This is a genomic window from Friedmanniella luteola, assembly GCF_900105065.1.
GTDB classification, from domain to species: Bacteria; Actinomycetota; Actinomycetes; order Propionibacteriales; family Propionibacteriaceae; genus Microlunatus; species Microlunatus luteolus.
In genome coordinates this window covers 2,378,881-2,494,223 of record NZ_LT629749.1, presented here as the reverse complement: position 1 = coordinate 2,494,223, position 115,343 = coordinate 2,378,881, and the positions used below count along the sequence as shown (strand labels likewise).

The window sequence follows — 115,343 nt, the reverse complement described above, 5'->3', positions numbered from 1 at the left end:
CGGCAGGGATCTTGATCTCGGCGGTGTGCACCCAGGTCTCCCACGGGTCGTCCCAGCCCTCGACGCGGAAGGTCCACGCGCCCTCGGTCTCCAGGACCACCTCGGCGGCCCACCAGTCGAAGCCGGCCGGCGTGCTCGGGTGCATGGGGACGACGGACACGTGGCCCTCGGGGTCGGTGAGCACGACCGAGGCGCCGACGGCGTCGTGGCCCTCGCGGAAGACGGTCGCACGAATCGCGAAGGCCTCGCCGACGCTCGCCTTGGCGGGGTAGGCGCCGCCCTCGATCACCGGGGACACCTTGGTCACCGGGATGCGGCCGAAGGCGGTGCCGCGCTCGGGCGGGGTGACGACGACGGCGGGCGGCTGGCGGTCGGCGGCGGACGGGACGCTGGATCCAGGGCTGGCTGCGGTCACGGGGCCAACCTATCGGTACCGGTCCTCCCCGGCTGATCTGGTGCGGACGGGCGCCGGGGGGCCCGCTCCGGGCCGCGGATGGTCGCGGAGCCCGTGCCCGACCCGGCCGTCGTCGGTGGGGCCGGCGACGGCGCCGCACGTCGACCGCACGCGGCCCGACGTCGTCGGTCGGGCGCGCGGGGGCCCGGCTGAGCCGCCGCGCGGGTCGTCCCCACGGAGGCGTCGGCGCCGCTAGGGTGCCTGCGTGCGCGCCATCCGTCGATTCACCGTCCGTCCCGTCCTGCCCGAGGTCCTGAAGCCCCTGGGCGACCTGGCCCGCAACCTGCGCTGGTCCTGGCACGCGGACACCGAGGACCTCTTCCGCTCGGTCGACCCCGAGCTGTGGGCCTCGAGCGGGGGCGACCCGATCCGGCTGCTCGCCGACGTGCCCGCGGAGCGGCTGCAGACCCTCTCGGGCGACAAGAAGTTCCTCAAGAACCTCCGGGGCGTCCAGGCCGACCTGGCGGACTACCTGAGCGGCGACCTCTGGTACCAGGGCTGGGCCGCCGAGCACCCGGCGGCGCCGCGCGGCATCGGCTACTTCTCCCCGGAGTTCGGCATCACCGAGGTGCTCCCGCAGTACTCCGGAGGCCTCGGGATCCTCGCCGGCGACCACCTCAAGACCGCGTCCGACCTCGGCGTGCCGATCATCGGCGTCGGGCTGCTCTACCGGCAGGGCTACTTCCGCCAGTCGCTCAACGCGGCCGGCTGGCAGCAGGAGCGCTACCCGCTGCTCGACCCCAACGCGCTGCCGGTGACCCTGCTGCACGACGCCGACGGGCCCGTCCGGATCGAGGTCCCGCTGGGCGGCCGCACCCTGCACGCGCAGGTCTGGCTGGCCCAGGTGGGCCGGGTGCCGCTGCTGCTGCTGGACTCCGACGTCGAGGCCAACGCCGGCCCCGAGCGCGAGACGACCGACCGGCTCTACGGCGGCGGGACCGACCACCGGCTGGCGCAGGAGGTGCTGCTGGGGATCGGCGGCGTCCGCGCCATCCGCGCCTACTGCCGGGTCACCGGGGCGCCCGCGCCCGAGGTGTTCCACACCAACGAGGGCCACGCCGGCTTCCTCGGCGTGGAGCGCATCCGGGAGTACATGAACGACGGGCTCGACTTCGACACCGCGCTGGAGCGCTGCCGCGCCGGCACGGTGTTCACCACCCACACCCCCGTCCCCGCCGGCATCGACCGCTTCCCGCACGCGCTGGTCGTCGACCAGTTCGCCAGCTTCGACGCCGTCCCGCTGGACCGGGTGCTCGCCCTCGGCAGCGAGGACTACGAGGGCGGTGACCCGGGCATGTTCAACATGGCGGTGATGGGCTTCCGGCTGGGGCAGCGCGCCAACGGCGTCTCGGTGCTGCACGGCGAGGTGTCGCGCGGCATGTTCCAGGGGTTGTGGAGCGCGTTCGACACCACCGAGGTGCCGATCGGCTCCATCACCAACGGCGTGCACCACTACTCGTGGGTGCACCCGCGGCTGCTCGAGCTGCTCGAGGCGCCGTCGGGCAGCACGTCACCCAGCGTCGTCGACGGCTACGACTGGAACCGGCTCGCCGCGGTGCCCAGCCGGACCATCTGGTCGCTCAAGCGGACCATGCGCGAGGAGCTGGTGGCGATGACCCGCACCCGGCTGACCGAGAGCAGCCTGGGCCGCGGCCTCGGCGCCGAGTGGGTCGACGAGGTGCTCGACCCCGACGTCGTCACCTTCGGCTTCGCCCGCCGCGTCCCCTCCTACAAGCGGCTGACCCTGATGCTCCGCGAGCCGGAGCGGCTCAAGGCGCTGCTCACCGACCCGGACCGGCCGATCCAGATCGTCATCGCCGGCAAGTCCCACCCCGCCGACGAGGGCGGCAAGGCGCTGATCCAGCAGATGGTGCAGTTCGCCGACGACCCGGCGGTCCGCCACCGGATCGTCTTCCTGCCGGACTACGACATCTCGATGGCCAAGCCGCTCTACCCCGGCTGCGACGTCTGGATGAACAACCCGCTGCGCCCGTACGAGGCGTGCGGCACCTCCGGCATGAAGGCCGCGCTGAACGGCGCGGCCAACCTCTCCATCCGCGACGGCTGGTGGGACGAGTGGTACGACCCGGCCTTCGGCTGGGAGATCCCCTCGGCGGAGGGCGTCGACGACCCCGACCAGCGCGACGACCTGGAGGCCCGCGCCCTCTACGACATCATCGAGAACGAGATCGTCCCGCGCTTCTACGACGTGGACGGCGACGGCATCCCCGAGCGGTGGGTCCAGATGATCCGCGACACGGTCGCCGGGCTGGGCCCGAAGGTGCTCGCCTCGCGGATGGTGCGCGACTACGTCACCCAGCTGTACGGCCCCGCGGCGGCGTCCACGCACGCGGTCGAGTCCTCCGACGGCGGGGCCGAGGCCCTGGCGCAGTGGAAGCGCCGGGTCCGCGGTGCCTGGGAGGGCGTCAAGGTCGACCACGTCGAGAGCCTCGACGGCGACCAGCTCGAGGTGGGCGCCAAGCTGCACGTCAGCGCCCTGGTCCGGCTGGGCGAGCTGAGCCCGAACGACATCGAGGTGCAGCTGGTCACCGGCCGGCTGGACACCGACGACCAGCTGCGCGAGCCGCGCGTCAACCCGTTCCCGACCGGCACCGACATGGGTGACGGCCTGCGCCGCTACGAGGGCTGGGTCGAGGCCAAGCGCTCGGGGGCCATCGGCTACACCGTCCGGGTCGTGCCGCACCACCCGCAGCTGGCCAACCAGGCCGAGATGGGCCTGGCGACCCTCCCGGCCGACTCGCCGACGCCGCCCTCGGCGATCTCGGCGTAGCTGCCCGTCGGCCCCCTGCGGACGCGGAGGCGGGGGGGCGAGACGGACCGCGGGCGCGAGCGACCGTGGGCGCAAGCCGACCGCGGGCGCGACCGGACCGCGGGCGCGACCGGACGGCGGGCGCTGGCGCTGGCGCGGGAGCCGCGCCCCCCGCGCCCCCGGGCCCTCCCTGGTCCCCCACTTCACACCCCGCCGGCACACTTCACACCCCGTGCACGGGGTGTGAAGTCGACCGCAGGGGTGTGAAGTGGGGGACGGACGGGTGCGGCAGGGTGCCCACGGCGACCGCCGGCCCACGGCCGACGTCGGCACGATCCGTTCGCGCCGGGCCGGCCCACGGATCGTGGTGACGCACGCACCGCGCCGGCCCGGCCCACGGACCGCGCTCCTGCGGCGACGAGGTCGCCGGAGGGCCGAGCGCGGTCCGCGTCCGAGCGGAGCGAGGGCGGGCCGCCCGGCTCAGCGCAGCCGGTAGAAGCGCAGGTAGCTGAAGGCTGCCGTCACCGCCGGCGTGTCGCCGCCGTGGGCGACGAGGCCGATCTTCGGGCTGGTGCCCGCGGGGAAGGTCCAGACCGCGCCCCAGGTCCAGCTCGTGCCGTCCCGGCTGGTCGCCGCCCGGTACAGGTGCTCCCCGGCGGCGTTGCGGGTGTGGGCCAGCCGCAGCCACATCTCGGCGTCAGGGGTGCCGATGATCGCCCCGCCGTAGCTGGTGTCGCCCTTCGAGGTGGCCACCAGCTCGCGGCCGAACTCGACCTGCCGGGTGTTCCAGATCGCGACCGAGGTGAGCCGGGCGAAGTCGTCGTCACCGCGGTACGCGACCAGGCCCGCCTGCTGGAAGTTGCGGACCGTCTCCTCCCCGAGGTCGAGGGCGAGCTTGGTCTCCGCGATCCAGGAGCCCTCGGGGGTGCGCTCGCTGAGCAGCACGCCCGCGGTCCCGCCGGGTCCGGTGAGGTCGGCGGTCTGCAGCGGCCAGCGGAGCTGCCCGCCCGTGACGGTGGCGTCCGGGTCACGACGGACCCAGGTCCAGTCGTCCGCGTCGAGCGGACGGTCGAAGGGCTCGGCGTGGATCAGCGCCCCGGGCCGGGGCACCGCGACCAGGCGGTCCTTCTCGACGGCGAGCCGGCGGAGGGACACGTTGTCGACCGCGGCCTCGGCGCTGGTCAGCCGCAGCGGCGCGGCGCGGAGCCGCAGGTCCGCGTCGGTGAGCCGCACCTCGGCGAACGGGTCGCCCAGGTCGTCCTCGCTGAGCTGCGCCAGCACCCGGCCGCGGTCCACCTCGACCACCAGGGTGTGCCAGCGCCCCCCGTCGAGCGCGACGGCGTCGGTGCGCGTGATGACGGAGCGACCGGCGCCGGAGCGGACGGTCAGCCGCCCACCCTCCGGGTCGACCCGGACGCGGACCTGGTCCTGGCCGCGGCCCAGCTGGACCTGCAGCGGCTCGTCGCCCAGCACGTCGAGCCGGAGCCGGATCGACGTCCCCGCCACGTCCCGGGTGGTGCGGGCGGTGCCGCGGACCAGGGCGGTGGCGCCGGCCTGGGGGTCGCGCGGACCCGGGCGCAGGCCCCGGAAGCCGGTCGCCGCGGGGTCGGCGGGCCGCAGGCCGAGGTCGCTCCCGGTGACGGGGGCGGGCTGCGGGCTGTCGCTGGGCCCGGCGCCGGCGCGCGTCCGCGGCCAGCCGTCGACCCAGTCGATCCGGTCCATGAGCATGGGCCGGCGGTTGATGCCGAAGGGCTCGGTCAGCCACGGCTTGTCCCGGTCGAGCGCGTGGTAGACGACGAAGTCGCGTCCGGCGTGGTCGGTCGCGATGGCGTGGTGGCCGGCCCCGATCCAGCGGTTGCCGTTCTGCGTCACCAGGATGGTGCCGCCGGCCCGGGAGGCGGTGAGGCCGATCCCGTCGGCGTCGACGAACGGGCCCATCGGCGAGCGGGAGCGGCCGGAGAAGACCGAGTAGCCCGTGGTCGGCCCGGCGCAGCAGTTGGCCGAGGAGGCCATCAGGTAGTACCAGCCGCCGTGCCGGACGACGTAGCTGCCCTCGAACTTGTTGTCGATGGCGACCAGCTCCGGTTCCCCGACGGCGGTCAGGCCGTCCTCGCTCACGCGGCTGGCCCACACGCCGCCGAAGTAGCTGCCGTAGTAGAGGTAGCGCTGGCCGTCGACGTCGGTGAAGCCGCTGGGGTCGAAGGTCCAGAAGAAGCCGCCGCCGGGCGCGGCCCGCGGGGCGACCACCGGGGCGGCGCCCGGCGTCCAGGGACCGGTCGGCGACGGCGAGGTGGCGACGCCGATCGCGGAGTCGTCGCCGGGGTTCAGGGTGGTGTCGGTGACGGTGTAGTACAGGACGTAGCGGCCGTCGACGTAGCGGATGTCGGGAGCCCAGAGCCCGGACGTCTCGGTGGCCCAGCTCGGCCGGTTGGTCTCGTCGAAGACCGTTCCCTGGTACTGCCAGCTCACGAAGTCCCGGGTCCGGGCGATGTGCATGATGCCCGGCTCGTCGCCCGCGCGCAGCGGGTCGGCGGTCGAGTAGGCGTACCACCAGCCGTCCTTGGCCTCGATGATCGAGGGGTCGGCGAAGGTGTCCGCGAAGGAGCGGCTCACCGGGTTCTGGTAGGTGGCCGTCGACGGCCCGGCGGCGGCGCCGGGAGCGGCGACCAGGCCCAACCCGGTCAGCGCGGACGCGAGCAGGGCGACCCCGCGGAGGCGACGCCGGCGGCGGCGGAGCGCGTCGGGGGCGCGGGTCGGGGCGGGACGGGCGGGGACCTGCTGGTCCTGAACGGTCATGGCGACTTCCTTGTCGGTCCTGCACGGTGCGGTCCTGCGGCCCCCAGGGTCGGCCCGGGCCGGCCCCGTCGGGGGCTGGACGAACCCGTCCGGGTGCCGCGGGCCACACGCTAACCCGTGGCACCGACAGCGCGGCGGAGGGTCAGCGGGACAGCTCGGCGACGACCTCGTCGAGGGCGCCGCGGGCGGCCGGCTCGAACAGCGGGATGGAGGCGAAGCCGTGGATCGCCTCCGGGTAGAGCACCCGCCGGACCTCGACGCCGTCCGCCTCCAGGGCGTCGGCGTAGCGCAGCGCGTCGTCGCGCAGCGGGTCCTGGCCGGCGGCCACCACCAGCGTGCGGGGCAGGTCGGACTTGTCGGGCGCGTGCAGCGGGCTGACCCACGGGTCGGCCGGGTCGAGGCTGTCCGGGCGGCCCTGCGGCACGTAGCGGGCGCCGAACCAGTCCAGGGAGCGGCGCTGCAGCATCGGGGCGTCCGGCAGCTCCTCGATCGAGGGCGACGCCAGCGTCAGGTCCGTGATCGGGTAGAGCAGCAGCTGGGCGACCAGGGCGGGCCAGGACGCGTCCTGCCGGTGCCGGTCGCGCGCCGCGAGGGCCACCAGCGCGGCCAGGTTGCCGCCGGCGCTCTCGCCCATCACCGCGACCCGCAGGGGATCGCAGCCCAGCCGGTCCGCGTGCTCGACCAGCCAGCGGGTGGTCAGCCAGCAGTCGCTGAACGGCCCGGGCGCGGGGTGCTCGGGCGCCAGCCGGTAGTCGACCGAGGCGACCGTCACGGGCAGCCGGCCGGCCAGGTTGCCGCACAGCCAGTCGCTCGCCGTCAGGTTGCCGTAGACGAAGCCGCCGCCGTGGAAGTTGACGACCAGCGGCGTCGGCCCCTCGACGCCGTGCCGCCGGTACAGCCGCACCCGGAGCCGCGCGCCCTCGACGGGGACCGACAGGTCGTCGATCGCGACGTCGCGGCCGACCGGTCCCAGCACCACCCGGGCCAGGGGCCGGGGCAGCTCCCGCCGCACGCCGCTGAGGTAGGCCGCCGTCGGCGGGTCGGGCTTGGGCAGCCGGCGCAGCGCGCCGACCAGCACCCGGGTGCGCAGGTTCACCGGTCCGGGCTCAGTCGACCTGCAGCACGACCACGGTGCGGCCCGGCAGGTCCAGGTGCGACCCGGCGGGCAGCTTGTCGCCCGGCAGCTCGTGCTCGGCGGCCGAGGTGGCGACGACGGTGTAGGTGTGCGCCCACGGCCCCTCGGGCAGGGCTACCCGGACGGGGTCCGCGCCGGCGTGCAGCCAGACCAGGAAGGCGGCGTCCTGCTCGCGGTCCGGGGCGTCCTCGGCCAGGTAGATGCCCAGGGTGCGGCGGGTGCCGTCGTGCCAGTCGTCGGCCGTCATCTCGTGCGGGGCCCCGCCGAACCAGGCCAGGTTCTTGCGGCCCGTCGGCGCCCCGGTGGGGTCGAGCAGCGGCTCGCCGTGCCGGTAGGCGGTGCGGCGGAACACGGGGTGCTCGGCGCGCAGCTGCAGCAGCTGCCGGGTGAGGTCGGTGAGGTCGCCCCAGTCCTGGGCGGTGTCCCAGTGCAGCCAGGAGATGGGGGAGTCCTGGCAGTAGGCGTTGTTGTTGCCCTGCTGGGTCCGGCCCAGCTCGTCGCCGGCGGTGATCATCGGCACCCCGTTGGAGAGCAGCAGGGTGGCCATCAGGTTCTGCGCCTGCCGGTGCCGCAGGGCGTTGACGTGCTCGCTGTCGGTCTCACCCTCGACGCCGCAGTTCCACGAGCGGTTGTCGTCGGTGCCGTCGCGGTTGGACTCGCCGTTCGCGCCGTTGTGCTTGACGTCGTAGGTGACGAGGTCGCGCAGGGTGAAGCCGTCGTGGGCGGTGACGAAGTTGATGCTCGCCTCGGGGGCGCGGTCGGCGAAGATGTCGGGCGAGCCCACCAGCCGCTGCGCCAGCTCGGCGACGCCGTGGGTGTTGCCCCGCCAGAAGTCGCGGACGTAGTTGCGGAAGCGGTCGTTCCACTCGCTCCAGCCCTCGCCGAACCCGCCGACCTGGTAGCCGTAGGGGCCCATGTCCCAGGGCTCGGCGATCAGCTTGACGCGGCTCAGCACCGGGTCGTCGCGGAGTGCCTGCTTGAACGGGTGCTGCTGGTCGACGTGGTGCTGCTCGTCCCGCACCAGGGTGGTGACCAGGTCGAAGCGGAAGCCGTCGACGCCCATCTCGGTCACCCAGTACCGCAGCGAGTCCAGCACCAGCCGCAGCACGCCCGGCTCGGAGGTGTCGACGGAGTTGCCGCAGCCGGTGACGTCGAAGTCGTTGCGCTGGTCGTCGGTCAGCCGGTAGTAGCCGAGGTGGTCGAGGCCGCGGAAGGCCAGCGTCGGGCCCTCGTGGCCGCCTTCCCCGGTGTGGTTGTAGACCACGTCGAGGATCACCTCGATGCCCGCCTCGTGCAGCGCGGACACCATCTCCTTGAACTCGCGCACCTGCTGACCGAGGGTGCCCACCGAGCCGAACGCCGCGTGCGGGGCGAAGTAGCCGAGGGTGTTGTAGCCCCAGTAGTTGGCGAGCCCGCGGCTGATCAGGAACGGCTCGGACACGAACTGGTGGACCGGCAGCAGCTCGACGGCGGTCACGCCGAGGTCGACGAGGTGCTGCACGACGGCGGGGTAGGCCAGGCCGGCGTAGCTGCCCCGCAGGTGCTCCGGCACGGCCGGGTGCAGCTGGGTGAAGCCCTTGACGTGCAGCTCGTAGATGACCGAGCGCTCCAGCGGCACCGGCTCCGCGACCGGGGTCGGCGGCGGGGTGTCGGCCACCACGACGCTCAGCGGCACCGAGGCGAACGAGTCGGTGGTGTCGGGGACGAAGTTCGAGCCCGGCAGGTGGTCCAGGATCGGTCCGGAGTAGTCGACGCCGCCGGTGACCGCCCGGGCGTAGGGGTCGAGCAGGAGCTTGGCGGGGTTGAAGCGGGCGCCCGACGCGGGGTCCCAGGGGCCGTGCACCCGGTAGCCGTACCGCTGCTCAGCGCCGACGCCGGGCACGTGGGCGCTCCAGACCCCGTCGGCGCCCAGCTGCAGGTCGACGTTGGTCTGCCGGCGGTCGTCGCCGACCAGGGCCAGCTCGACGCGGGTGGCCCGCGGCGCCCAGAGGCCGAAGGTGGTGCCGCCGTCGCGCACGTGGGCGCCGAGCAGGGAGGTGTCGGCGGGGACCGGCAGCGCGGCGGTGGTGGTGGTGGTCATGGCGGGCTCTCGGCTGGGAACGACAGTGGGTGCGGTGGTCCTGGGGAACGGTGACCGGCTCCTGACACCGTTGTCGGCGTGCGAGAAGAGTAGCGGGCGACCTAATCCGCGTCCATGGAACCACGCGACCGCCGCCGCGGCAGGCGATCGGACCACGGCGTTAGGGTCGCGGCATGAGCGACGTCACACCTGCCGCCGAGCACGTCCGCCTCGAGGTCGAGGGCGGCGTGGCCGTGCTCCGGCTGACGAGGGGCAAGCTGAACGCCCTGGACGCCGCCATGCAGCGACGGATCGGTGAGCTCGCGCAGGAGTGCGGCCGCCGCGACGACGTGGCCGCGGTCGTGATCACGGGGGGTGACCGGGTCTTCGCCGCGGGCGCTGACATCAAGGAGATGGCCGGGCTCACCCACGCCGCCATGGTCGCCCACTCCGGCGTCCTGCAGGGCGCGTTCACCGCGGTCGCGCGGATCCCGAAGCCGGTGGTCGCGGCGGTCAACGGCTACGCCCTCGGTGGTGGCTGCGAGCTCGCGCTGTGCGCCGACCTGCGGATCGCGGCCGACGACGCCACCTTCGGCCAGCCGGAGATCAAGCTGGGCGTCATCCCCGGCGCGGGCGGCACGCAGCGGCTGGCGCGGCTGGTCGGGCCCAGCCGGGCCAAGGAGCTGGTTTTCACCGGCCGCTTCGTCGGCGCCGCCGAGGCGCTCGCGATGGGCCTCGTGGACCAGGTGGTGCCGGCGGCCGACGTGCTGGCGACGGCGCTGGCCTGGGCGCGGCAGTTCGTCGGCGGGCCCGCGCTGGCCCTGCGGGCAGCCAAGGAGTGCGTCGACCGGGGCGGCGAGGTGGACCTCGACACCGGCCTGGAGATCGAGCGGGTGCAGTTCGCGGCGCTCTTCGCCACCGAGGACCGGGCGACCGGGATGCGCTCCTTCGTCGAGCAGGGTCCGGGCCAGGCCCGCTTCTCCGGCCGCTGAGGGTCGCCGGTCAGCGTCGCCGGGTGCCGAGCAGCCAGGGCTGCAGCCACCGGGTGACCAGGGGCAGCACGAGGTAGGTCATCACCGGGGTGATGAGCAGGGTGGTGACCAGGAGCCGGAGCGGCAGCCACAGGCTCAGCACGCCCGGCACCAGCAGGGTGATCAGGGCCGTCATCACCAGGTTGGTGGGGTAGAAGCCCAGCCAGATGCTCACCGCCTGCTTCCAGCGGGGCGGCCGCGCGGGCCCCTCACCGCCGTCGGCCAGCACCGTCGCGGCCGGTGCGTCGAACCAGCCCTCGATGCCGGTGCGCCGCTCGACCCGCGCCTCGCTGGCGAAGCCCCGGCCGCTCTCCAGCCACCAGCGGCGCTCGGCCGAGGTCTCCCACGCCCGCAGCGACGCGTCGTCGGCGAAGCGGTAGAGCATGTACCAGATGTCGGAGCCCGCCCCGGCGCGGACGAAGCCGGAGCCGAGGTAGCCCGGCCGGCGGGCGGCGAGGTCGGTGCCGGCCTGGGTCCAGATCGTCGCCTCCGTGATCCGGGACGGGTCGACGTGGCGTTCGATGGCGACGGTGATCGGCTGGCTCACGGACCCAGTCAACCCGGGCCGGGTTGCGTCGCCGTTACGGGCAGGACGGGCGGCGCGTGCGGGCCCGGTCCCGGTTACCGGTGAGTAATGTGGGGGCGTCCGGCCCCGGCGCAGGGTTCCTGCGCCCGTCTCGAAGCGGAGCAGCAGATGAAGATCGTCGTCCTGGTCAAGCACGTGCCCGACGCGACCGGGGAGCGGACCTTCGCCGGCGACGGGACCATCGACCGCGAGGCTGCGGACGGCCTGCTGTCCGAGCTGGACGAGTACGCCCTGGAGCAGGCGCTCCGGATCGCCGACGAGGCCGAGGACGTCGAGGTTGTCGCGCTGACCCTCGGCCCCGACGACGCCGCCGCCGCGATCAAGCGGGCGCTGCAGATGGGCGCCTCGGCCGGCATCCACGTCACCGACGACGCGGTGCACGGCACGGACTACCTCGGCACCAGCACCATCCTGGCCGCGGCGGTCCGCAGGGCCGCGCCGGACCTCGTGCTGTGCGGGATGGCCTCGACCGACGGCAGCGGCGGCGTGGTCCCGGCCATGGTCGCCGAGCGGCTCGGCTGGCCGGCCGTCACCTTCGGCGCGACCCTCGAGGTCACCGACGGCACCGTCCGGATCCGCCGCGACGACGACACGGCGAGCCTGACGGTCGAGGCCACCCTGCCCGCCGTCGTCAGCGTCACCGACCAGGCCGGCGAGGCCCGCTACCCGTCGATGAAGGGCATCCTCGCCGCGAAGAAGAAGCCCGTCGACACCTGGTCGCTGGCCGACCTGGGCGTCGACCCGGCCGGCGTCGGGCTGGCGGCCGCCTGGACGAAGGTCCTCGACACGACGCCCCGGCCGCCCCGGCAGGCCGGTCGCGTCGTCCCCGACGAGGACGGCGCCGGGGCGGCCGCGCTGGTCGAGTTCCTGGCCGCCGGCAAGTTCGTCTGAGGCCCGGCACCACCCTCCCCGCCCGCTCCCCGTCCCGCACCGCAGCACCCGAGAGGAACCCCGATGTCCCAGGTCCTTGTCGTCGCCGACGTCACCGACGGAGCCGTCGCCAAGCCCACGCTGGAGCTGCTCACCCTCGCCCGGCGGATCGGCGAGCCGGTCGCCGTGGTGCTGGGCGAGGGGGCCGAGGCCGCGGCGGCGCGGCTCGGCGAGTACGGCGCCGCCCGGGTGCTGTCGGTGACCGACCCGGCCCTCACCGCCTACCTCGTCGCCCCCAAGGCGGAGGCGCTGGCGCAGCTGGTGGCCGCCGAGAGCCCCGTCGCGGTGCTGGTCGGTTCCGGGGCCGAGGGCAAGGAGGTGGCGGCGCGGCTCGCGGTCAAGCTGGGCTCCGGGCTGATCACCGACGCCGTCGACGTGGCGGCCGACGCCTCCACCACCCAGGCCGTCTTCGCGGGCGCCTACACCGTGCACGCCGCCGTCACCCGGGGCGTCCCGGTGATCACCGTGAAGCCCAACGCCGTCGCGCCCGAGCCGGCCCCCGTCGCGCCCGTCGTGGAGCCGGTCACCGTGACCATCTCCGACGCGGCCAAGGGTGCGCGGATCGTCAGCGTCGAGCCGCGGGCCGCCAGCGGGCGCCCGGGCCTGACCGAGGCGGCCGTCGTCGTCTCCGGCGGCCGGGGGACCGGCGGGAACTTCGCCCCCGTCGAGCAGCTCGCCGACAGCCTGGGTGCGGCGGTCGGCGCCTCCCGGGCCGCCGTCGACTCCGGCTGGTACCCGCACGCCTACCAGGTGGGTCAGACGGGCAAGACCGTCTCGCCGCAGCTCTACATCGCGGCGGGCATCTCCGGGGCCATCCAGCACCGGGCCGGCATGCAGACCTCGAAGGCCGTCGTCGCGGTGAACAAGGACGCCGAGGCGCCGATCTTCGCCCTCGCGGACCTGGGGGTGGTGGGCGACCTGCACCAGGTGCTGCCCGCCGTCGCCGCCGCGGTGGCCGCCCGGAAGGGCTGAGCGGGCCCCGGGACTACGCTGCCCGGGACCGAGCGGGAGGACAGCATGAGCCGGATCTACCTGGACCACGCGGCCACGACGCCGATGGTGCCGGAGGCCGTGGCCGCGCTGACCGCCGAGCTGACGCGGGTGGGCAACGCCTCCGCGGCGCACGGCTCCGGTCGGGCCGCCCGACGCGTCGTCGAGGACGCCCGCGAGCTGCTGGCCGCCCGGGTCGGGGCCGACCCGGTCGAGGTCATCTTCACCTCCGGTGGCACCGAGAGCGACAACCTGGCCGTCAAGGGCGCCTGGTTCGCCCGCCGCGACCGGGGCCGGGACCGGGTGGTCACCTCCGCCGTCGAGCACCACGCCGTGCTGGACTCCGCCGCCTGGCTGGCCGCGGCCGAGGGCGCCACGGCGGTGCTGCTGCCGGTCGACGCGACGGGCCGGGTGAGCGAGGACGCGGTGGCCGCCGGCGTCGACGAGCGCACCGCCGTCGTGTCGGTGATGGCGGCCAACAACGAGGTCGGCACCCGCCAGCCCCTGGCCGCGGTCGCCCGGCGGGCCGCCGAGGTCGGTGCGGTCTCGCACAGCGACGCCGTGCAGGCCGTGGGGCACGTCGCGGTCGACTTCGCCGCCAGCGGGCTGGACCTGATGACGTTCACGGCGCACAAGCTGGGCGGACCCGTCGGCGTCGGCGCCCTGCTGGCGCGGCGGGGTGCGCCGCTGGCGGCCGTCCAGCACGGCGGCGGCCAGGAGCGCGACGTCCGCTCCGGGACGTTCGACGTCGCCGCCGTGGCCGCGTTCGCCGCCGCGGTCGACGTCGCCGTCGCCGACCTCGCGGCCGAGGAGGCCCGGCTGCGGGCGCTGCGGGCCGAGCTCGTCGCGGGCGTGCTGGCCGCCGTCCCGGGCGCGGTGCTGCGCGGCACCCTCGACCCGGAGCGGTCGCTGCCCGGGGTGACCAACCTCGCCTTCCCCGGCTCGGCGGCCGACGCCGTCCTCATGGTGCTGGACGCCGCCGGGTTCGACTGCTCGGCGGGTTCGGCCTGCTCCGCCGGGGTCACCCGACCCAGCCACGTCCTCACCGCGATGGGCCTCGACGACGACGCCGCCCGCTCCTCGGTCCGCTTCTCCCTCGGCCGCGGCAGCACGCGGGCCGACGTCACCGCCGTGCTCAGGGTGCTGCCCGAGGCCGTCGACCGGGCCCGCGCCGCGGCCGCGTTCGCCTGAGACCCGCACAGCGTGGGGACTTCGCCTGGCGAGTGCACCTCGCGAGGTCACGCACGCGCGGTGCAGCACGGGTCGGCGGACCTGGCAGACTGGACGCCGCCCGGGCCGTACCGGGCGGGGGAGGGGGCGGCATGAAGGTGCTGGCGGCCATGTCCGGCGGGGTCGACTCCGCCGTCGCCGCCGCGCGCGCCGTCGACGCCGGCCACGACGTCACCGGGGTGCACCTGGCGCTGTCCAAGAACCCGCAGTCGTTCCGCTCCGGCGCCCGCGGCTGCTGCTCCCGCGAGGACGCCCACGACGCCCGACGGGCCGCCGACCGGCTCGGCATCCCCTTCTACGTCTGGGACCTCTCCGACCGCTTCGCCGCGGACGTCGTCGACGACTTCGTCGCCGAGTACGCCGCGGGCCGGACGCCGAACCCCTGCCTGCGCTGCAACGAGAAGATCAAGTTCGCCGCCGTCCTGGACCGCGGCCTCGCCCTCGGCTTCGACGCGGTCTGCACCGGCCACTACGCCCGGCTGGCGGCCGGCCCCGACGGGCCCGAGCTGCACCGCGCGGTCGACGCGGCGAAGGACCAGTCCTACGTCCTCGGGGTGCTCAGCGCCGAGCAGATCGCGCGGTCGGTCTTCCCGCTCGGCGACACCCCCAAGCCCGAGGTGCGCCGGGAGGCCGAGCGCCGCGGGCTGTCCGTCGCGGCCAAGCCCGACAGCCACGACATCTGCTTCATCCCCGACGGCGACACCGCGGGCTTCCTCGACGCCCGGCTGGGCCGCCGCCCGGGCGCCGTGGTGGACGAGGACGGCACGCCGGTCGGGGACCACGACGGCACCCACCACTTCACCATCGGCCAGCGTCGCGGCCTCAGGCTGGGCGTGCCCGCGGCCGACGGCAAGCCGCGCTACGTCCTCGACCTCTCCCCGGTCACCGGCACGGTCACCGTCGGGTCGCAGGAGTCGCTGGGCGTCCGCCGCCTCGACGCCCGGCGGCCCAGCTGGGCGGGTCCGGCCCCGCTGGGTCCGTGGCGGGGGCACGTGCAGGTCCGGGCGCACGGTGCGGCGCTGCCCGCCTCCGCACTGCTGCAGGCCGACCGCGTCGAGGTCACCCTCGACCAGCCGGCCCCCGGGGTCGCGCCGGGCCAGGCCGTCGTCCTCTACGAGGGCACCCGCGTCGTCGGCGGCGCCACCATCGCCGGTACCGCGGCGTGAGCAGCCCGGCGGACGAGGTCACCCCCGTCCCGAGCACGGGCATCGGCTCGTGGCCCGGGACCGACGTCGCCGACGCGGTGAAGATCGCGTTCGCCGAGTGCCCCGACCTGCCCTACCTGCCCGAGCTGCCGGGCCGCGGCGCCCACGCCCAGCTGGTGGGTCGCAGCACCGCCCTGCTCTCCGGGCTGGCCGTCGACCTGCAGCCCGCCGGCTGGCGGCTGACCGACGCCTCGGGGCGCGACCACCGCGCCGCCCGGTCGGCGCTGCGGTCCGACCTCGACGTGCTCGAGGAGCAGGCCCAGGACTACGCCGGCCCCTACAAGCTCTCCGTCGCCGGGCCCTGGACGCTGGCCGCGATGATGGAGCGGCCGCGCGGCGACCGCGTGCTCGCCGACTCCGGTGCCCGGCGCGACCTCGCTCAGTCCCTCGCCGAGGGGCTGGCCGACCTGGTCGCCGAGCTCGCCCGCCGGCTGCCCGCGCTGGAGCTCCGGGTGCAGCTCGACGAGCCGATGCTGCCCGCCGTGATGACCGGCGGCGTCCCCACGGCCAGCGGGTTCTCCCGGCACCGCGTCGTCGACCTGCCCGAGCTCAGCGGAGCCGTCGAGCACGTCGTGGAGCGGCTGGCCGGCACCCCGGTCGTCGTGCACTGCTGCGCCGCCGGGCTGCCCGTCGACCTGCTGCGCGGGGCCGGGGTGGCCGGCGTGTCCCTCGACCTCGACCAGCTGGTCCGCGCCGACTGGGACGCCCTGGGCACGGGGATGGAGCTGGGCCTCGACCTCTGGCTCGGGGCGCTGCCCACCGACCGCGCACCGGGTGCCGACGAGGTGGCCCGCCGGGCGCTGGCCCCCCTCCGTGCCCTGGGCCTCGACCCCGGACTGCTGACCTCGCGGCTGGTGCTGACGCCGGCCTGCGGACTGGCCGGGGCCACCGTCGGCGAGGCCGTGACGGCGCTGCGCACCGTGCGCACCGCCGCCGGGATCGTCACCGAGCAGCTCGCCGACTGACGCGCGGCTCCGGCGCACCGTCCGGGCGGCGCGCCTGGGGCATGATGTGGCCGTGCAGACCAAGCAGCTCCGCATCCTGTCCACCATCCTGCTCGCCTTCGCCGTGGGCCAGGCGGGCCTCGGGTCGGGCTTCCTCGACGAGGGGTCGCGGGGGCTGCTGGTCGCCCACACCACGAACGCCTTCGCGGTGGTCGTGCTGTCCGTCCTCGCCGCCGTGTTCGGGCTGACGTCGCGGCGGGCCGGCGGGCCGGGCTGGATCTTCTTCCTGCCCGTCGCCCTGGTGATCGCCTCGGTGATCCAGCTCAGCCTCGGCTTCGCCGGCATCCGCGGCGGCCACGTCTTCTTCGGCGTGCTGTTCCTCTGCGGCGTCACCACCTACTGCTCCTACACCTGGCGGCTGCTGCCGGCGCCCGCGCGCCGCACCGGCACGGGGTCGACGGCCGCCTGAGGCCCGGTCCCCGCGGCGCCCCGGAACTGTGGGCGGCGGACGTTAAGGTCGGGACGTGGCCGACCCGACCGACCTCCCCGACCCCGCCGTCGCCCCTGCCGTGGCTGACCAGGACGCCCCCGACGACGAGGCGCGGCACCGCCACCGCGAGCTGAGCGAGGTCCTCGACGAGGCCCGCTGGCGCTACCACGTGCTGGACGCGCCGACCATCTCCGACGGCGAGTTCGACCGGCTGATGCGCGAGCTGAGCGCGATCGAGGACCGCTTCCCGGCCCTGCGGACGCCCGACTCGCCGACGCAGCAGGTGGGCGGCCCGCCCTCGACCACCTTCGCCCCCGTCGAGCACGTGCAGCGGCTGCTGAGCCTGGACAACGTCTTCAGCCGCGAGGAGCTGGAGCGCTGGGCGGGCCGACCCGTCCGCGAGCTGGGGGAGCAGCGGGTCGCGCAGTCGGGCTACCTGTGCGAGCTGAAGGTCGACGGGCTGGCCCTCGACCTCGTCTACGAGCGCGGCCGGCTGGTCCGCGCCGCCACCCGTGGTGACGGCCGGGTGGGGGAGGACGTGACGGCCAACGTCCGCACGATCGCCGTCATCCCGGGCGAGCTGCGCACGGACGAGCCGCCCGAGCTGCTCGAGGTGCGCGGTGAGGTCTACTTCGCCGTCGCGGAGTTCCAGGCGCTCAACGAGTCCCTCGTCGCCGAGGGCAAGGCGCCGTTCGCCAACCCGCGCAACGCCGCCGCCGGGTCGTTGCGGCAGAAGGACCCCCGGGTGACGGCCAGCCGGCGGCTCGGGTTCGTCAGCCACGGCATCGGCGCCTGGCAGGGCCACGAGCGCAGCCGGCTGTCCGAGGCCTACGAGACGCTCGAGGCGTGGGGCCTGCCCGTCAGCCCGCACCGCCGGCTCACCCCCACCCTCGACGACGTCTGGGCCTACATCGAGCACTTCGGCGAGCACCGGCACTCCGTGGAGCACGAGATCGACGGCGTGGTGGTCAAGCTCGACGAGCGCACCGTCCAGGACCAGCTCGGCTCGACGGCCAAGTCGCCGCGCTGGGCGATCGCCTTCAAGTTCCCGCCGGAGGAGGTCACCACCAAGCTGCTCTCGATCGACGTCAACGTCGGCCGGACCGGGCGGGTGACCCCGTTCGGGGTGATGGAACCGGTGCTGGTCTCGGGCTCGACGGTGGGCATGGCCACCCTGCACAACGCGTCGGAGCTGGAGCGCAAGGGCGTCCTCGTCGGCGACACGGTCGTGCTCCGCAAGGCCGGCGACGTCATCCCCGAGATCGTCGGGCCGGTGGTCGAGCTGCGCACGGGTGACGAGCGCCCGTTCGTGATGCCGACCCACTGCCCGGCCTGCGGGACCGAGCTGCGGCACGAGAAGGAGGGCGACGCCGACCTCCGCTGCCCCAACCACCGCTCCTGCCCGGCGCAGCTGCGGGAGCGGCTGTTCCACGTGGCCAGCCGGGGGGCGCTGGACATCGAGAACCTCGGTTACCAGTCCGCCACGGCGCTGCTGGAGAACGGCCTGCTGGCCGACGAGGGTGACCTGTTCGACCTCGACGAGGCCCGGCTGACCGGGGTGCCGTTCTTCACCACCACCGCCGGCCGGCTGACGGCCAACGGCGCCAAGCTGCTGACCAACCTGGAGGCGGCCAAGACCCGGCCGCTGTCGAAGTTCCTGGTGGCGCTGAGCATCCGGCACGTCGGCCCCTCGACGGCTCCGGACCTCGCCCGGGCCTTCGGCGACGTCGACGCCATCGCGGACGCCACGGCCGAGGAGCTGGCGGCCGTGGACGGGGTGGGCCCGACGATGGCCGCCACGATCGCCGAGTGGTTCGCCGTCGACTGGCACCGCGAGATCGTCACCAAGTGGCAGCGGTCCGGCTGCGTCCTGCGGGAGGAGCCGCAGGAGCAGCGCGAGCAGACCCTGGCCGGCATCTCCGTCGTCGTCACCGGTTCGCTGGACGGCTTCACCCGCGACACCGCGGCGGAGGCCATCACCTCCCGCGGCGGCAAGGTCGCCAGCTCGGTGTCCAAGAAGACGTCGTTCGCGGTGGTGGGGGAGTCGCCCGGCTCCAAGGCGGACAAGGCCGTCGAGCTCAAGGTGCCCGTGCTGGCCGGCGCAGAGGGCTTCCGCGTCCTGCTGGAGCAGGGGCCCGAGGCGGCCGCAGCGGTGGCCACCCGCGGGGACGGCACGGAGGAGGAGCCACCACCGGCGCCGACGGAGGCGGAGGTCGCGGAGGCGAAGGCGGCCAAGGCCGCCAGGGCGAAGGCGGCCCGGGCGGCGAAGGCGGCCGCCACGAAGGCCGCGAAGGCGGCGGCTGCCGGCCAGCCCGAGGCCCGGACGGTCGACGCCGCCCCCGCGGAGGGGACGGCGTCGGCCTAGCACGGGCGCTCAGGGCTCGCCCATCACCAGCCCTTCGATCGTGTGCTTCTGGGTGATCGGGGTCAGCTGGTCCACCACGGGGCAGCGCAGGTGGTCCCGGACCCGCTGCGGGAGCGCAGCGTGGTAGTCGCGGGTGACGGCGAGGTCGTGGTGCTCGGCGTTGCCCGCCCCCGGGGCGTCGAGGCCCAGCACCAGCACCGGCCGGGACAGCTGCGAGCGGTTCTCCGTGCCCCGGTGGATGGTGAGGGCGGAGCGGACCGACAGGTCACCCCTCTGCGGGTACTTCCGGACGGCCCGCTCGGCGTAGCGGGGATACATCGACTTCGGCGGGAACATGCCGTGGTCGAACTCCTCCGACCAGTCCCACTGCGTGCCCGGTGCGATCTCGAACGGTCCCATGTCCTCGGTGGTGTCTACCGCGGTCAGGTTGAAGGCCAGCGAGGTCAGCCGCCCCTCGGTGCGGGTCTGGTCGGGCATCGGGAAGTCCCGGTGCCAGGGCTGGTTCATGGCGCCCGCGAACGGGATGTCGAAGCCCACCTCGACGATCTCGTACTCCGGACCCAGCACCGCCGTGGCCACCGAGCGGACCCACGGGTGGTCCACCAGGTCCACGAACCCGCGCAGCTGCTCCGGGTGGATCTCCACGTAGTAGCGGTTCGGCCCGCGGCCCACCGCCCCGTTCTCCCGGCTCCGCGCCTCGGCGAAGGCGGTCTCGATGTCCTCGCCCATCTGCGCGGCCCAGTCGCGGCTGAACGCGCCCTTGAGGGCCGCGATCCCGTCGGTGTAGAGCGCCTCGACCACGGCTGCGGTCTCGGGATCGGTCCCGGGTGGCACCGGCGGCGCGCCGCTCGGACGCATCTCGGTGAGCGTCATCGTCCCCTCCTGTCGTCGTCGACCTGATGTCGTCAACCTAACCCGGCGCCGGGGGCCGCTACCGTGAGGGCGGTGGACGAGCTCAGACCGAGTGCGGCCCAGCTGGCCTGGCAGCAGCTCGAGCTGGGGATGTTCGTGCACGTGGGCGTCAACACCTTCGCCGGGTGCGAGTGGTCGGACGGCACCCTGCCGGCGGCCAGCTTCGCCCCGAGCGACCTCGACGCGGGCCAGTGGGTGGCGGTGGCGCAGGAGATGGGCGCCCGCTACCTGGTGCTGACGGCCAAGCACCACGACGGGTTCTGCCTGTGGCCGACGGCGACGACCGACTACTCCGTGGCCTCGTCGCCCTGGCGGGCCGGCCGCGGGGACCTGGTGGGTGAGGTGGCCGACGCCTGCCGGGCCGCCGGGCTGGCCTTCGGCGTCTACCTCTCACCCTGGGACCGGCACGAGCCCCGCTACGCCGACCCCGCCGCCTACGACGCCTTCTACACGGCCCAGCTGCGCGAGCTGTGCACGCGGTACGGGCGCCTCGGCGAGATCTGGTTCGACGGCGCCGGCTCGGCCGGCCGGGTCTACGCCTGGGACGCGATCATGGCCGTGGTCGAGGAGACCCAGCCCGACGCCATGGTCTTCAACATGGGCCGGCCGACGATCCGCTGGGTGGGCAACGAGGACGGGCTGGCCGGTGACCCCGTGCACTACGTCACCGACCGCACCGAGCTCAACAGCTACGACGACGACGTCACCGGGCTGGCCCGGCCCCGCTACCTGCCGCCGGAGTGCGACGTCTCCCTGCGCCGGGGCTGGTTCTGGGCGGCCGACGACGAGCCGAAGTCCCTCGACCACCTGCTCGCCGTCCACTACCGCTCGGTCGGCCGCGGGACGAACCTGCTGCTGAACGTGCCGCCGGACACCCGGGGCCGCGTGCCGGACGCCGACGTCGCACGCCTGCGGGCCTGGCGTGCGGAGCTCGACCGGCGCTTCGGCCGCCCCGTGACGGCCACGCTGGAGCTGGTGACCGAGGACGGCGACCGGCGCACCTGGCGGGGACGGCTGCCGGGCGAGGTCTCGCTGGACCACCTGCGGCTGCGCGAGGACTACCGCGAGGGTCAGCGCGTCGAGCGGCACGTGGTGCGCCACCGGAGCGCGGTGCTGGCCGAGGGCCGGACCGTCGGGCAGCAGCGGGTGCACGCCGTGCCGGCCGTCAGCGCGGCCGTGCTGGAGGTGGAGACGGTGGGCGCCGGGGCCCGGCTGCTGGCCCTCGAGGTGTTCGACACCGGCGGGGCGACCGTCCCGGAGCCGGGGTACCGGGCCAGCACCGACGAGCCGGAACGGCGGTGACCGCGCGGCGCGGAGGACGCTGCGGACCAGCGGTCTGACGCGCCCTGACCTCGCCCAGCCGGACGCGGCGGAGGGCGGGGCCCACCCGCTGCGGCGACGCAGCAGCCGGGAGCCTCGCTGCGTCGCCGAGCACGGGAAGCCCCGACCGCTGGCCCCGGTCCGGGTCGCGGTCCATGCTGAGCGCGTGGAGGGTGGTCCCGAGCAGTTCGACAGCGGCCCGTCGCGCGTCCCCGGGCGGCTGGTCGGGGTCGTCGTGCTGGCGGTGCTGGTGGTGGTCGCGCTGGTCGTCCTCGACCAGCGCAGGCTCGACCGCTCGCTGCCCCCGCCACCCCCGCCGACCGGTCCCGCCACCCCGCGCGGGCGGGCGGCGCCCGCGGTCAGCACGACGCCGAGGCCGTCCCTGGCCGCCTCCGTCACGACGGCCCGGGGCTCAGGACCGCTGGCGGCGGGCGTGCCGGCGGGGCGGCTGTACGCCCGGGGCCGGGACGTCCTCTACGCGATCGACGCCGCCACCGGCACGGTGGTCCGCACCCGCGGGGTCGAGCTGGGGTCCACCGGACCGGTGTCGCTGGTCGCCACCCGCCGGGGCGTGCTGCTGCGCCCGTTCGACACCGTGCCCGGGCTCCGCGTCGACGACGGACGAGCGCCGGTCCCGCTCGCGGGCGCCCTCGCGAGCGCGGACGAGGTGCTGCCCGGGCCGGACGGGCGGCTGTGGGCCCTCGACGTCGACGGGCCGGAGTCCCGGGCGCGCCTGGTCGACGACCGCGGCCGGCCGGCCGGCCCCCGCACGCGGACGAGCGGCTCCTTCCTCGGGGACGGCGCCGGCGGCCTGCTGCTCCAGGACGTGGGCGGGGTGTGGCAGGTGCACCCGGGTCCGGTCCGCCGGCTGACGACCGGCGCGGTCACGGCGGCGGGGCCCACCACCCTCCTGCTGCACGAGTGCGACGCGCGGCACCGCTGCGCCGACGTGCTCGTCGACCGCGGGAGCGGCCGGCGGGAACCCGTCGGCTCCGAGCGCCGCGGCGACCCCCCGTCCGGGACGACCGCCCCGGGCGGCGCGCACGCCGCCCTCACGGTGAGCGGCACCGACGGCGCGACCCGCACCGTCGTGCGCCGGCTGCCCGACGGGGAGGTCGTGCAGACCCTGACGGCGCCGACCGACCGGTTCGGGCTGCCCGGTTCGGCGGTCTGGATGTCCTCGCGCTGGCTGGCGGTCACGGCCGGCGCGCGGCTCTCGCTCTACGACACCGTGCGCGACGTCGCGGTGGTCCCTGACGTCGACCTCGACGCCGTCGACCAGCTCGCCTGGCGGCCCTCCTGAGCGCGGGCCCGGCTGCCCCTGGTCGACGGCGGCCGGGCGCCGGGGGTGCCATGCTGGCGGGGCAGGCGCGGGACGCAGCGACGAGGAGAGCTGATGACCGACTTCGACGGCCGGACGGTGCTGGTCACCGGTGCGAGCGGCGGGATCGGCGGCGAGACGGTCCGCCAGCTGGTGGCCGCCGGGGCCGCCGTGGTGGCCGCCGGCCGCTCCGAGGAGGCGCTGCAGGCGCTGGCCGCCGAGACCGGCGCCCGGCCGCTGCCCTTCGACCTGACGTCGGAGGACAGCGTGCGGGACGCCCTGGACGGGCTCGACGTCGACGGGGTGGTCAACTGCGGCGGGCACGGCGGGGAGATCGCGACCCCGATGGAAACCGACATCGCCGTCTTCGACCAGGTCGTCGCGGTCAACGCCCGGGGCGCGCTGCTGGTGACCAAGTACACCGCGCGCTCCATGATCCGCCTCGGCCGCGGCGGCGCCATCGTGAACGTCTCCAGCCAGGCCAGCCTGGTGGGTCTGCCCGGGCACATCTCCTACGGCTCGTCGAAGGCGGCCCTCGACAACATCACCCGGGTCTCGGCCCTGGAGCTGGGCCGGTACGGCATCCGCGTGAACAGCGTCAACCCGACGGTGGTGATGACGCCGATGTCGGCCTGGTACTGGGGCCGCGAGGACATCGAGGGGCCGTTCCTGCGGCAGATGCCGCTCGGCCGCTGGGCGACCGTCGAGGAGATCGCCGCCCCGATCGTGTTCCTGCTGTCCGACGGGGCGTCGATGATCACCGGGGTGTCGCTCCCGGTGGACGGCGGCTACTCCAGCCGTTGACCGGGCAGGTCGTCCCGCTCGCCCACGGCGTCGGGGGCCGTGGTGGCCAGCGGCACCTCGCGGACGAGCAGCAGCAGCACCGTGCTGGCCAGGACGACGGGCACCAGCAGCGCGAAGACCGGGGTGAGGGCGTCGTTGTAGGCCCCGGCGACCGCCGCCCGCACCGCCGGCGGGAGCCCGTCCGCCAGGGCGGGGGTGAGGCTGTCGGCGTCGACCCCGGCCCCGGCCGGCAGCCGGTCCGCCAGCAGGGCGCCGAGCCGCGCGGTGAACAGGGCGCCGACCAACGCCGAGCCCAGGCACACCCCGATCTCGCGGAAGAAGCTGTTGGTGGCGGTCGCGGTGCCGACGGCGGCGTCCGGTGCGGTGTTCTGCACCACCACGACCAGCACCTCCCACGCGCAGCCGATGCCCAGGCCCAGCAGCAGCAGGTAGGACCCGGCCAGGGGGAGCGGGGTGCCGGGGGTGAGCGTCGCGAGCAGGCCCAGGGCGGCGGCGACGGCGACCGTCCCCACCAGGGGCAGCAGCTTCGTGCGGCCCGTCCGCCGGACCAGCTGGGCGGCGCCGACGGTCGCCAGGGCCAGCCCGGCCACGAGCGTCAGCATCGCCATCCCCGCCGCGGTCGGGCCGAGCCCGGCGGCCATCTGCAGGTAGGTCGGCAGGTAGCCCAGCGTGCCGAACATGGCGACCGCCATCACCAGCCCGGCGAGGACGGCGGCGGTGAAGGTGCGGTCGGCGAACAGCCCGAGCGGGATCACCGGCTCGGCCGCCCGCCGCTCGACCAGCACGAAGACGCCGGTCGCCGCCACGGTCAGGGCCGCCAGCCCGAGCGCCGCCGGCGAGGCCCACGGCAGCCGGGTGCCGCCCCACGAGACGAGCAGCACCAGGGCGGTGACGGCGACGGCGAGCGTGGTCGTGCCGGCGACGTCCAGCTGGACGGGCTGGTCGCGGCGCGGCGGCTCGTGCCGCAGCAGCACGGCCACGGCCAGCACGGCCAGCCCGCCCAGCGGCAGGTTGACCCAGAAGGCCCAGCGCCAGCCGACGCCCTCGGTCAGCCAGCCGCCGACGACGGGCCCGGCCACGGCGCTCAGCGCGAACACCGCGCCGATGGCGCTCAGGTACGGCGCGCGGTCCCGGGCCGGGACGGTGTCGGCGACCACGGATTGCACGAGCACGATGAGCCCGCCGCCGCCCAGCCCCTGGACGGCGCGGGCGGCGATCAGGGTCCCCATGTCGGTGCTCAGCCCGCCCAGCACCGAGCCGGCCACGAAGACGAGCATCCCGGTGATCAGCACGGGCTTGCGGCCCAGCAGGTCGCTCAGCTTGCCGTAGACGGGCAGGGCCAGCGTGCCGGCGAGCATGTAGGCGGTGCCGACCCAGAGCATGTCCTGCACGCCCGAGAGCTCGCCCACCACCGTCGGCAGGGCGGTCGCGAAGACGGTCTGGTCCAGCTCGGAGAGCAGCAGGGCCAGGGCGAGGGCGGTGAACAGCAGCCAGAGCCGGGCCCGGGACGCCGACGGGTGGGCGCCCGCCGGGACGGCCGCGGTGGCGCCTGCGCCCGTCCGCTCCCCGGTCTCCGCGCTCACCCGGCCACCGTACGTGCGGGCCGGTGGGCGCCGGTCAGGCGTACGCCCGCAGCCCGAGCAGCCGGTCGACGGTCGTGAACCGGTAGCCGCGCGCCCGCAGCCGGTCGACCAGCGGACCCACGGCGGCGACGCTCGCGGCCCGGTTCCCGCCGCGTGCCTCGCGGCCGTCGTGCAGGATCAGCACCGACCCGGGCGCCGCCCGCCCGGCGGAGGCGGCGGCGATCCGGTCGGCCGACGGCTGCGCCACCTCGACCAGGCTGCCGAAGGTGCCGGACACCACCGACGATCCGGACCGGGCGACGCCGCGCAGCACCCAGGGCCAGTGGCAGAGCCAGGGGGGCCGGTAGAGCAGCGGGGTGACCCCGGCGACCGCCTGCAGGACCTGCTGGCCGCCCCGGATCTCCGCCTCCTGGCGGGGCTCGGTGAGGTAGCGGCCGAAGGAGTGGCTGAGGCTGTGGTTGCCCAGCACGTGGCCCTCGTCGACGACCCGGCGGGTGACCTCGGGGTGCCGCTCGGCGCAGCGGCCCACCTGGAAGAAGGTGCCGGGCACCTCGCGCTCACCCAGCAGGTCGAGCAGTCGGCCCGTCCACGGCTCGTTCGGCCCGTCGTCGAAGGTCAGGGCGACGAGGGGCTCGTCGGACGCGCCGTGGGAGGGGAAGGGCCCGAAGAGCTGGCTGTCGGAGCCGAAGCCGGCCCGGTAGAGCGCCGTCAGGGCGGCGACGGACGCGAGTGCGGAGGCCGCCCCGACGGCGGGGTGGACGCCGCTCACGAGCCGATGCCGAAGCCCCAGCTGCCGGTCATCGCGTGGTACACGTACCAACCGAGCAGGAACACCGCGGTCATCGCGCCCAGCAGGGCCAGCCCCACCCAGATGCGCATCCGGCGCTTCTGGCGGGTGGTGGGCACCTGGAGCGGTCCCCACTCGCCGAGCGTCGGCCGCACCCGCGGCGGCGTCGCCCCGTTGAGGTCGAGGTTGCTGAACAGCTTCGGCACGCGCCCACTGTAGTCGGGCCCCCCGGACCTGGCTCCCGGTCCGGAGCGCTACCGCGCCGCCCAGGGGCCGACGCCGCCGACCCCGTAGGCCACCAGCCCGAACCGGAGCACCCGGCCGGCCAGCACGACGACGGCGAACCACAGGACCCGCATCCGGGTCGCCCCCGCGAGCAGGGCGACGGCGTAGAGCGGGGGCACCCCGACGACGGCGGCGACGAAGGTGATGGGCAGCCCCCACCGCTTCTGCCCGACCAGGGCCAGCAGGGTCTGCAGGACCTCGCGCAACCAGGTGCGGGTGGGGCCCAGCTGGCGGCCGCGCAGGACGGCTCGCCGGTGCCGGACGCCCGGCAGGTTCTTGCCGCGCCGGACCCCGTAGAACAGCAGCACCTTGCCGATGGTCTGGCCCGCCGCGATCCCCAGCGCCACCGGCACCGGGTCGATCGAGTGCGAGACCTGGGAGGTGAAGACGTAGGCCTCCGCGTTGGCCACCGGGATGATCGCCGACAGCACCCCGAAACCGACGGTCGCGAGCATGGTGAGCAGGTCGGCCCACCCCGTCGCGGTCATCGTGCGACGGTACCGGACCGGTCCCGGCCGCGGTCAGCGGAGGCCCGGCTACTTCACCAGGGCGGCGAGGTGGTGCAGGCGGGCGATCTCGGACTCCAGGAACGCCGGCCCGCCGAGCCGGCCGATCGCGATCGCGCGGTCCCGGGTCAGGGGCGTGACCACCAGCGTGGTGTCGCCCCAGCCCGGGCTCCAGCCGGAGGGCAGGTCGACGCGGTGCGTGCTGTCGAACGGCCCGAACGTCGCCGCCACGGCCGGGGTGAGATCGGGCGCGAGGGTGGTGGAGTAGACCGGTCGGGCACCGGCGCCGTCGACCTCCAGCAGGGTCGCCCAGTGCGAGCGGAACACCACCGGGCACAACGAGACCAGGGTCTCGGCGGCGTGCACCGGGTCGGCGGTCATCCGCTCCAGGGCCTCGAGGTCGCTCTGCAGACCGCCGCCCTCGGGGTAGCGGGAGATCCACTCGACCTTGACGCCCTCCAGGGCCTGGCAGGCGGTGATGATGTTCTCGGGCAGGGCGCCCGGCGGCAGGTCGACGATGAAGTCGTCGACGACGAAGCCGTTGTCGCCCTTCTCGACGATCTCGACGGCGTTGATGTCCCCGCCGACGCCGCCCATCGCCGTGGCCACCGCGCCCAGGGAGCCGGGACGGTCGGGCAGGCGCACGCGCATGAGGAACACGGCCTCATCTTCGTCCATCGGGGTTACCGCGGCATGACGCAGGCGTTCCGACACGGCACCCGTCCCGCCCGCTGGACACCCGCGGTCCTGCCACCATGGTCGCCGTGCCCCGCTTCCGCCCCTTCCGCGCCCTCCGCTACGCCGTCGACGACCTGGCCACGGTGACGGCGCCGCCCTACGACGTGCTGAGCGAGGCGGAGGTCCGCGCGCTGGCGGCGAGCTCCGAGCACAACGTGGTGCACGTGGACGTGCCCCTGGACGGGGCGGACCGCTACCGCCGGGCCGCCGCGCGGCTGCAGGCCTGGCGCGACGGCGGGGTGCTGGTCCAGGACGCGGAGCCCTCCTTCACCCTCTACCGGCTCCGCTTCACCGACGCGACCGGCGCCGAGCGCGACCTCGTCGGGGTGCTCGGAGGCCTCGAGGTGGTCGACGAGGGGGCGGGCGGGGTGCTGCCGCACGAGCGGACCACGCCCAAGGCGTCCACCGACCGGCTGGACCTGACCCGGGCCACCCGGGCCAACCTGTCCCCGGTGTGGGGGCTGTCGCTGGCGCCCGGGCTGACCGCGCTGCTGCGCGCGCCGGGGGAGGTGCTGGGCAGCGTCGTCGACGGCGGGGTGGAGCACGTCGTCGAGCGGGTCACCGACCCGGAGCGCGTCGCGGCCATCGCGGCCGCCGTCGGCGCCGACGACGTGCTGATCGCCGACGGCCACCACCGCTACGCCATCAGCCGCACCTACCGCGACGAGGTGCGCGCGGCCACGGGCGGCGACGCCGGGGCGGCGGAGGAGACGCTGGCCTTCGTCGGCGAGCTGGTGCCCGAGCAGCTGAGCGTCGCCGCCATCCACCGGCTGTACTCCGGCGTCGACGCCCCGACGCTGCGGGCGGCGCTGGCCCGCCGCTTCGAGCTCACGCCCGCCGACCGACCGGGGGCCGGCACGCTGGCCGCGATGGCCGAGGAGGGCTTCCTCACCCTTGTCGAGCCCGACGCCACGTGGCGGCTGACGGCCCGGCCGGGCGCCTTCGACGGCGTCCGGGCCCTGGACGGCGGGTGGCTGGAGACCGCCCTCGCCGACCAGCCGGTCGCCGTGACGTACCAGCACGGTCTCGACGCGGCCGTCGCCGCCGTCACCTCCGGCCGGGCGGCGGCCGCCGTGCTGATCCGGCCGGTCAGCGTCGCCGAGATCGAGCGGACCGCCCGCGAGGGGCTGCTGATGCCGCCCAAGTCGACGTTCTTCACACCCAAGCTGAAGACCGGGTTCGTCGTCCGGCCGCTGGCGGACTGAGGCCTCAGCGGCTCTGCGGCACCACCGGGGGCGGCGCCAGACGGGTGGAGACCGCCGTCGGGAGCCGGTCGTGCTCGGGAGTGGAGAGGTGCAGCACCTCGAACGTCGTCGCGTCCTCGGACGGGTCGTCGGGCCGGGCCGCGTGCAGGGTGAAGGTGACGAGCTCCCAGGTGCGGGGGTCCACGCCGTAGGCGCCCAGCAGGGTGCCCGGCCGCCCGACCGCGGAGCGCAGCCCGGCGTCGGCCTCCGCGGCGGCCACCACGACGTCGGTGTCGTCCCCGAGGCGCCGGGTGGTCCGGACGGCGTACCGGGCGCCCGCCAGGCCGCCGGCGGCGCGGTGGCTGGTCCCGCCCACCCAGGTCTGCACCACCGGCCGCCCGAAGTCGCGGACGATGGCGGTGAAGCCGACCCCGGACCACAGGAACGAGGCGGCTCCTGCGGCGTCGCTCCAGAGGTAGAAGGGGGCGTACTGGTTGACCGGTGAGCCGTCGACGCCTCTCTCGCGGACCAGGAAGGCCTTGAGCCCCAAGCCCGGGTAGCGGTCGAGGACGTGCCCGGTGCGGGCCACCCGGTCGCGGATGACGCCCATGTCGTAGTCGGCGGGCAGGGTGATCTGGTACTGCATCGCGATCATGCGTGGCTCCCCGGGTTCGCGGTGTCGGGTCGGTGGGTAGGGGGTTCGAGGCCTGCGGGCATGTCCGGGTCGTCCCGGGGTCGGACCAGGCCGCGCAGCAGGGCGAGGACGCCGCGGACGGCGGCCGTGGAGCGCTGCTCCTCCTGCTCGGCGCGGGCGAGCACGTAGCCGCCCTGGAGCGTCGCGAGGACGGCGCTGGCCACCTCGTCGGCCGGGACCGCGTCGTCGAGCTCGCCGCGCGCCTGCCCGGTGGCGACGACCTCGGCCAGGGTCTGACGGATCCAGCGCAGGGTCTCCGCGACGGGACGGCGCAGCTCCTCGGTCGAGCAGACCTCGGGGTCCTGCGTCAGGCGGCCGATGCGGCAGCCCCGGAGGACGTCCCGGTCGCGGAGCAGGAACCGTTCGAGCCGCAGGTAGGCGTGGCCGTCGGGGAGGAGGGTGGCGCGGGCCGCGGCCCGCAGGACCTCGGCGTTGGCCTCGATCGCGGCGACGGCCAGGTCCTGCTTGCCGCGGAAGTGGTGGTAGAGGCTGCCCTGGCCGACCCCGCTGCGCCGCAGGACGGCCGACGGGCTCGTTCCGACGTAGCCCCGCTCCCACAGCAGGTCCGCCATCGCGGCGACCAGGCGTTCGCGTGCGTCCACGGGTAGGCGTCCTCCGGCTGGTGCGAGCGCCGTCGGGCGCCCGCTCGGCGGCCCGCTCGGCAGCCCGATCGGTCAGGCGTGACCATACCTACTGGTAGGTACGCCGTCAACGGCCAGCGGAGCGCGGCAGAGCGGGGCGGGGACCGGGGGGCCTGCGGACCTAGGATGAGCGGGCACTGCACACGAGGGACGAGGAGAACTGACCGAGGTGGCACTCACACCGAACGACGTGGCCGACCTGGCCCGGCTGGCCCGGATCGAGCTGACCGACGACGAGCTGGAGCTGCTCGCGCCGCAGCTGGACGTGATCCTGGAGTCGGTGGCCCACGTCGCCGACGTCGCGGCCGACGACATCCCGCCCACGTCCCACGCCCTGCCGCTGACGAACGTCTTCCGGCCCGACGTCGTCCGGCCGTCGCTGCCGCGCGAGGACGTGCTGGCCGGGGCCCCCGCCGCCGAGCAGGACCGTTTCCGCGTCCCCCGGATCCTGGGGGAGGAGGGGTGAGCACCTCGTCGACCGACACCCTGCACGCGACGGCCGTCGAGCTGGCCGACCGGATCGCGACCGGTCAGCAGAGCGCCGTCGAGATCGCCCGGGCCCACCTCGAGCGGATCGAGGCCGTCGAGCCGAGCGTCCACGCCTTCCTGCACGTCGACGGCGCACGCGCCCTCGAGGCGGCGGCCGCCGTGGACGCCAAGCGCGGCCGCGGCGAGGCCCTCGGCCCGCTGGCCGGCGTGCCGCTGGCGCTCAAGGACGTCCTCACCATGACGGGCGCGCCCACCACCTGCGGCTCCCGGATCCTCCAGGGCTGGCACCCGCCGTACAACGCGACGGTGACCCAGCGGCTGCTCGACGCCGACCTCGTGATCCTCGGCAAGACCAACCTCGACGAGTTCGCGATGGGCTCCTCGACCGAGAACTCCGCCTACGGACCCACCCACAACCCGTGGGACCTGGACCGGATCCCGGGTGGCTCCGGCGGCGGCTCGGCCGCGGCGCTGGCCGCCTTCGAGGCCCCGCTGTCCATCGGCACCGACACCGGCGGCTCCATCCGCCAGCCGGCCTCGGTCACCGGCACGGTCGGGGTGAAGCCGACCTACGGCGGCACCTCGCGCTACGGCCTGGTCGCGCTGGCCTCCAGCCTGGACCAGCCCGGCCCCTGCGCCCGGACGGTGCTGGACGCGGCCCTGCTGCACCAGGTGATCGCCGGCCACGACCCGCGCGACTCCACCTCGATCGACGCCCCCGTCCCCGACGTGGTCAGCGCCGCCCGCTCCGGTGACGTCGCCGGGATGCGGATCGGCGTGGTCAAGGAGCTCAGCGGCGAGGGCTACGCGCCCGGCGTCGAGCAGCGGTTCCACGAGTCGGTCCAGCTGCTGTCCTCGCTCGGGGCCGAGATCGTCGAGGTCTCCTGCCCCCACTTCGTCTACGCGCTGCCGGCCTACTACCTGATCCTGCCCAGCGAGGCGTCGTCGAACCTGGCGAAGTTCGACGCCATGCGGTTCGGCCTGCGCGTCGGTGACGACGGCCGCCTGGACGCCGAGCAGGTGATGGGCGCGACGCGGCAGGCCGGCTTCGGGCCCGAGGTGAAGCGCCGCATCATCATCGGCACCTACGCGCTGTCCAGCGGCTACTACGACGCGTACTACGGACAGGCGCAGAAGGTCCGCACCCTGATCAGCCGCGACTTCGAGGCCGCGTTCGCGCAGACGGACGTGCTGATCTCCCCCTCCACCCCGACGACCGCCTTCAGGCTGGGCGAGAAGGTCGACGACCCGCTGGCCATGTACATGAACGACCTCTGCACCATCCCGTCCAACCTCGCCGGCAACGCGAGCGCCTCGTTCCCCGTGGGCCTGGCCCCCCAGGACGGGCTGCCCGTCGGCCTGCAGGTGATGGCCCCGCCGCTGGCCGACGACCGCCTCTACCGGGTCGGCGCCGCGCTGGAGCGGGCGCTGACCGCGCAGTGGGGCGGGCCCCTGCTCGCGCAGATCCCCCCGCTCCCCGTCACCTCCGCTGAGCCCGTCGAGGGGCGCGTCGTCGCGGGGGCGCTCCGATGAGCGCCCCGGTGATGGCCTACGACGAGGCGATGGCGACCTACGACCCCGTCCTGGGGCTCGAGGTGCACGTCGAGCTCAACACGGCGTCGAAGATGTTCTGCGGCTGCTCGACGGAGTTCGGCGCCGAGCCGAACACCCAGACCTGCGAGGTCTGCCTCGGCCTGCCGGGCTCGCTGCCGGTGGTGAACGCCACGGCGATCGAGTCGGCGATCCGGATCGGTCTGGCGCTCAACTGCTCCATCGCGGAGTGGTGCCGGTTCGCGCGGAAGAACTACTTCTACCCCGACCAGCCGAAGAACTACCAGATCTCCCAGTACGACGAGCCGATCGCCCACGACGGCTTCGCCGAGGTCGAGGTGGACGGCAAGACGTACCGGATCGAGATCGAGCGCGCGCACATGGAGGAGGACACCGGGAAGTCGCTGCACGTCGGCGGGGCCACCGGCCGCATCCACGGCGCCGACTACTCGCTGCTCGACTACAACCGCTCGGGCGTGCCGCTGATCGAGATCGTCACCAAGCCGATCGAGGGCGCCGGCGCCAAGGCGCCGGAGGTGGCGCGGGCCTACGTGGCCATGCTCCGCGACCTGCTGCGCGCGCTCGGCGTGTCCGACGTCCGGATGGAGCAGGGCTCGCTGCGCTGCGACGCCAACGTCTCCCTGCGGCCGTCCCCGGACGCCCCGCTGGGCACCCGGACCGAGACCAAGAACGTCAACTCGCTCCGCAGCGTCGAGCGGGCGGTCCGCTACGAGATCACCCGGCAGGCCGCGCTGCTCAGCGACGGCGGCCGGGTCAAGCAGGAGACCCGGCACTGGCAGGAGGGCTCGGGGACCACGTCGCCGGGCCGGTCGAAGGAGCAGGCGGAGGAGTACCGCTACTTCCCCGACCCCGACCTGGTCCCGGTGGCCCCCTCGCGGGCCTGGGTCGAGGAGCTGCGCGGCACGCTGCCCGAGCCGCCGGCTCTGCGGCTGAAGCGGATGAGCGCCGAGTGGGGCTACTCCGACCTCGAGCTGCGCGACGTCGTCAACGCCGGCGCGCTGAACGTCATCGAGGCGACGGTCGCGGCCGGGGCGTCGCCGCAGTCCGCCCGCAAGTGGTGGCTGACCGAGCTGGCCCGGCGCGCCAACGAGCTGGGCCTCGAGCTGGAGGAGACCGGGGTGACGCCCGCGCAGGTGGCGGAGATCCAGGCCCTCGTGGAGGCCGGCACGATCAACGACAAGCTCGCCCGCCAGGTCTTCGACGGCGTCATCGCCGGTGAGGGCACCCCGGCCGAGGTGGTCGAGTCCCGCGGGCTCGCGGTCGTCTCCGACGAGGGCGCCCTGGGCGCGGCCGTCGACGCCGCGATCGAGGCGAACCCCGGCGTCGCCGACAAGGTCCGCTCCGGCAAGGTGCAGGCCGCTGGCGCCCTGATCGGTGCCGTGATGAAGCAGATGCAGGGCAAGGCCGAGCCGAACCGGGTCCGCGAGCTCATCCTGGAGCGCCTGGGCTGATCGACTGCGCGCTCCAGCAGGTCCACCGAGCTCCCGGACCTGCTGGAGCGCGCTCGCGACGGGCCTGCGCCCGGTCAGGGTGACCGGCGACGAGACGCGTCAGCGGACGCCCAGCACCTCCACGAGGAAGCCGAGCAGTCGCTCGTCGAGCAGCTTCCGGGAGTCGGCCCGCCGGTACTCGTGGCCCTCGCCGTCCAGCTGCAGGTACTCGACCGGCCGGTCCAGGGCCCGCAGGGCGGCGACGACCTGCGTCGCCTCGCCGAGGGGCACGTTGGTGTCCAGCTCCCCGTGCACCACCAGCAGCGGGACGGTGATGTTGGCCGCGGCGTGCAGCGGGGAGAGCGCGCGCAGCAGGGTGCGGTCGTGCTCGGGGTGCCCGTACTTGGTGACGGCGGCGGCCGCGATCCACGGCTCGGTGTCGCGGTAGAAGGTGTGCAGGTCCGACATGCCGCAGATGTCGACGCCGGCGGTGAAGACGCCGGGCGAGAAGGCCAGCATGGCCAGGGTCAGGTAGCCGCCGTAGCTGCGGCCGGCGACGGCGATCCGCCCGGGGTCGGCGACGTCGGTCGCCAGCAGGTGGTCCCGGCACGCGAGCACGTCGTCGAACGCGTCGCGGCGGCCGTGCACGTCGTCGGCGTGCACGAAGGCGCGGCCGAAGCCCGACGAGCCGCGGATGTTGGGCGCGAAGACCGCGATGCCGGCGGCGACCACCGCCTGGTGCTGCGGGTTGAAGGTCGGCCGCTCCTGCGCCTCGGGCCCGCCGTGCAGGCTCAGCACGGCCGGACCCGGGCCACGCTGCCCCGGCACCCGGTACAGCCAGCCGGTCAGCGGCAGGCCGTCGCGGCCCACGAGGTGCTCCAGGCTCGGCTCGACCAGCACGACGTCCGGCAGGGCGGGCACGTCGGTCACCCGTGACCACCGCAGCGTGGCCACGTCGACGCTCCACAGCTCCCGCGGCCGCCGGGGGCCCTCGACCGCCAGCAGGACCAGCGACCCGTCGCGGCTCAGCAGTGCCCCGCTGACGACGGACCCGGGGAGCCCCGGCACCGGGCGCAGCTCCTGGGCCCGGGTGTCGTAGAGCTGCAGCTCACTGGTCCCGGCCACGTTCCAGACCAGCAGCAGGAGGCGGCCGGCGTCGTCGGCGTCGAGGCCCTCGAGCTCGGCGTCCTCACGCGGCGCCAGCACGCCGGCCTGACCGCGCCAGCCGCGCTCGCCGAGCGGGACGGCGACCACCTGGCGGCGGGGGAGACCGGCGTCGGTGGCGACGTAGGCCACCAGGCCGGTCCCGCCGTCACCCTCGCCGGCCGGCGCGGGGCGGATGATCGCCCGGTCGGTCGAGCCGGTGGCCGGGTAGGGCAGCAGGGGGTGGTCCTCGTCGGCGTCCCGGTCGACGACGACGCAGAACTGCCGGCCCCGCTGGCCGTCCTTGAGGACGACGTGCTCCTGGTCGACGCTGAGGTCGAGGACGCTGATCAGCTCACCCGTGGCGAGCGCCGTCAGCACGCCGGTCGCCGGGTCGGCCAGGTAGCAGGTGGTCGGCTCGCCGGCCTCCTCGGCCGGCATCGTCACCACCACCCGGTGACCGCTGCGGGTCCACGGGCCCAGCTCGGCGTGCTGCGCGCGCGAGCCGGCCAGCAGCCGGGCCCCGCTGCCGTCGGGCCGGACCACCCAGACCTGGGTGCGGACGCCGCCGTCGGTCGCCGCGCAGACCGCCAGCCAGGCGCCGTCCGCCGACCAGCTGACGGCGACGACCGGGTCCTCCGAGACGTGCAGCCGGACCGGGGCCGGGGCGGCGCCGTCGACGGGCAGGTCGTGCACCCAGACGCACGGGGTGCCGCTGCGGTCGGAGACGAAGGCGATCCGGCGGCAGTCGGGGTCCACCGTCGGACCCCAGCTGCCCCAGGCGTCGACGAGGGCGTCAGCCAGGTCCACGGCCGCCGTCGGCGCCGTCCGGGTCCCGGCCGGCACCGTCCCCGGCCTCAACCGACACCGTGCTTCTGCAGCCACATCTCCAGCAGCGCCAGCTGCCAGAGGGCGTTGGAGCCGAGCGTGGTCCGGGTGCGGTTCGGGTCGGCCAGCAGGGAGCGGACCAGCTCGTCGTCGAACAGCCCGCGGCGGCGCGCCGCCGGGTCCGTGAGCGCGTCGCGCACCCGCTCCAGGTAGGGCCCGTCCAGCTGCCGGATGGCCGGCACCGGGAAGTAGCCCTTGGTGCGGTCGATGACCTCGTCCGGGACGACGCCCCGGCTGGCCCGCTTGAGCACGCCCTTGCCGCCGTCGGCCAGCTTGAGCTCCGGTGGGATCCGGCCGGCCAGCTCGACCAGCTCGTGGTCCAGGAACGGCACCCGCGCCTCCAGTCCCCAGGCCATCGTCATGTTGTCGACCCGCTTGACCGGGTCGTCCACCAGCATGACGGTCGTGTCGTTGCGCAGGGCCGCGTCGACCGAGGTGTCGGCGCCCGGCCGGCCGAAGCGCTCGGCGACGAACGCGGTCGGGGCGTCGTGGTCCAGCCGCCACTCCGGGTTCAGCACGGCGGCCATCGCGTCCCAGCGCCGGTCGAAGAACACCCCGGAGTAGGCCTCCACCGCCTGGTCCCGCGGCACCTGCGCGAGCGGCGGGTACCAGTCGTAGCCACCCAGCACCTCGTCGGCGCCCTGGCCCGACTGCACCACCTTGACGCTCCGGCTGACGTCCTCGCTGAGCAGGTAGAAGGCCACGCAGTCGTGGCTGACCATCGGCTCGCTCATCGCCTCGACGGTGGCGTCGATGCCGGGCAGCAGGCGCGAGCTGTCGATCTTGATCCGGTGGTGGTCCGTGCCGAACCGCTCCGCCACCAGCGTCGAGTACTCGAACTCGTCGCCGGACTCACCGCCCGCGGAGTCGAAACCGATGCTGAACGTCTTCAGCCCCGTCTGGCCCATCTCGGCCAGCAGCGCGACGACCAGGGAGGAGTCGATGCCCCCGGACAGCAGCACCCCGACCGGCACGTCGGAGACCATCCGCCGGTCCACGGCGACGCGGAGGCTCTCCAGCAGGGCGTCCTGCCAGTCCTGCTCGGTCCAGTCGGCGCGGTCCGGGTCGCGGCCGAAGGTGGGCTCCCAGTACAGCCGGTCGGTGGAGCTGCCGTCCGGCTCGACCACCCGGAGCGTCGCCGGCGGCAGCTTCCTGACCCCGGTGAGGATGGTCCGCGGCGCCGGGACGACGCTGTGGAAGGTCAGGTAGTGGGCCAGCGCCTCGCGGTCGATCGAGGTGTCGGTGCCGCCGCCGGCCACCAGCGCCGGCAGGGTGGAGGCGAACCGCAGCCGCTCGGGCGTCTGGTCGAGGTAGAGCGGCTTGATGCCCAGCCGGTCACGGCCGAGCACCAGCCGGCCGCTGCGGTGCTCGTAGATCGCGAAGGCGAACATGCCGAGGAAGTGGTCGACGCAGTCGAGCCCCCAGTGGGCGTAGGCCTTGCCGATCACCTCGGTGTCCGAGGTGGAGAAGAAGCGCAGGCCGTGGCCCTCCAGCTCGGCGCGCAGCTGCCGGTAGTTGTAGATGCAGCCGTTGAACACCAGCGTGAGGCCGAGGTCGGGGTCGACCATCGGCTGCGAGCCGGCGACGCTGAGGTCGATGATCGAGAGCCGGCGGTGGGCCAGCGCCACCGGACCGTGCGCCCAGATGCCGTCGCCGTCCGGTCCGCGGTGCTGCAGGCAGCCGCTCAGCCGCGCGCAGGCCGCGACGTCGGCGCTGCGACCGTCGAACCGCATCTCACCAGCCAGTCCGCACATGTCTCTCCCTCGCGCTCGGTCGGGCCCTCGAGGTGCCCTCTACCTCCTCGCCCGTGACGACGAAGAGCGTGTCGCCACGGCGTGGTCGTCCAGAGGCCACCCGGGCCCGAGCTACCCGACGCTCGGGAGGATTGTGCCTCGCGCTCGCTCGGGAGGGGAGCGCCATCACCGGCTGCTCCCGTTCGCTGCCGTCGAGTCGGGCGCCACGATCCAGGTGTCCTTGGCCCCGCCGCCGCGGGAGCTGTTGACGACCAGGCTGCCCTCGGGCGCCACCCGGGTGAGCGCGATCCCGGCGAGCGTCGTGTCGTCACGACCGGTCCCGGTCAGGTGGACGAAGGCCCGGAGGTCGACGTGCCGGGGCTCGAGGGAGCCGCCCTCCAGGGTCGGGTGGGACGACAGCTGGACGACCTCCTGCGCGACCCAGCCCGCCGGGTCGGCGGCGATCTGCGCCCGGCGCTCCGCCACCGACGACGCCGCGGCGTCCGGCCCGATCAGCACGCCCTGGCCGCCGTGGCCGTCGACGGGCTTGGTGACCAGCTCGCCCACCCGGTCCAGCACGATCCGGTACTCGGCCTCGTCGCTGGTCCGGTAGGTCGGCACCGACTCCAGGGTCGGGTGCTCGTCCAGGTAGTAGGCGATCAGCTCGGGCACGTAGCAGTACATCGCCTTGTCGTCCGCGACGCCGTTGCCGGGCGCGTTCGCCAGCCGGAGCCGGCCGGCCACCGCGACCTCGAACAGCTGGGCCCCCACGGGCCGGCCGTCGCCGTCGACGAGGTCGACCAGCTCGCCGTCCAGCCGCAGGTAGAGGCTGTCGACCGCCACCCCGCTCGGACGGTGCCGGACGCGGGCGTCGACCACCTCCAGGTCGGCGGCCCCGCAGAGCAGCAGGCCGGCCTCCTCGGCCAGCACCCGGTGCTCGAACCAGGCCGGGCTGCCCGGACCGCTGGACAGCAGCGCGGCCGTGCCGTCGGGGCGGCCGGCCAGCAGGGTGGCGCGCAGGCCGGCGAGGGCCTGGCGCGGGTCGACGAGCCCGGCCGGCCGCGGCAGGTCGGGCAGCACGGCGTCCACCAGCTCGCGGACGGCCAGCGCGTAGGCCGCGCCGCTCGGGTTGCGCAGGTTGTCCTCGAGCACCCGCCAGCCGCCGAACTCGTTGCGGACCAGGTCGAACCCGGTGATGGGTGCGTGGACGGTGCCGGGCGGCAGCCGCCGGGCCTCGGTCCGCCAGCCCGGGGAGCCCTCGACCAGCGACCGGTCCAGCACCCCGTCGGCGATGATCCGCTGCTCGCCGTAGACGTCCCGCAGGAAGGCCTCGACCGCACGGGCGCGCTGCCCGAGACCTTCGGCCAGCGCCTCCCACTCGTGGGGGTTGATCAGCCGGGGGACGAGGTCGACGGCGAACCGCTGCTGCTCGCCGCCGACCCCGAAGGTCAGCCCGCGGGCGTCGACCCAGGCGTCGCGGTCCGCGGTCAGCTGCTCGAGCCGCTCCGGTGGCTGGGCCCGGAAGTGGTCGAGGACGTCCCGGTAGGCGGCCCGTGGCTGCAGGCCGGGTCCGACGGCCTCGTCGCCGGCGCGCGCCCGGTAGCGGGGGAGGGCCGCGACGGCGGGCTCGGGACCCGACGCCGGACCCTGCGTCTCGGCCACGACCAGCGCGGCGACGTCGCTCAGCCGGCCGCGCTCGGCGAAGGCGGCTCGTTGACGGTCCGCGCTGTTCCCGCGGGCGAGCGCGGTCTCCGCCAGCTCGTGCACCTCGTCCCAGTCGCCCAGCTCCTCCAGCTGGGGCCGCAGCCGGTGCACCAGCGAGCGGACGACCTCCCGGGCCGGGTGCGGCTGGGGGTGCCGGAGGTGGTCCAGCAGCTCCCCGCTGAGCCCCCCGCGGGCCGCCCGCCACACCGACGCGCGGTGCAGCGGCGCGGGCACGGGGGCGAACGGCCGGCAGTTCGCGATGTCGGTCTCCGCGGCCCGGACGGCGGCACGGAACAGCCCGGCGATGAGGATGGCGTCGTCCACCACGGGGGTGGCGTCGCAGACCCGCAGCTCCAGCGTGGGCGCGTGCGAGGACGGCCGGACGTCGAAGTAGGCCATCTTGGCGTCGGCGATGACGCCCGTGCTGATGAGGTCCGCGAGCAGGTCGTCGTACTCGGCGGCCGAGCCCAGGTAGCCGGTCGCGCCCGCGCTGGGCCAGCGCTGCCAGATGATCGAGCGGATCGAGGAGTAGCCGGTGTCCTGCTCGTTCCAGTAGGGCGAGCTGGCCGACAGCGCCAGCAGCACCGGCAGGTCGGGGGCGACCCGCTGCATGATCTGCACGGCCAGGTCGCGGTTGCTCACGCCGACGTGGATCTGCAGCCCGCAGATCAGCTGCTCGTCCACCAGCAGCCGGTACTGCTCCTGCATCCGGCCGTAGCGGCCCGACGCCGTCAGCTCGAAGTCGGCGAAGGCGGCGCTCGGGGCCGTGCCGACGGCGGCGATCCCGATCCCCTCCGCGGCCGCCACCTCGACCAGGCCGCGGCGCAGCCGCAGCAGCTCGTCGCGCAGGCCGCCGAGGGTGTCCACCACCGCGGTGTTGGTCTCCACCGTCGTGCGCTGGATCTCGGCGGAGTAGTGCTCAGCGGGCAGACGGCTCAGCAGCTGGGGGGCTCGGGCCGACAGCTTCCAGCTCTCCAGGTCGATCAGGTGCAGCTCTTCCTCGGCACCCAGCGTCAGTTCCGCGCTCATCCTGCGTCAACCTAGCGACGCCGTGTTACAGCGAGTTGTCTGTCCTCGCTCCGCTCGGACGCGGATCGGGCTACAACCCCTGCCGACGTCGTCGCCCGATCCGTGTGGCCCGGTCGTCCACAGATCGGAGCGAGAAGGACAGGCGGTCGTGCACCCCGTGCCCGGAGCCTGTCGAGGGGCGCCCTTCGACCAGCACAGGGGGCGAAGGGCTCGCGTCGACCGGGGGTGCGTGCCGGGCCGTCCGCGGGTCGGGGGACGCGCCTACGGGCGAGGACCGGCAGGCGGCTTGCGCAGGCCGGCCACCACCAGCACCAGGCCGACGACGGCGACGACCAGGCCGATCCAGAACCAGCGCACCGCCCCGGTCATGAAGCTGCCCGGGACGTAGCCGAGGCCCTGACCGATCCACAGCAGGCCGAGCAGCAGCGCCAGGACGCCGACGACGACGCTGCTCAGCCGGGACGTCGACGACCTCATGGTGCTCCTGGGGCTCGGGGGACCGCGCCGCTCCGGCGTGGTGCGGCCAGCGTAGGCGGCCGACCCAGGCGGGCCCGGCCGGCGCTCAGACGTGGAAGTCGGCCCCGCCGAGCTCGGCGACGGCGTCCGGCTCGCCGACCAGCTTGACCTCGGCGACGGCCGTCCGGCCGTGGGCGTAGACCATCAGCTCGCTCGGCTGGCCGACCAGCGTCACGGTGCGCGCGCCGCCGGTGGCCCGGATCGTCTCCGGCTCGCCGTCGGCCTCGGCGCTGCCGAGCCGCTCCAGCACCACCCCGACGGGTGCGCGGCGGAACCAGGCACGCGCCAGCAGCTTCAGCCGGCGCCACATCCACTCCTCGACGTCGGGCGCCAGCACCCGGGAGGGCTGCGGTGCGTCGCCGGCGCGGCGGACGTCCTCGTGGTGCACGAAGTACTCGGTCGTGTTGGCGCCCTCGTCCACCCCGGGGATGGCGAAGACCGAGAGCCGGGCCGGGCCCTTGCGGATCCGGTCCACCAGCTCGGGGAACTCCCAGCGCTGCCGCACCTCGGCCATCCGCCGCTCGAGCAGCCCGGAGAGCGGCCGGGCCACCATCCCGGTGACGCCGACGGGGTCGGTCTCGCGGATCCAGAGGTGCACGGTCAGGGCGTGGGCGTCCCAGCCCTCGCACAGCGTGGGCGCGTCGGGCCCGACCTGGTCGAGCAGGTCGCACAGCGCCGAGCGCTCGTCCTTGGCGAAGGTCACGAGCGACCATGCTAGACCTGCCCACCTGGCGAGGTCGGAGCTCCGGGAGCCGCTGAACGCGTTCGCGCCCCGCCGCGGCGCTGTGGACAATGGGCGCGTGCCCACCCCGCCCGACCACCGCTCACCCGACCCCCTCCTGCCGGTCTCCGACCTCGACCCGGCCGTGGCCGCCCTGCTGCGCCGCGACGCCGCCGGCCTGGTGCCCGCCGTGGTCCAGGACGAGCAGAGCCGCGCCGTGCTGATGGTGGGCTGGATGGACGACGAGGCGCTGCACCGCACCCTGACCACCGGCCGCTCGACGTTCTGGTCCCGCAGCCGGGGCGAGTACTGGGTCAAGGGGGAGTCCAGCGGGCACCGGCAGTGGGTCCGGGACGTGCGCCTGGACTGCGACGGCGACACCCTGCTGGTCACGGTCATCCAGGAGGGCCCGGCCTGCCACACCGGCGACACCACCTGCTTCGACGCGCGGGTGCTGCCCGCCGTCCTCGGTGAGCCCTCCGGCGCCCTGGCCCAGCAGCCGCTCTCGGTGAGCGGTGCGCGGACGGTGACCGGCGCATGATCGTCACCCCCGACCTCGAGGGCTTCCGCGCGCAGGGTGCCGAGCGCCGCGTCGTCCCCGTGCACGCCCGGGTGCTGGCCGACGGCGAGACCGCCGTCGGCCTGTACGCCAAGCTCTCCCGCAACCGGCCCGGCAGCTACCTGCTGGAGTCGGCCGAGCAGGGCGTCTGGTCCCGCTACTCCTTCGTCGGCGTCAGCTCCGTGGCCACGTTGACCGAGCGCGACGGGGAGGCGGTCTGGACCGGGCACGCCCCGGCCGGCCTGCCCACGGGTGGGGACCCGCTCGACGCGCTGCGCGAGACCCTGCGGCTGCTGCACACCCCGGCGGCCGGAGCCGACCAGGGGGGCGGGGTGCTGCCGCCCTTCACCTCCGGCCTGGTCGGCTACCTCGGCTACGACGCCGTCCGCCGGGTGGAGCACCTGCCCGACAGCAACCCCCGCGACCTGGACATCCCCGAGCTGGGCTTCCTGCTGGTCGCCGACCTCGCGGTGCTCGACCACCACACCGGCCAGGTCTGGCTGGTCGCCAACGCGATCAACTTCGACGGCTCGGACGAGCGGGTCGACGAGGCCCACGCCGACGCCGTCGCCCGGGTGGAGGCGATGGCCGCCCGCCTGGCCGAGCCGACGCCGTCCTCGGCGGTCGACGTCCGGTTCGACCACCTGCTGCCGGTGCGCCGGCAGCGCAGCCCGGAGGCGTTCCAGTCCGCCGTCCGGTCCGCGGTCGAGGAGATCAAGGCCGGCGAGGCCTTCCAGGTGGTGGTCAGCCAGCGCTTCGAGGTGGACACCACCGCCGACGCCCTGGACATCTACCGGGTGCTGCGGCTGACGAACCCGAGCCCGTACATGTACCTGGTGCGGCTGGAGGACGCGGACGGCCGGCCGTTCGACATCGTCGGCTCCAGCCCCGAGGCGCTGGTCACCGTCACGGGCCGGACCGCGGTCACGCACCCGATCGCGGGCTCCAAGCCGCGGGGCGCGACGCCGGCGGAGGACGCGGCCCTGGAGGCCGAGCTGCTGGCCGACCCGAAGGAGCGCGCCGAGCACGTGATGCTGGTGGACCTCGGCCGCAACGACCTCGGCCGGGTGTGCGACCCCGGCTCGGTGGAGGTCGTGGAGTTCATGGAGGTCCGCCGCTACAGCCACATCATGCACCTGGAGTCGACGGTGACCGGGCGGGTCGCGGAGGGCCGCACCGCCCTCGACGTCGTGCTGGCCGCCTTCCCCGCCGGCACCCTCTCGGGCGCCCCCAAGGTCCGGGCGATGGAGATCATCGACGGGCTGGAGGTGTCCCGGCGGGCGCTGTACGGCGGGGTCGTCGGCTACCTGGACTTCGCCGGCGACGCCGACGCGGCCATCGCCATCCGGACGGCGCTGCTCAAGGACGGCACGGCCTACGTGCAGGCCGGCGGGGGCATCGTCGCCGACTCCGACCCGCCCACCGAGGACCAGGAGTCGCAGAACAAGGCCGCGGCCGTCGTCCGGGCGATCTCGGTGGCGCAGACCTTCACCCCCCTCACCGGGTCCGTCGGCTCGACCGCCGCCGCCGTGCCCGCCGGCCCCACCGGATGAGCGACGACGCCCCTCGGCCCGGGACCCGGCTGCGCGGCCGCGCGCTGGTGCCGGGGCTGCTCGGCGGCGCCCTGACCCTGGTCACGGGCGCCCAGCCCTGGTGGCGCGCGACCGCTGAGGGCGTCGACGTGGCGTTCACCGGCACGGCGACGACGGCCGGGCTGGCGCAGGCGCTCGGGGTGGTCGCGCTGGCCGGCTGGCTGCTGGTGCTGGTGCTGCGCACCCGGGGCCGGCAGGTGGTGGGGGTGCTGCTCGCCCTGGCCGGGGTCGGCGCCGTGCTCGTCGGGTCGCTGGGCCTGCGGCCGAGCGACGCGGCCGTCCGGACCTCCGTGCGGCAGGTCAGCCTGGTCGAGCAGTACGGCCTCGTGGCCACCGGCTGGTCGTGGGCCTACGCCGCCGCCGGCGCCCTGGTGCTGGCCGGCGGCGTGCTCGTCGCCGTCACCGCCCCGCGCTGGCCGCAGCGCGCGGACCGCTTCACCCGGACGGCGGCCGTCGCCGCCGCCACCGCCGCCGAGGACGACCCGGCCGCGGTCTGGCGGGCGCAGGACGCGGGCCTGGACCCCACCACCACGCCGGGGTCGGTGGAGGCCACCGCCCCGGATGTGCGTCCAGAGGGCACGAGGGGACATGATGGGCGGGAGTGATCGGCCCCTCCCACCTCCCCCCGAATGAGGACGTATGGCAGAGAACACCGAGACCGGGTCCCGAGCCGAAGCCGGCCGGCAGGTCCACCACGGCCGGACGGCCGCTGCGTGGGCCGGCAGCCTGCTGGCGATGCTCGCCTTCATCCTCGGCGGCATCGCCGTGATGATGCAGAACTGGGTGCTGTTCGGGATCGCCGTCGCCGTCATCGTCGTCGCGCTCGTCGCCACCAAAGTCCTCCAGGTGCGCGGGCACGGCGCGCTGTGACGGGCTGAGCGGATGGGAGCCCTGGACGACATCCTCGCGGGGGTCCGTGAGGACCTGGCCCTGCGTCAGGAGCAGGTGCCGCTGCAGCTGCTCAAGGAGCGCGTGCAGCACGTCGACGACGCGCTCGACCCGATGCCCGTCCTCCGCGGACCCGGGGTCGCGGTGATCGCGGAGGTCAAGCGGGCCAGTCCCAGCAAGGGCGCGCTGGCCGAGATCGGCGACCCGGCCTGGCTGGCGGGGGAGTACGCCGCCGGCGGGGCCGCGGCCATCTCGGTGCTGACCGAGGGCCGACGCTTCTCCGGCTCGCTCGACGACCTCGTCCGGGTCCGGCGCGCGGTCGAGGTGCCGGTGCTGCGCAAGGACTTCATCGTCACCGCCTACCAGCTGTTCGAGGCCCGGGCCGCGGGGGCGGACCTGGTGCTGCTGATCGTGGCGGCGCTGACCGACGACGAGCTGATCTGCCTCGTGGAGCGGGCCGTGTCGATCGGGCTCACCCCGCTGGTCGAGGTGCACAGCCCGGAGGAGGTGTCCCGGGCCGTCGACGCCGGGGCCCGGATCATCGGCGTCAACGCCCGCAACCTGCAGACCCTCGAGGTCGACCCGACGACGTTCGCCCGCACCGCCCCGCTGATCCCCGACGGCATCGTCCGCGTCGCCGAGTCGGGGGTGCGCGGCCCGCACGACGTCATCGAGCTGGCCCGGTCCGGTGCCGACGTCGTCCTCGTGGGGGAGGCGCTGGTGACCGGGCGCGACCCGCGCACCGGGGTCGCCGACCTCGTCGCCGCCGGCGCCCACCCCGCCCTGCACAAGTCCTGACCCGCACCGCACCCGGCAGCGCCGGGTGCCCAGAGCCCCCGGACGCCGGTCCGCACGACCGGCGTCCGTCCGGCCCGAGAACACAGAAGGAAGCACCGTGACCACCTCAGCCGCCCCGCCCACCGCCAGCGACCCGGCCGACCGTGCGCCGGGCTGGCTGGAGGAGGCGCTCCGGCACCCCGACGCGGGCGGTCACTTCGAGCAGTTCGGCGGCAAGTTCGTGCCGGAGGCGCTGTACGCGGCCCTCGGGCAGCTGGAGCGCGAGTTCCGGGCCGCCATGGTCGACCCCGCCTTCCACGCCGAGCTCGACGCACTGCTGAAGGACTACACCGGACGGCCGACGCCGCTCACCGAGGCCCACCGCTTCGCCGCCGCCTGCGCGCCCGAGCAGGGCCCGGCACCGCGCGTCCTGCTCAAGCGGGAGGACCTCAACCACACCGGGTCCCACAAGATCAACAACGTGCTGGGCCAGGCGCTGCTGACGAAGCGGATGGGCAAGACCCGGGTCATCGCCGAGACCGGAGCCGGCCAGCACGGGGTCGCCACCGCGACCGCGGCCGCCCTGTTCGGGCTCAGCTGCACCGTCTACATGGGCAAGGTCGACACCGAGCGGCAGGCGCTGAACGTCGCCCGGATGCGGCTGCTGGGGGCGGAGGTGATCGCCGTCGAGTCGGGCACGCAGACGCTCAAGGACGCGATGAACGACGCGATGCGTGACTGGGTCGCCTCCGTCGACGACACCCACTACCTGATCGGCACCGTCGCCGGCCCGCACCCCTTCCCGATGCTGGTCCGGGAGTTCCAGCGGGTGATCAGCACGGAGGCGCGCGCCCAGGTGCTCGACCGGTACGGCCGGCTCCCCGACGCCGTCGCCGCCTGCGTCGGGGGCGGCTCCAACGCCCTCGGCATCTTCGCCGACTTCATCCCCGACCCCGACGTGGCCCTGTACGGCTTCGAGGCCGGCGGTGACGGCCTGGAGACGGGCCGGCACGCCGCGACCATCTCCGCGGGCGAGATCGGGGTGCTGCACGGCATGCGGACGTTCGTGCTGCAGGACGAGGACGGCCAGACGCGGGAGTCGCACTCCATCTCGGCCGGCCTGGACTACCCGGGCGTCGGGCCGGAGCACTCCTACCTGGCCGCCACCGGCCGGGCGCACTACGAGCCGGTCACCGACCGCGAGGCCATGGAGGCCTTCGCCCTGCTCTGCAGGACCGAGGGCATCCTGCCCGCGATCGAGTCGGCCCACGGCCTGGCCGGGGCGGTGCGGCTGGCCCGGCGGATGCCGGCGCGCGCCGACGGCGAGCCGGCGCTGATCCTGGTCAACCTCTCCGGGCGGGGGGACAAGGACGTCGACACCGCCATCCAGTGGTTCGGCATCGACACCCGCGGGACCGGCTCCGAGTCCGGTCAGCCCGTCGGCACCGACCTGAGCGCCGAGGAGGAGATCGACCTCGGCCTGCAGGAGGAGGGACCGGCCAGCACCACCGGGGTGCAGCTGTGACCGCCGCGGCTCCGACCCAGCCCCGGTTCGACCTGGGCCGCACGGGCCGGGTGTTCGCCGAGTGCCGGGCCCAGGGCCGTGGTGCCCTGGTCGGCTTCCTGCACGTCGGCTACCCCGACGTCCCCCGCTCGCTGGCCGCCCTGCGAGCGCTGGCCGGGGACGGCGACGGCCCGGGCGTGGACCTCGTGGAGGTCGGGATGCCGTACTCCGACCCGATGATGGACGGCGTCACCATCCAGCGCGCCGGCACCCGGGCGCTGGAGCGCGGCGTCCGCACGGCCGACGCCTTCGCCGCCGTCGAGGCCGTCGCCTCCACCGGCACGGCCGCCGTCGTCATGACCTACTGGAACCTGGTGGAGCGCTACGGCCCGGACCGGTTCGCCCGCGACCTCGCCGCCGCCGGCGGGGCCGGGGCGATCACCCCGGACCTGACCCCGGACGAGGCGGAGGAGTGGCTGGCCGTCTCCGACGCGCACGGCCTCGACCGCATCTTCCTGGTCTCACCGTCCTCCACCGACGAGCGGCTGGCGGCCACCGTCGCCGCCTGCCGGGGCTGGGTCTACGCCACCTCCGTGATGGGCGTGACCGGAGCCCGTACCAGCACCTCGTCCGCCGCGCCCGCGCTGGTTGAGCGGATCCGGGCGGTCGCGCCGGACGCCGCCGTCGGCGTCGGGCTCGGGGTGTCCAACGGGGAGCAGGCCCGCGAGGTGCTCGGCTTCGCCGACGCCGTCATCGTCGGGTCGGCGCTGGTGAAGGCCCTGCTCGAGGCCGAGGACGCCGGGACGCCCGAGGACCTGTCCCGGCTGCGCGCCGTCGTCGCCGACCTCGTCGAGGGCGTCCGGTCGGGAACCTCCGCGCCGGTCGCTCGTTGAGGACTGCCGTGACCACCCACCTCGTGGGGCGCCCCGCCCGCCCGGGACCCGGACCGGTGCCGCCGGCATGACCGCCTCCGCCGCCCGGGAGCAGGTCTCCCGGTGATCGCGCGCGCTCCCGTCCGTACCCGCTTCCAGCGCGTCGCCCCGTGGGTGTCGACGCTGGTCCGGCTGGTGCTGGCCGGGGTCTTCCTCGCCGCCGGCGGGCTCAAGGCGGTCGACCCGCAGAGCTCGGTCGCCGCGGTCCGCGCCTACGAGCTGCTGCCGCCGGGGCTGGAGACGCTGGTGGGCTGGGGGCTGCCCTTCGTCGAGATCGCCCTCGGCCTGGTGCTGGCGGCCGGGGCCTTCACCCGGGTCGCGGGCGCGGTGAGCGCCGCGCTGATCGCGGTGTTCGTGCTCGCCGTGCTGTCGGCCGCTGAGCGCGGGCTGAGCATCGACTGCGGCTGCTTCGGCGGCGGCGGTACCGTGGCCGCCGGTCAGACCAACTACGCCGGGGAGATCCTCCGCGACTCCCTGCTGCTGGTGCTGGCCCTGTGGCTGGTCTGGCAGCCCCACAGCCGGCTCGCCCTCGAGCCCGGCCCCGTCGGACGTCGAGAGCTGGAGGACCACCGGTGAGCAGCCGAACACCCGGACGGCCGGGGCCGCGGGCGACGCGCTCGGCGCAGGAGGCCTCCCGGCGGGCCGCCGAGCAGGCGGCGCAGCGGCGTCGCGACCGCAACCGCCTGGTGCTGGTCGTGGCCGTCCTCGTCGTCGCCCTGGTGGGCGGCGGTCTGGGGCTGCAGGCCTGGCGGACGGGGCGGGGCCCGTCGGCGGTGCCCGCCGGGACCTACACCGACGCGCCCCAGCCGCTCACCGACGGACAGCCGATCCGGTTCGGCAGCGCCTCGGCGCCGGTCGAGCTGACCGTCTACGAGGACTTCCACTGCCCGCACTGCGCCGACTTCGAGGAGGAGTTCGGGCCCGTCCTCGACGCCGCCCGCGACGCGGGCCAGGTCCGGCTGGCCGTCTGGCCGATGTCGTTCATCGACGCCGGCTCCGGCCGCGCCGCCGCGGGCATGGCCTGCGCCACCGAGGCCGGGTTCGGCGAGCGCTACTACCGCGGCCTGTTCGCCAACGCCCAGCTGGGCTGGAGCGAGGACCAGCTGCTCCAGCTCGGCGCCCTCAGCACCGCCACGGTGCCGGCGGGGTTCACCGCCTGCGTGCGGGACGGGGAGCAGGTCGGCTGGGCCGACGCGGTCGACGCGGCCGCCGAGACCGCCGGCGTCACCGGCACACCCACCCTGTTCCTCGACGGCGCGCCGCTGCCGCTGCAGGGCCTCACCCCTGAGAGCCTGCGGAACATGATCGAGGCGAAGAGCTGACGTGCTGCTCTCCATCCCCAGCCCCAGCTCCGGCGTCTGGTACCTCGGACCGTTTCCGATCCGGGCCTACGCGCTGTGCATCATCGCCGGCATCGTGGTGGCGATGGTCATCGCCAACCGTCGCTGGCGGGCCCGCGGCGGCTCGGCCGAGAGCCTGGAGACCGTGCTGGTCGCGGCCATCCCGTGCGGCATCATCGGCGCCCGGGTCTACCACGTCATCACCGACTACGAGCTCTACTTCGGCCCCGGCCGCAACCCGGTCGACGCGCTGAAGATCTGGAACGGCGGCCTCGGCATCTGGGGTGCGGTGGCGGGCGGGGCGGCCGGGGCCTACGTCGTCGCGCGGCGGCGCGGGGTCCGCTTCCCGCCCCTGCTGGACGCGCTGGCGCCGGCCGTGCTCGTCGCCCAGGCCATCGGCCGGCTCGGCAACTGGTTCAACCAGGAGCTGTTCGGCCGACCCACCTCGCTGCCGTGGGCGCTGGAGATCGACCCCCAGTTCCGGCCCGCCGGCTACGCCTCGTTCGCGACCTTCCACCCGACCTTCCTCTACGAGCTGCTGTGGAACCTGGCCGTCGCCCTGGTCCTCGTGCTGCTCGACCGCCGCTTCCGCCTCGGCCACGGCAAGGTGTTCGCCCTCTACGTGGCGCTCTACTCCGCCGGCCGGTTCTGGATCGAGGCGTTGCGAATCGACACGGTCAACGAGATCGGCGGCTTCCGGCTGAACAACTACACCGCCCTGATCGCGTTCCTGGTGGCCACGGCCGTGTTCGTCTGGCTGGTCCGCAACCGACCAGGCCGGGAGGCCGTGGTCGAGGCCCGTCCCGCCGGTGCGGACGCGGGCGACGCGGGGGACGCGGACGACGTCGACGGCCCGCTCGAGGACCCGGCCGACGACGCCGGGACCACGGCCGACGTGGACGCCAGCACCACCGCCTCGGCCGTCGACGCCGACGACGCCCGCCGCGCCGGGCGCGACCCCGCTCCCTGACCCGCCCGCTGTCCACGCCGGTCCGCGCGTTCGCCTCCGGCGTCGCGGGCTGACTAGGCTGGGGCCGACGGTCGACGCCACCGCGTCCCGCCCGTCGCCCCCGGTGTGCTCAGCACCACACCACCGCCGACGACGCGAAGATGCGTCGTGCTGCAGCCGATCACAGCGGCTCCGGGCGGTGACCGACCGCCCCGCCGGGAGATCTCAGCCCGGGCCGGAGCGACCCCGCGCGCCGGGGCGCCCAGCGCAACTCCACGGGCCGCTGGGGGCGAAGAGTGTGCGTTAGCCTTTCTGCACCGCTGGGCCAGTGCCGTCCCCAGAAGTCCTTGTGAACAGGCCCCTCCGTGCACCCGGGGGCGCGCCGATGCCGCTCACCCAGATCCTGTGACAGAGCCCTGCCTCTCTCACCGGCTTCGACGACGGGAGTCCGAAATGTCTGTTGCGCCTGCTCACCCCAGGTCCCGGGCCGGCGAGGGTCTCTACGACCCCGCCTTCGAGCACGACGCCTGTGGTGTGGCCTTCGTCGCCACCCTGACCGGCGTGCCGAGCCACGACATCGTCCACAAGGGCCTCGAAGCGCTCCGCAACCTCGACCACCGCGGCGCCACCGGATCGGACCCGCTCACCGGCGACGGCGCGGGCATCCTCATGCAGGTGCCCGACGCGTTCCTGCGCGCCGAGGCCGGTGTCGAGCTGCCGGAGGCCGGGACCTACGCCGTCGGCAACGCGTTCCTGCCGACCGACGAGCAGGCCCGGCTCGCGGCGAAGGCCGCCGTCGAGCGGCTCGCCGCCGAGGAGGGCATCGCCGTCCTCGGCTGGCGCCGCGTCCGGACCGACGACTCGTCGCTGTCGGACCTCACGCGCTCCAACATGCCCTGGTTCGAGCAGCTGCTGGTGGCGAGCGCCGGCGAGCCGGTGCGCGGCCTGGAGCTGGACCGGATGGCCTACTGCCTGCGCCGTCGGGTCCAGCACGAGACCGGCGTCTACTTCGCCTCGCTGTCCGGGCGGACCCTGGTGTGGAAGGGCATGCTCACCACCGAGCAGCTCGAGCTCGTCTTCCCGGAGCTGCTGGACGAGCGGATGGCCAGTGCCCTGGTCGTCGTGCACTCCCGCTTCTCGACCAACACCTTCCCGGCCTGGGAGCTGGCGCACCCGTTCCGGATGATCGCGCACAACGGCGAGATCAACACGGTGAAGGGCAACCGCAACTGGATGCGGGCCCGGGAGAACCTGCTGCGGTCCGACCTCATCCCCGGGGACCTGGAGCGGCTGTTCCCGATCTGCACCCCGGACGCCTCCGACTCGGCCTCCTTCGACGAGGTGGTGGAGCTGCTGCACCTCGGTGGCCGCTCGCTGCCGCACGCGATGCTGATGATGATCCCGGAGGCCTGGGAGAACAACCCGGTGATGGACCAGGCCCGGCGCGACTTCTACGCCTTCCACTCCTGCCTGATGGAGCCCTGGGACGGGCCGGCCGGCGTCGTCTTCACCGACGGCACCCAGGTGGGTGCGGTGCTCGACCGCAACGGGCTGCGCCCGGGTCGCTTCTGGGTGACCGACGACGGCCTCGTCGTGCTGGCCTCGGAGGCCGGCGTCCTCGACATCCCGGCCGAGACGATCGTCCAGAAGGGCCGGCTGCAGCCGGGCCGGATGTTCCTCGTCGACCTCGACCAGCACCGGCTGATCTCCGACGAGGAGGTCAAGGCCGAGCTCGCCGCGGCGGCCCCGTACGGGGAGTGGCTGGCCCAGGGCCGCACCCTGCTGACCGACCTGCCCGAGCGCGACCACGTCGTGCACACCCACGCCTCGGTCACCCGTCGCCAGCAGGTGTTCGGCTACACCGAGGAGGACCTGCGGCTGATCCTGGCCCCGATGGCCTCCGGTGGCGCCGAGGCGATCGGCTCGATGGGCACCGACACCCCGATCGCGGCCCTGAGCGACAAGCCGCGGCTGCTCTTCGACTACTTCTCCCAGCTGTTCGCCCAGGTGACCAACCCGCCGTTGGACGCCATCCGCGAGGAGCTGGTCACCTCGCTGTACAACACCATCGGCCCGGAGCAGAACCTCCTGGAGCCGGGCCCGGTCTCCTGCCGCCGGCTGGTGCTGCCGTTCCCGGTGCTGGACAACGACGCCCTGGCCAAGATCGTCCGGATCAACCGGGCGGGCGACACCGAGTACGCCACCTACGTCGCGCGCGGCCTGTACCGCGTCAGCGGCGGTGCGGCGGCCCTGACCGAGAAGCTCGACGAGCTCTGCGCCGAGATCTCCGACGCGATCGCCGGCGGGGCGAAGATCATCCTGCTGTCGGACCGGCACTCCAACGGCGAGCTCGCGCCCATCCCGTCGCTGCTGCTCACCGCCGCCGTGCACCACCACCTGGTGCGGGAGAAGACCCGCACCCACGTCGGCCTGGTGGTGGAGGCCGGTGACGTGCGCGAGGTGCACCACGTCGCGCTGCTGATCGGCTACGGCGCCGCCGCGGTCAACCCGTACCTGGCCATCGAGACCGTCGAGGACCTGGCCCGGCACGGGGTCTACACCTCCGTCGCGCCCGAGAAGGCCGTCGGCAACGTGGTCAAGGCGCTCGGCAAGGGCGTGCTCAAGGTGATGTCCAAGATGGGCGTCTCCACCGTCGCCTCCTACACCGGTGCGCAGATCTTCGAGGCCCTCGGCCTGTCCCGCGAGGTCGTCGACCGCTACTTCACCGGCACCACCTCCAAGCTGGGCGGCGTGACGCTGGAGCAGCTGGCCGACGCCGTCCACCAGCGGCACCTGCGGGCCTACCCGGCCGACGGCATCCCGCTGGCGCACCGGCTGCTGCCGGTGGGCGGGGAGTACCAGTGGCGCCGCGAGGGCGAGCCGCACCTGTTCGACCCGGAGACGGTCTTCCGGCTCCAGCACTCCACCCGCTCGGGCCGCTACGACATCTTCAAGCAGTACACGGCGCACATCGACAGCCAGGCCGAGCGGCTGATGACGCTCCGTGGGCTGCTGAAGTTCAAGGGCGACCGGACCCCGGTGCCCCTCGACGAGGTGGAGCCGGTCAGCGCGATCGTCAAGCGGTTCTCCACCGGCGCGATGAGCTACGGCTCGATCAGCCTCGAGGCGCACCAGACCCTGGCCATCGCCATGAACCGGCTGGGCGGCAAGTCCAACACCGGTGAGGGCGGGGAGGACAAGGACCGGCTGTACGACCCCGAGCGCCGCTCCGCGGTCAAGCAGGTCGCCTCCGGCCGGTTCGGTGTCACGTCGGACTACCTGACCAACGCCGACGACATCCAGATCAAGATGGCCCAGGGCGCCAAGCCGGGCGAGGGCGGCCAGCTGCCCGGCCAGAAGGTCTACCCCTGGGTGGCCAAGACCCGGCACTCGACGCCCGGCGTCGGGCTGATCTCGCCGCCCCCGCACCACGACATCTACTCGATCGAGGACCTCAAGCAGCTCATCCACGACCTGAAGTGCGCCAACCCGTCCGCCCGGGTGCACGTCAAGCTCGTGGCCGAGGTGGGCGTGGGCACGGTCGCGGCCGGCGTCTCCAAGGCCAAGGCCGACGTGGTGCTGATCTCGGGCCACGACGGCGGCACCGGAGCGGCGCCGCTGACCTCGCTCAAGCACGCCGGCGGTCCCTGGGAGCTCGGCCTCGCCGAGACCCAGCAGACCCTGCTGCTCAACGGGCTCCGCGACCGCATCGTCGTGCAGGTCGACGGCCAGCTGAAGACCGGCCGGGACGTCATCATCGGCGCCCTGCTGGGGGCCGAGGAGTTCGGCTTCGCGACCGCCCCGCTGGTGGTCAGCGGCTGCATCATGATGCGGGTCTGCCACCTCGACACCTGCCCCGTCGGCGTCGCCACGCAGAACCAGGAGCTGCGGGCGAACTTCTCCGGCAAGCCGGAGTTCGTCGTCAACTTCTTCGAGTTCATCGCCGAGGAGGTGCGCGAGCACCTGGCGGCCCTGGGGTTCCGCAGCATCGCCGAGGCCGTCGGCCACGTCGAGGCGCTGGACACCATCCCGGCCGAGGAGCACTGGAAGGCGCACGGACTCGACCTGTCGCCGGTGCTGCACCGCCCGGAGCTGCCCGAGGGCACCCCGCTGCACAACACCAAGAAGCAGGACCACGCGCTCGAGTTCGCGCTGGACCAGATGCTCATCGACCTCTGCCGGCCGGCGCTCGAGTCCGGCGAGGCGGTGCGCGCGCAGCTGAAGATCCGCAACGTCAACCGGACGGTCGGCACGATCCTCGGCCACGAGGTGACGAAGGCGACCCGGGGCGAGGGCCTGCCGGACGGGACGATCGACATCACCTTCTCCGGCTCCGCGGGCCAGAGCTTCGGGGCGTTCCTGCCCGCCGGCATCACGCTGCGGCTCGAGGGCGACAGCAACGACTACCTCGGCAAGGGCCTCTCCGGCGGCCGGGTCGTGCTGCGGCCCGACCGGGCGGCGACCTTCGTGGCGGCGGACAACATCATCGCCGGCAACGTCATCGGCTACGGCGCGACCTCGGGCGAGATCTTCATCCGCGGCCAGGTGGGGGAGCGGTTCTGCGTCCGCAACTCCGGCGCCACCGCCGTCGTCGAGGGCACCGGTGACCACGCCTGCGAGTACATGACCGGCGGCCTGGCCGTCATCCTCGGCTCCACCGGGCGGAACGTCGCGGCCGGCATGTCCGGCGGCATCGCCTTCGTGCTCGACCTCGACGCGTCGCTGCTGAACACCGACATGGCCGACGCGCTGCCGCTCACCGCCGCGGACGAGGACCTGGTCCACGGGCTCGTCGTCCGGCACGGCGAGGAGACGGGTTCCGACGTCGCCGGCGGCCTGCTGGCCGCCTGGGACGTCGCCAAGGGCCGCTTCACCAAGGTGCTGCCGCGCGACTACGCGCGGGTGCTCGCGGCCCGCGAGGCCGCCGAGGCCGAGGGTCTGGACGACGACGCGACCACCGTCAAGATGATGGACGCCGCACGTGGGTAGGGCGCCCCTTGCCGCGGCGGTGGTCCGGCCCGTCGCCGGTCGGGGGGCGCCGTCCCAGGGCAACCATCCGCCCTCCGCAGGCTCCGGGCTCCCGCCAGACCCATCCACGCCCTGGGCCACCGCCCCCCGACCGGTGACTCTGCACTCCGCCGCAAGCTCCCGGGTTGCCCCGGGACCCTTCGCGCGGTCCTCGAGCCCTGAGCCCGTCGAAGGGCGCCTCCTCTTCCAGCACCTGACGAAGGACGATCACCATGGCTGACCCCCGCGGGTTCATCACCACGCCCCGCAAGGTCGCCGAGCGGCGGCCGGTGGCCGAGCGCGTGCGCGACTGGAACGAGGTCTACCCCGGGACGCCGGGGCGGGCCCTGCTGCCGATCATCTCCGAGCAGGCGGGGCGCTGCATGGACTGCGGCATCCCGTTCTGCCACACCGGCTGCCCGCTGGGGAACCTGATCCCCGAGTGGAACGACCTGGTCTGGCGGAGCGACTGGGACGAGGCGCTCGAGCGGCTCCACGCGACCAACAACTTCCCGGAGTTCACCGGGCGGCTGTGCCCGGCGCCGTGCGAGACGGCGTGCGTCGTCGGCATCAACCGCGACCCGGTCACCATCAAGAACGTCGAGGTCGCGATCATCGACAAGGCCTGGGACGAGCACCGCGTGCTGCCCCAGCCGCCCGAGTGGCACACCGGCCGCACCGTCGCCGTCATCGGCTCGGGCCCGTCGGGGCTGGCCGCGGCCCAGCAGCTGACCCGGGCGGGGCACACCGTCGCCGTCTTCGAGCGGGCCGAGGAGCCGGGCGGGCTGATGCGCTTCGGCATCCCCGAGTTCAAGATGGAGAAGTACGTCCTCGACCGGCGCATCCAGCAGATGAAGGACGAGGGCACCAACTTCCGCTGCGGCGTCGAGGTCGGGGTGAAGATCACCGGCCAGCAGCTCAAGGAGCGCTACGACGCCGTCGTGCTGGCCGTCGGCTCGACCGTCGCCCGCGACCTGCCGGTGCCCGGCCGCGAGCTCACCGGCATCCACCAGGCGATGGAGTTCCTGCCGCACGCCAACCGGTACGCCCGCGGCAAGATCGAGCAGCCCCCGATCTCGGCGGCGGGCAAGCACGTCGTGATCATCGGCGGCGGCGACACCGGCGCCGACTGCCTGGGGACGGCGATCCGGCAGGGCGCCACCTCCATCCGGCAGCTGGAGATCATGCCTACCCCGCCCGAGGAGCGCCCCGCGCACCAGCCGTGGCCGACCTACCCGATGACCTACCGGGTCTCCTCCGCGCACGAGGAGGCGGGGGAGCGGATCTACTCCGTCTCCACCTCCCGCTTCAACGGCGACGAGCAGGGCCGGGTGACCTCGCTGACCCTGTCCGAGGTCCGCTTCGAGGGCGGCAAGCTCGTCCCCGTCGAGGGCACGGAGCAGGAGATCCCCGCCGATCTCGTGCTGCTGGCCATGGGCTTCGTCGGCCCCGAGAAGGACTCGGTCATCTCCCAGCTCGGCGTCACCCTCGACGAGCGGGGCAACGTCAAGCGCGACCACGACTACGCCACCGACGTGCCAGGCGTGTTCGTGGCCGGTGACGCCGGCCGCGGTCAGTCGCTGATCGTCTGGGCGATCGCGGAGGGCCGGGCCTGCGCGGCCGGGGTGGACGAGTACCTGTCCGGGTCCACCAAGCTGCCGAAGCCCATCCCGCCCACGGCCCGGCAGATGATGGTCTGACCCCGTGACGCCCTGAGCTCGTCGCCCGCCGCGGCCGACGCGGCCCGGCCGGCCGGGTGGTGACGCGCGGTCTCCACCGGGTCAGCCGTGCACGGCGAGCAGGGTGAAGGTGTTCGGCAGCCGCCCGTCCCACGCGGCGGCGTCGACCCCGCCCGGCCGCCAGAACGGCTCGGGGTGCTCCGCCAGCCGCTGCACCACCAGCTCGGCACCGGCGAGCGCGGTGACGAGCTCACCCAGCGACCACTGCCACTCCACCGCGCCACCGGCGGGAAAGCTGTCGTTGACGTGGGTGCGGGCGAAGTAGCTGCGGTCGGGCCGGACCCGCGGCTCGTCGGCGTCCCAGGTCCACAGCGGGACCAGCGGGTGCGCCTCGTGGACCACCAGGTGCCCGCCGGGCCGGAGCAGCCGGGCGACCTCCCGGGCCCAGGCGTCCAGGTCCCGCATCCAGATCAGCGCGCCCTTGCCGGTGTAGACGAGGTCGGTGCAGCCGGAGGCCAGCGGCACCCGCGGCACCTCGGCGACGACGTAGTGGCAGGGCGACGTCAGCAGGGCGGACCGCTGCTGTGCCGCACCAGCGGCGACGGTGCTGTAGTCCACCCCCACGACGCCGCGGGCCCCGTGCCGGACGAGGTCCAGGTCGTCGAGGCCGTGGCCGCTCTGCAGGTGCACCACCAGCGGAGCCGGGGCGAGCAGGGGAGCGAGCACCGCCAGCTCCACCGGCACCAGCGACCCGCCGCGGCGGCCGTCCTCGAGCAGCTCGTCGAACTCGCGCACGTGCTTGGCCGACGCCGCCTCCCAGACGGCCCGGTTCGCGCTCACCGTCGGGTCCACCGTCCGACCCTGACGCCTGCGGGCGTCGACGGCAAGCGGGTTCGCCGGCCGACGCCGAGCCGTCGTCCGGGCGTCATCTGCTCCCTCTGGACCCGGGATCGGGGGGCGGGGCACACTGAGGTCCGACACCCCAGCCCCTCCAGCCCCAGAAGGGTTCCCCATGTCCTCCCCCTCCCGCGTCGCGCGCCGGCTCGGTGCCCTGTCGATGGCCGCCGCTGTGGCGCTGTCGATCACGGTCCCCGTCGCCGCCGACGCCGCCCCGCGCCGCCCCGGCGCCAAGCCGAAGACCGTCGCCGTCCGCGTGATGAGCTTCAACGACCTGCACGGCAACCTCGCCAACCCCACCGGCTCCTCCGCGCGCGTGCAGATCGGCGGCGGGAAGACCCTGGAGAACAACGGTGGCGCCGCCTACCTGGCCCGCCACGTCGAGATGCTGCGCTACGGGCACCCCAACTCGGTGCTGCTCAGCACCGGTGACAGCATCGGCGCCTCGCCGCTCGCCTCCGCCCTGTTCCACGACGAGCCGACCGTCGAGGTCCTGAACGCGATGGGGGTCAAGGCCTCCGTCGTCGGCAACCACGAGTTCGACGAGGGCCTGGCCGAGCTGCGCCGGATCGAGCACGGGGGCTGCCACCCCACCGACGGCTGCGACTTCCGGACCTCCTACGAGGGCACCGACTTCCCCTTCCTCGGCGCCAACATCACCTTCGAGAGCGGCAAGCGCGCCTTCCAGCCCTTCAGCATCCAGAAGCAGGGCGGGGTGAAGATCGGCGTCATCGGCGTCACGCTGCGCGACCTGCCCGACGTCGTCACCCCCGCCGCCGTCGCGGGGCTCCGGTTCACCGACGAGGTCGCCGCCATCAACCGCACCTCGAAGCTGCTCCAGTCGATGGGCGTCAAGGCCCAGGTCGTGCTGATGCACCAGGGCGACGAGACCAGCGGCACCGGTAGCCCGAACTCCTGCGACCTCGGCGAGGAGCAGCTGGCCCGCCAGATCGCCAGCCGCTCGACCGCCCGCGTCGACGCCTTCTTCGCCGGCCACACCCACCAGGCCGAGAACTGCACCGTGACCGACCCGGCCGGCCACCCGCGGCCGCTGATCCAGGGCCTGTCCTTCGGTCGGCTCATCTCGGTCGTCGACCTCGCCGTCAGCACCCGCACCCAGGACGTCGTCCGCAGCCGCACCCGGGCCACCAACGTCGTCGTGACCCGGGACGTCCGCCCCGACGCAGAGGTCCAGGCCATCGTCGACCGTGCGGTCGACCAGGCGGCGCCGCTGGCCAACCGGCAGATCGGCAGCACGACCGGGGCCCTCCTCCGCGGGAGCGCGCCCGAGCAGCCGCTCGGTGACGTGATCGCCGACGCGCAGCTCGCCGCGACCACCGGCAACGGCGCCCAGGTCGCCATCACGAACCCGGGCGGGATCCGCGCCGACCTCGACGCGGGCCCGGTCACCTACGGTGAGGCGTTCTCAGTGCAGCCGTTCGCGAACATCCTGCAGACCATCACCCTGACGGGCGCGCAGCTCGACGCGGTGCTGGAGCAGCAGCAGAAGACCGCCGCCGTGCAGCCGACCTGGCTGCAGGTGTCCTCGACGCTGGGCTACACGTGGACCACCTCGGCGGCCCCGGGCTCCAAGGTCTCGAAGATCACGGTCGCCGGGCAGCCGGTCGACCCGGCGGCCTCGTACCGGGTGACGGTCAACAACTTCCTCGCCGCCGGTGGCGACGGGTTCGACGTCTTCGCCCAGGGCACCGGCCTGACGGGCGGGCCGATCGACCTCGACGCGTTCGTCGCGTACCTGAGCGCCCACCCGGCCCTGGTCGCGCCGGCCGCGGACCGGATCACGGTCGTCCCCTGACCCCGGGCGACCGCGGCTGACCCAGCGCGCCCCAGCAGCAGGCTCCGGCCCGTCTGCTGGGGCGCGTCCCCGTTCCGCCCCTGGACGCCGGAGGCGCGGTGGTGTTGGCTGACCCCAGGAGCGGCGCTCGTCGACCCTGTCGGCGGGAGCCTCGGAACCACGACGAGGTGGAGACGAGCATGACCGGACGCAGACGGGTGGCGCTGGCCGCCCTGGTGAGCGCGGTGGCCCTGACGGCCACGACCGTCGTCGCGGCGGAGGCCGCACCGGGCCGGAGCCGGAACCGGGTCGACAACGTCATCTACCTGCTGGGCGACGGCATGGGGCGCACCCACGTCACCGCCGGTCGGGACCGCTGGTACGGCGCGGCGGGCTCCCTGAACATGGAGCGGATGCCCGTGGTGGGGCAGGTCCGCACCTACGCGGTCCAGGAGAACTCCGGTCAGCCCGGCGAGCCGGACTTCGTGCCCGAGTACGTCACCGACTCCGCGTCCTCGGCCACGGCCTGGTCCTCCGGGGTGAAGACCTACAACGCCGCGCTCGGCGTCGACGCCAAGGGCGCCGTCGTGCCGACCGTGATGGAGCTGGCGCAGGACGCCGGCTACCGCACCGGCAACGTCTCCACCGCCGAGATCACCGACGCCACCCCCGCCGGGCAGATGAGCCACGTGCTGCTGCGGGGGTGCCAGGGGCCCAGCTACTCCGCCGGCAGCTGCCAGCGGCCGGCGGTCACCGGCGGCGCGGCACTGCCGACCACCGACGTGCGGGTCACCCCGGTCGCCGACCAGATCGCCCGGAACGGGACCGCCGACGTGATCCTTGGGGGCGGCCTGTCCCGCTTCGACGCGGCCGACGAGGAGGCGCTGGAGGACCAGGGCTACACCGTCCTCGGTTCCCCGGCCACCCAGACCGTCGCCACGGGGGCCGACCTGGCGGCCGCGTCCGGCCGGCGGGTGTTCGGTCTGTTCAACCGGGGGAACCTGACCATCGAGCGGGCGAAGCGGCTCGACCCCACCGCGCCGCAGGCCGCGGAGCCGTCGCTGCCCCAGATGACCGAGAAGGCCATCGAGCTGCTCGACCGGAGCAGCCGCCGGGGCAAGGGCTTCTACCTGCAGGTCGAGGGGGCGCTGATCGACAAGCGCTCGCACGCCAACGACGCGGCGCAGGTGCTGGAGGAGATCAAGGCCTTCGACGACGCCGTGGCGGTCGCCCTGGAGTTCGCCCGCCGGGACGGCCACACCCTGGTCGTCGTCACCGCCGACCACGAGTGCGCCGGCTTCGGGATCGTCGAGAAGGGCACCTTCACCAACGCCGAGGCGAAGACCCCACCCCCCAACGCCGACTCCGGCAACCCCGCGAACAGCACCACGACGCCGAAGCGGGGGCGCCAGGCCCAGGACCCGGCCCGTTCCACCGGCCCCGTCAACGGGTCCGGTGCGGCCGATCCCGCCAACTTCGCCCCGGCCACCTTCCGCACCGTGGACGACCCGCTGTCGGTGCAGGACGGCTCCCCGGACGCCAGCCTGTGGCTGACCTACCTGTCCGGCAACCACACCGGGGAGGACGTCCCGCTCTTCGCCTCCGGGCCGCGGTCCCGCGAGCTGGCGGACACGGTGGAGAACACGGAGCTGTTCGACGTGGTCACCCGGGCGCTGCGGCTGGACCGGTGAGCACCGGGCCCGGGGCGCGTCCCTGACCGGCACCCGCCGGCCGCTGGTGGGCGCCGCGGCGGCCGTCGTCCTCGCGGCGGCGCTGCTCGTGACCTGGGAGGTCGTCCGCACCTCGGAGCCGGCGGACCCGGCCGCCGCCGCCCGGACGAGCTTCCCGGGACTGCCGGCGCCGTCGGCTGAGCCGACCCTCGCGAGCCTGGACACCCTGGCGCCCGCTCCCGGCACCGTCGTGGCGGCACCCGGGCCCTTCGACGACCGGTACCGGCTGACGGGGCTGCGGCTGACCCGCGACGAGGTGGTGGGTGCCGTCGAGATCACCAGCGACGTGAGCGCGACGTTGGACCTCGAGGTGCTGGCGGGCTTCTACGACCGGGACGGGCGCCTGCTCGGCACCGCCCGGCACGTCCAGCACGCCGACGAGCACGGGGCCGAGCACCCCGAGGGCCGACCGCCCGTGACGCACCCCTTCGCGATCGGGGTCCCGGCGGGGGTGGCCGACCGGGTCGTGGCCGCCGCCGTCGGGGTGCCGGTGCTGGTGAACGAGTAGCCGCCGGGCCCTGGTCGGCCGGGGCGCGCGGCGGGCTCAGCCGGCGTCGCGGCCGGCGAGCCGGGCGTCGGCGTCGGCCAGCAGCTGGGCGAGGGTGCCGGAGGCGAGGGCGGCGGGGTCGACGGCGAGGGACTCCAGCCGCTGGCCCTCCCGCCCCAGGACGGTGATCCGGCGTCCCCGGGTGAGACGGACGGAGCCGACCGCGGTCCAGGGGTGCTGGACGAACCGCCCCCGCCGGCTGAGGCCGAAGCCGGCGTCGTCGAGGTGGGCCGTCCACTGCCGGCCCCGGTGCTGCACCACGGCGAGGGTCAGCAGCAGCAGGCCGACGACCACCAGGGTGATCCCCGCCTGCAGCACGACGACGGGCAGCTCGAAGCCCACCTGCACGACGATCTCGACCGAGCCCACCGTGGCCGCGAGGGCCGCCATCAGCAGCAGGCGCAGCGGCTGGCGGACGGGCAGCCGGTAACGTCGCCGGCCGGTCGGTCCGCCGGTGGCCGGCGTCGGCGTGGACAGGGCTCTCCTCGGAGGTCGGTCTCGTCGCATCGGGCTCAGGATAGGGGTTCCGGCGGCCGGCCGCCGCCACTCGGGAGCCCGTCGCGGCCGGGCAGCGCGGCCGGCCGGTGGAACGGCCCCCGGCGGTCGAAGACGCCGCACCGGGCGTAGTGGACGGTCGTGCCGAGGTTGAGCAGCACCGCGGTGGCCACGAAGAGCGCCAGGCTCGACGCCGGCACGAGGTCGGCCGGCAGCGTCCAGACGAGGACCACCCGCGCCACGGCGTCGGCCAGCGTGCCGACCCCCCACGCGAGGCTGGCGCGCCGCCACATGCGCCGGAAGGCCGGGGACGCCGACCAGAGCTGTTCCCAGCCCGACGGCCAGCCGAGGCGGCCCTCCGTCAGCGGCCGGGCGAACTGGTAGGCCAGCGGCCGCGCCGAGCGGGTGCTGAGCAGGAACCACACGCCGGTGGCCCCGGTCAGCAGCGACTCCTTCGCCAGGACGAACCGGCCGCCGCCCGGCAGCAGGGCCACGCCGACGGCGGCGAGGAGCATGACGGTGAAGAACGCCTCGAGCCCGCGGGGCCGGTGCCCGCGCGCCAACCGGACCAGCGTCGGCAGCGCGCCGAGGACCGCCGCGCTCAGCAGCGCGGCGTGCAGGCTCAGCCCGGCCGCGCGGAGCGCGTAGAACAGCAGCGTCGAGCCGAGGAGGCCGAGCAGCAGCGACCCGGCCCGCCACCACGTGCGGGCCGGGAGCCGCCGCAGGCTCACGCGGGGTCCCGGCGGGTGCCGCGGTCGAACAGCTCGACCAGCTCCCGGGCCCAGGCCGCGCAGTCCAGGTCCGGTTGCACCGCCAGCCGGAACGGCAGCGCCTCCACCGAGCGCTGCACGGCGGCCGCGACGACGGCCGGGTCGAAGTCCCGGAACTCCCCGGACCGCTGGCCGTCGCGGAGGAGGGCCTCCAGCGGGGCGGCGGCGGGCTCGGGGCCGACCTCGGTCGACCAGGCGCCCGAGAGCAGGATCTGCAGCAGCGCACTCATCTCCCGGCGGTGCACGTCGCTGAACTCGACCACCGCGGTGATGTAGGTGCGCAGCCGCCCGGAGGCCGTGGTCTCGGCGTGCAGCCGGCGCCCCACCTCCCTGCCGAGCGCGCCCACCACCTCCTCGACGCAGGCGCCGATCAGCGCCTCCTTGGAGGCGAAGTGGTAGGAGATCAGCCGGGTGCTGGAGAGCCCGGCGTGGGCGGCGATGCGGGCGAAGCTGGCCTCGGCGTAGCCGGCCTCGGCGATCACCTCCAGCGTCGCCGCCACGACCTGCGCCCGACGGGCCGCCGCCGCGGGGGAGGGTCCCGCCCCGGCTGTTACCTGCATGAGTAAGAGGCTAGCCCGGCGCGCCGGGACGCGCCAGACCCCCGACCGTCCGGCCGGGGGTCTGGCGCGCGGTGGTCCGGGGGTCAGCCGGCCAGGTAGCCGACCACGTCGGCGACCAGGTGAGTCTGCGCCGTGGAGCTCAGCGTGACCCGGCCGTCCGCGCCGACGGGCAGGATCACCCGGTTGGCGATGGAGCGGCCCGGCACCAGCGCGAGGTCGGACGCGGTGGTCTTCGCCGTGCCGGTCGGTCGGACGCTGACGAACCCGGCCTTCGTGGACTGGGTGGCCGTCACGTTCAGCACGACCGCGGTCACGCCGTCGGTCGGGACGCCCTCGCGCCCGGTCACCTGCACCTCGACCTGGCCGCCGGCGGCCACGGCAGCCGTCGCGGCTCCGGTGCCGTCCCGGGTGTCGAGCAGCCGGGCCGGGGTCAGACCGGTCAGGTCCGAGCTGGTGGGGAACCAGCCCTGCACGTCGGCGACCAGGTGGGTGCCGGCGGACACGTAGAGGCTGACCCGGCCGCTGGTGCCGACCTTGACGACGACCCCGTTGGCCGTCGACCGGGAGGGGACGAAGTTGAGCGAGGATGCGTCCGGGCGGGCGACGCCGGCCGGGTAGGCCGTCAGGTAGCCGCTGCCCGTGGGCCCGGTGGAGGTCAGGTTCAGCACGACCGAGCCGACCCCGGAGGCCGGGACCCCGCCGCGGCCGGTGACCTGCAGGTCGACCTTGCGGGTCGCACCGACCAGCGCCTTGGGGGCGCCGGTGCCCGTGCGGGTGTCGAGCAGCCGGGCCGGGGTGAGCCCGGTGTAGCGGGACCCGGTCGGGAACCAGCCCTGCACGTCGACCAGGACGTCGGTGGCGGCGGAGCCGTAGAGGCGGACCTTCCCGTTGGTGCCGACCTTCACGACGACGCTGTTGGCCATCGCGGTGCCGGTGCTGAAGTTGAGCGTGGACGCGGTGGTGCGGGTCGTGCCCGACGGGTAGGCGGTCAGGTAGCCGGCGGCCTTGGCCCCGACGGCGGTCAGGTTCAGCACCACGGCGTCCACACCCTCGGCCGGGACGCCGCCGCGGCCGGCGACGGTGACGTCGAGGGTGCCCTGCGCCGCGACCGGCGCGTCCGGGGCGCCGGTGCCGGTCCGGGTGTCGACGAGCCGGGTGGCCGTCACGGGACGGTAGTCGGGAGCGTCGGTGCTGCCGCCGCCGGACCCCGTGCCGCCGCCGGACCCCGTGCCGCCGCCGGGCTGGTCACCGGTGGTCGGCAGCCGCAGGTCGGCGACGACCATGTTGTGGTCCGAGGGCCGCGTGCTGTCGGTCACCTCCATGACGTTCTCCCAGGCGACGGCGCCCGTGATGCCCTTCGCCATCAGGACGTCGAGGCGCGAGCCGAAGCCCGTGCCGGGGTCGGCCATGGTGGTCTTGAAGTCGTTCATGGTCGTGTAGCGCAGGTTGGTCGTCCTGGCCGCGGCGGCGGTGTCGTAGAAGCCCTTGCTGACGAGCACGTCGTGCGCGGTGTAGCCGACCTTGTTGTTCTGCCAGGTGTTGATGTCGCTGCCGAGCACGACCGGCAGGCCGGTGCTGTTCTGGCGGGCGACGCCGTCGACGGCGGCGGCCATCTGCGCGGCGCGGAGCTGGTCGTAGGTGCGCTCGACGGCCACGTCGGTGGAGTGCCGCGCGTCGAGGTGGACCGAGACGAAGTAGAACCGCTCCCCGGTGGCCTTGTCGGCGAAGAGGGAGTAGACCGCCTTGCGCCGGTCGGAGTCGCTGTCGCCGGTGGGGCGGATCGGCAGCGCGATGGTGCACACGTCGTTCCAGGCGCTGGTGCCGGTCTTGTCGGCGCAGTCGCTGAGCATCGTGTACTGGTCGCTGTCGTAGAGGATGCGCATGCCCTGGGTGCTGGCCTCGGTCCCCGCCTTGACATAGGGGGTGGTCTGGATGAGCTTGTACCGCTCGCCGCCCTGGTTCTTCAGCTCGGTGAGGAGGCTGTCCGTCTGGCGCGGGCGTCCTCCGGTCGAGCCGGCCACCCCGTCGGCCCGCCCCGGGCCGAGCTCCTGCAGGGCGACGAGGCCCAGGCGGTGGTCGAGGATCTGCTTGCTGACCTCTGGCACCCGCTCCATCCAGGTCTGCGGGTCGGTGGTGGCGCGCGCGGTGCGGACGTTGAACTGGCCGACCCGCAACGGGGTCCCGGTGGCGGCCGGCACGGCCGGCGCCACACCGACCGTCTGCAGGTAGGGGTGGTCGCGCAGCGCCTCACCCGACGAGGTCGCGTTGACGGCGCGGAGCCGGAAGTAGAGGTGGTTGGCGGAGCCGACCGGGGCGCCCGCGGCCGCCGTCTGCGCCGCGCTCAGGGTGAGGCTGCGGGCGCCCGCCGGGGCGGTGAACACCTTCCAGCCCCGGGCGTGGACCGGCATCGACGGGTCGGTGCGGCTGAAGCTGGTCAGGCCCGTCTCGACCTCGTAGCGGGTGGTGCTCGTCCCGTCGTGCACCCAGCTGATGGTCACCTCGCCCGGGTTGGGACCGGGCTTGGAGGTGACCGACGCGAACGAGGCGGGCCGCGCCACCGCGGCGACGGCCGTGCTGACCTGGAGCGGGGCGGCCAGGGCGCCGGCGCCGAGGGCCAGGACGACGGCGGTGAGGGTTCCGACGGGCTTGCGCATCATGCGGGGGGACTCCTGGGCGGGCCGCGAGGGCACCGGACGGCGTGACGCGGGCGTGCGTCAGCGCGGGAGGGCGGGGGTGGTGGTGCGGGGAGGGCGCGCGGCAGAGCCGGGCGGCGGGCCGGAGCCCGCGGTCAGCGGGCTAGCGGGTCAGCGGGTCGGGATCGCGACCCGACGCCGGGCGGCCGGGCAGCGGGTCGTCCGGGGTCGCGACGGCCACCGGGGAGGGGCGGCGGCGTGGGCCCGTGGGGGGCATGAGATCTCCTGGATGGGTCGTCGACTGCCCCCGAGCAGCACCTGGTGAGAACCATCCTCCCGCGCGCACACCACGGCGGGCAGGGGACAAAGCACCCAGCGGCCCAGCCTTTGGTCCCGTGACCGGCGGGTCCTCCGCCCCGGGTCGTCGACGGGTGGGGCCGGGCGGGCGGCGCCAGGCGGGGCGGTCCGCCCCTCAGGCCGAGGCGCCGGTGTAGCGGCGCAGGGCCACCAGCCAGAAGGCCCGGGAGGCCAGCAGGAACCCGGCTGCGACGGCCACGGACAGCAGGGCGCCCCGGACGGTGAGCTGACCGGTCAGGGCCTGGGCGGGCACCGTCACGGCGAAGGCGATCGGCACCACGAAGGTGAGCACCGGCCGCATCCAGGCCGGGAAGATGGGCACGGGCCAGCGGCCGGCGTTGCCGAACAGGGCCTGGAAGACCACGAGGATGTTGTCGAGCTTGACGAACCAGAACGCCAGCGTGGACAGCAGCAGCAGGAAGCAGTAGACGGTGGTGAAGCCGGCCGCCAGCGTGACGAGGAACAGGGCCACGGACCCGGCGTCGAGGGTCAGGCCGGTGCGGGACACCCCGTAGGCCACCACCCCGACCCCGACGACGACGTCGGTCGCCGCCTGCGGTGCCACCACCTGCGAGCTGGCCAGCAGCTGGGAGTCGGCCGGCTTGGTGAGCAGGAAGTCGAAGGTGCCGAGCCGGATCCCCTCCATCAGGGCCTCCATCGAGGGCCGGATGACGAGCCCCACCAGCCCGCTGATGAAGAAGTGGACCCCGATCAGCACGAGCAGGTCGTCGGCCGTCCAGCCGCGCAGGTCGGCGGTGTTGCTGAAGATCACCGAGAGCCCGAGGACCTGGGTCACCAGGCTGACCGCGGCGTTGACGAGGGCGATGACGAAGTCCGAGCGGTACTGGACGATGTTCAGCAGCCCCACGGTCAAGAACGCGCGCAGCACGCGGAGGGAGTGCACCTCAGGCCCCGACCGCGCTGTAGCGACGGGTGGCCCGGCTCCACAGCACCCGGAGCACCACCAGCGCGACCACGATCCAGGCCAGCTGGGCGCCGTAGCCGACCAGCAGCTCCCCGCCGGTCCGCCGGCCCAGCAGGACCTCGACGGGGTGGGCGAGCGTCCAGGGGAACGGCGTCCACGCGGCCACCGCCTGCATCCAGCCGGGCAGCACGGACAGCGGCGCGAACTGGCCGCCGAGGAAGGTGAACAGGGAGAAGAAGACGGCGTTCAGGGCCGAGACCTTGGTCAGCCAGAAGGCGGACAGGGCGACGCACCACTCGACGACGAAGCGCAGCACCATGGCCAGCAGCACCGCGGGCAGGAACGCGAGGACCGTCGCCGGTGTCGTCCCGGTGAGGTCGGCGTCGAAGACGACGGCCAGCAGCACGGCCGCCGGCACGATGCCCACCAGCCCGACGAGCTTGTAGCTGACGTTCTCGCAGACGTCGTTGTGGATCGGGTGCACGGGCCGCAGCAGCAGCGGGGAGAACGCCCCGGTCCGGATGCGGTACTCGAACTCCCACATGTGCCAGATGAAGGTCAGGTGGTCGACGACCATCATCACCAGGAAGTAGGCGACGAACTGGTCGGCGGTGTAGCCGCCGGTGCTGCCCGAGCCGGCCACGGTGCGCCAGACCACGATGAAGACCAGCGGGTGGATGACGCTGGTCACGACCCAGATCGCCACCGCGCCCCGGTAGGCCAGGTTGTTGGCCAGCGCCGACGCGAACTGACGGCGGTAGTACAGCCCGAGCGCGGCCGGGGAGAACCCGGGGGCCGGCTGCGGTGCTGCCGTCCCGGGCCGGTCGACCTCCCGGACGGGAAACCGCTCAGCGTCCGTCACGGCCGGCCTCCTCCGCGGGCTCCTCGGCCGGGGTGGCGAAGACCTCCTCGATGACGCCCTCGATCGGGGGGTCCTCGATGGTCAGGTCGACCACGGGCAGCGCGGCGAGCAGCCGGCCGGCCGCCGTCGGGGTGTGGGCGCGGGGGACCTGCACGGTGACGCTGGTGGGCGTGCGGCCGGTGACGGTGCCCTCGACCAGCGCCGCGAGCTGCGCGTCGCCGATGGTGCTGCCCTCCTCGAGCGCGACGGTGATCACCTTGTGCGCCGCGAAGCGGTCGACCAGGGCGGAGAGCTCGCCGTCGAACAGCAGGCTGCCGCGGTGGATGACCACCACCCGCCGGCACAGCGCCTCGACGTCGGCCATGTAGTGGCTGGTCAGCATCACGCAGGCGCCGGTGCGCTGGTTGTACTCGGCGATGAAGGAGCGGATCCGGCGCTGCATAGCCACGTCGAGGCCGATCGTCGGCTCGTCCAGGAACAGCACGGCGGGGTAGTGCAGCAGGGAGCCGGCGATCTCGCACTTCATCCGCTCCCCGAGGCTGAGGTTGCGGACCGGCTTGCGGAGCAGGTCGCCCAGCTCCAACAGCTCGGTCAGCTCGGCCAGCCGGCGGCTGAAGTCGGCCGGCGCGATCCGGAAGATGGCCTGGTAGAGCCGGTAGGAGTCCAGCACGGGGATGTCCCACTGCAGCTGGTTGCGGTTGCCCATCACCAGCGCCATCCGGCCGAGGTAGCCGCGGTCCCGGAGCCACGGGGTGTGCCCGAGGACCGCGGCGGTGCCCGTCGTGGGGTGCAGCAGGCCGGCGAGCATCTTGAGCGTGGTCGTCTTGCCGGCGCCGTTCGGGCCGAGGAAGCCGACCACCTCGCCCCGGTCCACCGCGAAGCTGACCCCCGCCACCGCCCGGACCTGCCGGGTGCGGCGGCGGACTAGGGAGGTGAGCGCCGCCCTGACCCCGCCGTCGCGCTCGGGCACGACGTAGGTCTTGCCCAGGTCCTGGACCTCGATGTCCGCCATCCGCGGGCGTCCCTCCTTCTGCCGGCTCCCGATCCTGCCGGACGGTCCTCGCCGCGGCGACCTCATTCCGCCGGGTCGCGCCGTCCCGCCCATCCTGGCGGCCGGGTCTGACAGTTCTGAGGGTCTGACCGTTCTGAGGGTCCGGCACGTCCGGGCGGGCGCCGGCTGTCTGCGCCCGGCTCTATCGTTCCCGCGTGGACATCGCCCTGGCCGGAGCCGACGACGGGGTCGCCCTCGCCGTGCTCGACGCCGCGGGCCGCCCCGGGGTCGTCGAGCGGCTGCGGGGCCCGGCGTTCCCGGCCCGGGTCGCCGAGCTCGAACGGGCCGGCCCGCGCTGGGTCTGGGCCGACACGGCCGTGCTGCACCCGCCGCTGCTCGAGGCGGGGGTGTCCGTCGGCCGCGCGCAGGACCTGCGGCTGGCCCACGCCGTGCTGGTGCGCTCCCGCTCCCTGGCCCGGCCGCTGCCCGACGACGACCGGTGGCGGCCCGCCGACCCCGACCTCGCGGGGAGCGGGGAGCCCAGCCTGCTCGACCTCCCCGCCGACGGCCGGACGCCGGACCTGGCCGAGGTCGTGGCCGAGCACCGGCGGCAGCAGGACGCCGTCGCGGCCTCGACCCGGCCCGACCGGCTGCGGCTGCTGCTGGCCGCCGAGTCAGCCGGTGCGCTCGTGGCGGCGGAGCTGACGGCCGTGGGGCTGCCGTTCGACGAGGCGGTCCACACCGCGCTGCTCACCCGCCTGCTCGGTCCGCGGCCGCTGCCCGGCGGGCGGCCGGCGCGGCTGGAGGCGCTCGCGGCGGAGGTGCGCACCCTGCTGGCGGCGCCGGGGCTCAACCCCGACTCGGCCCCGGACCTCCTGCGCGCGCTGCACACCCAGGGCCTCACCGTCGACACCACCCGGCAGTGGGAGCTGGAGCGGCTCGACCACCCCGTCGTCGCCCCGCTGCTGGAGTACAAGAAGCTGGCCCGGCTGCTCAGCGCCAACGGCTGGGCCTGGCTGCAGGCGTGGGTCCGCGGCGGCCGGTTCCGGCCCGAGTACCTGCCCGCGGGCGTCGTCACCGGACGCTGGGCTGCCCGGGGCGGCGGCGCGCTGCAGCTGCCCAAGCAGGTCCGCGCGGCCGTCGTCGCGGCACCCGACCGCCGGCTGGTGGTGGCCGACGCGGCCCAGCTGGAGCCACGGGTGCTGGCGGCCATGGCCCGCGACGAGGCGATGGCCCGTGCCAGCCGGGCCGGCGACCTCTACCAGGCGCTGGTCGACGACGGCGTGGTCGACACCCGGGCGCACGCGAAGGTGGCCATGCTCGGCGCCCTCTACGGCGCGACCTCGGGGGAGGCGGGTCACCTGATGCCGCGGCTGCTGCGCAGCTACCCACGGGCGACCGGTTGGGTGGAGGAGGCCGCACGGGCCGGCGAGCGCGGCGAGGTGGTGACCACCTGGCTGGGCCGCAGCTCCCCGGCGCCGCCGGAGTCGTGGCACCGCGTGCAGCAGCTCGCCAGCCTGCCGGAGGCCACGGCGACCGACCAGCGGCGGGCCCGCAGCCAGGCCCGCGACTGGGGCCGTTTCACCCGCAACTTCGTCGTGCAGGGCACGGCGGCCGAGTGGGCGCTGTGCTGGCTCGCCGACCTGCGTCGACGGCTCCGCGACCTCGGCGAGGTGGGCGGCGTGCGCCCGGCCCTGGTCTACTTCCTGCACGACGAGGTGATCGTCGAGACCCCGGCCGCGCTCGCCGAGCCGGTCGCCGAGGCGGTCCGGGCCGCCGCCCGGCGGGCCGGTGAGCTGCTGTTCGGGACGTTCCCCGTCGAGTTCGCCCTCGACGTCGCGTGCGTCCAGAGCTACGCGGAGGCGGCGTGAGCGGCTCGGGACGGGTCGGCGACGAGGGTCCCTACCTGCTGCTGGGTGCCGACCGCCGACCGGTCCGCAGCCGCAGCCCGGGCACCCTCGGCGGCCACCGCCGGACCCGCGTCTACGGCCGGCTGGACTGCCCGTCGGCCCTGCGGGCGCTCGCGGCGGGCGGCTACGTCGCCTCCTGGGTGTTCTTCGCCGACGAGCAGACCGCCCGCGCGGCGGGCTTCCGGCCGTGCGCCGTCTGCCTGCCGGGGCCCTACCGGCGGTGGAGGGCCCAGCTCACCGACAAGCCGTGGGGGAGGTCGGAGTAGACGACGAGGTCGTCCACGGCTCGTGCGGATCGACGGCGGCGCGCGTCCGCACGCCCAGCCGGTCCAGGTGGGCGGCCAGCCGGACCGGGTCCTGCGCCCGGTCCGCCAGGGCGACGTAGCCGTCCGGGCGGACCAGGTAGGCGGCGTCGCGGCGCAGCCCGACGGCCCGAGCCGCCGGCGACCACGGCCAGCGGTGGACGGCCAGGCCGCGGTCGCGAGCCGCGGCGGCCAGCCCCGGCTGCACGTCGCCGTGCACGTGCACCTGCCAGTCCAGCGACGCCAGCGGCGCGTGCGTGTCCTGCCCGCCGCCGAGGTCGACGAAAGGCAGCCGGTCGCCGCCGCGCACCCGGCCGGCACGCCCGGCGCTGAGCGGGCCGGCCCGGTAGTGCAGCCGGATCTGCCCGACGCCGGCCCCGGCGGCCCGGCGGCCGGCACGGGTGCGCAGCAGGGCGGGCAGCAGCCCGCGGAACAGCAGGTGACGCGCCAGCCGGGCCCGGCGACCGGAGCCCGTCACCAGGTCGAACACCCGGTCGGTGGTGGCGACCAGCGCCCGCGCGACGGGCAGCCGCTCCTGCTCGTAGGTGTCCAGCAGCGCGGGTGCCGCACGCCCCTGCAGCACCGCCGCGAGCTTCCAGCCCAGGTTGACGGCGTCGCCGACGCCGGTGTTCATGCCCTGGCCGCCGAGCGGGCTGTGCACGTGCCCGGCGTCGCCCAGCAGGAACACCGGACCGGTCCGCAGGTGGTCGGCCACCCGGTGGGTGACGCCGTAGGTCGAGAACCAGTGCACGGCGTCGACCCGCGTACCCGTCGTGCCCTCGGCCAGGTCGCGGATGTCCTCGAAGCCGACGTCCTCGCCCGGGCCTGCGTCCGGCCCGCCGAGACCGAGCGGGAGGAGGCCGACGAAGCGGGAGGTGCCGTCGGGCCGGGCGGGGACGACCAGGAGGAAGTCGTCGCGGCCGAGGCAGAAGCTGAAGGCGCCCTGCGCGGGCGGGGCGGCGGCCGCACCCGTCGCGGTGACGTCGGCGACGACGTAGCGCCGGTCCGAGGTGGTGCCGCGGTAGGGCGTCCCGAGCAGCTCCCGCACCGTGCTGCGCGCGCCGTCGCAGCCCGCCAGGTAGGCGGCCGCCACCTGCTCGCACCGGCCGTCGACCGTCCGCAGGCGTGCCGTCACCCCGGTGCCGGTGGCGCGGACGTCCTCGCAGGTCGTGCCGAACTCGACCCCGAGCCCGGTGGACCGCAGCTCCTCGACCAGCAGCTCCTCGTGGGTGTCCTGGGGGCAGCAGAGGATGTAGGGGTAGGGGCTCAGCCCGGACCCGGCGTCGCTCACGTCCCGCACGGCCAGCACCCGGCGGCCCCGCTGCACCCGGACCTGGCGGACCCGGACCCCGGCGTCGACGAGCCGGCCGGCGACCCCGAGGGTGCGGTACAGCTCGAGGGTCCGGGCCTGCACGTCGAGCGCCCGGGACTCCCCGGCCGGGCCGGGCCGCCGGTCGACCACCCGCACGGCCACCCCCGCCCGGACCAGCGCCAGGGCCAGCGCGAGGCCGGTCGGTCCGGCACCGACGACGAGCACGTCGGGGCTCACGTCCGGCCGCCCGCCGCGGCGGCACCCGCACCTCCTGCGCCGTCACCGACGGGGTGCGTGGCGTCGAGGACGTGGCACTCCGGGCCTGGTGGGTCGCGTTGCTGGTGGCGCTCGCCGCCGGGCTGCTGCCCGTCGTCACGGACCCGACGACGGCCGCCCTGCTCGGCGTCGCCGTGGCCCTGCTCTGCGGGGCCGCCGCCGTCGTGCCGGCCGCACCGGCCCCGGCCCTGGGCCTCGTCCGGGTGGCGGCCCCCGGCACACGCGCGCGGCGGGGGACCTTCCCGCAGCAGACCCGGCCGGGCGTGCCCGGCCGCACCCGCTCCCGGGCCCCGGGCTGCGGACGCTGAACTCCCGTTCACCGTCCGCACCGTCCTGGAAGGCCTCCTACCCATGCTCGACCTCTTCTCCGTGCCCGTCTCTGCCCTGATGAAGCTCCTGCACGACCTGCTCGGCCTGGCCGTCGACCCCGGCTCCGGCGCCGCCTGGGCCGGCACCGTCGTGCTGCTCGTGGTCTGCGTCCGCCTCCTGCTGCTGGGTCCGGCCCGGCAGCAGCTCGCCGCCGGCCGGCGCTCGGCAGCCCTGCGCCCGCGGCTGGCCGCGCTCCGCGTGCAGCATGCCGACGATCCCGCGGCGCATCGCGAGGCGGTCCGCCGCCTCCAGGCCACCGAGGGACCCGGCCTCGCCGGCGGCCTGCCGCTGCTCGTCCAGCTGCCCGTCCTGCTCGGGCTGTACCGCCTGCTGGCCGGCTTCACGCTGGCCGGTGCCCCCGGCGGCAACGGGGTCTTCGGGCCGGCCGAGGTCCGCCCGTTCGCCACCGCGACGCTGGGCGGGTGCCGCTGTCCGCCGCGGTCCACACCCCCGCGGCGACCCTGGCCCAGCTGGCGCCGGGCCTGGACCGGGGCGCCGTGCTGGGCGTGCTGGTCCCCCTGCTCCTGGTCGCGGCCGCCGCCGCCTTCCTGGGGGCCCGGCACGCCCGGCAGCAGCAGGCCGCGCAGGCCGCCGCCGGCGACCCGCTGTCGGTGGCGCTCCGCTCGGCCGGCGGCGCGATGGTCGTGGCTCGCCCCGGCCTCGGTGCTGCTCGGCGGTCTGCTCGCACCCGTGCCCCTGGCCCTGGTCCTGTACGTCAACGGCACTGGACCATGTTCCCCGTCCTCGCTCCGCTCGGACGCGGTGATGGGTGTGCCGGCTCGTCCACGCGGTGGTGCTGTCGCGGATCAGGAGAGCTTGCGGTCGGCGCGGTCGAGGACGGTCTTGCGGTCGTCGTGGGTCTGCTCGTAGGCCTGCACCGCCTCGACCTCCGCGTCGTCCTCGAGGCCGGCGACGACGCGGACCGCCTCCCGGGCGGTCAGGTCGTCGTACCCCTCGACCGGCGGCTCGTCGCCGTCGTCGTGGTGCCGGCGGGCGTCCCGGCCGGCCGCGGCGGCAGCGTCGGTGTTGGGCACGAACTGCTCACCACGGGCGCTGCCCGCGGCCTTCTCCGCGTCGGTGGCCTTCTTCTCCTCCTCCGACAGCTGCTCCCAGGCCTTCTCGGGCAGGTAGCGCCGGGAGGCGCCGCCCCGCTCGTCGTCGTCCCCGGTGCGGGCGTCGGCGGAACCGTCCGCGGTCTGCCAGCGCTCGTCGCTCCACTCCGCGAGGTGCTGCTGGGTCTCGTCCTTCTCGCCCCGGTAGCCGCCGCCCGCCTTCTCGTACTCCGCGGCGAGCAGCTGGGCCTTCCGGGCGCTCCACTGGCCGGGCTTGCCGCCCTTGTCGCCGGCCACGACCTCGTCCTTCAGCCGGAGCCGCAGCTGCGGGTCCGTGTACTTCTCGTCCCAGGCCGCCGGGTACTCAGGTGGTGTCATGCCCCTTGTCTACCCGGTGGGTCGCGGACGGCGCCGTCGGCCGGCCGGGCCGGGGCGGGGCCCGCGACTACCGTCGGGGCATGGACGCCGCGGAGGTCGGCCGCCGCAAGCGCCGCTGCAGCCGTGCGGTCATCGCGGGCTGCTCGCTGATGGCCGTCGCCCTGGTGCTGAGCGCCCACGAGGTCGGTCCGCCGATCGCGACGACCGTGGGCGCGGTGGTCGGGTTCCTGCTGCTGCTCTACGGGGTCCACGTGGGCTGGCTGGTCTTCTACGACCGCGACGACGACGGTCCGCCCAGCTGAGCCGCTTCGGCGCCCAGCCCGAGGCAGCGCTGGAGGCCGAGCTGCGCATCGAGCCGACCACTCGACAAACCGCGAGGGCGGTGACGCGAGGAGATCTGTGGATGACCCGCGCTCCTGCACCCTGACGGTGGTCCTGCACCCCGGCGAGGGGGTGCAGGACCACCGTGAGGGTGCAGCGAGGTCAGGAGTCGACGGCGCTCCGCGTCCGCTCGAGGCCCATGTGGAGCCGTCGGCGTCTCCCGGGACGGGTCGGGAGGCTCAGCCGTGCTCGCGGAAGGCGTTCAGCCGGTAGCCGCGGCGGACGACGGTGCTGATCAGCCCGGGCACGTCGAGGCTCCGGCGGAGCCGGCTCATCGCCACCTCGAGGGCGTGGTCGTCGAGCACCTCGGGGAGCGCGTCGATCAGCTCGGTCCGGGACACCACGGTCTCCGAGCGGGCCAGCGTCTTGAACAGCGCGAGGGCGTTCGGGCCGAGCGCGACCGCGCGGCCGTCGACGCTGACCTGCCGGCCGCGCACCTCCACGAGCACGCCGCCGCTGCGGTACCGCTCCACCCGGTGCCCGCCGAGCTGCTCGCAGACCAGCCGGATCAGGGCGCCGAGGCGGTGCCGCTCGGGGACGACGGGCTCGATCCCGGCCGAGCGCAGCGGCGCGGCGGTCACCGGGCCGACCGCCGCGGCCAGCACCTCACCCGACAGCGCCCGCACCAGGGCGGTGCGCAGCCCCAGCGCCTCGGCCGTCTCCAGCGTCGCGACGGCCCCGGGGGCACTGGTGAAGACGACGGCGTCCAGCTGGCCGCGCGCCGCGGACTCGATGAGCCGGGGGAGCCGGTCGGTGGCCGGAGGCTGCACCCAACGGTAGGGGGTCACGGTGAGGACGTCGGCGCTCAGCTCGCGCAGCCGGGCCAGCTGCACCTCGTCGGTGTAGCCGTGCAGCTGGATCGCCACCCGGCGCCCCGTCAGGTCGCGGTCGGCGACCACGTCGACCAGCGAGGCGGTCGTGTCCAGGTCGGTCGCCTGCGCGTCCTCCAGGCCCGCCGCCCGGACCGCCCCGACCGCCTTGGGGCCGCGGGCGAAGATCTGCGCCTGCTCGAGGACGTCGGTGAGCTCGGCCCCCAGGCCCGCGGCGTCCGCCACCTCGAACCAGCGCCGCATCCCGTAGCCGGTGGTCACCAGCACGACCTCCGGCCGGTGCCGGATCAGCTCCCGCGTCTCCGCCAGCAGCGTGGCGTCCTGGTCGTTGTTGGCGATCTTCAGCGCCGGCGCGTGCACGACCTGCGCGCCGCGGCGCTCCAGCGCGGTGATCAGGTCCTGCGAGCGCCGGTCGGAGGTGACCCCGATCCGGAACCCGCTCAGCTGGTCGACCCGTCCTGCCGGCCCTGCCGCCCCCGAGGTCCCCGTCACCGCTCGCGCACCCCGGCCGGGGCCACCGCGTCGAGCGCGGCCAGCAGCTCACCGGTCCGGCCGGCCGCCGGGGCAACGTCGACGACCGCTCCGATGACGACCACCGCCGGCGAGCCCAGGTCCAGCCGCCGCACCTCCGCGGGCAGCCGCCCGACCGTGGTGAACGTGCTGCGCTGGGAGGCGGAGAAACCCCGCTCGACGACGGCGGCCGGCACCGCGGGATCCAGGCCGGCCGCGCACAGCCCGGCGACGATCTGCTCCAGGTTGGCGATCCCCATCAGCACCACCACCGTGCCGCCCAGCCGGACCAGGGCGGCGAGCTCCTCGGCCGCCGGCGGCACGTGGCCGGAGATCACGGTGAAGGCGTGGCTGAGCCCGCGGTGGGTGACCGGGATGCCGCTCGCCGCCGGGACGGCCAGGGCACTGGAGAGGCCGGGCACGAGACGGACCGGCACCCCCGCCTCGATGCAGGCCAGCATCTCCTCACCACCCCGGCCGAAGACGAAGGCGTCGCCGCCCTTGAGGCGGACCACCGACTGCCCGGCCCGGGCGCGGGCCACCAGCTGCACCTCGATCGAGTGCTGGCTGACCGGGTGGTGGTAGGGGCGCTTGCCGACGTCCACGAGCTCGGCGCCGGGGGCGAGGGCGGGCAGGTCGTCGGTCGGGGCGAGGCGGTCGTACAGCACGGCGTCGGCCTCGGCCAGCGCCTGCACCGCCTCGAGCGTGAGCAGCCGGGTGCTGCCCGGGCCGCCGCCCACCAGCGTCACCCGGCCGCCGGCGAGCGCCGGCGTCTCGTGCTGGACGAGGAGGCGCAGGTGGCCGGCCAGCGCCGTGACCCGCTCGGCCAGCTCGGGGACGACGTCGACGACGACCACCGACCACGCCGGCCCCACCAGCCGCAGCAGGCCGCGGGCGTCGTCGGGCTCCGGCTGCGGGACGACGCGCACGCCGTCCGACCGGGGCGTCGGGGCCGGCAGCAGCCCGGGCACCGCCACGGTGACGCGGGCCCCGGCCGCCGTCCAGCGGCGCACCACCCGCCGGCTCCCGGCGAGGGTCCCGAAGACCACGACCTTGCGCCCGCTGACGTCGACGTCGATCTGCATGCCCGGACCTGCCCTCCTGGGAACGTGGCCGCCCCCGGGGCTCGGCCGCCCCGGACGCCCCCGGCGCCGGTCAGCACCCTAGGCAGGCCCGGTTACTCCCACGTTTCCCTCGAGTAACACGGGGTGCTCGTCTGTCCTCGCTGCGGTGGTCGTCCGTCCTCGCCCCGTCCGGACGCGCTCTCCGCCACGACCGCCGAGAGCGGCGGTGGTCCGGTCGCGGTCCAGGGCCCTCTACTCATCACCTCACTGACCGGGTCGCGAGATGTGAGAGAACGGTGAAGCGGCCGTAACGTCGCGCGCCCCTGGGCTTAACAGCGGTTGCGCACGATGAGGTCGTGGCCTCCGCCCCGACCTCGACGCACTGCCCGTACTGCTCGCTGCAGTGCGGGATCTCAGTGGTGGCGGGGGACCGGCCGGCGACGCTGCAGCCGCAGCCGGACTTCCCCACCAATCTCGGCGGGCTGTGCTCGAAGGGGTGGAACGCCGCCGGACTGCTCGACCACCCGCAGCGGCTGCTGAGCCCGCTGGTCCGCACCGTGCCGGGGGACCGGACCAGCCCGTTCCGGGCGGCGGGCTGGGACGAGGCGCTGGACCTCGTCGCCGCCGAGCTCGTCCGGCTGCAGGCCGCGCACGGGCGGGACGCCGTCGGCTGCTTCGGCGGCGGCGGGCTGACCAACGAGAAGGCCTACACCTTCGGCAAGTTCGCCCGGGTCGCGCTGGGCACCGCGATGATCGACTACAACGGCCGCTTCTGCATGTCCTCGGCGGCCACGGCCTCCAACCGGGCCTTCGGGCTCGACCGCGGGCTGCCCTTCCCGCTCGCGGACGTCGCCCGGGCGCAGGCCGTGCTGCTGGTGGGCTCCAACCCGGCCGCCACCATGCCGCCCGCCATGCAGTTCTTCGACGCCGGCCGCGCTGCCGGGGCCACCCACGTCGTCGTCGACCCACGGGCCACCGCGACGGCCCGCGGCGCCTCGCTGCACCTCGCGCCGCTGCCCGGCACCGACCTCGCCCTGGCCAACGGGCTCCTGCACCTGGCGGTCAAGGACGGCCTGGTCGACGAGGAGTACGTCGCGACGCGGACCACCGGCTTCGCGGCGGTCCGGGCCGGCGTCAGCGCGTCCTGGCCCGACCGGGTGGAGCGGATCACCGGCGTGCCCGTCGCCGACCTGCGCCGGACGGTGCACGCGCTGGCCGAGGCCCCGACCGCGATGGTGCTGACCGCGCGCGGGGCCGAGCAGCACAGCAGCGGCACCGACACCGCCCAGGCCTGGATCAACCTCGCCCTCGCCCTCGGGCTGCCCGGCCGGCCGTTCTCGGGCTACGGCACGATCACCGGCCAGGGCAACGGCCAGGGCGGGCGGGAGCACGGCCAGAAGGCCGACCAGCTGCCCGGGTACCGCAAGCTGGCCGACCCGGCTGACCGCGCGCACGTGGCCGCGGTGTGGGGCGTCGACCCCGACGAGCTGCCCCAGCCCGGGCTCTCGGCCTTCGAGATGCTCGACCGCCTCGGCACCCCCGGCGGTGTCCGGGCCCTGCTGGTGCTCGCGTCGAACCTGGTGGTCTCCGCCCCCGACGTGAACCGGGTCCGCGACCGGCTGGCCGCCCTCGACCTGCTGGTCGTCTCCGACATCTTCCTGTCCGAGACCGCCGAGCTGGCCGACGTCGTCTTCCCCACGGCCCAGTGGGCGGAGGAGGAGGGCACCATGACCAACCTCGAGGGCCGGGTCATCCGTCGCCGGCAGGCGCTGCGCCCGCCCGTCGGGGTGCACGACGACCTCCACCTGATGAAGGAGCTGGCGGAGCGGCTCGGCCGCGGGCAGCACTTCTCCACCGAGCCGCGCGAGGTCTTCGACGAGCTCCGACGCGCCAGCGCCGGCGGGCTCGCCGACTACTCCGGCATCAGCTACGAGCGCGTCGACGCCGAGCAGGGCGTCTTCTGGCCCTGCCCCGCGACGCCGGACGGCCAGCCCGACCACCCGGGCAGTCCCCGGCTCTTCGCCGACCGCTTCCCCACGCCCGACGGCCGGGCCCGCTTCGTGCGCGTCGAATACCGGGCCCCCGACGAGAGCCCCGACGCCGCCTTCCCGCACGTGCTGACCACCGGCCGGCTGATGGCGCACTACCAGAGCGGCACCCAGACCCGCCGGCACCCGGCGACCGCCCAGTCCGCCGTCGGTCCCGAGGTCCAGCTGCACCCGGACCTGGCCCGCACGCTGGGCATCGGCACGGCCGACGTGGTCCGGCTGACCACCCGCCGCGGGGCCGCCACCTTCCGCGCGAGCCTCAGCACCGACATCCGCCCCGACGTGGTCTTCGTCCCCTTCCACTGGGGCGGTGCCTCGGCTGCGAACGCCCTGACCAACCCCGCCCTGGACCCGCTGTCGAGGATGCCGGCCTTCAAGGCCTGCGCCGTCCGGGCCGAGCGGGTGGGCTCGCCCGACGACGACCACCTGCTGACCACGCCGCCGCCGCGCACGGTGCACGCCGCGCCCACCCAGCCGCTCGCCCCGAGCGGGAGGACGGCCTCCCGGACCTCCCCGACCACGACCACCGCCCGACGCCCCCAGCCCCGCCGACGTGAGGACCCCCCGATGATCAGCCAGAACCGTTTCCTGCAAGGGATCTTCCCGTTCGAGGGTGCCGGTCTCGACAAGCCGGTGCCGATCAGCCCCGAGCTCAGCCACGTCGTCCCCGACGGGGTGGTGAGCCAGGCCCTCTACTTCCGGGGCGGCAACTCCAGCGACGAGCTGGTGACCGTCGTGCTCATGCGGGACGGCGTCGCGATGCGCTACTTCCCGATGGGCGCGAGGGACGGCGTGCACGTCCCGCTCCGCGTGGTGGAGGACATCGAGGGCGGCTCCGTGGTCGAGCTGCGCCTGGTCGCCCCGCTCGGCGTCAGCGGCACCGTCGTCGTCGACCTCGGGCTGGTGGAGCACTGATGACGAGCACGGTGCACCGCCCGCTGACCCCGGGAGCCGCTCCCGGTGAGAAGCGGCGCCTCGTCGTGATCGGCAACGGCATGGCCGGGGCCCGCGCGGTGGAGGAGGTGCTGGCCCGAGGCGGCGCCGAGCTGTTCTCGATCACCATGTTCGGCGACGAGCCCTACGGCAACTACAACCGCATCATGCTCAGCCACGTGCTCTCCGGCGAGGAGGCCGAGGGCAGCATCTACCTCAACGCCCTGTCCTGGTACGAGGAGAACGCCATCACCCTGCACGCCGGGGTCCGGGTCACCCGGATCGACCGGCACGCGCACGTGGTGCTCTCCGACGACGGCCAGGTCACCCCCTACGACCAGCTGGTCATCGCCACCGGCAGCCGCTCGTTCATGCCGCCGATGGACGGCGCCTGGCTGGACCCCTCGACCGAGCCGGGACAGGCCCCGACGACCGGTGCGCCCGGCCGGCTGCTGCCCGGGATCTTCGCCTTCCGCACCATCGACGACACCCGCAGCATGGTCGAGCACGCCACCCACGACGACCACCACCGGGCCGTCGTCATCGGCGGGGGGCTGCTGGGCCTGGAGGCGGCCCGCGGGCTGCAGAGCCACGGCCTGGCCGTCGACGTCGTGCACTCCGGGCGCTGGCTGATGAACGCCCAGCTCGGCCGTGAGGGCGGCGAGGTGCTGCGCCGCAGCATGGCCGACCTCGGCATCGGCCTCGAGGTCAACAACCGGGTGGTCGCGGTGTGGGGGCCCGACCGGGTCCGCGGCGTCCGGCTGCGGGACGACTCGGAGATCGAGTGCGACCTGGTCGTCGTGGCCGCCGGCATCCGTCCCAACACCGACGTCGCCCTCACCAGCGGCTTCACCGTCGAGCGCGCGATCGTCGTCGACGACCAGCTGCGCACCGTCGACGACGACGACGTCTTCGCCGTGGGGGAGTGCGTCCAGCACCGCGGCCAGGTGTACGGGCTGGTGGCGCCGCTCTGGGAGCAGGCCGTGGTGCTCGCCGACGTGCTCACCGGGGCCGACCCCCACGCCGCCTACCTCGGTTCGCGGACCGCGACCAAGCTCAAGGTCGCCGGGGTCGAGGTCGCCTCGATGGGGCTGACCGAGCCCGAGCGCGACACCGACGAGCACATCGTCTTCTCCGAGCCGAAGCGCGGGGTGTTCAAGTCGGTCGTCATCCGCGACGGCAAGGTCGTCGGCGCCACCCTGCTCGGCGACAGCCGCAAGGTCGCCTTCCTCCAGCAGGCGTTCGACCGCGGCCTGCCGCTGCCCGAGGAGCGGGCCGGCCTGCTGTTCGACCTCGGCGGACCGGCCGAGGAGGTCGGCGTCGCCGAGCTGGCGGACGACGCCCAGGTCTGCAACTGCAACGGCGTCAGCAAGAAGACGATCACCGACTGCGTGGCCGGCGGCTGCAAGACCGTCTCCGGCGTGATGGACAAGACCCGCGCCGGCAAGGGCTGCGGGACCTGCAAGGGCCTGGTGGCCCAGCTGGTGGAGCACGCGGCCGGCGGCGCCGTCGAGGAGGACCCCGCCGCCAGCTACTACGTGCCGGGCATCCCGATGGCCAAGGCGCCGATGATGGAGATCATCCGGGAGCAGCGGTTGATGAGCCCGTCGGCCGTCTTCGCCGCCCTCGCCCCGGACGGCGCGGAGGACGCCAAGTCCAAGATGGGCCTGTCCTCGCTGCTCAAGATGATGTGGGGCGAGGAGTACGTCGAGGAGTCCGACGCCCGGTTCATCAACGACCGGGTGAACGCCAACATCCAGAAGGACGGCACCTTCTCCGTCGTCCCGCAGATGCGGGGCGGCGTCACCACCCCCGAGCAGCTCCGCCGGATCGCCGACGTCGCCGAGAAGTACCAGGTCCCGATGGTCAAGCTGACCGGCGGCCAGCGGATCGACCTGCTGGGCATCAAGAAGGAGGACCTGCCGGGCGTCTGGGCCGACCTCGACATGCCGTCCGGCTACGCGTACGGCAAGTCGTTCCGGACCGTCAAGACCTGCGTCGGCCAGGAGTTCTGCCGGTTCGGCACCGGCGACTCGACCAAGCTGGGCGTGGAGATCGAGACCCGCATGCAGGGCATGGAGTCCCCGGCCAAGATGAAGCTCGCCGTCTCGGGCTGCCCGCGCAACTGCGCGGAGTCGCTCTGCAAGGACGTCGGCATCGTGGCCATCGAGGGGGGCCGCTGGGAGCTCTACGTCGGCGGCGCCGCCGGGGCGCACATCCGCAAGGGCGACCTGCTCTGCACCGTCGACACCGCCGACGAGGCGCACCTGCTCACCGGCCGGTTCCTGCAGTACTACCGGGAGAGCGCCAACTGGCTGGAGCGCACCTACGCGTGGGTGCCGCGGGTGGGCATCGAGCACATCCGGTCGGTCGTCGTCGACGACTCCGAGGGCATCGCGGAGCGTCTCGACGCGGCCGTCCAGCTGCACGCCGACACCCACGTCGACCCGTGGACGCAGGGCCGGGAGCCGCTGACGCCGGGGCAGTTCCGCACGGCCCTGCCGCTGGAGGTGCTGCCCCGGGTGCCCGCCGGCCGCGCCGAGGAGCTGCTGGGGGGTGCCTGGTGAGCGCGGGCACGCTGACCCCCAGCACCCGCGAGCACCGGCTGGGCCCGGTCGCGCAGATCCCGGTCGGGGAGGGCCGGACCTTCGACGTCGACGGCGAGCAGGTCGCCGTCTTCCGGCTGCGGAGCGGCCGGCTGCACGCCCTCTCCGCCGTCTGCCCGCACCGCGGCGGGCCGATCGCCGACGGGCAGCTGGACGAGCAGGTCGTCCTCTGCCCGCTGCACCTGAACGCCTTCGAGCTGGCCACCGGCTGCTCGACCACCGGGGCCGAGCCGCTGCGCCGCTACGCCGTGCGGCTCGACGGCGACGAGCTGGTCGTGACGCCGTGAGCCCCCACCCCGACACCCCGACCCCCGTCCGGCAGGAGCCGCCCATGACCACCGTGAGAGACCTCGACCCGACCCTGACGGGGTCCCACCGCAAGATCGGCCGGCGCTGGATCGACGACTGGCGCCCCGAGGACCCCGACTTCTGGAACAGCACCGGCAAGGCCGTCGCCCGCCGCAACCTGGTCTTCTCGGTGGCCAGCGAGCACATCGGCTTCTCGGTCTGGAGCCTGTGGTCGGTCCTGGTGCTGTTCCTGGGCCCCGACTACGGGTTCGACCCCGCGCAGAAGTTCCTGCTCACCGCGCTGCCGACGCTGGTCGGCGCAGCGCTGCGGATCCCCTACACCTTCGCCGTGGGCACCTTCGGCGGCCGCAACTGGACCATCGTCTCGGCGCTGCTCCTGCTCGTGCCCTGCGTGCTGATCGCGATCTTCCTGCAGCCCGGCGTCTCGTTCGGCACCCTGCTGGTCATCTCCCTGTTCGCCGGGGTGGGCGGCGGGAACTTCGCCTCCTCGATGACCAACATCAACGCCTACTACCCGCTGCGGCTCAAGGGCTGGGCCCTGGGGGTCAACGCCGGCGGCGGCAACCTCGGGGTCCCGGTGGTGCAGCTGGTCGGGCTGCTGGTGCTGGCGACGCTGGGGGCCTCGCACCCCCGCACCATGGTGGCGATCTACCTGCCGTTGATCGTGCTCGCCGCCCTGGGCGCCTACCTGGGCATGGACAACCTGACCCAGAACAGCAACGCGAAGGGGGCGATCCGCGAGGTCGCCCGGCACTCGGAGACCTGGGTCATCTCCCTGCTCTACATCGGCACCTTCGGCTCCTTCATCGGCTTCGGCTTCGCCTTCGGGCAGGTGCTGCTGGTGCAGTTCCCCGAGCAGTTCCCGGTGCCGGTCCGGGCCGCGGCCCTGACGTTCCTGGGCCCGCTGCTCGGCTCGCTGATCCGCCCCGTCGGCGGGGCCCTGGCCGACCGCTACAAGGGCTCCGTGGTCACGTTCTGGAACTTCGTGGCCATGGCGGCCGGGGCCGCCGTGGTGCTGGTGGCCTCGCAGCAGAACTCGCTGCCGCTGTTCCTGGTCGGGTTCGTGATGCTCTTCGTCTTCAGCGGGGTGGGGAACGGCTCGGTCTACAAGATGATCCCGGCCATCTTCACGGCCAAGGCCCTCATGTCGACCGAGCGGGCGGGGGAGGACGGCGGGCTCGCCGCCCGGCTCGCCACCAAGCGGTCCGGCGCCCTCATCGGCCTGGCCGGGGCCATCGGCGCCTTCGGCGGCGTGCTGGTCAACCTGGCTTTCCGGCAGTCGTTCCTCACCCTGAAGAACGGCGACGGGGCGTACCTCACCTTCATCGCGTTCTACGCCCTCTGCTTCGTCGTCACCTGGGCCGTCTTCATCCGCCCGCGCGCCGGTCGGCTCAACCTGGTCTGACCCCCGGTCCCCGAGCCTGTCGAAAGGCCCCTTCGACAGGCTCGGGGCGCGTGGTGGGACAGCCCGGGCCGCGGGCGGGAGGATGGGGGCATGACCACCCACGTCGCCCTGCTGCGGGGCATCAACGTCGGCACGGCGAAGCGGGTGGCGATGCCGGCGCTGCGGGCGATGGCCGAGGGCCTCGGCTACCGCGACGTCGCCACCCACATCAACAGCGGCAACCTGCTGCTGGGCACCGAGGAGGACGCGGAGACGCTCCGCCAGCGGCTGGAGCAGGGGATCGAGGAGGGCTTCGGGCTGCACGCCGACGTGGTGGTGCGGACGGTCGCCCAGCTGGACGCGGCGCTGGCGGCCAACCCGTTCCCCGACGGCGACCCCAGCCGGGTGACGATCGCCTTCCTGGCCGGGCCGGCGCCGGACGGGACGGCGGAACGGCTCCTCGCCCTCGCCACCGCCGACGAGCCGGTGCTCGTGCACGGCCAGGAGGTCTACGTGCTCTACGGCCACGGACAGGCGGACAGCAAGCTGGCGGCCGCCTTCGCCAAGGTCCTCGGGGTGAGCGCCACCGTGCGGAACCTGCGCACGGTCCGCCGGCTGGTGGACCTGACCGCGTCCTGACGGCCCGGATCCCGGCGGGCTCGGGCCTGGCCCGGGGGTCTGGTTCTGCCCGCGTCGAGACGCCGCCCGGTCGATCGATGATGCGCGAGGGCTGCGTGTGGCGGAGGTGATTGACATCTTGTGAACGTGGTCACAGGATCATCCCACCGGCCGCGCCCGCGCGGTCGCGTTCTGCTGCACCCACATTCAAGGAGGAATGTTCGTGATCGACATGTCATCCGGGGCTTCCAAGCCCAACATCTCCCGTCGGCGCTTCCTCAGCACCACCGCCCTCACCGGCGTGGGGCTGGCGGGCTCGGGCTCAGTGCTGGCGGCCTGCGGCGGCGGGAGCTCGGGCGGACCGCAGTCCAGCGGCGGTGGTGGGGGGGCCGGCAAGACCGGCGGCGCCGTCACCTGGGCCAGCTGGGCGAACCCCGGCGAGGCCGAGCGCTTCAAGAAGTACTCGACCGACTACGCCAGCAAGAGCGGCACCAAGATCACCTACCAGACGGTGGTGGAGCCCTACGCGCAGAAGATCGTGACCCAGCTCGCCGGCGCGGCCGGGCCGGACGCGTTCTACGTCGGGGACAACCTGATGGCCAAGGTGATCGAGTCCGGGCAGGTCATCGACCTGAGCGAGTACCTCAACTCGCCGGACGCGGCCATCAAGGAGGCCGACATCTACCCGGGCCTGATGAAGTGGGTCAAGAAGGACGGCACCACGGGCGTCTACGGCCTGCCGGTCGACTGCAACCCGAAGGTGTTCTGGTTCAACAAGAAGCTCCTCACCGAGGCCGGGGTCACCCAGGACCCGGCGGCCATGCAGGACGCCGGCACCTGGAACCAGGCGGCCCTCGACGACCTGCTGACGAAGGTCAAGGCCAGCGGAAAGCGCGGCATGCTGTGGGAGACCTCCTGGTTCGACATCTGCGGCTGGATCACCACCTTCGGCGGCAAGGCGTTCGACGACACCGGCAAGGTCATCTTCGACACCGACCCCAAGGCCCTCGAGGTCCTGGACTGGCTCTTCCAGCACCTGGGCGACGAGACGATCACCTTCACCGGTGCGCTGCCCAAGGGCCAGAACGGCGACGCGCTGTTCTACGCCAGCCAGGTGGCCACGGTCCAGTTCGGCCGCTGGATCCTGCCGAACGTCAAGAAGCTCAAGAACTTCGAGTACGACATCGCCCCGCTGCCGTCGGAGTCGGGCAAGGACATCTCCGAGACCGCGGTCTACTGCGCCGCCATGTCGGTCAACTCCAAGTCCAAGGACGTGGCCACGGCGACGAGGTTCGCCGGCGACTTCGTCAGCAAGGAGGGCCAGAAGTTCCGGCTGTCGGGCGGCGGCAACGCCGTGCCCTGCGTCGACGGCATCGACGAGGTGGTCACCGAGGGCAACCTGCCCGCGCACGGCGCCTTCTTCAGCCAGGTCGCCAAGAAGGGCTACACCACGCCGCAGGTGCTGGTGGAGAACCCGGAGGTCGCCAGCAGCTACCAGGCGAAGCTCCAGGCCCTCGTCCTCGAGAAGCCCGACTACAAGACGTTCGCCACGAAGGCCGCCAACCTCATGAACGGCAAGGGCTGACCGTGGCCACCCTCGTCAAGCCGCCTCCTCAACAGGGGCTGGCTGAGCGGCCGATGGCGACGCGGGTCACGGCCGGCCAGAAGCGCGCCCGGCGGAAGGACGCGCTGTACGGGCTGGCCTTCCTGGGTCCGCAGCTCGTCGGGCTGATCGTCTTCCTCGTCGGCCCGCTGATCTTCGCCTTCGTGCTGGCCTTCGTGAACTGGGACGGCTTCAACCCGATGACCTCGGCCGGTCTGGACAACTTCCGGTTCGTGTTCACCGACCCGCAGATCGCCCGGTCGGCGCTCAACACCTTGTGGTTCACCATCCTGCAGGTGCCGAGCGTGATGATCTTCGGGTTCCTGATCGGCTTCTTCCTGCAGCGCGTGGGACGCATCAAGAGCTTCTACCGCGTCCTGTTCTTCGCGCCCCAGGTGACGTCGTCGGTCGCCGTGGCCGCCATCTGGCTCTGGCTCTTCAACCCCGACATCAGCCCGGTCAACAGCATCCTGGCCCGGGTCGGGATCGTCCCGCCGGACTGGCTGCAGGACCCGAAGACCGTCATCCTGGCCTTCGCCATCGTCTCGGTGTGGCAGGGCGTCGGCTACCAGATCGTCATGTTCATGGCGGGCCTGGAGAACGTGCCGAGGTCGCTGTACGAGGCGGCGGACATCGACGGGGCCGGTGAGTGGCAGAAGATGCGGAAGATCACCATCCCGCTGCTGTCGCCGACGATCTTGTTCCTGACGATCACCTCGATCATCGGGTCCTTCCAGATCTTCGACTACATCTACGTCTTCCTCGGCGACACCGCACCCGCCGCGTCCCGCACGATCGTCTACGAGATCGTGCAGATCGCCTTCCGGGAGTTCAGCTATGGCCGGGCCTCTGCGGTCGCGGTCTGCCTGTTCCTCGCACTGCTCGCCGTCACCGGCCTGCAGCTGCTCGCCCAGAAGAGATGGGTGCACTACACAGAATGACCATCGCAGCTGACGTCCAGACCCGCGCCCTCGAGGCGACGGAGCACGAGAAGCAGGCGGACAACAAGCGACCGTTCCGCTGGACCAAGATCCCGCTCCACATCCTGCTCCTGGTGGGCGGCATCCTCATGGCGCTGCCGTTCGCCTGGATGATCCTCTCCTCCTTCAAGCCGTTGGAGGAGATCTTCGCCCAGCCGCCCAAGCTGCTGCCCCAGGCGTGGAACCTGCAGAACTGGAGCACGGCCCTGCAGGGGGCGGACTTCGTCCGGGGCTTCGCGAACAGCGCGATCGTCGCCGTCACGGTCACCGTGGTGTCCGTGGTGACCTGCGCGATGGCGGCCTACGCCTTCGCGCGGATCAAGGTGCCGGGCATCAACGCCCTGTTCCTGGTGTTCCTGGCCACCCTGATGGTGCCGCAGCAGCTCACCATCATCCCGCTCTACGTCATCATGGGCCGGCTGCAGCTCGTCGACACCCTCGCGGCGTTGATCCTGCCGGCGGCCCTCTTCAACGCGTTCGGGGTGTTCCTGCTCCGGCAGTACGTGCGCGGCATCCCGCTCGAGCTGGAGGAGGCGGCCGCCATCGACGGGGCCAACCGGGTCCGCATCTTCCTCACCATCATCCTGCCGCTGCTGCGGACCCCGATGGTGGCGCTGGGGATCTTCGTGTTCTTGAGCCAGTGGAACTCGTTCTTCTACCCGCTGATCTTCCTGAACACGGACACGAACTTCACCCTGCCGTTGCTGGTCAACCAGTTCAAGGGCGCCTACGCCTCCGACTGGGGTGCGCTGATGGCGGCCACCACGTTGGCGGCGGCTCCGCTGCTGCTGATCTTCATCCTGGCCCAGCGCCAGATCGTGGAGGGCATCGCGCTGTCGGGCTCGAAGACCTGATCGTGCGAGGTGCGCCCCGTCCGGTCTCCGGGCGGGGCGCACCGCCATGTCCGGGTGGCGCCGCGTCCGCGGTCAGGAGCCGGTCGCGGGGTCCTCGATCAGCACCAGCGGGTTGCCGTCGGGATCGCGGAGGGTGAACATCGGCGGGGCCACCTCCAGCCGGAGGACGTCGTCGACGTCGACCCCGGCGGCGGCGAGCCGCGCGTGGGCGTCGTCCGCGTCGGCGGTGCCCAGCCGCAGCCCGAGCGGCATCCCGCCCGCCTCGGTGAGCAGCACGATGCCCACCGCCGAGCCGGGCGGGACGACCTCGACCCAGCGGGCGCCCGGCCAGAACTCGGCGTCGGTCCTCAGGGTGCAGCCGAGCACGTCGACGTAGAAGTCGCGGGCCCGGTCCTGGTCCGCGACGCGGACGGCGATGCTCTGCAGGTGCGTGGTGGTGGTCATGCGGGGCAGACCCGGTCCGGCGACCGGACTCATCGTCGGTCGCCCCGTGGGGTGCGGGACGACGACAGCCCGGGCCGCGGCCCGGGCTGTCGTCCTGGCCCAGATCAGCGCCGCTGGCGGGCCATCCACTCCCAGATCGTCGTGCCGTCCTGGCGCGGGTCGTTGCGGGCCACGTAGATCCACGACCAGTGCCCCGGGAACCGGTGGCCGTCCCACGTGACGTCGTCGTACAGCGTCAGGCGCGCGTCGGGGATCAGCTCGGCCGCGTGGACCGTGTTGGGCCCGGGCGGCACGGTGGCGTCGTCGGCCGCGGCGACCAGCCAGGTGGGGGTCTCGACGGCCCGGAGCTGGTCGTCGGTGATCAGCCGGGCACTGCCGCGGAAGGAGTCGACGACCCCGCAGATCGGCACGGCCGCGGCGAACAGCTCGGGGTAGACCGTCTCCAGCTTCAGCGTCATGTAGCCGCCGTTGCTGCAGCCGGCGAGGTAGATGCGGTCCCGGTCGACGTCGTGGTCGCGGACGACCTCGGCCACCAGCCGGCGGAGCTGCGGGGCGAACCGGTCGCCGTCCTCCAGCCAGAACGAGGTGCTCTGCGGGGCGACGACGTGGGCGCCCCCGAAGATCGCCTGGGCCTCGGGGGTGGCGAAGCCCAGGGCTCCGCGGTTGGCCCGCAGCGTCGTCTCGTTGTCGTAGTAGCCGTCGGGCAGCGAGGCGCCCTCGCCGCCGCCGTGCAGCCAGACCACCAGCGGGCGTCGCCCGCGGGCCCGGTGACGGCCGCGGCCGCGACGGTCGGGGGAGAAGAGCCGGTACTTCAGGCCCGAGCGGGAGGTGCGGTGGCGGAAGGCGTCGACCTCGGGGTCGACCAACCGGCCCTGGACGAAGCGCGGGATGGTGACCGGGCGGCGGCCCCGGAGGTCCAGCGGGGTGTTCTGGGTGATCGTGTACTCGAGGTCGAGGACGACGTTGCGGCCGCGGGTGACCAGGTAGCCGAGGGTCGAGGCCCGGGCCACGCCCTCACCGGAGGCGAGCTCGAGGACGACGTCGCCCCGGCGGTCGAGCCGCACGGCGGTCACCTCCCGCTCGCCCTCGTACTCGCTGAGGATGGTGTCGGCGCCGACCGGGAAGGGGCTGGTCGCCCTGGCGTGCACGGTGAAGGTGCGGGTGGTCAGGCCGGCCGGGTCGACGCGGCCGAGACGGCTCGTGCCCAGCGTCACGGAGGTGACCTGCTCGCCACCGTCGAGGACCTCGGCGTTCAGCGTGAAGCCGACCCCGCGGGACGGGCGTCGGCCGGCGAGGGCGGGAGCGGTGGGCAGGGCCGCGGCGACGGCCCCCGCTCCGGCGGCCAGCAGGGTGCGACGGCGGATGGGCGTGGCCATGGGGGACTCCTTCGTCCAGCGGCGGGGGCTCCGGCGGCTCAAGGTCTACCACGCTGAGACGGCAGCGCGGAAGATCCTCACCCCGGAACGGACCGGCGCCGGCGGGGGCGCCCAGCGCGCGCCTCAGCCGATCCGTTCCACGGACCAGTTGGAGACGACGTGGGTCACCCCGAGGTCGCGGATCGCCTGGTTGCCGAGCTCGGCGGCGTCGTACCGGGCCCCGCCCCGCCACGCGCCCAGCCGGGGCGGCCGGCCGGCCGCGCGGGTGAGCCGATCCACGACCTCGGTCACCTCGGACGCCACCGTCTCGGGGCTGATCTCGACCGCGGAGCGGTGGGTGGCGGTGTGGAACGCCAGCTCGTGCGCGGTCGCGATGTCGGCCAGCTGCTCGTCGGTCACCCGGGGACCGTCCTCCAGGCTGGTCCAGCGCAGCGGGTAGAACCAGGCCCGGACGTCCAGCCGGCTGCACAGCTCGGCCGCCCAGAGCGCCGTGCCGGCGTCGCCGTCGTAGAACGCGAGCGCGATCTGGGGGCCGGTGCCCGTGCCGTCCGGGTCGTAGGGCTCGCCGAGGTCCAGCATCCGCCGGACCCGCTCGGCGGCCGTCCGCCGGGACTCCGCAGGCACCTCGTGGAAGTTCAGGGCCAGCAGGTGGGCGCCGGTCCGCTCCCCGCCGAGGTCGCCGGTCTCGAACAGCCGTTCCCCGAGCGCGGACTGGTGCAGGTAGCCGTCGGTGCTGAAGCGGTCGGCCGCCGGGGCCGGGCCCAGCGACGCGTCGGTGTGCAGCAGCATCGGCACCCCGATCCCGCGCGCGTCGTGGTTGAGCACCACCGCCGAGAGGCCGGCGGTGGCAGACGTCGTGTCCGGTGCGTTCACGCGCCCAGTGGACCACAGGGGTGGGGAGCCCCACCTAGAGTGCAGGCGTGCCCGCCCCGAACCCCGACCTGCCCACCAGTCCCGAGGCCGAGGCCTACGCGCGCACGCTGCGCCGCTCCGGGGAGCTGGTGGAGCTGGACCTGACCAGCCTGGACCGGCTGGGCGTCCCCGTCACCAGCTGCTCGGTGCTGTCGGAGGGCCGGGTGGTGGCGCACGGCAACGGGTACGGGCGGACGCCGTCGGCGGCTCGACGGGGTGGCCTCGGCGAGCTCGCCGAGGGCGTGCTGGGCGCGCTGGGCGTGGAGCAGCTGCGGCCCCGGGCCCGCACCGGGTCGTACGCGGAGCTCGTGGGTGCGGAAGGGGCCGAGCGGGTGGCCGACCCCCGGACGCTCTGCCTGCCGGCCGGCTCCCCCTGGACCCCGGAGATGCCGCTGACCTGGCTGCCGCTGCGCCGCGTGCGCACGGGGGAGGAGGTGCTGGTCCCGGTCGAGCTGGTGGCCAGTGAGCCCGGCGAGCTGCCGCCGGGGACCACCCCGCTGCTCACCCCCGTCACCAACGGCCTCGGTGCCGGCCTGGACGGCACCCGCCCGCTGGCCCACGGACTGCTGGAGATCCTGCAGCGGCACACGAACGGGCTGCGCTTCCGGGCGCTGGACGCGCGCTCGCCCGAGATCGCCAAGGACAGCCTGCCGGCGTCCGTGGCCGCCCTGGTCGCCGAGCTCGAGGCCACCGGGCTCGAGCTGGTGCTCAAGCACGCGGGGACCGAGCTCGGCGTCTGCTCGACCTACGTGATGGGTGTCGACCCCGACCCGGGCGCGGCCATCCAGGTGACGGCCTGCGGCGAGGCGGCCGACCCCTCGGCCGAGGCGAGCCTGACCAAGGCCGTGCTGGAGTACGCGAACTCGCGCGCCCGCAAGACCTTCATGTTCGGCCCGGCCGGGCGCGCCCGGCCGCTGGGCCCGGCCGCCTACTGGGCGGCGGTGGGGGCCGCCGCCGGGGGCGGCGAGGCGCGGGCGACCGCGGCGATGACGGCCTGGCGCGACCTCGGCGTCGACGCGCTGCGGACGCTCACGGCCCCCGACCGCAGCCGCACCGTCCGCTACGACGACGTCGTCACCGGAGCGCCGCCGGTCACCGGACCGGAGGAGCAGCTGGCCCACCTGCTCGACCAGCTGGCCGACCACGACGTGCTCGCGAGCACCGTGACGGTCGACGACGTCTGCGTGGCCAAGGTCCTCGTGCCCGGCCTGGAGGTCGAGACCCTGTCCTACGGCCGGGTGGGCGAGGTCAACGCCTGCCGGCTGCTGGAGGCCGACCTCGACCTGGTCCGCCGCCAGGACGGGCCCAGCGCCAGCCACCCCGACCGCGTGCTGCTGACCCCGGCGGCCGAGGAGCGTCTCGGCGGGCCCGTCTGGTACTCCTACGCCGCCGCGGACCGCGTGGTCGGGCCGCTGTACCCGCTGTACCGGGAGCCGGCGCGGCACTCGGTCACGCTGCCGCTGGGCTGATCCCCGCGCGCCGCCAGGCCGGTGCGCGTCCGGTCAGGAGGCCGGGAGCGCGGGGTGGGCGCCGCGCTCGCGGACCAGGACCGTCAGCAGGAGGCCGACGACGACGCCGATCAGCGTCTCCAGCGCCCGGTCGCGGATCAGCGGACCGGCGGCGTGGGCGACGGCGAGCTGGCCCAGCAGGAGGGCCAGCGGCGTGACGCAGACCAGGGCCAGCCCGTAGTTGCGGCCGACCAGCAGCTCGGCGCCCACCTGCAGCACCACCACGACGGCGACCAGCGGCAGGCCGCGGAGCGGCAGCGCGAGCAGCAGCGCCGCCAGGCCCAGCCCCAGCCCGGTGCCCAGCAGCCGGTGGGCCCCGCGGACCAGCTGGCCGGTCAGGTCCCGGGCCGCCATCGGGACCACCGCCGAGACCATGGCCCAGTACGGGTGGCCGATGCCCAGCCCGGTGGCCAGGCTGCCGGCGAGCAGCACGGCGAGGACGTAGCGGACCAGGTGCAGCCGGACCCGGCGCTCGGCCAGCAGGTGCCGCACACGAGACCGTGCGGCGGGGGAGCGCGGCGGCGCCGGCCGGCCCCGCCAGCCCGCCGACCCGACCACGACCGAGAGGAGGGCGGACGCGGCGGCGACGGCGGCCGCCGTCCCCATCTGGGCGGGGCTCGAGGGCAGGGCGGCGCAGGCGGTGAAGGCGAAGACGACGAACAGCGGGCCCGGCGGGTGCCAGTCCTGGGCGTCGGAGGCCAGGGCGACCACGCCGGCGAGCAGGGCCGCGCACGGGACGCTGAGCCAGGCCCGCTGGCCGCTCGTCCCCACCACGACCCCGGCGGTCACCGCGGCGACCAGCGCGCCCGCGAGCGTCGCCTGCATCCGCAGCCGGCCCAGGTGCAGCCGGTTGCGGCCGTACAGGCTGGTGAAGGCGCCGAACGCGGCGTAGATCGACCACTCCGCTCGGCCGAGCAGCTGGAGCACCAGCAACGGCACCAGGACCGAGACGCCGACCCGCAGGGCCACCCGGTGCGCCCCGGCGTGCGGTGCCACCCGGACCAGCTGCTCCGCCCCCGCCCGCCAGCCGCTCACCGCCCCACGCTAGACCGGGGGCCGACGACCGCGCCGTCCGGGCGACCTCAGCCGGGAACGCGGCCGGAGGGGGACTCGGCGTCCTCGGCGAGCAGGGCCGGGGCGCCGGAGCCGTCGGCGGGCACCGTCCAGACCCCGACCTGGCCCGTCGCCGGGTCGAGGCGGCCGTAGGCGATCGTGGCGTCGTCCAGCCAGGCGCCCTGGTCGTCGACGGTGGCAGGTTCGGCCAGGGCGGTGCGACGGCCGCTGCCGAGGTCGTAGACCTCCAGCCGCCAGGTGAGGTTGGGCAGCCGGCGCTTGTAGACGAGCCGGGTGCCGTCGGGGGACAGCGAGGGGCACTCGACGCCGTCGGCCAGCACCGTCACGGTCTCCGCGGCGAAGTCGCCCTGCACGAGGTAGAAGTGCGCGCCGGTGGCCATCGTCGCGTAGAAGGTGTTGTCGTCGTCGGCGAAGCTGACGCCCCAGAAGTTGGCGTCCGCGGGGGGCTTCTGGGCCCGCCCCTGCTCGTCGCTGACGCTGAAGTCCTCGAGGCTGGTGGTCAGCACGCCCGTCTCGAGGTCGAGGATGCCGGACCGGGTCGAGAAGCCCGAGCTGGTGTAGGAGTCGCCGGAGACGAAGACGGTCCAGGCCACCACCCGGCCGTCGGCGGAGATGCGCGCCCGGGTGGGCACGCCGTTGACCGGCAGCGTGCGCTGCACGGCCAGGTCGGGACCCAGCACGTCGAGCACGAAGGTGGACGGCGAGCTCGGGTCCGGCCGCAGGCAGACAGCCCGGCCGCCGGCCGCGTGCACCCGCGAGCACGTGGCGGCCGTCTGGCCGCGGCTGCCGTCCGGGCGGACGACGGCCAGCCGCCCGGTGCGGGTGTCCCGGACGACGACGCCCGGGGCGGTCAGGGAGGCCGCCGGGTCGACCTCGACCTCGGCGGCCGACCGGGTGAGGGCCCAGAGGACGGCGACGGCGAGCAGCACCAGCGCCGACGCGGCGGCGACCAGGACCCGGCCGCGGGTGCCGAGCGCGGTCACCGGACCCGCCCGGGGCGGTGCAGCAGCAGGGCGCAGCAGGGCAGCAGCAGGACGGCCACGGCGGCGGCGGTCAGGCAGGCGACCGCCACCCCGGCGTTCTGCCAGAGCAGCCCGAAGACCACCGAGGAGACGACGTAGGCGAGCGCCTGCCCGGTCTGCAGCAGGGCCAGCCCCGTCGTCCGCAGCGCCTCCGGGATCAGCGGCACCGCCAGCGCGGACAGCACGCCGTCGGTGGCCGCGTAGAACGCGCCGTACAGGGCCAGCACCAGCCAGAGCGGGCCGGCGTCGGTGCTGAGCAGCAGGTAGACCCCCAGCAGGCAGCCGTAGCCGCCGACGACGACCGGCCAGCGACCCACCCGGTCGGCCAGCCGGCCCAGCGGCACGGCGAGCAGCAGGAAGGCCAGGCTGGTGCCGACCGCGAGCAGGGGGAACACCCGCACCGGCAGGTCGTCCCGGTCCTGCAGCACGAGGTAGACGAAGCCGTCGCCGACGGTGACCAGGCCCAGCAGGGCCGCGACGACGCAGAGCCGGCGGAAGGCCCCGGCGTGCAGCAGCTCACGGGCCCGCACCCGGCCGGGCGCGCTCAGCACCGGCTCCGCGCCGGGAGCGGGGTCGGCCTGTACCGCGGCGGGCTCCCGGACGAACAGGACCAGCACGACCAGGCCGAGCAGACCGGCGCAGAGGCTGCCGACGAAGACGACGGAGTAGTCGCCGGTGCCGGCCAGGGCCAGCAGGGCCAGCGCGGCGACGGGGCCGAGGAACGCCCCGACGGCGTCCATCGCGCGGTGCACGCCGAAGGCCTGGCCGAGGTCCCGCTCGGCGACCGAGCCGGCGATCAGCGCGTCCCGGGGCGCGGTGCGCAGGCCCTTGCCGGTCCGGTCGGCGGCGATCACCGCGCCGATGCCCAGCGCCCCGGAGGCGCCCAGCAGGCCGAGCTTGGAGACGGCCGACAGCCCGTACCCGACCAGCGCGACCAGCTTCCGTCGCCGGAACCGGTCGGCGAGGTGGCCGCCGGCCAGCCGGGTCAGGGCGGTGGCGCCGGTGTACAGGCCGTCGAGCGCGCCGTACTGGGCGACGCTGAGGTGCAGCCCGAGCACGAGGTACGCGGGCAGCACCGCGGTGACCATCTCGGACGAGACGTCGGTGAGCAGGCTGACCAGGCCGAGCGCCACGACGTTGCCTGCGGCGACCCGGCGCAGCGAGCCGCCGCGCAGCCCGGCGCTCCGGGTGACGTCCGCGAGGTACATCCGGGGCAGCGCCTAGCTGAGGGTGACGTCGTCGAAGTAGGTCCGGTTCGGCGTCGCGGCCGCCCCGTCGTCGTGGTTGACCAGCTGCAGCGTGTAGGAGTGCCCCGGGGTCACCCGCACGCCCACCTTGGTCCAGGCGCCCTTGCGGGCGCAGGTCCGGGGCAGCAGCGTCGACTTCGTCGACGAGGTGTTCCGCTTGAGCACGACGGTCGCCCAGGCCTTGCCCACCGTGTCCGAGCAGCGGCCCTGCCACCACACCGACAGCCGGCTCCTGCCGGCCGGCACCACGAAGGTCTGGCTGAGGATCGAGTCACCCCGGGTGGCGGTGAGGGCGCCGGCCCGGCCCGCGCGCTCGCCGCCGTGCACGTTGTTCACCGAGGTGGTCGTCTTCCCCGACGACGCCCAGGAGGCCAGGCCGCCCTCGAAGGTGCCGTTGCTGGCGCCGGTGCGCGGCTTCGGGGCGGTGGTCCAGATCGTCCGCAGCGGCGTGGCCTGGGCGGCGAAGCCGAGGGGGGCGAGGCCGTAGGCGTCCTCGAGGGTCCGCAGCAGGGTGTAGTGGTTCATCCACTCGGCGTACAGCCCGGGCCGCACCTTCTGGCCGACGACGACGGTCGCGATCTGGTTGACCGTGCCGCCCGCGTTCTCGTCGAAGGTGACCACCAGCAGGCTGTTGTGCGTCATCGCCCAGCGGGCGTAGCCGTCGAGGTTCTTCTGCAGCCAGGTGTCGCCGGTGGCCACCGAGCAGTTGTGCATGTCGTGGCACATGTTCGGGGTGACGAAGCTGACCGTGGGGAGGTCGGCGTAGTTCTCCGGGAAGGCGCTGAACGGCTGGTTGACGCTCGTCGGCAGGTTGGAGAAGTCGACCCACGGGTTGTGCTTGCGCTCGTAGTCGCCCTGGCGGCAGCCGGTCCAGCCGGCCGCGGGCAGCGACTCGGCGTAGCCGGTGAAGGTCAGGCCCGCGCTCCGCAGCTGGCTGCCCAGGTTCGCCGTGGCCCCCAGGTCGCGGCAGGCGTTCGTCGTCACCCCCTGCTGGCCGCCGGAGAACAGGGCCACGTAGTTGGGCTGGCTGGGGTGGGTGACGCCGTAGGACTGGGACAGGTTGGCGCCGCGCGCGGCCAGCGCGTTGACGTAGGGCGCCTGCGCGCTGCCGATGACGCTGGTGCGGTTCTTGTTCTCCATCACCACGACGACGACGTGGTCGGGGCGCGGGACCAGGGCGCCGGCGGTGGTGGCCGCCACGGCCGGGGCCGGTCCGGTCGACGAGCCGGCCGCGCCGAGCCCGCCGGCGAGCAGGGCCAGCAGGGCGGCGCCGACGAGCAGCCGGCGCGCGCGCGGACGGGGGGTGTGGCCAGAGGTCATGCCGGCTCCTGAGAAAGGCTGGGCCCCCCGGCCCCACGCGATGGTCTGGGCCGAACCCTACGGAGTCCCGCCGCCAATTCCCAAGCCGACGCCCGCCGGGCGCTGCGGCGGGCCGGCGCGGCGGGCGCCGGCCACCCGCAGCTGCTCCGCGAACCGGTCGGTCAGGGCGCGCCAGGTGCGCACCAGCACGGGGTCGGCGGTGGCGACGTCGGCGAGCCGTCGCGCCGCGCGGTCGGCGTCGAGCAGCCCGGCGGCCACGTCGGCGTCGGCCCACAGCCGCAGGGTGGCGACGTCGACCTCGGGGTGGAACTGCACGCCCCAGGCCGCCGCGCCCAGCCGGAGCGCCTGCACCGTCCCCGCGGACCGGCTGAGCACGACGGCGCCCGGCGGCGGTTCGACCACGAGGTCGTTGTTCCAGTGCACGGCCGGCGCGCCGACGGGCACCGGGCCGAGCAGCGGGTCGTCGGCGGCGGCGGCCTCCGGCTCCACCGCGCGGACGCCGGTCTGCGGACCGGTCGTCGCCGGCTCGACCCGACCGCCGCAGGCCACCGCCAGCAGCTGGAGGCCGAGGCAGACGGCCAGGGTGGGGGTGCCGTCGTCGACGGCGGCGCGCAGCAGCGCCCGGGTGCCGGGCAACCACGGGTGGGCGGCGTCGTCGGAGGCGCCCATCTCCCCGCCCAGCACCACCAACCCGTCGTACGCCGCGAGGGAGGCAGGCAGGCCGTCGCCGGCCGAGCAGTGGAAGACCTCCAGCCGGCAGCCCGCGGCGGTGAGCCAGTCGCCGACGCGGCCGGGCGGGCAGACCGCGGTGTGCTGCACGACGGCGACCCGGGGGCCGGTCGGCGGCAGGACGGGGTGGGTCACGGGTGGTCCTCCGGGTCGGTCGGCGGGCGGGACGGGGCGGGACGGGGCGGGACGGGAGCGGGCGAGGGCGCCGTCGCCCGGCGGAAGAACTGTCGGTGCCGCCGGGCATGCTGGGGAGCACCGGCAGGGCCGGTCGGCGGAGTCCTCGGAGCGCGCGTGCCGTGGCCCGGCCGGGAGCGCCGAGCGACTACTGTAGGCGCTTGCCGGTCGGCCGGCGGTCCCTCCCCGGAGGGCCCGTGCAGGCGGCGGCGGAAGCGGGCAGGGCAGCGAGTTGGAGGTCGATCGAGAACATGCCGGGTAGCTCCACAGCCACGACGGGATCGACACCCTCGACCAGCACCAGCACCACCGCGACGGACTCGTTCGTCCACCTGCACGTCCACTCCGAGTACTCGATGCTGGACGGCGCGGCCCGCGTCTCCGACCTCTTCGCCGGCGCCGCCGAGATGGGCATGCCGGCGGTCGCCATGACCGACCACGGCAACCTCTTCGGCGCCTACGAGTTCTACAAGGCCTCCAAGAGCTCCGGGGTGAAGCCGATCATCGGACTCGAGGCCTACGTCACCCCCAAGACCCACCGCAGCGAGCGCAAGCGGGTGCGCTGGGGCGACGGCGGCGGCGACGACGTCTCCGGCGGCGGCGCCTTCACCCACATGACGCTGTGGTCGGAGACGACCGAGGGCATGCACAACCTGTTCCGGCTGGGCTCGCGCAGCTCGCTGGAGGGCTACTTCTACAAGCCGCGGGCCGACCGCGAGCTGCTGCAGACCTACGCCAAGGGCCTCATCGCCACCACCGGCTGCCCGTCGGGGGAGGTGCAGACCTACCTGCGGCTCGGCCGCTACGACGAGGCGGTCGCCAGTGCGGCCGAGTTCCGGGACATCTTCGGCGCGGAGAACTACTTCGTCGAGCTGATGGACCACGGGCTCAGCATCGAGACCCGGGTGCGGCAGGACCTGCTCCGCATCGCGAAGGACCTCAGGCTGCCCCTGGTCGCGACCAACGACCTGCACTACGCCGCCCGCGCCGACGCCGCCGCCCACGAGGTGCTGCTGTGCGTGCAGACCGGGTCGACGATGGCCGACGGCAACCGCTTCAAGTTCGACGGCGACAGCTACTACCTCAAGTCCCCGGCCGAGATGCGGCAGCTGTTCGCCGAGCTGCCGGAGGCCTGCGACAACACCCTGGCCATCGCCGAGCGGTGCGACATCTCCTTCAACGAGCGGGTCGGCGCCTTCATGCCGCGCTACCCCTGCCCGCCGGGGGAGGACGAGGCGTCCTGGTTCGTCAAGGAGGTCGAGACCGGCCTGCGTCGTCGCTACCCCGGCGGCGTGCCCGAGGCCAGCCGCAAGCAGGCCGAGTTCGAGACCGGGGTCATCCTCTCGATGGGGTTCGCCGGCTACTTCCTCGTCGTCGCCGACTTCATCAACTGGGCCAAGGAGAACGGCATCCGCGTCGGACCGGGCCGCGGGTCGGGCCCGGGGTCGATGGCGGCCTACGCGATGCGGATCACCGACCTCGACCCGCTGCAGCACGGTCTGATCTTCGAGCGCTTCCTCAACCCCGACCGCGTCTCGATGCCCGACTTCGACATCGACTTCGACGAGCGCCGGCGCGGTGAGGTCATCCGCTACGTGACGGAGAAGTACGGCGACGACCGGGTCAGCCAGATCGTCACCTACGGCACCATCAAGGCCAAGCAGGCCGTCAAGGACGCCTCGCGGGTGCTCGGCTACCCGTTCGGGGTGGGTGAGCGGATCACCAAGGCCATGCCGGCGCCGGTGATGGGCAAGGACGTGCCCCTGGCCAAGCTGTTCGACAAGGAGCACTCCCGCTACGGCGAGGGCGGGGAGTTCCGCGCCCTCTACGAGAACGACCCCGAGGTGGCCAAGGTCGTCGACACGGCCCGCGACCTCGAGGGGCTGAAGCGCCAGTGGGGCGTGCACGCCGCGGGCGTGATCATGTCCAGCGACCCCCTGATCGACATCATCCCGATCATGCGCCGTGAGCAGGACGGCGCGATCATCACCCAGCTCGACTACCCGACGTGCGAGTCGCTGGGCCTGATCAAGATGGACTTCCTGGGCCTGCGCAACCTCACGGTGCTGGACGACGCCGTGGGCAACATCAAGCTCAACCGCGGCTTCGAGATGGTGCTGGAGGACCTCGCGCTCGACGACGCCCCGAGCTACGCCCTGCTGGGCCGCGGGGACACCCTCGGGGTGTTCCAGCTCGACGGCGGGCCGATGCGCGCCCTGCTGCGGCTGATGCGCCCCGACAACTTCGAGGACATCTCCGCGGTCCTGGCGCTGTACCGCCCGGGCCCGATGGGCGCGGACAGCCACACCAACTACGCCCTGCGCAAGAACAAGCGGCAGGAGATCACCCCGATCCACGCCGAGCTCGAGGAGCCGCTGGCGGAGATCCTCGGCACCACCCACGGCCTGATCGTGTACCAGGAGCAGGTGATGGCGATCGCGCAGAAGGTCGCCGGGTACAGCCTCGGCCAGGCCGACCTGCTGCGCCGCGCCATGGGCAAGAAGAAGAAGGAGGTCCTCGACGCCGAGTTCGTGCCGTTCTCGGGCGGCATGCGCGCCAACGGCTACGGCGACGCGGCGATCAAGGCGCTGTGGGACATCCTCGTCCCCTTCTCCGACTACGCGTTCAACAAGGCGCACACGGCCGCGTACGGGCTCGTCTCGTACTGGACGGCCTACCTCAAGGCCAACTTCCCGGCCGAGTTCATGGCGGCGCTGCTCACCTCGGTGGCCGACGACAAGGACAAGATGGCCATCTACCTGTCGGAGTGCCGGCGGATGGGCATCCAGGTGCTGCCGCCGGACGTCAACGAGTCCGCCGCCAACTTCACCCCGGTCGGCACCGACATCCGGTTCGGGCTGACCGCGATCCGCAACGTCGGGGCCAACGTCGTCGACGGCATCGTCACCGCCCGCGAGCAGCACGGCAAGGCCGTCAACTTCCACGGCTTCCTCGACCAGGTGCCCCTGGTGGTCTGCAACAAGCGGGTCATCGAGTCCCTCATCAAGGCAGGCGCGTTCGAGTCGATGGGCCACACCCGGCGGGCCCTGATGAGCGTCTACGAGAACGCCGTCGACGGCGTCCTCGACCTCAAGCGCAACGAGGCCCACGGCCAGGACGACCTGTTCGGCGACTGGGGGGACGGCGGGGGCGACGACCCGGTGCTGTCCGGGACGGTGCCCGACCTCGCCGACTGGGACAAGCGGACCAAGCTCGCCTTCGAGCGGGACATGCTCGGCCTCTACGTCAGCGACCACCCGCTGCAGGGTCTGGAGCACATCCTGCTCGCCGAGCGGGACGTCGCCATCGCCGAGCTGCTGACCGACGACGGCCCCAAGGAGGGCATGGTCACCATCGCCGGGATGATCACCAACGTCACCCGGAAGACCACCAAGCGCGGCGACATCTGGGCGGTGATCACCGTCGAGGACCTCGAGGCGTCCGTGGAGGTGCTGCTGTTCCCCAAGGCCTACGACCTCGTCTCGACGGTGCTGGCCACCGACGTGGTGGTCAAGGTGAAGGGCCGGTTGAAGCGGGACGACGACTCGGTCTCGATCAGCGCCCAGGAGCTGACGCTGCCCGACATCACCGACGGGCCGAGCGGGCCCGTGGTGATCTCCCTGCCGGCCGTCCGCTGCACGCCCCCGGTCGTGCAGCAGCTGCGGCAGGTGCTGGCCGGCCACCCCGGGATGACGGAGGTGCGGCTGCGGCTGCAGTCCTCGGGCAAGACGACGGTGATGAAGCTGGACGACCAGCTGCGGGTGACCCCGTCCGGACCTCTGATGGCCGACCTCAAGGCGCTGCTCGGGCCCTCGTGCCTGGCGTCGTGAGCGACGTCCCGGCGACCGCCGCCGCCCGTCCGGCGCACCGGGTGCGGCCGGCCGGTCCGGTGGCGGTGGTGGCCTTCGTCGCCCTCGCGCTGGGGCTCGGGGCGCTGGCCGGGGTGGCCTGGGAGGCGGTCGTCGACCTGCCCACCTACACGGTCGGCGCGGACGGCGGCGCCGCCACCAGCGAGCGCGGGCTGACGGCGGTCGTCGGCTCCGACGCCTGGTTCTGCCTGCTGGGGGCCGTCGTCGGGCTGCTGGTGGGGCTGGTGGCCTGGCGCCGGCTGCGCGCGCTCGGCTGGCCGCTGGTGCTGCTCGTGGTCGTCGTCGCGGTGGCGGCCGGACTGCTGGCCTGGTGGGTGGGGACCGCGCTCGGCCCCGGTGAGTTCAACCCGCGGCTGGCGCGGGCGGCCGCCGGGGACGTCGTCCCCGTCGCGCTGGAGCTGCGGGCCCCGGCGTCGCTGCTGGTCTGGCCGTTCCTGGCCGTGGTGCCCGTGCTGCTGGGCTCGTCGCTGGGTCGCGAGGAGGACGACGAGGATCCCGCCGGTGTGCCGGAGACCCTCGAGGAGAGCCGGCCGGTGGTCGAGAACGGCTGACGTCCCGCCGGCCGGGCGCGCTCGGCGGGCGACCGCTCAGTGGCCGATCGCCGCCGTGACCGCCCCCGTCATCCGCGCGAGGTCGTCGGGGGCCAGCTCCACCTGCAGCCCGCGCCGGCCCGCCGAGACGTAGACGGTGGGGAAGTCCCCGGCGGAGCGGTCCACGACGGTGCGCAGCCGGGTCCGCTGCCCGAGCGGGGAGATGCCGCCCAGCACGTACCCCGTGCTCCGTGTCGCGGCGGCCGGGTCGGCCATCGTCGCCTTCTTGGCGCCGAGCGCGGCAGCGAGCGCCTTGAGGTCGAGCTGCCGGGCCACCGGGACGACCGCCACGACCAGCTCGCCGCCCAGGTCGGCGAGCAGCGTCTTGAAGATCCGCCCCGGGGGCACGCCGAGGGCCGCGGCCGCCTCGTCCCCGTAGTGCGACGTGCCGTCCTCGTGGGCGTAGGGGTGCAGGCTGTGCGCGACCCCGGCTCGCGCCAGGGCCACGGTGGCCGGGGTGCCGCCCGCACGGTTCTTCGCCATCCGCCGCTACCGGCGCCGGAGACGACGGCGCAGGACCGGCGCCCAGGCCCGCACCCGCGCCCGCAGGGTGGTGGGCGCCTCGACGACCGGTGCCGCCGTGAGCTCGTCGGCCAGCGCCTCCACCCGCGTCAGCAGGTCGTCGGTCTCCAGGTCCCACCGCTCGTAGCGGGGACCGGGCAGCCGGGCCACGTCCACCTCGGCTCCGAGCACGACGACCCGGTCGGCGGCCCGCAGCGAGCCGGCGCTGAGCAGCCGCTCGTCGGCGGGGTCGAGACCCATGGCGACGAGCATCTCGTCGGTGCGCCGGCTCGGGTCCGGGGGCCGGGTGCCGGAGGTGCCGACGACGACGGCGTCCCCGGTCACCTGGCGCAGCACGCCGGCCGCGATCTGGGTCGAGCCGGCGTCCGGGCCGACGAAGAGCACGCGGGGCCGACGGCCCGTCGGCGGTGCGGTGAGGGTGGCCATGGTCTGCTCCTGAGCGGGTGCGGTCCAGGCGGCGTCGACCGGGGCGCGGCGGGTACCGCGCGACCGCCCCAGGGTAGCGGTCGCGGAGACGTCGGCGGGCTCGTGCGGTGGCGGGTCGTCGCGCCCCCGGCGTAGGCTGACGGCCCTGTGGCCGTCCGTGAGGCGGCGGACGAGCCCCGCACCCCGGGACCGGTCCTGGGTCAGGCAGCGGCCCGCGCAGCCCGTGGCGCGCGCCGCCGCGGCCGGTCCCGTTCTCCCGAGGATGCGTCGTGACCCAGCCCGATCTGCCACCGCCGGCGCCCGAGGCCGCACCGGGTCCGGTCCCCGCCCGACCGACCGCGGCCGGCCCTCCTGGACCGGCCGCCCGGCACCCCGTCCTCGAGCGGGTCGCCGATCTCGCCCGGCACGTGGCCCCCGGCGTCCTGGCCGTGTCGGTGACGGTCCTGCGCGACGGCCGGCTGCACACCCTCACGACGACCGGCCCCGGCGCCGCCCTGCTCGACGAGCAGCAGCGGACCCGGGGGGGCGGGCCCTCGTTGGACGCGCTGACGGGCGGCCGGACCGTCACCCTGACCCCGGCTGACGGCGCCTGGACCCCCGGCTTCGCCCGGGTGGCGGAGGCCCTGGGCGTCCAGCAGGTCCTGGCCGTCAGCCTGCCCGCACCCCGGGCGGAGCGGCTGGCGCTGACCCTCTACGGCACGGGTGCCGAGCCGTTGTCCCGGCCCCCGGTGGCGCTGGTCGAGGCGCTGGTGCACGTCGCGGTCGACGCCCTGCGGCCCACCCGACCCCGTCCGACCACGCCGGCGCACCGGGGCCTGCGCGCCCAGGCGGCCGTGGCGCAGGCCACCGGGGTGGTGATGGCCGCCCACCGCTGCCCGGCCGACGAGGCGCTGGCCCTGCTCACCGCGGCGGCGTCGAGCCAGCGCCGCGGCCTCGACGAGGTGGCCACCGCGGTGGTCGCCGACGTCAGCCCGGGCTGAGCCCGGGGCGACCACGCGCCTCGAGGCGCGGGTGCTCATCTGAGCAAAGAGGCCAACAGATGTTGCCGGGCCGTGCGGAGCCCGTTAGCGTCGGAGGACCGCCCCAGCCTCGAGGAGACCCCGTGCCGGACCTGCCCAGCTCGATGACCGCCGCCGTGATGCACGCCCCCGGCGACATCCGCGTCGAGGAGGTGCCCGTGCCGACCCCGGGGGCGGGCGAGGTGCTGCTCAAGGTGGCGGCCTGCGGCGTCTGCGGCTCCGACATCCCCCGGATGCTCCGCAACGGCGGCTACGTCATGCCGATCATCTGCGGCCACGAGTTCTCCGCCCACGTGGAGACCCTGGGGGAGGGCGTCACCGGCTTCAGCCCGGGCGACCTCGTCTCGGTGCCGCCGCTGATCCCGTGCCGGCACTGCGACTTCTGCGTCCGTGGCGACTTCGGGCTCTGCGAGGACTACGACTACTTCGGCAGCCGCAGCGACGGCGCGTACGCGCAGTACGTCGTCTCGCCCGTCGGCAACCTGCTGCCGATGCCGGAGGGCCTCGACCCCCGGGCCGCCGCGATGCTCGACCCGGCCGCCATCGCCCTGCACGCGCTCTGGAAGACCGGCCTGCGGGCCGGGCACCGGGTGCTCGTGGTCGGCGCGGGCCCGATCGGGCTGTTCGCGGTCCAGTGGGCCCGGCTGCACGGGGCCGCCGAGGTGGTCACGATCGACCTGAGCGAGGAGAAGTCGGCGATGGCCCGCGAGGCGGGCGCCGACCACGCCGTCCAGACCCTCGACGAGGCCAGAGCGGTGGCCGGCCGCGGCTTCGACGTCGTGCTCGAGTCGGCCGGGGTCCCGGTCACCGCGGACATGGCGGCCCGGCTGGTGGGACCGAAGGGCCACGCGGTCTTCGTCGGCATCCCGCACGCGCCGGTGGAGCTCGCCAAGGAGACCTGGAACCAGTTCCTGCGGCTCGAGGTCACCCTGCACGGTTCCTGGAACTCGTTCTCGGCGCCGTTCCCCGGCGACGAGTGGCGGGTCGCCGCGGCCAAGATGGCGAGCGGTGAGCTGCGCTGGGAGTTCATGATCACCCACGAGCTGCCGCTGGCCGCCCTGCCCGAGATGATGCAGAAGCTCGGGGCCCGGTCGGAGCACTCCTCCAAGGTGATCTTCGTCCCGAACGCGGGCTGAGCGTGGGCCTGCTGCTGGCCCTCGACCTCGGCACGGAGGGCGCCCGGGTCGGGGCCTTCACCGAGGACGGCACCGCCCTCGGCTCGGTGCACCGGCCCTACGCCACCACCTTCCCGCGCGCGGGCTGGGCCGAGCAGGACCCGGAGGCGTGGTGGTCCGCCGTCGTCGACGCGGCCCGCACCCTGCTGGCCACCGACGCCTGCCGGGCCGCCGGGCCGGTCCTCGCCGTCGCCTCCGCCACCACGGCCTCGACCGTCGCCGTCCTCGACGCCGACGGGCGGCCGCTGCGGCCGGCGATCCTGTGGATGGACTCCCGGGCCTCGGCCCAGGCGGCGCGGACGGCCGCGCTGGCCGAGCGCCACCCGGTGCTGGCGTGGTCGGGCGGCTCGGACGCGTCCGAGTGGCTGCTGCCCAAGGCCGTGTGGCTCAAGGAGAACGAGCCGGCGACCTGGGCGCGGGCGGCGCGCGTCGTCGAGGCCCTGGACTACCTGACGTTCCGGCTGACCGGCCGCTGGGTCGGGTCGCAGATGAACGCCGTCTGCAAGTACAACTACGACGGCCTGCGCGGCGCCTTCCCGGTCGCGCTGTACGCCGACCTCGGCGTCGCCGACCTGGTCGAGCGGCTGCCCGACGAGATCCGTCCCGTCGGGTCGGTCGCCGGGCCCCTGACCCGGGAGGCGGCCGACCTCTTCGGCACCGCACCGGGCGCCCCGGTCGTGGTCGGGGGGATCGACGCGCACGTCTCGCTGCTCTCCTGCGGCGCGTCCGACGACGTCGTCTCCCTGGTGTCGGGGACCTCCTCGGCGATCGTCGCCGAGGTCGACGAGCCGACCGAGACCACCGAGATCTGGGGGCCCTACCCGCACGCCCTGCGGACCACGAAGTGGCTGGTCGAGGGCGGCCAGGTGACCAGCGGCTCGGTGCTGACCTGGGCCGGCGAGGGCATCATGGGCGTCGCCCGGGAGGACCTGTCCGCCCTCGTCGAGGGCGCCTCGCGCGTCGAGGCCGGCGCCCACGGGCTGCTGGCCCTGGACACCTTCATGGGCAACCGGACGCCGTACCGCGACGCCCGGCTGCGCGGCGCCGTCGTCGGGCTCACCCTTGGCACGACGCGGGAGGAGCTGTACCGGGCCGCCGTCGAGGCGGTCGCCTGCGGCACCCGGGGGGTCGTCGAGTCCTTTGAGCGGGCCGGCGTCGCCTGCGGCCGGCTGGTCTTCTCCGGCGGCATCGAGAAGAACCGGCTCTGGCAGCAGGTCACCGTGGACGTGCTGGGCCGGGAGGTCGAGATCGTCGACGGCGACAACCTGACCCTGCGGGCCTGCGCGGTGATCGGCGCCGCCGGCGCGGGTCTGGTCGCCGGGCTCGACGAGGGTGCGGCGGCCCACGCGCCCCGGACCCGCACCCTGACCCCGGACGCCGGGCGGCACGCGCTCTACCGGCAGACCTACGCCGACTACGTCGGGCTGATGCAGGCCCTGACCCCGCTGATGCACGCCTCGGTCGACCGGCTGGCGGCCCGGTGAGCACCCCGACGCCGGACCGGACGACGCTGCTGCTGGACGTCGCGCAGCGCTACTGGGAGCAGGGCCGCACCCAGGAGGACATCGGCCACGAGCTGCACCTCACCCGCTGGAAGGTGGGCCGGCTGCTGGAGGAGGCCCGCGCCGAGGGGATCGTGCAGATCACCGTCGTGCACCCGCGCGCCCGGCGCCGCGACCTCGAGGCCGAGCTGCGGGCCCGGTTCGGGCTGCGGGACTGCGTCGTCGTGCCCACCCCGAGCGGTCCGGCCGCCGGCAGCACCCACGTCGCCCTGGCCGCTGCCGACCTGCTGCGCAGCCGCGGCCGGGCGCTCCGCACGCTGGGCGTCTCGTGGGGCAACACCCTCCAGGAGGTGGCGGCCGTGCTGCCCGCCGGCTGGACCACCGGGCTCGAGGTCGTCCAGGTCAACGGCAGCGTGAGCCGCTCCGTGCGGCCCACGACCGCGGCCGACGTGGCCCTGAGCATCGCCCGCAGCGGCAACGGCCGCGCCACCCTGCTGCCGCTCCCGGCGATCGTCGAGCACGCCAGCACCCGGACCGCGCTGTACGCCGAGTCCTCGGTCCGCGACACCCTGGCCCGCGCCCGCGCGGCGGACGCCCTGCTGTTCTCCCTCGGCGCGCTGAGCCCCGACTCCGTGCTGGTGCAGAGCGGGGCGGTGACCGCCGCCGAGCTCGAGCGGCTGCGGGCGGCCGGAGCCTGCGGCGACGTCCTCGGCCACTACGTCACCGCGGACGGGCACGTGGCCGACGCGGAGGTCGAGGCCCGCACCGTCGGCCTGACGCTCGACGACCTCCGCGGCGCGGGCCAGGCCATCGCCGTCGCGTCCGGCCCCGCCAAGGCGGCCGTCATCGCCGCCGCCCTGACCAGCGGCCTCTGCTCGGTCCTGGTCACCGACGAGGACGCGGCCCGCCGTGCCCTGAGCGCGGCCTGAGGCGGCGACGCGGGACGATGCCCGTGCACCCCCGGACCGGTCCACCCCGGACCGATCAAGCCCAGACGCAGCAGCACCGACGGAAGGCACGCCCATGACCGACAACCGCATCCCCGAGCTCACCCCGGCCGCGGTCGCGCGGCTGATCGACCACACCCTGCTCAAGCCCGAGGCCACGGTCGCCGACGTCGAGGCGCTGGTCGCCGAGGCGGTCGCGCTCGGCACCTACTCGGTGTGCGTCTCGCCGTCGATGCTGCCCCTCGCCGTGCCGGCGGGCAGCGGCCTCAAGATCGCGGCGGTCACGGGGTTCCCGAGCGGGAAGCACACCTCGGCGACCAAGGCGGCCGAGGCGGCGCAGGCGGTCGCGGCCGGGGCCGACGAGATCGACATGGTGATCGACGTGGGCGCCGCCAAGGCGCACGACTTCGACGCGGTGCAGGCCGACGTCACCAGCGTCCGGGCCGCCGTGCCGGCTCCGACCGTGCTCAAGGTCATCATCGAGGCCGCGGCGCTGAGCGACGAGGAGATCGTCGGGGTCTGCCGGGCCGCGGTCGAGGCGGGCGCGGACTTCGTCAAGACCTCCACCGGGTTCCACCCCTCCGGCGGGGCGACCGAGCACGCCGTCCGGCTGATGGCCGAGACGGTGGGCGACCGCGCGCACGTCAAGGCTTCCGGCGGGGTCCGCACCCTCGACGACGCCCGCCGGATGGTCGCGGCCGGCGCCACCCGGCTCGGCGTCTCCGGCTCCCGCGCCCTGCTGGGCTCCGACCCGGCCGAGGGCGCGGCGGGGTACTGACCTCCCGGACCGCGGTGGTCGGGACGAGTGGTGAGGAGTTCGACCGGGTGGTCGCGGTCGGACTCCTCACAGGACCTCACGCGGGGCGCGCGGGCCCGTGGTCAGGACCGGTGTCGGCGGACGGCGCGCAGGGCCACCCAGCCGAGCGCACCGGCGGCCACCCACGGCCCGGCCACCACGACGGGGTCGAGCCACTGGTGGTTGACGTCGGCCCGGTCGTGCCCCGCACGTGAGCTCAGGCCGTGCCGGCGCGCCTCGCTGAGCACGCCCGTCTCGGTGACCGGGTTGTCCGGCCGCAGCGACGCGAAGGAGCGCAGGTGCGCCCCCGTGGCGTCGACGCGGTCGGCGGCGATGAGCAGCAGCCAGTGGGCGGACCGGCCCTCGCCGAACCGGCGGTAGGCGTACTTCCGGATGGCCCCGGAGACGCCGTGCGTCGGCTGGGCTGTGCCGAAGACGGGCGGCAGCATCCCGTGCTCGATGGACCGCTCGCGCGGCGCGAGCTCGGGCTGGCGCTCGGGGAAGTCCCAGTGCGCGCCGCTGGCGGCCGGGTCGAACTGCTCGCGCGGGAACGCGGGCCGGTCGGCGGGGTCCAGGTCGGCCCCCCAGCCGGGGATGCGGGCACGCAGCTGCTCGGGGGTCTCGGGCAGGGGCGGGTGGTCGGCGGTGTAGGTCATCAGGGTCCTTCCTCAGGCGCCGGGCTCGATGAGCGTCTTGATGCAGCCGTCGAGCTTCGCCGAGAACATGTGGTAGCCCTCGGCGATGTGCTCCAGCGGCAGCCGGTGGGTGACGATCCCGCTGGGCTTCAGGTAGCCGTTCTGGATGTGGGAGAGCAGCCGCGGCCACTGCCGCTTGACCGGCGTCTGGTTGCCGCGGATCGTCAGGCCCTTGTTCAGGGCGTCGCCGAACTTGACCATGTTCGGCACCGGGCCGTAGGCGCCGACGACGGAGACCGTCCCGCCCTTCCGCACGCTGTCGATGGCCCAGTTCAGCGCCACCGGGGAGCCGCCCTGCAGCTTGAGCTTGGTGCCGGTGAGCACCTGGCGGAAGTTCCCGTCAGCCTCGGCGCCGACCGCGTCGATCACCCGGTCGGCCCCCAGCCAGCCGGTGGTCTTCTTCATCTCCACGACGATGTCGTCGAACTCGGCGAAGTTGCGGGTCTCGGCGTGGGCGAAGGTGCGCGCCTTCTCCAACCGGTAGTCGAGGTGGTCGATGACGATGACCCGGCCGGCGCCCATCAGCCAGGCCGAGGCGGCGGCGTAGAGGCCGACCGGCCCGGCCCCGAAGACGGCCACCACGTCGCCCTCGACGATGTCGGCCAGCTGGGCGCCGAAGTAGCCCGTCGCCAGGGCGTCGGTGCAGAGCACGGCGTCCTCGTCGGTCAGCCAGGCGGGGATCTTCGCGGGTCCGACGTCGGCGAACGGCACCCGCACGTACTCGGCCTGGCCGCCGTCGTAACCCCCCGTGGTGTGGGAGTAGCCGTAGATCCCGCCGACCGCGGTGGCGTTCGGGTTGACGTTGTGGCAGTTGGAGTAGAGGCCGCGCGCGCAGTAGAAGCAGGAGCCGCAGTAGATGTTGAAGGGCACCATGACCCGGTCGCCGACCTGCAGGTTCTGCACCGACGGGCCCACCTCGTGCACCACGCCGATGAACTCGTGGCCGAAGGTGTGGCCGACCCGGGTGTCCGGCATCAGCCCGTGGTAGAGGTGCAGGTCGGACCCGCAGATCGCCGCCAGGGCCACCTTGATGATCGCGTCGTTCGGGTGCTCGATCCGCGGGATGTCCTTCTCCTCGACCCGGATCTTGTAGGGCCCGCGGTAGACCATCGCCTGCATCCGTACCTCCTCAGCTCGGTCCTGCTCCTCACGGACCAGTACCCGGGCAGGGCCCGCGCTAACGGCGAGGAGACCTCCGTCGACAGCGGCGCCGGTGGCCGGTCTCCCGCAGCCGCCGGCGGGAGCGCTCAGGTCAGCAGCCGCAGCAGCGCGGTCACGGCGATGGCGGTGAGGAACACGACGAGGAACCCGCGGCGCAGCAGCAGCGCGACGACGGCGGCGGCCACCCCCACCAGCACGCGCCAGTCGACCGCGTAGCGACCGCCGCCGTCGACCAGCTGGACGGCGACGAGCGCGGCGAGCATGGCGACCGGCAGGAAGGCCGCCACCCGCTGGACCCGGGGGTGGGCCAGCACCGACTCCGGCAGCGACAGCCCGGCCAGCTTGGTCAGGTAGCTGCCGACGGCGGCGACCAGCAGGGCCACCCAGAGCGCGGTCACGACGTCGCCTCCGGCCCTTCCCCGGGGCCGGGTCGCAGCCCCGCCAGCACGGCGACGCCGGCCGAGGCCAGCACGGGCACGCCCTCGGGGGCGACCGGCACGAGGGCCAGCGCGACGGCGGCGCCGGCGACGGCCACCCAGCGCGCCTCGACGCGCTTCAGCCCGGGCCACAGCAGCGCGAGGAAGACGGCCGGCCCGGCGGCGTCGAGGCCGAGGTCGGACGGGTCGACGACCCCGCCGGCGAGCGCCCCGGCCAGCGTGCCCAGCTGCCACAGCGCGCACAGCACGAGGCCGGTCGACCAGAACGCGTAGCGCTGCAGCCGGACGCCCGGCTGGCCGACCGCCATCGCCGTCGTCTCGTCGATGACGAAGTGCGCGGTCCACAACCGGGCGAGCCCCCGCGGGGCCAGCACCGAGGTGAGCGTCACGCCGTAGAACGCGTTCCGCAGCCCCAGCAGCAGGGCGGCCGCCACCGCGGTGACCGTCGAGCCCCCGGCGGCCGCCACCCCCGTGAAGGCGAACTGGGAGGCGCCGGAGAACATCACCAGGCTGAGCACCATCGCCTGCCCGACGCTGAGGCCCGAGCCCACCGCGACGGCGCCGAACGAGGCCCCGAAGGCCCCCGCGTACAGGCCGATGCCCAGCGCCGCCCGCAGCACCGACCGGCGGTCCGCGGCCTCGTCGGGCGCGTCGGCGGAGGCCGGCGCGCTCACCGGGACGCCGCCACGAGCGCGACCAGCAGCGGGGCGACGAGCAGCGCCGGCAGCAGGTTGCCCACCGGCACCTGGCGGATCCGCAGCAGCCGCAGCCCGACGCCGAGCAGCAGCAGGCCGCCCGTCGCCGTCAGCGCGTCGAGGTGCGCGGGGGGCAGGACGTCCCCGACCACCAGACCGACGACGGTCAGCAGCCCCTGCACGACGGCGACCGTCAGGGCCGAGGCCAGCACGCCGACGCCCAGGGAGGCGGCGAAGGCGATGGCGGCGAAGCCGTCGAGGGTGGCCTTCAGGTACAGCTGCTCGGCGCCCAGCCCGAGGCCGTCGGACAGGGACCCCAGGATGGTCAGCGGGCCGACGCAGAACACCAGCGACGAGGACACGAAGGCCTCGATGAACCGCTCCCGCGCCTGCGCGTGCGGCCCCTCGACCAGCCCGTCACGGCGGCCGAGCCGGCTCCGGATCCAGCCGCCGAGGTCCTCCAGGCGCCGCTCGACGTCCACCAGCGAGCCGACGATGCCGCCCAGCAGCAGCGAGCCCAGCACGATCAGCACCGGGGCCGAGCTCCCGACGACGTCGGCCAGCACGGCGGAGCCCACCGAGGCGGCCGACAGCCCGCCGATCAGCAGGGTGACCAGGCCGAGCCCGTCGGTGACGGTGTCCCGGGTCCGCGCGGGCAGCCGGTGACCGAGCAGCAGGCCGAGGCCCGACCCCGCGAGCACGGTGGCGACGTTGACGAGCGTGCCGACGCCCGGGAAGGTCATGGCGGTCCTGTCGTGAGGGGTGGGGGAGGAGCCGGCTGAGCCTAGCGGGGCCCGCTGACGGCGCTGAGAACCCGGCGGGGCTGTCGGAGCCGCTCCGTAGGATGGCGGGCGTGCTGAGGACGATCGACCTGCGGGGCCGCCTGGCGGCCGGGACACGGCTGGACTACGCCACGGTGGTGCCGCGCGCCGTCTTCGACGTCGCGGCGGCCGTGGAGGTGGTGCGGCCGATCTGCGACGACGTGGCCACGCGGGGCGCCATCGCCCTGGCCGAGTACTCCGAGCGCTTCGACCACGTCGTCCCGCCGTCGTTCCGGGTGCCGGCGGCGGCGCTCGCCGCCGCCCTCGACGGACTCGACCCCGACGTCCGCGCGGCCTTCGAGGAGTCCACCCGGCGGCGCCGGCTGGTGAGCGAGGCCGAGCTGGGCGAACGCGCCGTCGACGTGCAGGTCGCACCGGGCGCGCAGGTCACCCAGCGGATGATCCCGGTCCGCCGCGTCGGGCTCTACGTCCCGGGTGGGCTGGCCCCGCTGGCGTCCAGCGTGATCATGAACGTGGTGCCGGCCCAGGTCGCGGGCGTGCAGTCGATCGCCGTCGCGTCCCCGCCCCAGCGCGAGTTCGGCGGGCTGCCGCACCCCAGCATCCTGGCGCTGTGCCACCTGCTGGGCGTCGAGGAGGTCTACGCCGTCGGCGGGGCGCAGGCCGTCGCCATGTTCGGCTACGGGGTCCCCGGGCTGTGCCCGCGCGTCGACCTGGTGACCGGGCCGGGCAACATCTACGTCGTCGCGGCCAAGCGACTGCTCAAGGGCCGGGTGGGCATCGACTCCGAGGCCGGCACCACCGAGATCGCCGTGCTGGCCGACTCCTCCGCCGACCCGGTGCACGTGGCCGCCGACCTCGTCAGCCAGGCCGAGCACGACCCGATGGCCGCCGCGGTCCTGGTCACCGACGCCCCGGACCTCGCCGCGGCGGTCGAGCGCGAGCTCCAGGAGCAGGTGGACGTCACGAAGCACGCCGACCGGGTCCGCACCGCCCTCGGCGGCCAGCAGTCGGCCGTCATCCTGGTGGACGACGTCGAGCAGGGCCTGGAGGTCGTCGACGCCTACGCCGCCGAGCACCTGGAGATCCAGACCCGCGACGCGGCGGCGGTCGCCGCCCGGGTGCGCAACGCGGGCGCGATCTTCGTGGGGCCGTGGTCGCCGGTGTCGCTCGGCGACTACTCCGCCGGCAGCACGCACGTGCTGCCCACGGCCGGCTGCGCCTGCCACTCCTCGGGGCTGAACGTCAAGAGCTTCCTCAAGGCGGTGCACGTCGTCAGCTACACCGAGGACGCGCTGGCGGCGGTGGCCCGGCACGTCGAGGTGTTCGCCGACGCCGAGAACCTGCCCGCTCACGGTGCAGCGGTCAGCCGGCGGTTCCCCCGCGGCGCGGGCACCGTCCGATGAGCGCCCCGACGGTCACCGGCACGGCGACGCCCACGCTGGCCGAGCTGCCGCTGCGGCCGGAGCTGGTGGGGGAGGAGCCCTACGGTGCGCCGCAGCTGGACGTCCCCGTCCGCCTCAACGTCAACGAGAACCCGTACCCGCCGAGCCCGTCCGTGGTCGCCGAGATCGCCACGGCCGTCGCCCGGGCCGCCGGCTCGGTGAACCGCTACCCCGACCGCGACGCGCTGGCGCTGCGCGCGGACCTGGCGGCCTACCTCGGCCACGGCCTGGCCGCCGAGCAGCTCTGGGCGGCGAACGGCAGCAACGAGGTGATGACGCACGTCCTGCAGGCCTTCGGCGGACCGGGCCGCACGGTGCTGTCCTTCGCGCCGACCTACTCGATGTACCCGGAGTACGCCCGGAACACCCACACCGCCTGGGTGACCGTCCCGCGGACGGCGGACTTCCGCATCGACGCCGACGCGGCCGTCGCCGCGATCGCCGAGCACGCCCCCGACGTCGTCCTCGTCACCAGCCCCAACAACCCGACCGGCACCGCCGTCGACCTGACCACGGTGCGCGCGATCTGCGACGCGACGGCGGGCGTCGTCGTCGTCGACGAGGCCTACGTCGAGTTCGCGCGCACCGGTACGCCCAGCGCGCTGGAGCTGCTGCCGGCGTACCCACGGCTCGCCGTCAGCCGCACCATGTCCAAGGCCTTCGCCTTCGCGGGCGGCCGCCTCGGCTACCTGGCCGCCGCACCCGCGTTCGTCGACGCCCTCCGCGTCGTCCGGCTGCCCTACCACCTCTCGGCGCTCACCCAGGCCGTCGCCCGGGTGGCGCTCGCCCACGCGCCGGAGATGCTCGCCGCCGTCGACCAGCTGCGGGTGGCCCGCGACGACGTCGCCCGCTGGCTCGTGCGCCAAGGGCTGGAGGTGGCGGAGTCCGACGCGAACTTCGTGCTCTTCGGCCGGTTCGCCGACCGGCACGCCGTCTGGCAGGCGCTGCTCGACCGGGGCGTGCTCATCCGCGAGACCGGGCCCGCG

General features: G+C 74.6%; 97 protein-coding genes and 2 pseudogenes (2 of these 99 only partly in view). 54 read left to right on the top strand and 45 right to left on the bottom strand.

Annotated elements, in window-relative coordinates:
• Positions 1-415 carry the start of an alpha-1,4-glucan--maltose-1-phosphate maltosyltransferase gene (locus BLT72_RS11740; protein WP_091413064.1) on the bottom strand. It extends 1,748 nt beyond the left edge of the window, so 415 of the gene's 2,163 nt are visible here — the first part of the coding sequence; it begins with the start codon at positions 413-415; its stop codon lies off the left edge, out of view.
• Between the two features lie 244 nt (positions 416-659).
• Between BLT72_RS11740 and glgP the strand changes: the two genes are divergently transcribed.
• Positions 660-3,245 (top strand): alpha-glucan family phosphorylase, encoded by a 2,586-nt coding sequence (gene glgP / locus BLT72_RS11735; protein WP_091413063.1) that lies wholly within the window; start codon positions 660-662, stop codon positions 3,243-3,245.
• Between the two features lie 459 nt (positions 3,246-3,704).
• Here the strand turns inward: glgP and BLT72_RS11730 are convergent, their stop codons facing one another.
• The 3 genes from BLT72_RS11730 to glgX form a co-directional block, all read right to left on the bottom strand.
• Positions 3,705-6,020, bottom strand: coding sequence for a glycoside hydrolase family 43 protein (locus tag BLT72_RS11730; protein ID WP_091413062.1), 2,316 nt, complete (start codon positions 6,018-6,020; stop codon positions 3,705-3,707).
• A gap of 142 nt (positions 6,021-6,162) precedes the next feature.
• Entirely contained in the window at positions 6,163-7,116 is a 954-nt protein-coding gene (locus BLT72_RS11725) for an alpha/beta hydrolase (protein WP_091413061.1), read from the bottom strand.
• A gap of 10 nt (positions 7,117-7,126) precedes the next feature.
• Complete coding sequence (glgX, locus tag BLT72_RS11720) at positions 7,127-9,235, bottom strand: glycogen debranching protein GlgX (protein WP_091413060.1); 2,109 nt, start codon at positions 9,233-9,235, stop codon at positions 7,127-7,129.
• A gap of 173 nt (positions 9,236-9,408) precedes the next feature.
• On the opposite strand from glgX, the gene BLT72_RS11715 reads away from it, so the two are divergent.
• A complete protein-coding gene (locus BLT72_RS11715; RefSeq protein ID WP_091413059.1) occupies positions 9,409-10,206 on the top strand; it encodes an enoyl-CoA hydratase/isomerase family protein in 798 nt (265 codons plus the stop codon).
• Positions 10,207-10,216: 10 nt separating this feature from the next.
• On the opposite strand, the gene BLT72_RS11710 is transcribed toward BLT72_RS11715, so the two are convergent.
• A complete protein-coding gene (locus BLT72_RS11710) occupies positions 10,217-10,792 on the bottom strand; it encodes a putative antibiotic biosynthesis monooxygenase (protein WP_091413058.1) in 576 nt (191 codons plus the stop codon).
• Positions 10,793-10,939: 147 nt separating this feature from the next.
• Between BLT72_RS11710 and BLT72_RS11705 the strand changes: the two genes are divergently transcribed.
• The 7 genes and pseudogenes from BLT72_RS11705 to ligA all read left to right on the top strand — a co-directional run.
• Positions 10,940-11,722, top strand: a complete 783-nt coding sequence (locus BLT72_RS11705) for an electron transfer flavoprotein subunit beta/FixA family protein (protein ID WP_091413057.1) — start codon at positions 10,940-10,942, stop codon at positions 11,720-11,722.
• 63 nt (positions 11,723-11,785) lie between these two features.
• A complete protein-coding gene (locus BLT72_RS11700; protein ID WP_091413056.1) occupies positions 11,786-12,733 on the top strand; it encodes an electron transfer flavoprotein subunit alpha/FixB family protein in 948 nt (315 codons plus the stop codon).
• Positions 12,734-12,778: 45 nt separating this feature from the next.
• Complete coding sequence (locus BLT72_RS11695; protein WP_091413055.1) at positions 12,779-13,942, top strand: cysteine desulfurase family protein; 1,164 nt, start codon at positions 12,779-12,781, stop codon at positions 13,940-13,942.
• A gap of 131 nt (positions 13,943-14,073) precedes the next feature.
• A complete protein-coding gene (gene mnmA / locus BLT72_RS11690) occupies positions 14,074-15,147 on the top strand; it encodes a tRNA 2-thiouridine(34) synthase MnmA (RefSeq protein ID WP_172826061.1) in 1,074 nt (357 codons plus the stop codon).
• On the top strand, positions 15,144-16,151 hold the full coding sequence (locus BLT72_RS11685; RefSeq protein ID WP_091413054.1) for a uroporphyrinogen decarboxylase/cobalamine-independent methonine synthase family protein: 1,008 nt from the start codon (positions 15,144-15,146) through the stop codon (positions 16,149-16,151). Before mnmA ends, BLT72_RS11685 begins: the two co-directional genes overlap by 4 nt.
• Positions 16,152-16,203: 52 nt before the next feature.
• On the top strand, positions 16,204-16,599 hold the full coding sequence (locus BLT72_RS11680; protein ID WP_091413053.1) for a hypothetical protein: 396 nt from the start codon (positions 16,204-16,206) through the stop codon (positions 16,597-16,599).
• Between the two features lie 100 nt (positions 16,600-16,699).
• A pseudogene (gene ligA, locus BLT72_RS11675) lies at positions 16,700-18,775 on the top strand (NAD-dependent DNA ligase LigA); the annotation flags it as partial.
• A gap of 219 nt (positions 18,776-18,994) precedes the next feature.
• Here the strand turns inward: ligA and BLT72_RS11670 are convergent.
• Positions 18,995-19,858 carry a phytanoyl-CoA dioxygenase family protein gene (locus tag BLT72_RS11670; RefSeq protein ID WP_231929996.1) on the bottom strand — a complete coding sequence of 288 codons (864 nt, stop codon included), beginning with the start codon at positions 19,856-19,858 and terminating at the stop codon, positions 18,995-18,997.
• Positions 19,859-19,930: 72 nt separating this feature from the next.
• Here BLT72_RS11670 and BLT72_RS11665 point away from each other — a divergent pair, with 72 nt between their 5' ends.
• The 3 genes from BLT72_RS11665 to BLT72_RS11655 all read left to right on the top strand — a co-directional run bounded on the left by BLT72_RS11665 (position 19,931) and on the right by BLT72_RS11655 (position 23,342).
• Positions 19,931-21,199: an alpha-L-fucosidase gene (locus tag BLT72_RS11665; protein ID WP_231929995.1), complete on the top strand. Its 1,269-nt coding sequence runs from the start codon at positions 19,931-19,933 to the stop codon at positions 21,197-21,199.
• Positions 21,200-21,383: 184 nt separating this feature from the next.
• Positions 21,384-22,520: a hypothetical protein gene (locus tag BLT72_RS11660; RefSeq protein ID WP_091413051.1), complete on the top strand. Its 1,137-nt coding sequence runs from the start codon at positions 21,384-21,386 to the stop codon at positions 22,518-22,520.
• A gap of 93 nt (positions 22,521-22,613) precedes the next feature.
• On the top strand, positions 22,614-23,342 hold the full coding sequence (locus BLT72_RS11655; RefSeq protein ID WP_091413050.1) for an SDR family oxidoreductase: 729 nt from the start codon (positions 22,614-22,616) through the stop codon (positions 23,340-23,342).
• On the opposite strand, the gene BLT72_RS11650 is transcribed toward BLT72_RS11655, so the two are convergent.
• From BLT72_RS11650 to BLT72_RS11640, 5 genes are read right to left on the bottom strand one after another with little or no spacing between them, the layout of a single operon-like run.
• Entirely contained in the window at positions 23,327-24,925 is a 1,599-nt protein-coding gene (locus BLT72_RS11650) for an MFS transporter (RefSeq protein WP_091413049.1), read from the bottom strand. The genes BLT72_RS11655 and BLT72_RS11650 overlap by 16 nt on opposite strands.
• Positions 24,926-24,959: 34 nt before the next feature.
• Positions 24,960-25,694 carry a polysaccharide deacetylase family protein gene (locus BLT72_RS22240; RefSeq protein WP_157720456.1) on the bottom strand — a complete coding sequence of 245 codons (735 nt, stop codon included), beginning with the start codon at positions 25,692-25,694 and terminating at the stop codon, positions 24,960-24,962.
• Positions 25,691-25,918, bottom strand: a complete 228-nt coding sequence (locus BLT72_RS22235; RefSeq protein WP_157720454.1) for a hypothetical protein — start codon at positions 25,916-25,918, stop codon at positions 25,691-25,693. Before BLT72_RS22235 ends, BLT72_RS22240 begins: the two co-directional genes overlap by 4 nt.
• 48 nt (positions 25,919-25,966) lie before the next feature.
• Positions 25,967-26,485, bottom strand: coding sequence for a hypothetical protein (locus tag BLT72_RS22230; protein WP_157720452.1), 519 nt, complete (start codon positions 26,483-26,485; stop codon positions 25,967-25,969).
• A 48-nt stretch (positions 26,486-26,533) separates the two neighbouring features.
• A complete protein-coding gene (locus BLT72_RS11640; protein ID WP_091413048.1) occupies positions 26,534-27,181 on the bottom strand; it encodes an ACT domain-containing protein in 648 nt (215 codons plus the stop codon).
• An 86-nt stretch (positions 27,182-27,267) separates the two neighbouring features.
• Here BLT72_RS11640 and BLT72_RS11635 point away from each other — a divergent pair, with 86 nt between their 5' ends.
• Positions 27,268-28,446, top strand: coding sequence for a DUF1015 family protein (locus BLT72_RS11635; RefSeq protein WP_091417253.1), 1,179 nt, complete (start codon positions 27,268-27,270; stop codon positions 28,444-28,446).
• 4 nt (positions 28,447-28,450) lie between these two features.
• Here BLT72_RS11635 and BLT72_RS11630 read toward each other — a convergent pair whose 3' ends face one another.
• Together BLT72_RS11630 and BLT72_RS11625 are read right to left on the bottom strand one after the other, a co-directional pair.
• Positions 28,451-29,080 carry a DUF4865 family protein gene (locus tag BLT72_RS11630; protein ID WP_091413047.1) on the bottom strand — a complete coding sequence of 210 codons (630 nt, stop codon included), beginning with the start codon at positions 29,078-29,080 and terminating at the stop codon, positions 28,451-28,453.
• On the bottom strand, positions 29,077-29,721 hold the full coding sequence (locus tag BLT72_RS11625) for a TetR/AcrR family transcriptional regulator (protein WP_231929994.1): 645 nt from the start codon (positions 29,719-29,721) through the stop codon (positions 29,077-29,079). Before BLT72_RS11625 ends, BLT72_RS11630 begins: the two co-directional genes overlap by 4 nt.
• 208 nt (positions 29,722-29,929) lie before the next feature.
• Between BLT72_RS11625 and gatC the strand changes: the two genes are divergently transcribed.
• The 3 genes from gatC to gatB are packed head-to-tail and all read left to right on the top strand — an operon-like array spanning position 29,930 to position 33,272.
• Entirely contained in the window at positions 29,930-30,226 is a 297-nt protein-coding gene (gene gatC, locus BLT72_RS11620; RefSeq protein ID WP_091413046.1) for an Asp-tRNA(Asn)/Glu-tRNA(Gln) amidotransferase subunit GatC, read from the top strand.
• Positions 30,223-31,782 carry an Asp-tRNA(Asn)/Glu-tRNA(Gln) amidotransferase subunit GatA gene (gene gatA / locus BLT72_RS11615; RefSeq protein WP_091413045.1) on the top strand — a complete coding sequence of 520 codons (1,560 nt, stop codon included), beginning with the start codon at positions 30,223-30,225 and terminating at the stop codon, positions 31,780-31,782. Before gatC ends, gatA begins: the two co-directional genes overlap by 4 nt.
• Complete coding sequence (gene gatB, locus BLT72_RS11610; protein ID WP_091413044.1) at positions 31,779-33,272, top strand: Asp-tRNA(Asn)/Glu-tRNA(Gln) amidotransferase subunit GatB; 1,494 nt, start codon at positions 31,779-31,781, stop codon at positions 33,270-33,272. The genes gatA and gatB overlap by 4 nt, the downstream gene beginning before the upstream one ends.
• A 99-nt stretch (positions 33,273-33,371) precedes the next feature.
• Here the strand turns inward: gatB and BLT72_RS11605 are convergent, their stop codons facing one another.
• The 5 genes from BLT72_RS11605 to BLT72_RS11585 all read right to left on the bottom strand — a co-directional run bounded on the left by BLT72_RS11605 (position 33,372) and on the right by BLT72_RS11585 (position 40,967).
• Positions 33,372-35,240, bottom strand: coding sequence for a S9 family peptidase (locus BLT72_RS11605; protein ID WP_091413043.1), 1,869 nt, complete (start codon positions 35,238-35,240; stop codon positions 33,372-33,374).
• Positions 35,241-35,251: 11 nt separating this feature from the next.
• Complete coding sequence (locus tag BLT72_RS11600) at positions 35,252-37,036, bottom strand: N-acetylglutaminylglutamine amidotransferase (protein ID WP_091413042.1); 1,785 nt, start codon at positions 37,034-37,036, stop codon at positions 35,252-35,254.
• Between the two features lie 165 nt (positions 37,037-37,201).
• Entirely contained in the window at positions 37,202-39,748 is a 2,547-nt protein-coding gene (locus BLT72_RS11595) for a carboxylate--amine ligase/circularly permuted type 2 ATP-grasp protein (RefSeq protein ID WP_091413041.1), read from the bottom strand.
• A gap of 261 nt (positions 39,749-40,009) precedes the next feature.
• Positions 40,010-40,225 carry a hypothetical protein gene (locus BLT72_RS11590; protein WP_091413040.1) on the bottom strand — a complete coding sequence of 72 codons (216 nt, stop codon included), beginning with the start codon at positions 40,223-40,225 and terminating at the stop codon, positions 40,010-40,012.
• A gap of 85 nt (positions 40,226-40,310) precedes the next feature.
• A complete protein-coding gene (locus BLT72_RS11585; protein WP_197677005.1) occupies positions 40,311-40,967 on the bottom strand; it encodes a TIGR03085 family metal-binding protein in 657 nt (218 codons plus the stop codon).
• A gap of 136 nt (positions 40,968-41,103) precedes the next feature.
• Between BLT72_RS11585 and hisI the strand changes: the two genes are divergently transcribed.
• The 12 genes and pseudogenes from hisI (at position 41,104) to BLT72_RS11525 (ending at position 56,233) form a co-directional block, all read left to right on the top strand.
• Positions 41,104-41,526 (top strand): phosphoribosyl-AMP cyclohydrolase, encoded by a 423-nt coding sequence (gene hisI, locus BLT72_RS11580; protein ID WP_091417245.1) that lies wholly within the window; start codon positions 41,104-41,106, stop codon positions 41,524-41,526.
• Complete coding sequence (locus BLT72_RS11575; protein ID WP_091413038.1) at positions 41,523-43,097, top strand: anthranilate synthase component I; 1,575 nt, start codon at positions 41,523-41,525, stop codon at positions 43,095-43,097. Before hisI ends, BLT72_RS11575 begins: the two co-directional genes overlap by 4 nt.
• Entirely contained in the window at positions 43,094-43,741 is a 648-nt protein-coding gene (locus BLT72_RS11570) for a Trp biosynthesis-associated membrane protein (protein ID WP_091413037.1), read from the top strand. The genes BLT72_RS11575 and BLT72_RS11570 overlap by 4 nt, the downstream gene beginning before the upstream one ends.
• 34 nt (positions 43,742-43,775) lie before the next feature.
• Positions 43,776-44,006: an HGxxPAAW family protein gene (locus tag BLT72_RS11565; RefSeq protein ID WP_091413036.1), complete on the top strand. Its 231-nt coding sequence runs from the start codon at positions 43,776-43,778 to the stop codon at positions 44,004-44,006.
• 12 nt (positions 44,007-44,018) lie between these two features.
• Positions 44,019-44,822: an indole-3-glycerol phosphate synthase TrpC gene (gene trpC, locus BLT72_RS11560; protein WP_091413035.1), complete on the top strand. Its 804-nt coding sequence runs from the start codon at positions 44,019-44,021 to the stop codon at positions 44,820-44,822.
• 157 nt (positions 44,823-44,979) lie between these two features.
• Positions 44,980-46,206 (top strand): annotated as a pseudogene (gene trpB / locus BLT72_RS11555) (tryptophan synthase subunit beta); the annotation flags it as partial.
• A gap of 152 nt (positions 46,207-46,358) precedes the next feature.
• A complete protein-coding gene (trpA, locus tag BLT72_RS11550) occupies positions 46,359-47,198 on the top strand; it encodes a tryptophan synthase subunit alpha (protein WP_091417237.1) in 840 nt (279 codons plus the stop codon).
• Positions 47,199-47,300: 102 nt separating this feature from the next.
• Positions 47,301-47,813, top strand: a complete 513-nt coding sequence (locus BLT72_RS11545) for a DoxX family protein (protein ID WP_197677004.1) — start codon at positions 47,301-47,303, stop codon at positions 47,811-47,813.
• The gene (locus BLT72_RS11540) at positions 47,810-48,559 is read left to right on the top strand and encodes a DsbA family protein (RefSeq protein WP_091413034.1); all 750 of its coding nucleotides are present in this window, start codon (positions 47,810-47,812) and stop codon (positions 48,557-48,559) included. Before BLT72_RS11545 ends, BLT72_RS11540 begins: the two co-directional genes overlap by 4 nt.
• Before the next feature lies 1 nt (position 48,560).
• On the top strand, positions 48,561-49,547 hold the full coding sequence (lgt, locus tag BLT72_RS11535) for a prolipoprotein diacylglyceryl transferase (protein WP_091413033.1): 987 nt from the start codon (positions 48,561-48,563) through the stop codon (positions 49,545-49,547).
• Positions 49,548-49,979: 432 nt separating this feature from the next.
• Positions 49,980-54,515: a glutamate synthase large subunit gene (gltB, locus tag BLT72_RS11530; RefSeq protein ID WP_091413032.1), complete on the top strand. Its 4,536-nt coding sequence runs from the start codon at positions 49,980-49,982 to the stop codon at positions 54,513-54,515.
• Positions 54,516-54,766: 251 nt separating this feature from the next.
• Positions 54,767-56,233, top strand: a complete 1,467-nt coding sequence (locus tag BLT72_RS11525) for a glutamate synthase subunit beta (RefSeq protein ID WP_091413031.1) — start codon at positions 54,767-54,769, stop codon at positions 56,231-56,233.
• An 81-nt stretch (positions 56,234-56,314) separates the two neighbouring features.
• Here BLT72_RS11525 and BLT72_RS11520 read toward each other — a convergent pair whose 3' ends face one another.
• Complete coding sequence (locus BLT72_RS11520) at positions 56,315-57,064, bottom strand: class I SAM-dependent methyltransferase (protein WP_157720450.1); 750 nt, start codon at positions 57,062-57,064, stop codon at positions 56,315-56,317.
• 160 nt (positions 57,065-57,224) lie between these two features.
• On the opposite strand from BLT72_RS11520, the gene BLT72_RS11515 reads away from it, so the two are divergent.
• From BLT72_RS11515 to BLT72_RS11505, 3 genes are all read left to right on the top strand, one after another.
• Positions 57,225-58,925 (top strand): bifunctional metallophosphatase/5'-nucleotidase, encoded by a 1,701-nt coding sequence (locus tag BLT72_RS11515; protein ID WP_231929993.1) that lies wholly within the window; start codon positions 57,225-57,227, stop codon positions 58,923-58,925.
• A gap of 179 nt (positions 58,926-59,104) precedes the next feature.
• Entirely contained in the window at positions 59,105-60,595 is a 1,491-nt protein-coding gene (locus BLT72_RS11510; protein ID WP_091413029.1) for an alkaline phosphatase, read from the top strand.
• A gap of 46 nt (positions 60,596-60,641) precedes the next feature.
• Complete coding sequence (locus BLT72_RS11505) at positions 60,642-61,142, top strand: hypothetical protein (RefSeq protein ID WP_091413028.1); 501 nt, start codon at positions 60,642-60,644, stop codon at positions 61,140-61,142.
• 36 nt (positions 61,143-61,178) lie between these two features.
• On the opposite strand, the gene BLT72_RS11500 is transcribed toward BLT72_RS11505, so the two are convergent.
• From BLT72_RS11500 to BLT72_RS11470, 7 genes are all read right to left on the bottom strand, one after another.
• Positions 61,179-61,571: a hypothetical protein gene (locus tag BLT72_RS11500; protein ID WP_091413027.1), complete on the bottom strand. Its 393-nt coding sequence runs from the start codon at positions 61,569-61,571 to the stop codon at positions 61,179-61,181.
• A gap of 122 nt (positions 61,572-61,693) precedes the next feature.
• Positions 61,694-62,407: a VC0807 family protein gene (locus BLT72_RS11495; protein WP_091413026.1), complete on the bottom strand. Its 714-nt coding sequence runs from the start codon at positions 62,405-62,407 to the stop codon at positions 61,694-61,696.
• Positions 62,404-63,006, bottom strand: coding sequence for a TetR/AcrR family transcriptional regulator (locus tag BLT72_RS11490; RefSeq protein ID WP_197677003.1), 603 nt, complete (start codon positions 63,004-63,006; stop codon positions 62,404-62,406). Before BLT72_RS11490 ends, BLT72_RS11495 begins: the two co-directional genes overlap by 4 nt.
• 83 nt (positions 63,007-63,089) lie before the next feature.
• Positions 63,090-65,663, bottom strand: coding sequence for an exonuclease/endonuclease/phosphatase family protein (locus BLT72_RS11485; protein ID WP_091413024.1), 2,574 nt, complete (start codon positions 65,661-65,663; stop codon positions 63,090-63,092).
• 448 nt (positions 65,664-66,111) lie between these two features.
• A complete protein-coding gene (locus BLT72_RS11480; protein ID WP_091413023.1) occupies positions 66,112-66,900 on the bottom strand; it encodes an ABC transporter permease in 789 nt (262 codons plus the stop codon).
• A gap of 1 nt (position 66,901) precedes the next feature.
• Positions 66,902-67,783: an ABC transporter permease gene (locus tag BLT72_RS11475; protein ID WP_091413022.1), complete on the bottom strand. Its 882-nt coding sequence runs from the start codon at positions 67,781-67,783 to the stop codon at positions 66,902-66,904.
• The gene (locus BLT72_RS11470; protein WP_091413021.1) at positions 67,770-68,795 is read right to left on the bottom strand and encodes an ABC transporter ATP-binding protein; all 1,026 of its coding nucleotides are present in this window, start codon (positions 68,793-68,795) and stop codon (positions 67,770-67,772) included. The genes BLT72_RS11475 and BLT72_RS11470 overlap by 14 nt, the downstream gene beginning before the upstream one ends.
• A gap of 194 nt (positions 68,796-68,989) precedes the next feature.
• Between BLT72_RS11470 and BLT72_RS11465 the strand changes: the two genes are divergently transcribed.
• Together BLT72_RS11465 and BLT72_RS11460 are read left to right on the top strand one after the other, a co-directional pair.
• The gene (locus BLT72_RS11465; protein ID WP_091413020.1) at positions 68,990-70,645 is read left to right on the top strand and encodes a bifunctional 3'-5' exonuclease/DNA polymerase; all 1,656 of its coding nucleotides are present in this window, start codon (positions 68,990-68,992) and stop codon (positions 70,643-70,645) included.
• Positions 70,642-70,950, top strand: a complete 309-nt coding sequence (locus BLT72_RS11460; RefSeq protein WP_091413019.1) for an Ada metal-binding domain-containing protein — start codon at positions 70,642-70,644, stop codon at positions 70,948-70,950. Before BLT72_RS11465 ends, BLT72_RS11460 begins: the two co-directional genes overlap by 4 nt.
• Here the strand turns inward: BLT72_RS11460 and BLT72_RS11455 are convergent.
• Positions 70,919-72,535, bottom strand: coding sequence for an FAD-dependent oxidoreductase (locus BLT72_RS11455; protein ID WP_091413018.1), 1,617 nt, complete (start codon positions 72,533-72,535; stop codon positions 70,919-70,921). The genes BLT72_RS11460 and BLT72_RS11455 overlap by 32 nt on opposite strands.
• Positions 72,536-72,606: 71 nt before the next feature.
• Here BLT72_RS11455 and BLT72_RS11450 point away from each other — a divergent pair, with 71 nt between their 5' ends.
• Together BLT72_RS11450 and BLT72_RS11445 are read left to right on the top strand one after the other, a co-directional pair.
• Positions 72,607-72,882 (top strand): DUF6412 domain-containing protein, encoded by a 276-nt coding sequence (locus BLT72_RS11450; protein WP_157720448.1) that lies wholly within the window; start codon positions 72,607-72,609, stop codon positions 72,880-72,882.
• A 79-nt stretch (positions 72,883-72,961) separates the two neighbouring features.
• Positions 72,962-73,813 carry a YidC/Oxa1 family membrane protein insertase gene (locus BLT72_RS11445; RefSeq protein ID WP_172826059.1) on the top strand — a complete coding sequence of 284 codons (852 nt, stop codon included), beginning with the start codon at positions 72,962-72,964 and terminating at the stop codon, positions 73,811-73,813.
• On the opposite strand, the gene BLT72_RS11440 is transcribed toward BLT72_RS11445, so the two are convergent.
• A complete protein-coding gene (locus BLT72_RS11440; RefSeq protein ID WP_091413015.1) occupies positions 73,750-74,373 on the bottom strand; it encodes a hypothetical protein in 624 nt (207 codons plus the stop codon). The two genes, BLT72_RS11445 and BLT72_RS11440, sit on opposite strands and share 64 nt — an antisense overlap.
• Before the next feature lie 80 nt (positions 74,374-74,453).
• Between BLT72_RS11440 and BLT72_RS11435 the strand changes: the two genes are divergently transcribed.
• Complete coding sequence (locus BLT72_RS11435; protein ID WP_091413014.1) at positions 74,454-74,675, top strand: hypothetical protein; 222 nt, start codon at positions 74,454-74,456, stop codon at positions 74,673-74,675.
• A gap of 258 nt (positions 74,676-74,933) precedes the next feature.
• On the opposite strand, the gene BLT72_RS11430 is transcribed toward BLT72_RS11435, so the two are convergent.
• Both BLT72_RS11430 and cobA read right to left on the bottom strand, forming a co-directional pair.
• The gene (locus tag BLT72_RS11430) at positions 74,934-76,076 is read right to left on the bottom strand and encodes a uroporphyrinogen-III synthase (protein WP_091413013.1); all 1,143 of its coding nucleotides are present in this window, start codon (positions 76,074-76,076) and stop codon (positions 74,934-74,936) included.
• A complete protein-coding gene (gene cobA, locus BLT72_RS11425; RefSeq protein ID WP_091413012.1) occupies positions 76,073-77,179 on the bottom strand; it encodes a uroporphyrinogen-III C-methyltransferase in 1,107 nt (368 codons plus the stop codon). Before cobA ends, BLT72_RS11430 begins: the two co-directional genes overlap by 4 nt.
• 335 nt (positions 77,180-77,514) lie before the next feature.
• On the opposite strand from cobA, the gene BLT72_RS11420 reads away from it, so the two are divergent.
• The 8 genes from BLT72_RS11420 to BLT72_RS11385 all read left to right on the top strand — a co-directional run bounded on the left by BLT72_RS11420 (position 77,515) and on the right by BLT72_RS11385 (position 88,493).
• Positions 77,515-80,121, top strand: a complete 2,607-nt coding sequence (locus BLT72_RS11420; protein WP_091413011.1) for a molybdopterin oxidoreductase family protein — start codon at positions 77,515-77,517, stop codon at positions 80,119-80,121.
• Entirely contained in the window at positions 80,121-82,706 is a 2,586-nt protein-coding gene (gene nirB, locus BLT72_RS11415; protein WP_091413010.1) for a nitrite reductase large subunit NirB, read from the top strand. Before BLT72_RS11420 ends, nirB begins: the two co-directional genes overlap by 1 nt.
• Entirely contained in the window at positions 82,703-83,032 is a 330-nt protein-coding gene (locus BLT72_RS11410) for a Rieske (2Fe-2S) protein (RefSeq protein ID WP_091413009.1), read from the top strand. The genes nirB and BLT72_RS11410 overlap by 4 nt, the downstream gene beginning before the upstream one ends.
• Positions 83,033-83,076: 44 nt before the next feature.
• Positions 83,077-84,459, top strand: a complete 1,383-nt coding sequence (locus tag BLT72_RS11405) for a nitrate/nitrite transporter (RefSeq protein ID WP_091417231.1) — start codon at positions 83,077-83,079, stop codon at positions 84,457-84,459.
• A 90-nt stretch (positions 84,460-84,549) separates the two neighbouring features.
• Positions 84,550-85,077 carry a DUF1697 domain-containing protein gene (locus tag BLT72_RS11400; RefSeq protein ID WP_091413008.1) on the top strand — a complete coding sequence of 176 codons (528 nt, stop codon included), beginning with the start codon at positions 84,550-84,552 and terminating at the stop codon, positions 85,075-85,077.
• A gap of 211 nt (positions 85,078-85,288) precedes the next feature.
• Positions 85,289-86,641, top strand: coding sequence for an ABC transporter substrate-binding protein (locus BLT72_RS11395; protein WP_091417230.1), 1,353 nt, complete (start codon positions 85,289-85,291; stop codon positions 86,639-86,641).
• Between the two features lie 2 nt (positions 86,642-86,643).
• Positions 86,644-87,600 carry a carbohydrate ABC transporter permease gene (locus BLT72_RS11390; protein ID WP_231929992.1) on the top strand — a complete coding sequence of 319 codons (957 nt, stop codon included), beginning with the start codon at positions 86,644-86,646 and terminating at the stop codon, positions 87,598-87,600.
• Entirely contained in the window at positions 87,597-88,493 is an 897-nt protein-coding gene (locus BLT72_RS11385; protein WP_091413006.1) for a carbohydrate ABC transporter permease, read from the top strand. The genes BLT72_RS11390 and BLT72_RS11385 overlap by 4 nt, the downstream gene beginning before the upstream one ends.
• A gap of 72 nt (positions 88,494-88,565) precedes the next feature.
• Here the strand turns inward: BLT72_RS11385 and BLT72_RS11380 are convergent, their stop codons facing one another.
• From BLT72_RS11380 to BLT72_RS11370, 3 genes are all read right to left on the bottom strand, one after another.
• The gene (locus tag BLT72_RS11380) at positions 88,566-88,937 is read right to left on the bottom strand and encodes a VOC family protein (protein WP_091413005.1); all 372 of its coding nucleotides are present in this window, start codon (positions 88,935-88,937) and stop codon (positions 88,566-88,568) included.
• 104 nt (positions 88,938-89,041) lie between these two features.
• A complete protein-coding gene (locus BLT72_RS11375) occupies positions 89,042-90,313 on the bottom strand; it encodes a prolyl oligopeptidase family serine peptidase (protein ID WP_091413004.1) in 1,272 nt (423 codons plus the stop codon).
• Between the two features lie 123 nt (positions 90,314-90,436).
• Complete coding sequence (locus tag BLT72_RS11370) at positions 90,437-91,186, bottom strand: polysaccharide deacetylase family protein (RefSeq protein WP_091413003.1); 750 nt, start codon at positions 91,184-91,186, stop codon at positions 90,437-90,439.
• A gap of 47 nt (positions 91,187-91,233) precedes the next feature.
• Between BLT72_RS11370 and BLT72_RS11365 the strand changes: the two genes are divergently transcribed.
• On the top strand, positions 91,234-92,694 hold the full coding sequence (locus tag BLT72_RS11365) for a YcaO-like family protein (protein WP_091413002.1): 1,461 nt from the start codon (positions 91,234-91,236) through the stop codon (positions 92,692-92,694).
• Positions 92,695-92,727: 33 nt separating this feature from the next.
• On the opposite strand, the gene BLT72_RS11360 is transcribed toward BLT72_RS11365, so the two are convergent.
• From BLT72_RS11360 to BLT72_RS11340, 5 genes are read right to left on the bottom strand one after another with little or no spacing between them, the layout of a single operon-like run.
• Positions 92,728-93,768 (bottom strand): FUSC family protein, encoded by a 1,041-nt coding sequence (locus BLT72_RS11360; protein WP_231929990.1) that lies wholly within the window; start codon positions 93,766-93,768, stop codon positions 92,728-92,730.
• Between the two features lie 47 nt (positions 93,769-93,815).
• The gene (locus tag BLT72_RS11355) at positions 93,816-94,790 is read right to left on the bottom strand and encodes a TolB-like translocation protein (protein ID WP_091413001.1); all 975 of its coding nucleotides are present in this window, start codon (positions 94,788-94,790) and stop codon (positions 93,816-93,818) included.
• A complete protein-coding gene (locus BLT72_RS11350; protein ID WP_091413000.1) occupies positions 94,787-96,037 on the bottom strand; it encodes an MFS transporter in 1,251 nt (416 codons plus the stop codon). The genes BLT72_RS11355 and BLT72_RS11350 overlap by 4 nt, the downstream gene beginning before the upstream one ends.
• A gap of 12 nt (positions 96,038-96,049) precedes the next feature.
• The gene (locus BLT72_RS11345) at positions 96,050-97,396 is read right to left on the bottom strand and encodes an alkaline phosphatase family protein (protein WP_091412999.1); all 1,347 of its coding nucleotides are present in this window, start codon (positions 97,394-97,396) and stop codon (positions 96,050-96,052) included.
• A 57-nt stretch (positions 97,397-97,453) separates the two neighbouring features.
• Entirely contained in the window at positions 97,454-98,260 is an 807-nt protein-coding gene (locus tag BLT72_RS11340; protein ID WP_157720446.1) for a type 1 glutamine amidotransferase, read from the bottom strand.
• 290 nt (positions 98,261-98,550) lie between these two features.
• Between BLT72_RS11340 and dnaE the strand changes: the two genes are divergently transcribed.
• Both dnaE and BLT72_RS11330 read left to right on the top strand, forming a co-directional pair.
• Entirely contained in the window at positions 98,551-102,129 is a 3,579-nt protein-coding gene (dnaE, locus tag BLT72_RS11335) for a DNA polymerase III subunit alpha (protein ID WP_091412998.1), read from the top strand.
• On the top strand, positions 102,126-102,719 hold the full coding sequence (locus tag BLT72_RS11330) for a hypothetical protein (RefSeq protein ID WP_091412997.1): 594 nt from the start codon (positions 102,126-102,128) through the stop codon (positions 102,717-102,719). The genes dnaE and BLT72_RS11330 overlap by 4 nt, the downstream gene beginning before the upstream one ends.
• Before the next feature lie 36 nt (positions 102,720-102,755).
• Here BLT72_RS11330 and ybaK read toward each other — a convergent pair whose 3' ends face one another.
• Both ybaK and BLT72_RS11320 read right to left on the bottom strand, forming a co-directional pair.
• Positions 102,756-103,241, bottom strand: coding sequence for a Cys-tRNA(Pro) deacylase (gene ybaK / locus BLT72_RS11325; protein ID WP_091412996.1), 486 nt, complete (start codon positions 103,239-103,241; stop codon positions 102,756-102,758).
• Positions 103,242-103,247: 6 nt separating this feature from the next.
• Entirely contained in the window at positions 103,248-103,706 is a 459-nt protein-coding gene (locus BLT72_RS11320; protein WP_091412995.1) for a hypothetical protein, read from the bottom strand.
• Positions 103,707-103,975: 269 nt separating this feature from the next.
• Between BLT72_RS11320 and BLT72_RS11315 the strand changes: the two genes are divergently transcribed.
• From BLT72_RS11315 to deoC, 5 genes are all read left to right on the top strand, one after another.
• Positions 103,976-104,686: an ANTAR domain-containing protein gene (locus BLT72_RS11315; RefSeq protein WP_091412994.1), complete on the top strand. Its 711-nt coding sequence runs from the start codon at positions 103,976-103,978 to the stop codon at positions 104,684-104,686.
• A 122-nt stretch (positions 104,687-104,808) separates the two neighbouring features.
• Entirely contained in the window at positions 104,809-105,861 is a 1,053-nt protein-coding gene (locus BLT72_RS11310) for a galactitol-1-phosphate 5-dehydrogenase (RefSeq protein ID WP_231929988.1), read from the top strand.
• A 2-nt stretch (positions 105,862-105,863) separates the two neighbouring features.
• Positions 105,864-107,384 (top strand): FGGY-family carbohydrate kinase, encoded by a 1,521-nt coding sequence (locus BLT72_RS11305; protein WP_091412993.1) that lies wholly within the window; start codon positions 105,864-105,866, stop codon positions 107,382-107,384.
• Positions 107,381-108,331 carry a sugar-binding transcriptional regulator gene (locus tag BLT72_RS11300; protein WP_091412992.1) on the top strand — a complete coding sequence of 317 codons (951 nt, stop codon included), beginning with the start codon at positions 107,381-107,383 and terminating at the stop codon, positions 108,329-108,331. Before BLT72_RS11305 ends, BLT72_RS11300 begins: the two co-directional genes overlap by 4 nt.
• Before the next feature lie 94 nt (positions 108,332-108,425).
• Positions 108,426-109,127 carry a deoxyribose-phosphate aldolase gene (deoC, locus tag BLT72_RS11295; protein ID WP_091412991.1) on the top strand — a complete coding sequence of 234 codons (702 nt, stop codon included), beginning with the start codon at positions 108,426-108,428 and terminating at the stop codon, positions 109,125-109,127.
• Between the two features lie 101 nt (positions 109,128-109,228).
• Here the strand turns inward: deoC and BLT72_RS11290 are convergent, their stop codons facing one another.
• From BLT72_RS11290 to BLT72_RS11270, 5 genes are all read right to left on the bottom strand, one after another.
• Positions 109,229-109,801: a hypothetical protein gene (locus BLT72_RS11290; RefSeq protein ID WP_091412990.1), complete on the bottom strand. Its 573-nt coding sequence runs from the start codon at positions 109,799-109,801 to the stop codon at positions 109,229-109,231.
• A 12-nt stretch (positions 109,802-109,813) separates the two neighbouring features.
• Positions 109,814-110,959 (bottom strand): zinc-dependent alcohol dehydrogenase, encoded by a 1,146-nt coding sequence (locus tag BLT72_RS11285; protein WP_091412989.1) that lies wholly within the window; start codon positions 110,957-110,959, stop codon positions 109,814-109,816.
• Positions 110,960-111,087: 128 nt separating this feature from the next.
• Positions 111,088-111,399, bottom strand: a complete 312-nt coding sequence (locus BLT72_RS11280) for an AzlD domain-containing protein (protein ID WP_091412988.1) — start codon at positions 111,397-111,399, stop codon at positions 111,088-111,090.
• Positions 111,396-112,112: an AzlC family ABC transporter permease gene (locus BLT72_RS11275; RefSeq protein ID WP_091412987.1), complete on the bottom strand. Its 717-nt coding sequence runs from the start codon at positions 112,110-112,112 to the stop codon at positions 111,396-111,398. Before BLT72_RS11275 ends, BLT72_RS11280 begins: the two co-directional genes overlap by 4 nt.
• The gene (locus BLT72_RS11270) at positions 112,109-112,876 is read right to left on the bottom strand and encodes a DUF554 domain-containing protein (protein ID WP_091412986.1); all 768 of its coding nucleotides are present in this window, start codon (positions 112,874-112,876) and stop codon (positions 112,109-112,111) included. The genes BLT72_RS11275 and BLT72_RS11270 overlap by 4 nt, the downstream gene beginning before the upstream one ends.
• Before the next feature lie 110 nt (positions 112,877-112,986).
• Between BLT72_RS11270 and hisD the strand changes: the two genes are divergently transcribed.
• Positions 112,987-114,318: a histidinol dehydrogenase gene (gene hisD / locus BLT72_RS11265; RefSeq protein ID WP_425349202.1), complete on the top strand. Its 1,332-nt coding sequence runs from the start codon at positions 112,987-112,989 to the stop codon at positions 114,316-114,318.
• Positions 114,315-115,343, top strand: partial view of a histidinol-phosphate transaminase gene (locus BLT72_RS11260; protein WP_091412984.1) — the 5' portion only. Its footprint extends 132 nt past the window's final position; only the first 1,029 of its 1,161 coding nucleotides appear in the window; the start codon lies at positions 114,315-114,317; its stop codon lies beyond the right edge, outside the window. The genes hisD and BLT72_RS11260 overlap by 4 nt, the downstream gene beginning before the upstream one ends.

What these genes read in the sequence shown, in the direction of transcription:
- BLT72_RS11730 (WP_091413062.1), bottom strand. Translation starts at nt 6,020, where the DNA reads ATGACCGTTCAGGACCAGCAGGTCCCCGCCCGTCCCGCCCCGACCCGC.
- glgX (WP_091413060.1), bottom strand. Translation starts at nt 9,235, where the DNA reads ATGACCACCACCACCACCGCCGCGCTGCCGGTCCCCGCCGACACCTCC.
- BLT72_RS11715 (WP_091413059.1), top strand. Translation starts at nt 9,409, where the DNA reads ATGAGCGACGTCACACCTGCCGCCGAGCACGTCCGCCTCGAGGTCGAG.
- BLT72_RS11705 (WP_091413057.1), top strand. Translation starts at nt 10,940, where the DNA reads ATGAAGATCGTCGTCCTGGTCAAGCACGTGCCCGACGCGACCGGGGAG.
- BLT72_RS11700 (WP_091413056.1), top strand. Translation starts at nt 11,786, where the DNA reads ATGTCCCAGGTCCTTGTCGTCGCCGACGTCACCGACGGAGCCGTCGCC.
- BLT72_RS11695 (WP_091413055.1), top strand. Translation starts at nt 12,779, where the DNA reads ATGAGCCGGATCTACCTGGACCACGCGGCCACGACGCCGATGGTGCCG.
- mnmA (WP_172826061.1), top strand. Translation starts at nt 14,074, where the DNA reads ATGAAGGTGCTGGCGGCCATGTCCGGCGGGGTCGACTCCGCCGTCGCC.
- BLT72_RS11670 (WP_231929996.1), bottom strand. Translation starts at nt 19,858, where the DNA reads ATGACGCTCACCGAGATGCGTCCGAGCGGCGCGCCGCCGGTGCCACCC.
- BLT72_RS11655 (WP_091413050.1), top strand. Translation starts at nt 22,614, where the DNA reads ATGACCGACTTCGACGGCCGGACGGTGCTGGTCACCGGTGCGAGCGGC.
- BLT72_RS22230 (WP_157720452.1), bottom strand. Translation starts at nt 26,485, where the DNA reads ATGACCGCGACGGGGTGGGCCGACCTGCTCACCATGCTCGCGACCGTC.
- BLT72_RS11640 (WP_091413048.1), bottom strand. Translation starts at nt 27,181, where the DNA reads ATGGACGAAGATGAGGCCGTGTTCCTCATGCGCGTGCGCCTGCCCGAC.
- BLT72_RS11630 (WP_091413047.1), bottom strand. Translation starts at nt 29,080, where the DNA reads ATGATCGCGATGCAGTACCAGATCACCCTGCCCGCCGACTACGACATG.
- gatB (WP_091413044.1), top strand. Translation starts at nt 31,779, where the DNA reads ATGAGCGCCCCGGTGATGGCCTACGACGAGGCGATGGCGACCTACGAC.
- BLT72_RS11600 (WP_091413042.1), bottom strand. Translation starts at nt 37,036, where the DNA reads ATGTGCGGACTGGCTGGTGAGATGCGGTTCGACGGTCGCAGCGCCGAC.
- BLT72_RS11595 (WP_091413041.1), bottom strand. Translation starts at nt 39,748, where the DNA reads ATGAGCGCGGAACTGACGCTGGGTGCCGAGGAAGAGCTGCACCTGATC.
- BLT72_RS11590 (WP_091413040.1), bottom strand. Translation starts at nt 40,225, where the DNA reads ATGAGGTCGTCGACGTCCCGGCTGAGCAGCGTCGTCGTCGGCGTCCTG.
- BLT72_RS11575 (WP_091413038.1), top strand. Translation starts at nt 41,523, where the DNA reads ATGATCGTCACCCCCGACCTCGAGGGCTTCCGCGCGCAGGGTGCCGAG.
- BLT72_RS11570 (WP_091413037.1), top strand. Translation starts at nt 43,094, where the DNA reads ATGAGCGACGACGCCCCTCGGCCCGGGACCCGGCTGCGCGGCCGCGCG.
- BLT72_RS11565 (WP_091413036.1), top strand. Translation starts at nt 43,776, where the DNA reads ATGGCAGAGAACACCGAGACCGGGTCCCGAGCCGAAGCCGGCCGGCAG.
- trpC (WP_091413035.1), top strand. Translation starts at nt 44,019, where the DNA reads ATGGGAGCCCTGGACGACATCCTCGCGGGGGTCCGTGAGGACCTGGCC.
- gltB (WP_091413032.1), top strand. Translation starts at nt 49,980, where the DNA reads ATGTCTGTTGCGCCTGCTCACCCCAGGTCCCGGGCCGGCGAGGGTCTC.
- BLT72_RS11525 (WP_091413031.1), top strand. Translation starts at nt 54,767, where the DNA reads ATGGCTGACCCCCGCGGGTTCATCACCACGCCCCGCAAGGTCGCCGAG.
- BLT72_RS11515 (WP_231929993.1), top strand. Translation starts at nt 57,225, where the DNA reads ATGTCCTCCCCCTCCCGCGTCGCGCGCCGGCTCGGTGCCCTGTCGATG.
- BLT72_RS11510 (WP_091413029.1), top strand. Translation starts at nt 59,105, where the DNA reads ATGACCGGACGCAGACGGGTGGCGCTGGCCGCCCTGGTGAGCGCGGTG.
- BLT72_RS11500 (WP_091413027.1), bottom strand. Translation starts at nt 61,571, where the DNA reads ATGGCGGCCCTCGCGGCCACGGTGGGCTCGGTCGAGATCGTCGTGCAG.
- BLT72_RS11490 (WP_197677003.1), bottom strand. Translation starts at nt 63,006, where the DNA reads ATGCAGGTAACAGCCGGGGCGGGACCCTCCCCCGCGGCGGCGGCCCGT.
- BLT72_RS11485 (WP_091413024.1), bottom strand. Translation starts at nt 65,663, where the DNA reads ATGATGCGCAAGCCCGTCGGAACCCTCACCGCCGTCGTCCTGGCCCTC.
- BLT72_RS11470 (WP_091413021.1), bottom strand. Translation starts at nt 68,795, where the DNA reads ATGGCGGACATCGAGGTCCAGGACCTGGGCAAGACCTACGTCGTGCCC.
- BLT72_RS11445 (WP_172826059.1), top strand. Translation starts at nt 72,962, where the DNA reads ATGAAGCTCCTGCACGACCTGCTCGGCCTGGCCGTCGACCCCGGCTCC.
- BLT72_RS11440 (WP_091413015.1), bottom strand. Translation starts at nt 74,373, where the DNA reads ATGACACCACCTGAGTACCCGGCGGCCTGGGACGAGAAGTACACGGAC.
- BLT72_RS11435 (WP_091413014.1), top strand. Translation starts at nt 74,454, where the DNA reads ATGGACGCCGCGGAGGTCGGCCGCCGCAAGCGCCGCTGCAGCCGTGCG.
- cobA (WP_091413012.1), bottom strand. Translation starts at nt 77,179, where the DNA reads ATGCAGATCGACGTCGACGTCAGCGGGCGCAAGGTCGTGGTCTTCGGG.
- nirB (WP_091413010.1), top strand. Translation starts at nt 80,121, where the DNA reads ATGACGAGCACGGTGCACCGCCCGCTGACCCCGGGAGCCGCTCCCGGT.
- BLT72_RS11405 (WP_091417231.1), top strand. Translation starts at nt 83,077, where the DNA reads ATGACCACCGTGAGAGACCTCGACCCGACCCTGACGGGGTCCCACCGC.
- BLT72_RS11400 (WP_091413008.1), top strand. Translation starts at nt 84,550, where the DNA reads ATGACCACCCACGTCGCCCTGCTGCGGGGCATCAACGTCGGCACGGCG.
- BLT72_RS11395 (WP_091417230.1), top strand. Translation starts at nt 85,289, where the DNA reads ATGTCATCCGGGGCTTCCAAGCCCAACATCTCCCGTCGGCGCTTCCTC.
- BLT72_RS11385 (WP_091413006.1), top strand. Translation starts at nt 87,597, where the DNA reads ATGACCATCGCAGCTGACGTCCAGACCCGCGCCCTCGAGGCGACGGAG.
- BLT72_RS11380 (WP_091413005.1), bottom strand. Translation starts at nt 88,937, where the DNA reads ATGACCACCACCACGCACCTGCAGAGCATCGCCGTCCGCGTCGCGGAC.
- BLT72_RS11375 (WP_091413004.1), bottom strand. Translation starts at nt 90,313, where the DNA reads ATGGCCACGCCCATCCGCCGTCGCACCCTGCTGGCCGCCGGAGCGGGG.
- BLT72_RS11350 (WP_091413000.1), bottom strand. Translation starts at nt 96,037, where the DNA reads ATGTACCTCGCGGACGTCACCCGGAGCGCCGGGCTGCGCGGCGGCTCG.
- BLT72_RS11345 (WP_091412999.1), bottom strand. Translation starts at nt 97,396, where the DNA reads ATGACCTCTGGCCACACCCCCCGTCCGCGCGCGCGCCGGCTGCTCGTC.
- dnaE (WP_091412998.1), top strand. Translation starts at nt 98,551, where the DNA reads ATGCCGGGTAGCTCCACAGCCACGACGGGATCGACACCCTCGACCAGC.
- ybaK (WP_091412996.1), bottom strand. Translation starts at nt 103,241, where the DNA reads ATGGCGAAGAACCGTGCGGGCGGCACCCCGGCCACCGTGGCCCTGGCG.
- BLT72_RS11320 (WP_091412995.1), bottom strand. Translation starts at nt 103,706, where the DNA reads ATGGCCACCCTCACCGCACCGCCGACGGGCCGTCGGCCCCGCGTGCTC.
- deoC (WP_091412991.1), top strand. Translation starts at nt 108,426, where the DNA reads ATGACCGACAACCGCATCCCCGAGCTCACCCCGGCCGCGGTCGCGCGG.
- BLT72_RS11290 (WP_091412990.1), bottom strand. Translation starts at nt 109,801, where the DNA reads ATGACCTACACCGCCGACCACCCGCCCCTGCCCGAGACCCCCGAGCAG.
- BLT72_RS11285 (WP_091412989.1), bottom strand. Translation starts at nt 110,959, where the DNA reads ATGCAGGCGATGGTCTACCGCGGGCCCTACAAGATCCGGGTCGAGGAG.
- BLT72_RS11270 (WP_091412986.1), bottom strand. Translation starts at nt 112,876, where the DNA reads ATGACCTTCCCGGGCGTCGGCACGCTCGTCAACGTCGCCACCGTGCTC.